The 114,003-nt window shown below is 66.8% G+C and carries 97 protein-coding genes and 1 tRNA gene (1 of these 98 running past the window's edge); 61 read left to right on the top strand and 37 right to left on the bottom strand.

Annotated features, from left to right (window positions below; all coding sequences use genetic code 11):
- Window positions 1-188 carry the start of a nucleoside deaminase gene (locus DESPIGER_RS09740; protein ID WP_072336154.1) on the bottom strand. 322 nt of this gene lie to the left of the window's left edge, so only the first 188 of its 510 coding nucleotides appear in the window; it begins with the start codon at window positions 186-188; its stop codon lies beyond the left edge, outside the window.
- A 362-nt stretch (window positions 189-550) separates the two neighbouring features.
- On the bottom strand, window positions 551-1,717 hold the full coding sequence (gene hemW / locus DESPIGER_RS09735) for a radical SAM family heme chaperone HemW (RefSeq protein ID WP_072336151.1): 1,167 nt from the start codon (window positions 1,715-1,717) through the stop codon (window positions 551-553).
- 191 nt (window positions 1,718-1,908) lie between these two features.
- Between hemW and DESPIGER_RS09730 the strand changes: the two genes are divergently transcribed.
- The 4 genes from DESPIGER_RS09730 to panB all read left to right on the top strand — a co-directional run bounded on the left by DESPIGER_RS09730 (window position 1,909) and on the right by panB (window position 6,550).
- On the top strand, window positions 1,909-3,408 hold the full coding sequence (locus DESPIGER_RS09730) for a leucyl aminopeptidase (protein WP_072336147.1): 1,500 nt from the start codon (window positions 1,909-1,911) through the stop codon (window positions 3,406-3,408).
- Window positions 3,409-4,926 carry a uroporphyrinogen-III C-methyltransferase gene (cobA, locus tag DESPIGER_RS09725; protein WP_072336144.1) on the top strand — a complete coding sequence of 506 codons (1,518 nt, stop codon included), beginning with the start codon at window positions 3,409-3,411 and terminating at the stop codon, window positions 4,924-4,926. It abuts the gene before it with no gap.
- Window positions 4,927-4,929: 3 nt separating this feature from the next.
- Window positions 4,930-5,604 carry a phosphoribosylglycinamide formyltransferase gene (gene purN, locus DESPIGER_RS09720; protein ID WP_072336141.1) on the top strand — a complete coding sequence of 225 codons (675 nt, stop codon included), beginning with the start codon at window positions 4,930-4,932 and terminating at the stop codon, window positions 5,602-5,604.
- A gap of 124 nt (window positions 5,605-5,728) precedes the next feature.
- On the top strand, window positions 5,729-6,550 hold the full coding sequence (panB, locus tag DESPIGER_RS09715) for a 3-methyl-2-oxobutanoate hydroxymethyltransferase (RefSeq protein WP_072336138.1): 822 nt from the start codon (window positions 5,729-5,731) through the stop codon (window positions 6,548-6,550).
- 434 nt (window positions 6,551-6,984) lie between these two features.
- Here the strand turns inward: panB and ggt are convergent, their stop codons facing one another.
- From ggt to DESPIGER_RS09670, 7 genes are all read right to left on the bottom strand, one after another.
- Window positions 6,985-8,748 carry a gamma-glutamyltransferase gene (gene ggt / locus DESPIGER_RS09705; RefSeq protein ID WP_231927562.1) on the bottom strand — a complete coding sequence of 588 codons (1,764 nt, stop codon included), beginning with the start codon at window positions 8,746-8,748 and terminating at the stop codon, window positions 6,985-6,987.
- Window positions 8,749-8,839: 91 nt separating this feature from the next.
- Window positions 8,840-9,091: a hypothetical protein gene (locus DESPIGER_RS13365; RefSeq protein WP_072336127.1), complete on the bottom strand. Its 252-nt coding sequence runs from the start codon at window positions 9,089-9,091 to the stop codon at window positions 8,840-8,842.
- Between the two features lie 267 nt (window positions 9,092-9,358).
- Window positions 9,359-10,654 (bottom strand): amidohydrolase, encoded by a 1,296-nt coding sequence (locus DESPIGER_RS09690; protein WP_072336124.1) that lies wholly within the window; start codon window positions 10,652-10,654, stop codon window positions 9,359-9,361.
- A gap of 1 nt (window position 10,655) precedes the next feature.
- On the bottom strand, window positions 10,656-14,078 hold the full coding sequence (locus tag DESPIGER_RS09685; protein ID WP_231927561.1) for a DEAD/DEAH box helicase: 3,423 nt from the start codon (window positions 14,076-14,078) through the stop codon (window positions 10,656-10,658).
- A gap of 363 nt (window positions 14,079-14,441) precedes the next feature.
- Window positions 14,442-15,350 (bottom strand): ATP-binding protein, encoded by a 909-nt coding sequence (locus DESPIGER_RS09680; protein ID WP_072336121.1) that lies wholly within the window; start codon window positions 15,348-15,350, stop codon window positions 14,442-14,444.
- 512 nt (window positions 15,351-15,862) lie between these two features.
- Window positions 15,863-16,822 (bottom strand): aminotransferase class IV, encoded by a 960-nt coding sequence (locus tag DESPIGER_RS09675; RefSeq protein ID WP_072336118.1) that lies wholly within the window; start codon window positions 16,820-16,822, stop codon window positions 15,863-15,865.
- A 254-nt stretch (window positions 16,823-17,076) separates the two neighbouring features.
- Entirely contained in the window at window positions 17,077-18,123 is a 1,047-nt protein-coding gene (locus DESPIGER_RS09670; RefSeq protein ID WP_072336115.1) for an aspartate-semialdehyde dehydrogenase, read from the bottom strand.
- Between the two features lie 545 nt (window positions 18,124-18,668).
- Here DESPIGER_RS09670 and DESPIGER_RS09665 point away from each other — a divergent pair.
- The 17 genes from DESPIGER_RS09665 to lepA all read left to right on the top strand — a co-directional run bounded on the left by DESPIGER_RS09665 (window position 18,669) and on the right by lepA (window position 36,754).
- Window positions 18,669-19,478: a dihydroorotate dehydrogenase gene (locus DESPIGER_RS09665; RefSeq protein WP_072336112.1), complete on the top strand. Its 810-nt coding sequence runs from the start codon at window positions 18,669-18,671 to the stop codon at window positions 19,476-19,478.
- Window positions 19,479-19,506: 28 nt separating this feature from the next.
- Window positions 19,507-20,433 carry a dihydroorotate dehydrogenase gene (locus DESPIGER_RS09660; protein ID WP_072336108.1) on the top strand — a complete coding sequence of 309 codons (927 nt, stop codon included), beginning with the start codon at window positions 19,507-19,509 and terminating at the stop codon, window positions 20,431-20,433.
- 165 nt (window positions 20,434-20,598) lie between these two features.
- Window positions 20,599-21,732, top strand: coding sequence for a hypothetical protein (locus DESPIGER_RS09655; RefSeq protein WP_231927560.1), 1,134 nt, complete (start codon window positions 20,599-20,601; stop codon window positions 21,730-21,732).
- Window positions 21,729-22,781, top strand: coding sequence for an NAD-dependent epimerase/dehydratase family protein (locus DESPIGER_RS09650; protein ID WP_072336105.1), 1,053 nt, complete (start codon window positions 21,729-21,731; stop codon window positions 22,779-22,781). Before DESPIGER_RS09655 ends, DESPIGER_RS09650 begins: the two co-directional genes overlap by 4 nt.
- Complete coding sequence (locus DESPIGER_RS09645) at window positions 22,778-24,784, top strand: ABC-F family ATP-binding cassette domain-containing protein (protein WP_072336102.1); 2,007 nt, start codon at window positions 22,778-22,780, stop codon at window positions 24,782-24,784. The genes DESPIGER_RS09650 and DESPIGER_RS09645 overlap by 4 nt, the downstream gene beginning before the upstream one ends.
- Window positions 24,781-25,182, top strand: a complete 402-nt coding sequence (locus DESPIGER_RS09640; RefSeq protein ID WP_072336099.1) for a (deoxy)nucleoside triphosphate pyrophosphohydrolase — start codon at window positions 24,781-24,783, stop codon at window positions 25,180-25,182. The genes DESPIGER_RS09645 and DESPIGER_RS09640 overlap by 4 nt, the downstream gene beginning before the upstream one ends.
- Before the next feature lie 556 nt (window positions 25,183-25,738).
- The gene (locus tag DESPIGER_RS09635) at window positions 25,739-26,818 is read left to right on the top strand and encodes a M24 family metallopeptidase (protein WP_072336096.1); all 1,080 of its coding nucleotides are present in this window, start codon (window positions 25,739-25,741) and stop codon (window positions 26,816-26,818) included.
- 9 nt (window positions 26,819-26,827) lie between these two features.
- The gene (gene aroL, locus DESPIGER_RS09630) at window positions 26,828-27,346 is read left to right on the top strand and encodes a shikimate kinase AroL (RefSeq protein WP_072336093.1); all 519 of its coding nucleotides are present in this window, start codon (window positions 26,828-26,830) and stop codon (window positions 27,344-27,346) included.
- A 68-nt stretch (window positions 27,347-27,414) separates the two neighbouring features.
- Window positions 27,415-28,476, top strand: coding sequence for a glycosyltransferase (locus DESPIGER_RS09625; RefSeq protein WP_072336090.1), 1,062 nt, complete (start codon window positions 27,415-27,417; stop codon window positions 28,474-28,476).
- Window positions 28,477-28,779: 303 nt separating this feature from the next.
- Complete coding sequence (locus DESPIGER_RS09620; RefSeq protein WP_072336087.1) at window positions 28,780-29,199, top strand: ATP synthase F0 subunit B; 420 nt, start codon at window positions 28,780-28,782, stop codon at window positions 29,197-29,199.
- A gap of 148 nt (window positions 29,200-29,347) precedes the next feature.
- Window positions 29,348-29,893: an ATP synthase F0 subunit B gene (locus tag DESPIGER_RS09615; RefSeq protein WP_072336084.1), complete on the top strand. Its 546-nt coding sequence runs from the start codon at window positions 29,348-29,350 to the stop codon at window positions 29,891-29,893.
- The gene (gene atpH / locus DESPIGER_RS09610) at window positions 29,890-30,441 is read left to right on the top strand and encodes an ATP synthase F1 subunit delta (protein WP_072336081.1); all 552 of its coding nucleotides are present in this window, start codon (window positions 29,890-29,892) and stop codon (window positions 30,439-30,441) included. Before DESPIGER_RS09615 ends, atpH begins: the two co-directional genes overlap by 4 nt.
- A gap of 3 nt (window positions 30,442-30,444) precedes the next feature.
- A complete protein-coding gene (gene atpA, locus DESPIGER_RS09605) occupies window positions 30,445-31,953 on the top strand; it encodes a F0F1 ATP synthase subunit alpha (RefSeq protein ID WP_072336079.1) in 1,509 nt (502 codons plus the stop codon).
- Between the two features lie 17 nt (window positions 31,954-31,970).
- Window positions 31,971-32,852 carry a F0F1 ATP synthase subunit gamma gene (locus DESPIGER_RS09600; RefSeq protein ID WP_072336076.1) on the top strand — a complete coding sequence of 294 codons (882 nt, stop codon included), beginning with the start codon at window positions 31,971-31,973 and terminating at the stop codon, window positions 32,850-32,852.
- Window positions 32,853-32,864: 12 nt separating this feature from the next.
- Entirely contained in the window at window positions 32,865-34,286 is a 1,422-nt protein-coding gene (atpD, locus tag DESPIGER_RS09595) for a F0F1 ATP synthase subunit beta (RefSeq protein WP_072336072.1), read from the top strand.
- A gap of 9 nt (window positions 34,287-34,295) precedes the next feature.
- Complete coding sequence (locus DESPIGER_RS09590; protein ID WP_006007261.1) at window positions 34,296-34,697, top strand: F0F1 ATP synthase subunit epsilon; 402 nt, start codon at window positions 34,296-34,298, stop codon at window positions 34,695-34,697.
- A gap of 251 nt (window positions 34,698-34,948) precedes the next feature.
- Window positions 34,949-36,754: a translation elongation factor 4 gene (gene lepA / locus DESPIGER_RS09585; protein ID WP_072336069.1), complete on the top strand. Its 1,806-nt coding sequence runs from the start codon at window positions 34,949-34,951 to the stop codon at window positions 36,752-36,754.
- 227 nt (window positions 36,755-36,981) lie between these two features.
- Here the strand turns inward: lepA and DESPIGER_RS09580 are convergent, their stop codons facing one another.
- On the bottom strand, window positions 36,982-38,085 hold the full coding sequence (locus DESPIGER_RS09580) for a hypothetical protein (RefSeq protein WP_072336067.1): 1,104 nt from the start codon (window positions 38,083-38,085) through the stop codon (window positions 36,982-36,984).
- Window positions 38,086-38,348: 263 nt separating this feature from the next.
- Between DESPIGER_RS09580 and DESPIGER_RS09575 the strand changes: the two genes are divergently transcribed.
- The 4 genes from DESPIGER_RS09575 to DESPIGER_RS09560 all read left to right on the top strand — a co-directional run bounded on the left by DESPIGER_RS09575 (window position 38,349) and on the right by DESPIGER_RS09560 (window position 45,032).
- Window positions 38,349-41,915, top strand: coding sequence for an FAD-binding and (Fe-S)-binding domain-containing protein (locus DESPIGER_RS09575; protein WP_072336064.1), 3,567 nt, complete (start codon window positions 38,349-38,351; stop codon window positions 41,913-41,915).
- Window positions 41,916-42,167: 252 nt separating this feature from the next.
- The gene (gene panD / locus DESPIGER_RS09570; RefSeq protein WP_083575369.1) at window positions 42,168-42,671 is read left to right on the top strand and encodes an aspartate 1-decarboxylase; all 504 of its coding nucleotides are present in this window, start codon (window positions 42,168-42,170) and stop codon (window positions 42,669-42,671) included.
- Between the two features lie 420 nt (window positions 42,672-43,091).
- A complete protein-coding gene (locus tag DESPIGER_RS09565; protein WP_072336061.1) occupies window positions 43,092-44,402 on the top strand; it encodes a malic enzyme-like NAD(P)-binding protein in 1,311 nt (436 codons plus the stop codon).
- Window positions 44,403-44,621: 219 nt separating this feature from the next.
- Window positions 44,622-45,032 carry an OsmC family protein gene (locus DESPIGER_RS09560; RefSeq protein ID WP_072336059.1) on the top strand — a complete coding sequence of 137 codons (411 nt, stop codon included), beginning with the start codon at window positions 44,622-44,624 and terminating at the stop codon, window positions 45,030-45,032.
- 370 nt (window positions 45,033-45,402) lie between these two features.
- On the opposite strand, the gene DESPIGER_RS09555 is transcribed toward DESPIGER_RS09560, so the two are convergent.
- The 10 genes from DESPIGER_RS09555 to DESPIGER_RS09510 form a co-directional block, all read right to left on the bottom strand.
- A complete protein-coding gene (locus DESPIGER_RS09555; protein WP_072336057.1) occupies window positions 45,403-46,431 on the bottom strand; it encodes an FAD:protein FMN transferase in 1,029 nt (342 codons plus the stop codon).
- A complete protein-coding gene (gene rnfB / locus DESPIGER_RS09550; protein ID WP_072336054.1) occupies window positions 46,424-47,356 on the bottom strand; it encodes an RnfABCDGE type electron transport complex subunit B in 933 nt (310 codons plus the stop codon). The genes DESPIGER_RS09555 and rnfB overlap by 8 nt, the downstream gene beginning before the upstream one ends.
- Before the next feature lie 49 nt (window positions 47,357-47,405).
- Window positions 47,406-47,981: an electron transport complex protein RnfA gene (locus DESPIGER_RS09545; RefSeq protein WP_006007240.1), complete on the bottom strand. Its 576-nt coding sequence runs from the start codon at window positions 47,979-47,981 to the stop codon at window positions 47,406-47,408.
- A 27-nt stretch (window positions 47,982-48,008) separates the two neighbouring features.
- Window positions 48,009-48,689: an electron transport complex subunit RsxE gene (rsxE, locus tag DESPIGER_RS09540; RefSeq protein ID WP_072336052.1), complete on the bottom strand. Its 681-nt coding sequence runs from the start codon at window positions 48,687-48,689 to the stop codon at window positions 48,009-48,011.
- Between the two features lie 10 nt (window positions 48,690-48,699).
- Window positions 48,700-49,278: an RnfABCDGE type electron transport complex subunit G gene (gene rnfG / locus DESPIGER_RS09535; RefSeq protein WP_072336049.1), complete on the bottom strand. Its 579-nt coding sequence runs from the start codon at window positions 49,276-49,278 to the stop codon at window positions 48,700-48,702.
- 2 nt (window positions 49,279-49,280) lie between these two features.
- Window positions 49,281-50,240, bottom strand: a complete 960-nt coding sequence (locus DESPIGER_RS09530; protein WP_072336047.1) for an RnfABCDGE type electron transport complex subunit D — start codon at window positions 50,238-50,240, stop codon at window positions 49,281-49,283.
- Window positions 50,240-51,511 carry an electron transporter RnfC gene (locus tag DESPIGER_RS09525; RefSeq protein ID WP_072336044.1) on the bottom strand — a complete coding sequence of 424 codons (1,272 nt, stop codon included), beginning with the start codon at window positions 51,509-51,511 and terminating at the stop codon, window positions 50,240-50,242. Before DESPIGER_RS09525 ends, DESPIGER_RS09530 begins: the two co-directional genes overlap by 1 nt.
- Before the next feature lie 10 nt (window positions 51,512-51,521).
- On the bottom strand, window positions 51,522-52,334 hold the full coding sequence (locus tag DESPIGER_RS09520) for a cytochrome c3 family protein (protein ID WP_072337703.1): 813 nt from the start codon (window positions 52,332-52,334) through the stop codon (window positions 51,522-51,524).
- 275 nt (window positions 52,335-52,609) lie between these two features.
- Window positions 52,610-53,965, bottom strand: coding sequence for an alanine/glycine:cation symporter family protein (locus tag DESPIGER_RS09515; RefSeq protein WP_072336041.1), 1,356 nt, complete (start codon window positions 53,963-53,965; stop codon window positions 52,610-52,612).
- A gap of 485 nt (window positions 53,966-54,450) precedes the next feature.
- A complete protein-coding gene (locus DESPIGER_RS09510; protein ID WP_072336038.1) occupies window positions 54,451-55,413 on the bottom strand; it encodes a glycosyltransferase family 2 protein in 963 nt (320 codons plus the stop codon).
- 90 nt (window positions 55,414-55,503) lie between these two features.
- On the opposite strand from DESPIGER_RS09510, the gene DESPIGER_RS09505 reads away from it, so the two are divergent.
- Entirely contained in the window at window positions 55,504-56,679 is a 1,176-nt protein-coding gene (locus tag DESPIGER_RS09505) for a hypothetical protein (protein ID WP_156831682.1), read from the top strand.
- Window positions 56,680-56,892: 213 nt separating this feature from the next.
- Here DESPIGER_RS09505 and pyrE read toward each other — a convergent pair whose 3' ends face one another.
- From pyrE to DESPIGER_RS09490, 3 genes are read right to left on the bottom strand one after another with little or no spacing between them, the layout of a single operon-like run.
- A complete protein-coding gene (pyrE, locus tag DESPIGER_RS09500) occupies window positions 56,893-57,453 on the bottom strand; it encodes an orotate phosphoribosyltransferase (protein WP_072337701.1) in 561 nt (186 codons plus the stop codon).
- A gap of 21 nt (window positions 57,454-57,474) precedes the next feature.
- Entirely contained in the window at window positions 57,475-58,770 is a 1,296-nt protein-coding gene (gene purB / locus DESPIGER_RS09495; RefSeq protein ID WP_072336032.1) for an adenylosuccinate lyase, read from the bottom strand.
- 7 nt (window positions 58,771-58,777) lie between these two features.
- Window positions 58,778-59,158, bottom strand: a complete 381-nt coding sequence (locus DESPIGER_RS09490; RefSeq protein ID WP_083575368.1) for an FmdB family zinc ribbon protein — start codon at window positions 59,156-59,158, stop codon at window positions 58,778-58,780.
- A gap of 369 nt (window positions 59,159-59,527) precedes the next feature.
- On the opposite strand from DESPIGER_RS09490, the gene rnhA reads away from it, so the two are divergent.
- The 9 genes from rnhA (at window position 59,528) to DESPIGER_RS09445 (ending at window position 65,628) form a co-directional block, all read left to right on the top strand.
- A complete protein-coding gene (rnhA, locus tag DESPIGER_RS09485; RefSeq protein WP_072336026.1) occupies window positions 59,528-60,007 on the top strand; it encodes a ribonuclease HI in 480 nt (159 codons plus the stop codon).
- Window positions 60,008-60,022: 15 nt separating this feature from the next.
- Window positions 60,023-61,009 (top strand): hypothetical protein, encoded by a 987-nt coding sequence (locus DESPIGER_RS09480; RefSeq protein ID WP_072336023.1) that lies wholly within the window; start codon window positions 60,023-60,025, stop codon window positions 61,007-61,009.
- A gap of 243 nt (window positions 61,010-61,252) precedes the next feature.
- Window positions 61,253-61,504, top strand: coding sequence for a hypothetical protein (locus DESPIGER_RS09475; protein WP_072336020.1), 252 nt, complete (start codon window positions 61,253-61,255; stop codon window positions 61,502-61,504).
- Window positions 61,505-61,521: 17 nt separating this feature from the next.
- Entirely contained in the window at window positions 61,522-61,884 is a 363-nt protein-coding gene (locus DESPIGER_RS09470) for an MmcQ/YjbR family DNA-binding protein (RefSeq protein ID WP_072336016.1), read from the top strand.
- 323 nt (window positions 61,885-62,207) lie between these two features.
- Window positions 62,208-62,870 (top strand): site-2 protease family protein, encoded by a 663-nt coding sequence (locus tag DESPIGER_RS09465; RefSeq protein ID WP_072336013.1) that lies wholly within the window; start codon window positions 62,208-62,210, stop codon window positions 62,868-62,870.
- 28 nt (window positions 62,871-62,898) lie between these two features.
- Window positions 62,899-63,891: a tryptophan--tRNA ligase gene (gene trpS / locus DESPIGER_RS09460; RefSeq protein WP_072336009.1), complete on the top strand. Its 993-nt coding sequence runs from the start codon at window positions 62,899-62,901 to the stop codon at window positions 63,889-63,891.
- Window positions 63,892-63,896: 5 nt separating this feature from the next.
- Window positions 63,897-64,334 (top strand): Holliday junction resolvase RuvX, encoded by a 438-nt coding sequence (gene ruvX, locus DESPIGER_RS09455; protein ID WP_072336006.1) that lies wholly within the window; start codon window positions 63,897-63,899, stop codon window positions 64,332-64,334.
- Window positions 64,331-65,377 carry an endolytic transglycosylase MltG gene (mltG, locus tag DESPIGER_RS09450; RefSeq protein WP_072336004.1) on the top strand — a complete coding sequence of 349 codons (1,047 nt, stop codon included), beginning with the start codon at window positions 64,331-64,333 and terminating at the stop codon, window positions 65,375-65,377. Before ruvX ends, mltG begins: the two co-directional genes overlap by 4 nt.
- Before the next feature lie 14 nt (window positions 65,378-65,391).
- Window positions 65,392-65,628 carry a hypothetical protein gene (locus DESPIGER_RS09445; RefSeq protein ID WP_006007176.1) on the top strand — a complete coding sequence of 79 codons (237 nt, stop codon included), beginning with the start codon at window positions 65,392-65,394 and terminating at the stop codon, window positions 65,626-65,628.
- Between the two features lie 421 nt (window positions 65,629-66,049).
- Here the strand turns inward: DESPIGER_RS09445 and DESPIGER_RS09440 are convergent, their stop codons facing one another.
- The 3 genes from DESPIGER_RS09440 to hisH are packed head-to-tail and all read right to left on the bottom strand — an operon-like array spanning window position 66,050 to window position 68,230.
- Window positions 66,050-66,826, bottom strand: coding sequence for a PP-loop family protein (locus DESPIGER_RS09440; RefSeq protein WP_072336001.1), 777 nt, complete (start codon window positions 66,824-66,826; stop codon window positions 66,050-66,052).
- On the bottom strand, window positions 66,820-67,599 hold the full coding sequence (hisF, locus tag DESPIGER_RS09435; protein ID WP_072335998.1) for an imidazole glycerol phosphate synthase subunit HisF: 780 nt from the start codon (window positions 67,597-67,599) through the stop codon (window positions 66,820-66,822). Before hisF ends, DESPIGER_RS09440 begins: the two co-directional genes overlap by 7 nt.
- On the bottom strand, window positions 67,592-68,230 hold the full coding sequence (hisH, locus tag DESPIGER_RS09430; protein WP_072335995.1) for an imidazole glycerol phosphate synthase subunit HisH: 639 nt from the start codon (window positions 68,228-68,230) through the stop codon (window positions 67,592-67,594). The genes hisF and hisH overlap by 8 nt, the downstream gene beginning before the upstream one ends.
- Window positions 68,231-68,544: 314 nt before the next feature.
- Between hisH and DESPIGER_RS09425 the strand changes: the two genes are divergently transcribed.
- The 5 genes from DESPIGER_RS09425 (at window position 68,545) to DESPIGER_RS09405 (ending at window position 72,154) form a co-directional block, all read left to right on the top strand.
- Window positions 68,545-69,423 (top strand): sulfite exporter TauE/SafE family protein, encoded by an 879-nt coding sequence (locus DESPIGER_RS09425; RefSeq protein ID WP_072335992.1) that lies wholly within the window; start codon window positions 68,545-68,547, stop codon window positions 69,421-69,423.
- Between the two features lie 350 nt (window positions 69,424-69,773).
- On the top strand, window positions 69,774-70,604 hold the full coding sequence (murI, locus tag DESPIGER_RS09420; RefSeq protein ID WP_072335989.1) for a glutamate racemase: 831 nt from the start codon (window positions 69,774-69,776) through the stop codon (window positions 70,602-70,604).
- A gap of 191 nt (window positions 70,605-70,795) precedes the next feature.
- Window positions 70,796-71,071 (top strand): HU family DNA-binding protein, encoded by a 276-nt coding sequence (locus DESPIGER_RS09415; protein WP_006007160.1) that lies wholly within the window; start codon window positions 70,796-70,798, stop codon window positions 71,069-71,071.
- A 238-nt stretch (window positions 71,072-71,309) separates the two neighbouring features.
- Window positions 71,310-71,399, top strand: a tRNA-Ser gene (locus DESPIGER_RS09410).
- Window positions 71,400-71,533: 134 nt separating this feature from the next.
- Complete coding sequence (locus tag DESPIGER_RS09405; RefSeq protein ID WP_072335986.1) at window positions 71,534-72,154, top strand: DUF4125 family protein; 621 nt, start codon at window positions 71,534-71,536, stop codon at window positions 72,152-72,154.
- Between the two features lie 314 nt (window positions 72,155-72,468).
- On the opposite strand, the gene DESPIGER_RS09400 is transcribed toward DESPIGER_RS09405, so the two are convergent.
- Window positions 72,469-72,840 carry a hypothetical protein gene (locus tag DESPIGER_RS09400; RefSeq protein ID WP_072335983.1) on the bottom strand — a complete coding sequence of 124 codons (372 nt, stop codon included), beginning with the start codon at window positions 72,838-72,840 and terminating at the stop codon, window positions 72,469-72,471.
- 129 nt (window positions 72,841-72,969) lie between these two features.
- The gene (locus DESPIGER_RS12965; protein ID WP_156831681.1) at window positions 72,970-74,034 is read right to left on the bottom strand and encodes a DUF721 domain-containing protein; all 1,065 of its coding nucleotides are present in this window, start codon (window positions 74,032-74,034) and stop codon (window positions 72,970-72,972) included.
- A gap of 784 nt (window positions 74,035-74,818) precedes the next feature.
- Here DESPIGER_RS12965 and DESPIGER_RS09390 point away from each other — a divergent pair.
- Both DESPIGER_RS09390 and ahcY read left to right on the top strand, forming a co-directional pair.
- Window positions 74,819-75,745, top strand: coding sequence for an ArsR/SmtB family transcription factor (locus tag DESPIGER_RS09390; RefSeq protein ID WP_072335980.1), 927 nt, complete (start codon window positions 74,819-74,821; stop codon window positions 75,743-75,745).
- Between the two features lie 252 nt (window positions 75,746-75,997).
- Complete coding sequence (gene ahcY / locus DESPIGER_RS09385; protein WP_072335978.1) at window positions 75,998-77,419, top strand: adenosylhomocysteinase; 1,422 nt, start codon at window positions 75,998-76,000, stop codon at window positions 77,417-77,419.
- A gap of 82 nt (window positions 77,420-77,501) precedes the next feature.
- Here ahcY and DESPIGER_RS09380 read toward each other — a convergent pair whose 3' ends face one another.
- The gene (locus DESPIGER_RS09380) at window positions 77,502-77,849 is read right to left on the bottom strand and encodes a hypothetical protein (RefSeq protein WP_231927559.1); all 348 of its coding nucleotides are present in this window, start codon (window positions 77,847-77,849) and stop codon (window positions 77,502-77,504) included.
- A gap of 128 nt (window positions 77,850-77,977) precedes the next feature.
- Here DESPIGER_RS09380 and DESPIGER_RS09375 point away from each other — a divergent pair, with 128 nt between their 5' ends.
- Window positions 77,978-78,367: a winged helix-turn-helix transcriptional regulator gene (locus tag DESPIGER_RS09375; RefSeq protein ID WP_072335975.1), complete on the top strand. Its 390-nt coding sequence runs from the start codon at window positions 77,978-77,980 to the stop codon at window positions 78,365-78,367.
- 164 nt (window positions 78,368-78,531) lie between these two features.
- Here DESPIGER_RS09375 and DESPIGER_RS09370 read toward each other — a convergent pair whose 3' ends face one another.
- Window positions 78,532-79,539, bottom strand: coding sequence for a hypothetical protein (locus DESPIGER_RS09370; RefSeq protein ID WP_156831680.1), 1,008 nt, complete (start codon window positions 79,537-79,539; stop codon window positions 78,532-78,534).
- 94 nt (window positions 79,540-79,633) lie between these two features.
- Between DESPIGER_RS09370 and DESPIGER_RS09365 the strand changes: the two genes are divergently transcribed.
- From DESPIGER_RS09365 to DESPIGER_RS09350, 4 genes are all read left to right on the top strand, one after another.
- Complete coding sequence (locus DESPIGER_RS09365; RefSeq protein WP_072335969.1) at window positions 79,634-80,641, top strand: NAD-dependent epimerase; 1,008 nt, start codon at window positions 79,634-79,636, stop codon at window positions 80,639-80,641.
- Window positions 80,638-82,809, top strand: coding sequence for a peptidase U32 family protein (locus DESPIGER_RS09360; RefSeq protein WP_072335966.1), 2,172 nt, complete (start codon window positions 80,638-80,640; stop codon window positions 82,807-82,809). The genes DESPIGER_RS09365 and DESPIGER_RS09360 overlap by 4 nt, the downstream gene beginning before the upstream one ends.
- A gap of 481 nt (window positions 82,810-83,290) precedes the next feature.
- Complete coding sequence (locus DESPIGER_RS12960; RefSeq protein WP_072335963.1) at window positions 83,291-84,271, top strand: hypothetical protein; 981 nt, start codon at window positions 83,291-83,293, stop codon at window positions 84,269-84,271.
- A 215-nt stretch (window positions 84,272-84,486) separates the two neighbouring features.
- On the top strand, window positions 84,487-88,080 hold the full coding sequence (locus DESPIGER_RS09350) for a UvrD-helicase domain-containing protein (RefSeq protein WP_231927558.1): 3,594 nt from the start codon (window positions 84,487-84,489) through the stop codon (window positions 88,078-88,080).
- A 418-nt stretch (window positions 88,081-88,498) separates the two neighbouring features.
- On the opposite strand, the gene DESPIGER_RS09345 is transcribed toward DESPIGER_RS09350, so the two are convergent.
- The 3 genes from DESPIGER_RS09345 to DESPIGER_RS09335 are packed head-to-tail and all read right to left on the bottom strand — an operon-like array spanning window position 88,499 to window position 90,335.
- Complete coding sequence (locus tag DESPIGER_RS09345) at window positions 88,499-89,236, bottom strand: septal ring lytic transglycosylase RlpA family protein (protein WP_072335961.1); 738 nt, start codon at window positions 89,234-89,236, stop codon at window positions 88,499-88,501.
- Window positions 89,236-90,069 carry a hypothetical protein gene (locus DESPIGER_RS09340; protein ID WP_072335958.1) on the bottom strand — a complete coding sequence of 278 codons (834 nt, stop codon included), beginning with the start codon at window positions 90,067-90,069 and terminating at the stop codon, window positions 89,236-89,238. Before DESPIGER_RS09340 ends, DESPIGER_RS09345 begins: the two co-directional genes overlap by 1 nt.
- The gene (locus DESPIGER_RS09335; RefSeq protein ID WP_072335955.1) at window positions 90,066-90,335 is read right to left on the bottom strand and encodes a hypothetical protein; all 270 of its coding nucleotides are present in this window, start codon (window positions 90,333-90,335) and stop codon (window positions 90,066-90,068) included. Before DESPIGER_RS09335 ends, DESPIGER_RS09340 begins: the two co-directional genes overlap by 4 nt.
- 575 nt (window positions 90,336-90,910) lie before the next feature.
- Here DESPIGER_RS09335 and dsrA (DESPIGER_RS09330) point away from each other — a divergent pair.
- The 8 genes from dsrA (DESPIGER_RS09330) to amrA all read left to right on the top strand — a co-directional run bounded on the left by dsrA (DESPIGER_RS09330) (window position 90,911) and on the right by amrA (window position 100,359).
- On the top strand, window positions 90,911-92,224 hold the full coding sequence (gene dsrA, locus DESPIGER_RS09330; RefSeq protein ID WP_072335953.1) for a dissimilatory-type sulfite reductase subunit alpha: 1,314 nt from the start codon (window positions 90,911-90,913) through the stop codon (window positions 92,222-92,224).
- An 18-nt stretch (window positions 92,225-92,242) separates the two neighbouring features.
- Window positions 92,243-93,388 (top strand): dissimilatory-type sulfite reductase subunit beta, encoded by a 1,146-nt coding sequence (dsrB, locus tag DESPIGER_RS09325; protein ID WP_072335950.1) that lies wholly within the window; start codon window positions 92,243-92,245, stop codon window positions 93,386-93,388.
- A gap of 60 nt (window positions 93,389-93,448) precedes the next feature.
- Window positions 93,449-93,685: a dissimilatory sulfite reductase D family protein gene (locus DESPIGER_RS13360; protein WP_072335947.1), complete on the top strand. Its 237-nt coding sequence runs from the start codon at window positions 93,449-93,451 to the stop codon at window positions 93,683-93,685.
- A 680-nt stretch (window positions 93,686-94,365) separates the two neighbouring features.
- Window positions 94,366-96,009 (top strand): sigma 54-interacting transcriptional regulator, encoded by a 1,644-nt coding sequence (locus DESPIGER_RS09315; RefSeq protein WP_162273861.1) that lies wholly within the window; start codon window positions 94,366-94,368, stop codon window positions 96,007-96,009.
- A 403-nt stretch (window positions 96,010-96,412) separates the two neighbouring features.
- On the top strand, window positions 96,413-97,726 hold the full coding sequence (gene dsrA / locus DESPIGER_RS09310; RefSeq protein ID WP_072335941.1) for a dissimilatory-type sulfite reductase subunit alpha: 1,314 nt from the start codon (window positions 96,413-96,415) through the stop codon (window positions 97,724-97,726).
- Between the two features lie 18 nt (window positions 97,727-97,744).
- The gene (gene dsrB, locus DESPIGER_RS09305; RefSeq protein ID WP_072335938.1) at window positions 97,745-98,890 is read left to right on the top strand and encodes a dissimilatory-type sulfite reductase subunit beta; all 1,146 of its coding nucleotides are present in this window, start codon (window positions 97,745-97,747) and stop codon (window positions 98,888-98,890) included.
- 60 nt (window positions 98,891-98,950) lie between these two features.
- Window positions 98,951-99,187 carry a dissimilatory sulfite reductase D family protein gene (locus DESPIGER_RS13355; protein WP_072335935.1) on the top strand — a complete coding sequence of 79 codons (237 nt, stop codon included), beginning with the start codon at window positions 98,951-98,953 and terminating at the stop codon, window positions 99,185-99,187.
- A 605-nt stretch (window positions 99,188-99,792) separates the two neighbouring features.
- On the top strand, window positions 99,793-100,359 hold the full coding sequence (gene amrA, locus DESPIGER_RS09295) for an AmmeMemoRadiSam system protein A (RefSeq protein ID WP_072335932.1): 567 nt from the start codon (window positions 99,793-99,795) through the stop codon (window positions 100,357-100,359).
- 499 nt (window positions 100,360-100,858) lie between these two features.
- Here the strand turns inward: amrA and DESPIGER_RS09290 are convergent, their stop codons facing one another.
- From DESPIGER_RS09290 to mtnA, 3 genes are all read right to left on the bottom strand, one after another.
- Window positions 100,859-101,434, bottom strand: coding sequence for a hypothetical protein (locus tag DESPIGER_RS09290; protein ID WP_072335929.1), 576 nt, complete (start codon window positions 101,432-101,434; stop codon window positions 100,859-100,861).
- Between the two features lie 353 nt (window positions 101,435-101,787).
- The gene (locus DESPIGER_RS09285) at window positions 101,788-103,695 is read right to left on the bottom strand and encodes a TIGR04326 family surface carbohydrate biosynthesis protein (protein ID WP_072335927.1); all 1,908 of its coding nucleotides are present in this window, start codon (window positions 103,693-103,695) and stop codon (window positions 101,788-101,790) included.
- A gap of 61 nt (window positions 103,696-103,756) precedes the next feature.
- Window positions 103,757-104,806, bottom strand: coding sequence for an S-methyl-5-thioribose-1-phosphate isomerase (gene mtnA, locus DESPIGER_RS09280; protein WP_072335924.1), 1,050 nt, complete (start codon window positions 104,804-104,806; stop codon window positions 103,757-103,759).
- A 168-nt stretch (window positions 104,807-104,974) separates the two neighbouring features.
- Here mtnA and DESPIGER_RS09275 point away from each other — a divergent pair, with 168 nt between their 5' ends.
- The 6 genes from DESPIGER_RS09275 (at window position 104,975) to nspC (ending at window position 112,283) form a co-directional block, all read left to right on the top strand.
- Window positions 104,975-106,156, top strand: coding sequence for an aminotransferase class I/II-fold pyridoxal phosphate-dependent enzyme (locus tag DESPIGER_RS09275; protein ID WP_072335921.1), 1,182 nt, complete (start codon window positions 104,975-104,977; stop codon window positions 106,154-106,156).
- Window positions 106,157-106,164: 8 nt separating this feature from the next.
- The gene (locus tag DESPIGER_RS09270) at window positions 106,165-107,484 is read left to right on the top strand and encodes a homoserine dehydrogenase (RefSeq protein WP_072335918.1); all 1,320 of its coding nucleotides are present in this window, start codon (window positions 106,165-106,167) and stop codon (window positions 107,482-107,484) included.
- Window positions 107,485-107,713: 229 nt separating this feature from the next.
- Window positions 107,714-108,904 (top strand): ATP-grasp domain-containing protein, encoded by a 1,191-nt coding sequence (locus DESPIGER_RS09265; protein ID WP_072335915.1) that lies wholly within the window; start codon window positions 107,714-107,716, stop codon window positions 108,902-108,904.
- Between the two features lie 19 nt (window positions 108,905-108,923).
- The gene (locus DESPIGER_RS09260) at window positions 108,924-109,256 is read left to right on the top strand and encodes a CGGC domain-containing protein (protein WP_072335912.1); all 333 of its coding nucleotides are present in this window, start codon (window positions 108,924-108,926) and stop codon (window positions 109,254-109,256) included.
- A 441-nt stretch (window positions 109,257-109,697) separates the two neighbouring features.
- Entirely contained in the window at window positions 109,698-110,900 is a 1,203-nt protein-coding gene (locus DESPIGER_RS09255) for a saccharopine dehydrogenase family protein (protein ID WP_072335909.1), read from the top strand.
- A 153-nt stretch (window positions 110,901-111,053) separates the two neighbouring features.
- Entirely contained in the window at window positions 111,054-112,283 is a 1,230-nt protein-coding gene (nspC, locus tag DESPIGER_RS09250; protein WP_072335907.1) for a carboxynorspermidine decarboxylase, read from the top strand.
- Window positions 112,284-112,518: 235 nt separating this feature from the next.
- Here nspC and DESPIGER_RS09245 read toward each other — a convergent pair whose 3' ends face one another.
- The gene (locus DESPIGER_RS09245) at window positions 112,519-113,850 is read right to left on the bottom strand and encodes a polysaccharide deacetylase family protein (RefSeq protein WP_083575364.1); all 1,332 of its coding nucleotides are present in this window, start codon (window positions 113,848-113,850) and stop codon (window positions 112,519-112,521) included.
- Window positions 113,851-114,003: the final 153 nt, after the last annotated feature.

Here is a 114,003-nt window from a genome sequence, read left to right as displayed (position 1 = left end):
ACTTCCGCATGCATGGTGCAGTCCCGGCTGGCCAGGACCTCGTTGCAGGCCACGGACACCACCCGGCCTGCCGGGTCGGCGATCAGGGCACCGAACGGCCCGCCCCTGCCGGACAGCATGCCCTCGCGGGCGGCTTCGATGGCGGCCAGCATGTGCCGGCGATGGCGTGCGTCAGCATCCTGTGACATATTGCATCCTCCTTGTCATGTTCCGCATCTTCTTGTCCTTTGCCCGCAGGCGGACAGGCCCCGACGATCTTTTTCTCCCGCGGATGTCCGGCGGCCGTGCGCCATCTCCATGCAGGGCCTGACCTTCCTCCGGGGTTCGGACAACATTCCGACCGCCTTTCCTGCGATGATGGAAAGATGCCCCTGCCTCCACCTGCCACAGACCTTCCGGGGGACCAATATCAGCGGCTGCCCGGGACGCTCCCGGCATTGTCCAGGGACCGGAACAAAGGTTTTGGGAAGGGAGAGGGGAGCACGAGGGGAGAGGGAGCACCCTCTTCCCAAAGGGGGTCCCTCTTCCCTCGCCCGCCCGACATATCTCTTTACAGCCCCAGCTCGTCCAGGCGTCCGAACAGGTCGGCCACCACGGCATTGGAGACCAGCAGCCCCCGCGGCGTGAGCGCCAGCCTGTCCCCGTCCAGGCGGGCCAGCCCGGCGGCGGCCAGCTCGCGGCACCAGCCGCCGTGGTCGGCCAGAAAATCCCGGCCGCTGAGGGACGCATACTCCGCCAGCCCGAAGCCCGCGCAGGTACGCAGGGAAAGCATGAGCCGCTCCTCCAGCCGGATGCGCGGCGTGATTGTCTCGGCCTCATGATCGGGACGTCCGGCGTCGATATCGGCCTGCCAGCGGGCCTGATCGGGCGTATCGGTCCAGCGGCGGCCCTCCAGGGTGGACGTGGCCGCCGGGCCCAGGCCCAGATAGTCGGCGCCCGTCCAGTAGCCCCTGTTGTGACGGCTGAAAAAACCGGGACGGGCGTAGTTGGAGATCTCGTACTGTTCCAGGCCGTGCGCGGCCAGCAGGCGGATGCCTTGCAGATACATGCGTTCCTGCTCGTCGTCTTGGGGCAGGGCAAGGCGCCCGGCGCTCCAGTCGCGTTCCAGCGGCGTGCCCTCTTCCAGCGTCAGGGCATAGGCCGAGACATGCTCCGGCTCCAGGGCAAGGGCGTCTTCCAGCGTGTCCAGCCAGTGGGCCGCATCCTGTCCCGGCAGGCCCCACATGAGATCCAGCCCCAGATTGCGGCAGCCCGCGGCCCGCAGATGCTCCACGGCCCGCAGCACGTCGGCGCGCCGGTGCGGCCGCCCCAGCAGGGAAAGGAAACGGTCGTCCATGCTCTGCACGCCCATGGAGATGCGGTTGATGCCCGCGGCCAGATAGCCCTCCACGGCCCGGCGGGCCAGCAGGGATTCGGGGTTGGCCTCCATGCTGATCTCGGCCCCGGCAGCCAGATGGAAATGCCGGTCGATGCGCTCCAGCACGGCGGCCTGGAAATCGGGCGGCAGCAGGCTGGGCGTACCGCCGCCGAAAAAGACGCTCTCCACCGGCCGCCTGCCCAGACGCGCGGCCCAAAGGTCCAGCTCGCGCAGCAGGTGATCCCGGTAGGCCGCCACCAGGGGCGAGGCATCGGGCGAGGCCGGGCCCAACGGCAGGGAGTGGAAGGCGCAGTAGCGGCAGCGGGAGCGGCAGAAGGGGACGTGGATGTAAACGAGCATGGCGGAAGGGGCGCGGATGCGGATGGATGGCGGTACGGGGCAAAGAGCCCGGGGCCCCGGGGCGGCAAAGCGCCTCACGGCTTGGCAAAAACGACGGCACAGCGTATATTCTGCTCCTTGCGATGGCAATCCCCGCCGTCGCCGTCCCGCTGCGCGGGACGCCCGTTCATCTCGATGCTTCGGAGAAAGCTATGGACATCCGTTTTCAATGCCTCGGCCCCGACCAGTGGAAGGCCGAGATTCTCATAGTGCCTGTCTGCCAGGGCGAGAACATGCTGGAATCCTGCCCCGCGCTGGACAATCTGGCTCCCTGGCTGGCCATCGCGCCCGCCATGCGCGACTTCCAGGGCAAGAAGGGCCAGCAGGCCCTGCTGCACGGCCATCCCGAACTGCGCGTGCCGCGCGTGCTGGCCATCGGCCTGGGCGCCCGTGAGGACCTGACCACGGACGACATCCGCACGGCCGTGGCCACCGGTGTGCAGCGCGCCCGCGAACTGGGCCTGGAATCCATCCTGCTGCTGGAACCCCAGCTGGCCACCCTGCCCGGCGGCCGTGAGCGCCTGGTGGAGGAAAGCGTCTACGCCGCCTGCCTGGCCCTGTACAAATACGATCTCAAAAAGCCCGCCAAGGACGCCCCCGCGGCGCCCCAGTGGCTGGCCGTGGCCTTTGAGGGCGACTTCGTGCCCGACGGCGGCCAGCAGGCCGCCCGCCGTGGCGAACGCGCGGCCGAGGCCGTGTGCCTGGCCCGCCGTCTGGACAACACGCCGTCCAACCTGCTCTCCCCCGCCCTTCTGGCCGAAGAAGCGCAGAAGCTGGCCGCCCGTGCCGGGCTCCAGTGCACCGTGCTGGACGAGAAGGATCTGGCCGAAGCCGGCATGAACTGCCTGCTGGCCGTGGGCCAGGGCTCCGCCCGTCCGCCGCGCCTCATCGTGCTGGAGCACGCTCCCGCGGGGCATGAGCAGGAAAAGCCCCTGGTGCTGGTGGGCAAGGGCATCACCTTCGATACCGGCGGCATCTGCCTCAAGCCCGCCGCCAACATGCACGCCATGAAGGGCGACATGAGCGGGGCCGCCGCCGTGCTGGCCACGCTGGTGGCCTGCGCCGGGGACGAGCTGCCCCGCCGCGTGGTGGGCATCATGGCCTGCGCCGAGAACATGCCCGGCGGCAACGCCATGCGCCCCGGTGACGTGGTGCGCGCCGCTTCCGGCGATACCGTGGAGATCCAGAACACCGACGCCGAAGGCCGCCTGGCCCTGTGCGACGCCCTGGACTATGCCCAGAAGCAGTGGACCCCCGCGGCCGTGGTGGACATCGCCACCCTGACCGGCGCCTGCGCCGTGGCCCTGGGCACGCAGGTGGCGGGCCTGTTCTGCGATGACGACGCCCTGGCCGAGCACATCCGTGCCGCCGGTGCCGTGGGCGGTGAGAATTACTGGCCCCTGCCCCTGTGGAAGGGCTACGAAGACAACCTCAAGAGCGAGGTGGCGGACATCTGCCACATGGGCCCGCGCGAAGGCGGGGCCATCCACGCGGCGCTCTTCCTCAAGCATTTCGTGCGTGAGGGCGTGCGCTGGGCGCATCTGGACATCGCCGGCGTGGACTGGGCAACCAAAAAGACGGCGCTCTGCCCCGTGGGGTCCACGGGCTTCGGCGCCCGCACCTTGCTGGAACTGGCGCGTGGAGGCGTTTAAATGAAGGTCTATCTTATCGGAGCCGGTCCCGGCGATGCCGGGCTGCTGACCCTGAAGGGCCGTGACGCGCTGGCCTGCGCGGACGTGGTGGTCTATGACGCACTGGCCAACGATTCGCTGCTGGGCCATGCCCGCCCCGATGCGGAACGCATCTACGTGGGCAAGGTGGCGGGCAACCACGCCCTGCCCCAGCACGAGATCAACGCCCTGCTGGTGCGCAAGGCCAAGGAAGGCAAGGTGGTGGCCCGCCTCAAGGGCGGCGACCCCTACATCTTCGGCCGCGGCGGCGAAGAAGCCGAAGAACTGCTGGCCGCCGGTGTGCCCTTTGAGGAAGTGCCCGGCATCAGCAGCACCATCGCGGCCCCGGCCTATGCGGGCATCCCGCTGACCCACCGCAACTTCGCCTCGTCGGTGACCATCATCACCGGCCACGAGAACCCGGACAAGCCCGGTTCCGTGCACAACTGGAAGGCCCTGGCCGCCAGCGCCTCCACCCTGGTCTTCGTCATGGGCATGAAGAACCTGCCCGACATCGCCCGGCACCTGCTGGACGCAGGCATGGATCCCGACACCCCGGCCGCCCTGGTCTACCGCGGCACCACGCCCCACCAGCGCAGCCTGGTGGCCACCATCGCCACCCTGCCCCAGGCCGCCGTGGACAACAAATTCAGCAACCCCTCGGTCATCGTGGTGGGCAAGGTCTGCTCCCTGCACGACCGGCTGGACTGGTTCGAGCAGCGTCCGCTGTTCGGCCGCAGCATCGTGGTCACCCGCGCCCGCGAGCAGGCCAGCGGCCTGGCCCGGAGCCTGACCGAACTGGGCGCCAACGTCATCCAGTGCCCCACCATCGAGATCAGCCCCCTGGCCGATTACAGCGAACTGGACGCCGCCGTGGCCCGTCTGGCCGACTACGGCTGGATCATCTTCACCTCGGTCAACGGCGTGCGCCACTTCTGGAAGCGCCTGGCCGCCTGCGGCCGTGACAGCCGCGCCATCGGCCGGTGCAAGGTGGCGGCCATCGGCCCCGCCACGGCCGACGCCCTGCGCGAACGCGGCATCGAGCCCGACTTCATCCCGGCCCGCTATGTGGCCGAGGGCGTGGTGGAAGGCCTGCTGGCCCTGGGCCCCGTGTCCGGCGTCAAGATGCTCCTGCCCCGCGCCGCCAGGGCCCGCGAGGTGCTGCCCGACGAGCTGCGCAAGGCCGGGGCTCAGGTGGACGTCATCGCCGCCTACGAGACCGTGCCCGCCGCCGCCCGCAAGGACGACGTGCTGGCCGCCATGCAGGACGGCACCCTGGACTGCGTGACCTTCGGCTCTTCCTCCACGGTGGAGAACTTCCTCTCCCTGATCCCGGCGGAGGAGCTGCGCGCCCATCCCGAAGTGAAGCTGGCCGCCATCGGCCCGGTCACGGCCAGGACCCTGGCCGACCACGGCCTGCCCTGCCACATCCAGCCCGGGGCCTACACCATCCCCGCGCTGGTGGAGGCCCTGAAAGCCCACTACAGCCCGCAGAGGTAAACCATGGCCCTGAAAATCGCCATCCTGGCTTCCGGCAGCGGCACCAACGCCCAGTCCATGATCGACAAGGCCGCCCAGGGCGTGCTGGACGTCGACATCCGCCTCATCGCGGGCAACCGTCCCGGCGCCAGGGTCTTCGAACGCGCCGCAAAGGCCGGCATCCCGCATGTGTGCATCGACCACAAGGCCTTTGCCGACCGCGAGAGCTTCGACCGCGAGATGGTGGCCGTCATCAGGGCGGCCGGCGCGGAATATGTGGTGCTGGCGGGCTACATGCGCCTGCTGACCGGCACCTTCCTCCAGGCCTTCCCCGGCCGGGTCATCAACATCCATCCCGCCATCCTGCCCAGCTTCCCGGGCGCCCACGGCGGCCCCGATGCCCAGGCCTACGGCGTGAAGATCACGGGCTGCACCGTGCACTTCGTGGAAGAGCTGGTGGACAGCGGCCCGGTCATCATCCAGGCCGCCGTGCCGGCCAATGCCGGTGAGGAACTGGACGAGCTCATGGACCGCATCCATCCGCTGGAACACCGCATCTACCCGCAGGCCCTGCAATGGCTGGCCGAAGGCCGCCTGCGCGTGGAGGGCCGCCAGGTCTTCCTGGCCCCGGCCGGGCGCAAGACCGTGACGCCCGACGGCCCCTGGCTCGTCTGGCCGCCGCTGGAAGAGGGCTTCTAGCCATCCCGTCCGTCAGGGCGGGGGAAGGACACGTCTCCTTCCCCCGCCTTTTCTTTGCCTACTCCGGGCCACGGGCCCGTTTTCCCGGGCAGGCACGACCCGCCCGCAGCAAGGGAGCAACGCCATGAAACAGACCGCCGTCACCTTCCGCCAGGCCAAGGGGCAACGCAAACTGGCCATGCTCACGGCCTATGACGCCACCATCGCCCGGCTCATGGACGACCATGTGGACGCCGTGCTGGTGGGGGATTCGCTGGGCATGGTCATGCTGGGCCGGCCCGATACCCTGAGCGTGACCATGGACCAGATGATCCATCACTGCGCCGCCGTGTCCCGGGGCCTGACCAGGCCCCTGCTGGTCTGCGACATGCCCTTCATGTCCTACCACCTGTCGCCGCAGCAGGCCTGCGCCAATGCCGGACGCCTGGTGCAGGAAGGCCGGGCCCAGGCCGTGAAGCTGGAAGGCGGACGCCATTTCTGCCCGCAGGTGGAAGCCATCGTGCAGGCCTCCATCCCTGTCATGGGGCATCTGGGGCTCACGCCGCAATCCCTGCACAGCATGGGCGGCTACAAGGTGCAGGGCCGGGGCCGGGAAGCCGCCCAGGCCCTGCTGGACGATGCCCGGGCCCTGGAACAGGCGGGGGTCTTCGCCATCGTGCTGGAATGCGTGCCCGCGCCGCTGGCCGCGCTGGTCAGCCGCAGCGTCGGCGTGCCCACCATCGGCATCGGCGCAGGCCCGGACTGCGACGGCCAGGTGCTGGTCTGGCAGGACATGCTGGGCATGGTGGACGGCCTTTCGCCAAAATTCGTCAAACATTACGCCGAACTGGGCACGGCCATGCGCCAGGCTTTCCAGACCTATGCCGACGAGGTGCGCGCGGGGACCTTCCCGGCGGCAGAACATACCTACGGCATGGACGAGAAGGACCTGGAAAAACTGTATTGAGCCGCCACCGTTGCGGGCTGCGGCTGGCCGCGCAGTGGCTGTTATCTGGAGGAGGGGGCCCCCCTTTGGCTGGCGCGCAAAGAGGGTTCCCCCTCCCCCAGGCCCCCACCCCTTCCTCAAACGCGCTTTGACGGGAGGATGGGAGGCCGCGGCAGGATGACGGCCTTCCTTGTGGCGAAGGTCTCCCGGAAAGGCGAAGAAAACGCGGCTAAGGTGACATGTCCCCGCATGCTCCTTGCCCATGAACACAGTGCCGAAACAACGAAAAAGCCCCGGCAATGCCGGGGCTTTTTTACGTTTGTGTGGTCGGGCCTTTCCACCGGACAACGCTCCCGCGTTGCCGTCGCGGCCCTGTCCGGGAGCCTGCTGCGGCCGGAAGCGGCCATCACAGGGCAGCTCGCCTCCCCACCGGGAACGGCGCTCCGCCGCCCGGTCTAATAGCCGCAGGCCAGGCCGTCGCCGCGCGGGTCCGTACCGCCCTGGAGCACGCCGGTCTGCGGGTCGATGCGGATGGCGCCCGCATGGCCCATGGTATCGGTATAGTCCTCCACCCGGCGCACGGGGTGCCCGCGCCGGGCCAGCTCGTCGGCCACGTCAGCGGGGATGCGGCCTTCCAGCTTGAGGTCGTTGCTGGCCTTGCCCCAGGTGCGGCCGTACAGCCAGCGGGGCGCGTCGATGGCTTCCTGCGGGGTCATGCCGTAATCCAGCACGCGGGTGGCGATGGCGGCCTGCGTCTGGGGCTGTCCCTCGCCGCCCATGGTGCCGTAGACCAGGAAGGGCTTGCCGTCCCTGAGCAGCATGGCCGGGTTCAGGGTGTGGAAGGTGCGCTTGCCGGGCTCGAGGCAATTGACGTGCGCGGGGTCGAGGGAGAAGAAGCTGCCCCGGTTCTGGAGCAGCACCCCCGTGCCCCGGGGCACGATGCCGGAACCGAAGTCATGGTAGATGCTCTGGATGAGGGAAACGGCATTGCCCTGACCGTCCACCACGCCCAGCCAGATGGTATCGCCCTTGGGGTCCAGGGGCGCAAGGTTGCTGGCGGCCCTGTCCATGCGGATGCGGGCGGCCTGCCGCTTGCCGTGCCCGGCCGAGAGCAGGCGCTCCAGCGGGATGTCCACGAAGGCCGGGTCGGAAAGGTAGGTATCGCGGTCGAGGAAGGCCTCCTTGGTGGCCTCGATGATGAGGTGGTAATAGTCCGCGCTGCCTTCCTGTATCCGCGACAGGTCGAAATTGTTGAGGATGTTCAGGATCTCCAGCGAGGCCATGCCCTGGGTGTTGGGCGGGAAGTTGTAGGCACGGCAATCACGATAGGGCACGGAGATGGGCTCCACCCAGTCGGCCGTATGCCGGGCGAAATCCCGCGCGGTGAGCAGGCCGCCGTTCTTTTCCAGGTCCGCTGCGATGGCCGCGGCGATGGACCCCTTGTAGAACTCGTCCGCGCCCTTGTCCGCCAGCAGGGCCAGCGTGGCCGCCAGCTCGGGCAGGCGCATGATCTCGCCCAGCCCGTACGGCTTACCATCCTTGAGATAGGTGGCCGCGAAGCCCGGATAGCGCTGGAGATTACGGAACTCCTGATCCGTGGGGTCCGTGTCCACCTTGCTCCACCAGGCCAGCGACGTGCTGACCGGGAAGCCCCGCTCCGCCAGTTCGCGCGCCGTGTCCAGCAGGGAGGCGAAGGAGAGCTGCGAGCCCAGGGCCGACCGGCTGTACTTCCAGGCCTCGTCCCAGCCCGAGACCACGCCCGGCACGGTATTGGCGGCCAGATAGCCGCGCGCCGGGATCTTTGTCAGCCCCCGGCCGCGATAAAAGTCGATGCTGGCCTTTTCCCCGGCGCGGCCGCTGGCATTGAGGGCCTTCATCCTGCCCGCGCGGGCGTCATAGATGAGCCAGAAATTGTCGCCGCCCAGCGTGCACATCTGCGGATAGACCACGGCCAGGGTGGCGGCCGTGGCCACCGCCGCGTCGATGGCCGTACCGCCGCGCCGCAGGATGTCCAGCCCGGCCTGGCTGGCCAGATAGTGCGGCGATGTGACCATGCCGTTGCAGCTCATGGGGTTCTGTCTCTGGGAAGGTGTCATGGGCGAGCTCCCTTCCCTGCGTGCTGTCGTGGTGGTGGCGGACGCGCTGCTCCGCGCGGCCGGGATGGCCGCCAGCGAGGCCGCGGCCAGTGCCGAATACAGGAACTTTCGTCTTTCCATCATGCATTCCTTCATCTGCCCGACGCCTTTGCCGGATGGCGGCGTCCGGGATGGCGGACAGGATGCAGGATGCATGCCGTGAATATTTTTCCTGTTATTCCCACATGTTACCAGAATGAACAGCAGCAGGGGCCTGTTGTTTTTCGACCAGAATGTGGAAAGTGGCGTTTTTCTCCACCCACCCCGCCGGTGACGGCAGGGGATCCCTGAAAAATTCTTCCTGCCCGGACAGGCAGTTAAAAAAAACTTCCCCGATGTGGAAAAAATCGGGGCCGATGCGTGCCGCCCCGCGGCGCAGCACGGTCCCGCAGGCCTGCGGGGCCCGCCCCGGGCGCCGCAGCGGCATCTGCCGAACGGTCGTTTTTCTCCCGGGGGCCGCCAGAGGCCGCCCACACACCGCCCCCAGACACCTGCGTCCCCGAAGCCTTCCCGCCTCCAGATAAAAGACGCCGGAGGAAGGAAGGGCCGGGAGGAAGGCCCCCTCCCTTGCGCGCGGCCCGCGACCAGGGACGGCCCGCAGGCCCGCGCCCGCCGCGACGCGGGAAGACGAGGGCGGCCGCAGCAGGAGCAAGGCGATCCCCTGCCCCGGAAAAACATCGCGCCCGGGCGCGTCCTAGCCGGCCAGCTCCCGGCAGACCTTTTCCAGCCAGCGCACGCCGGGCCAGAGCACGGCCTCGTCGAAATCAAAATCCGGCTGATGGTGCCCGGCCGCCAGATCGGCCCCCAGGAAGGCATAGGCCGCCAGCCCGCCCTGCGCCTGCACGGCCCGCATCAGGGTCGTGGCGTCATCGCTGGCGCCCATGTCGCCCCGCTCACGGATCCGGGACGGCGCAAAGCAGCCTCCGCCCCGGGCATCGGGCGGCAGGTCCCGGGCGCAGCGGGCCAGCAGGTCCGCGAAGGCCGCGTCGCTCGCCGCCGAAGGCGCGCCGCCCACCACGTCGAGCCGCCATTCCAGCCCGTGCATGGCGGCCGCGCCCGCGATGACGTCCCGGGCGCGCCGCAGCATGTCGTCATTGACCTCGCTGGTGTTGCCGCGCGTCTCGCAGGCCATGAAGGCCGAGGCGGGCACGGTGTTGCGGCTGCTGCCGCCTTCCAGGCGCCCCACGCAGATGCGGCTGGTGCCGTGACCGTGACGGGGCAGGGCATGCAGGCCCAGCAGGGCCGACGCCGCGCCCTTGAGGGCGTCCCGCCCCTGTTCGGGGGCCGCGCCCGCATGGGCCGCCCGGCCCGTGAAGCGGACATCGAATTTGCTGGTGGCCAGAAAGGCGCCCACACCGGTGACCAGATCGCCGCTGCGCGGGGCCCCCAGACCGATGTGCACGGCCAGGAAATGCCGCGCCCCCGCCACATGGGCGATCATGGACGCCGCGCCGCGCACGCCTTCCTCGGCAGGCTGGAACAGCAGGCGCACCCGCTGCCGCAGGGGGGCCGCGCCCGGCGCCGTCAGCAGGGCCGCCAGCCCCAGGCCCAGGGCCATATGGCCGTCATGGCCGCAGGCATGGCACAGGCCCTCATGCCGGGAGGCGAAGCCCTCGCGCACGGGCCGGTGGGAAGCCTCCTGCGCTTCCATCAGCGGCAGGGCGTCCATGTCGCAGCGCAGCACCAGCGCCAGGGGCGCGTCCGCCGGGCCCGCATCGGCCACCAGGCCCGTGGTCCGGCCCATGCGCTCCAGCCAGCACGGTTCCAGACCTTCCGCCAGCGCCCGCTGCCGTGCCCGGGCTTCGACCCCGGGCACGGGCAGGCCCATGCGCGCGGCAGGGTCGATGACCTCCTGCCCCACACGCGGGGCAAGGCCCATGTCCGCCAGCTGCCGGGCCACGAAACCCGTGGTCCAGAATTCCGTCCAGCCTTCTTCCGGGTGCCGGTGCAGCTCCCGCCGCCATTGGATGATCTTTTCCGCCGTCTCCATGTCACTGCCTGAAATCCACGGGCACGCGCACGCGCTGCCCGGCCTTGTTGGTGAAAAGCAACCAGCCGTGTTCCAGCCCGAACAGATAGAGCCGCCGCGTCAGGTCCACGTCCTTGCGGCAGTAGGCGGCGATGTCGTCCAGCCGCCCTTCCTGCCACCAGCGCAGGGCCTGCAGGCCGTCGGCGCTCTTGGGCTCGCCCAGGGTCGCCTGCCCCAGATTGTCCAGGGACACCCGGTACTTGAGACTGTCCTGCACCCGGCGCAAGAGGTCAAGGCCCGGCAGGGCCCGCAGATCGAAGGGCGCGAAGGCCGAAAGCACCGCGTAGTCGAAACGGAAGGAATTGAAGCCCACCACCAGCTGCGCGGCCCGCATGCGGGCAAAGAGCTCCGGCAGGGCCTCCTGCGTGTAGGTGAAGAAATCGTCGGCCCGGCTGTCATAGGCCACGGCGATGCTCACGCCCATGCGGTCGGCCCTGTTCCAGCCGCCCACCTCGGCGGCGCTGCGCCGGGTCTCCACGTCGAAGACCAGATACTGTTCCGGCGGCCTGCCCAGCGCGCCCACACCGGGCCCGGGGCGGACCCGGGTGCTGCCCGCGCCACCGGCAGACACGGCGGGAGCCGTGGGCTCCGGCCTTTGCGCCGCCGGACGGGCGGCCGCTGCCGTGGCCCCGCCGGTCTTCCGTCCTGCCGCCGGGGATACGGGACGCGGGGAAGCCCCCTGATCGTCCGGGTGTCCCGCGCCGCCCACAGCCCTGTATCCGGCCATTCCCGCAGCTGCGGCCGGGCAGGTGGCCCGTTTGCCCAAAAGCTTCCCGGCTGCGGCGGACGGCCCATCCTGCGGGCTGCCGCCATCCGCGCAAGCCTCTCCCCCGCCGCCCTCGATAGGCCCGTCCTGCGGAGGCATGTCTCCCGGGGGCGCGGCCTCCCCCTTCCCGGCGCCGGCGATGTCTGTCCGGGGCCCCTGCCCGGCCTGCCCCGCAGGTACCGCCGGGGCCGCAGCGGAGGACTGCCCGGCCCAGGCCGCCATGATGGCCGCCATGTCCGGCACGGGCGGCGGCACCGGGGCCGCGGGCTCGTCCACGGGCCGGGGCGGCAGCAGTTCCGGCGGCGGACTGATGCGCAGGTCGGCGCACAGGGCCTCGCCCTCGGCATCCGCTCCGGGCGCCAGCAGGTCGCGGATCAGGCGCAGGGCCCCGGCCTTGCTGATGGGCCGGTTGCCCGAACCGCACTTGGGCGAATGCACGCAGGAGGGGCAGCCGTCCTCGCAGGGGCAGGCCTCGATGACCGCCGCGCAGACCTCCAGCAGCTCGCGGGCATGGCCGAAGGCCTGGCGCGTCAGGCCCGCGCCGCCGGGCAGGCCGTCATAGATGAAGACGCAGGCCAGGCCGGTCTGGGGATGGAGCGGGATGGAGATGCCGCCGAAATCGTTGCGGTCGGCCATGACCAGCAGGGGCAGCATGCCGATGGCCGTATGCTCGCAGGCATGGATGGAGCCCATGAAATGCACGAAATCCTCTTCCAGACGCCGGCGGCAGCTCTCGGGGATGACGTACCACAGGCCCTCGGTCTCGAAGATCTGCGGCGGCGCTTCCAGCGGCACGATGGTCAGCAGGCGGTTGTCGCGCGTGCTGCGCTTCTCGTAGCCGGTGATGGTGTCGATGATGCGCAGCCGCCCCCGGCAGACCACGCCGCGCCCCAGGGGGCGGCGCTCCAGCTCCTCAAGGATGTCCGTGCTCTTGTGGCCGCGCACCCGCGTGAACCAGTCCACTTTGGCCTGACGGGCCCGCACCCGGCCCGCCGCCGGGTCCATCTCCTCGATGACATAGCTGCGGCCCCGGTGCAGGTAGACCGCGCCCGCATGGGTCTCGCGCCAGGCCCGGAAGCCGTCCACGGAACCGATGACCGTGCCCTCGCTGTCCTCGATGACGAAGCTCCGGCCCGTCCCGCGCAGGTCCACCAGCCGCTGCGGCCGCTTGCGGGCGGCCAGCCACTGGCTGCCGTCGGCGGAGAGCAGCAGGCGTCCCCGGGCCGCCAGATCACGCAGGGCCTCCTGCGCCGGGGCCGGGGCCAGCCAGGGATCGCGGGCGGACAGGGGCAGCTCGGCGGCCGCGCACTCCAGATGCCGGGCCAGGATGACCTCGTTCCAGGGATTGACCACGGCCTTTTCCGCCGGGCGGCTGAAAAAGTCTTCGGGATGGCTCATGAAATACTGGTCCAGCGCGTCCTCGCCCGCCACCAGCACCACGGCCGATTCCTGCTGTGCCCGGCCCACGCGCCCGCCCCGTTGCAGGGTGGACATGATGGTGCCCGGATAGCCCACCAGAATGCAGACATCCAGCCCGCCGATGTCGATGCCCAGCTCCAGGGCGCTGGTGCTGACCACGGCCAGCAGCTCGCCCGAGGCCATGCGGGCCTCGATCTGGCGGCGTTCCTCGGGCAAAAATCCCGCGCGATAGGCGGAGATGCGGCCCGCCCACGGCCCGGAAAGGCTCCCGGCCCACAGGCTGACCAGTTCGGTCATGCGGCGGGAACGGCAGTAGACGATGGTGCGCAGCTTGCGCGCCAGCGCGGCCCGCAGCAGGTCGATGGCCGCCGTGGCCGGGCTCTGGTCGGGATCGAGGAAGACGTAATGCCGTGCGCCCTGCGGCGCGCCGGACTGGTCCACCACCACGGGCGGCCGGCGGCCGGGCAGCAGGTCGAGGCCGGAGAGCGATGCGGCCAGCTCGCCGGGATTGCCCACCGTGGCCGTGCAGAACACATAGGACGGCGCGGCGCCGTAATGGGCGGCCAGCCGGTTGAGGCGGCGGAACACGCCCGCCATATGCGCGCCGAACACGCCGCGGTAGGTGTGGGCCTCGTCCACCACGATGTGGGAGAGCCCGGCCAGGAAGGGGGCCCACTGCTCATGGTGCGGCAGCAGGGCCAGGTGCAGCATCTCGGGATTGCTGATGAGCACCGTGGGCGGGTCGCGGCGGATCTTGCGCCGGAAATGGTCGCTGGTGTCGCCGTCGTAGAGGGCGGCCGTGGGCCGGGCCTCTTCGGGCCAGCCGGAGACCAGGCGTTGCAGCCCGGCCAGCTGGTCCTGGGCCAGGGCCTTGAGCGGGAAAAGATAGAGGGCGCGGGCCTCGCTGTCACGCAGATGGCGTTCCAGCACCGGCAGGTTGTAGATCAGGCTCTTGCCGCTGGCCGTGGGCGTGGCCACCACCACGGAATGCCCGGCGCGGATGTGGTCCGTGGCCAGGGCCTGGTGGCTGTAAAGGCCGCTCAGGCCGCGTTCCTCCAGCGTGCGCCGGATGGCCGCGGGCCAGGGCAGGCGGCTTTCCGCGTACACGGCCGCACGCGCGGACTCGCAGCGGTGGTGCCGCACCTGCGGCCCCAGCGTGTCCGAGGCCAGCAGGGCCCGGACATATTCAGCAACGCCCATGACGGGCCTCCCTTGCGATCACGGCCCCGTCCGCCATATCGCCTGCCGTCGGGAAGGGACGGGCACGGCGGGCCATTCCCCCGGAAGACACGAAGCCCCCCGCGGACACCCCGGACGCGTCTCCGGCAGGCCGTGCCCGGCACCATCGTCCGGCCGGGGGGAAAGGATGCTCCCGGCCAGCGCGCCGGGCCACCTCCTGTCCGCGCCCTGTTTGTGCGGCTCCGGGGCGGCAGGCATGGAGCCGCGCCTTCTGGGGCAGTCTTCCGGCCCAGCCCGGCCGCAGCGGCACCCGGCCGGGGAGAAAAGCGGGGACAGGGAGGGGCGCCGCCCCTCCCCGCCATGATCTGTCTTGGGCAACCAAGGCTACTTGCTGTCCTTGAGGGCTTCACGGATGCGGCACACGCCGCACATGTCGCCGGACGAGGTGGGATAGCCGCAGCTGGTGCAGGGCGCCAGTTCCACGCCCTCCTCGGCCTCGCGGCGGGCGAACACCGGCCGGGCGCGGGCCAGGAAGCCCTGGTAGAAGTCCAGCTTGCGGCCGGGCATGGCCGCTTCCAGACGCTGCAACAGGGCCTTGAGCGTGCTGAAGCTGGCGCCGGGGCTGTAGGGACAGGGGGCGTAGTGATGCTCGATGCCCATGAGGAAGGCATAGTTGGCGGTCTCGAACTCCGTCAGGCGCCACAGGGGCTTGACCTTGCGGGCAAAGCCGTCCTCGCCGTCCAGGCGCGGGCCCTGGTCCGAAAGATAGGCCGTGTCCCAGCGCAGGGTGTTGCTGAACAGGCGCGCCACCTCGTCGTCCAGGTTGTGGCCCGTGGCCAGGGCGTCGAAACCTTCGTCCAGGGCCACCTTGTTGAAGAAATGCCGCTTGATCTTGCCGCAGGCCGAGCAGACGGGACGGTTGAGGCGCTCCTTGACCAGCGGGATGGCCAGGCCCTCGGCGGCCAGTTCCCTGACCATGAGCTTCAGGCCGTGCCTGGCGCAGAAGCGCTCCACCACGCCGCGGGCCACGGGCGAGGATCCCGGGATGCCCAGGTCGATGTGCAGGCCGGTGACGTCATAGCCCTGCCGGGAAAGCTCCAGCATCAGGGCCAGCGAATCCTTGCCGCCCGACAGGGCCACCAGGATGCGTTCGTCACGGGTGAAGAGCTTCTGGCCTTCGATGCCCTTTTCCACCTGACGGGCAAAGAACTTGAGGTAACAGTCGGGGCAGAAGGCGGCGTTGTGGCTGCGCAGGGCCACCACGGCCGTCGCCTTGCAGATCTTGCATTTCAATGGCGTCTTCCTTGGAAAGAGTGGATGCCCCGGCGTGCTCCGGCGGCATGTCATGGCAAAAACAGGAAAAAAGCCCGCACGGGGCCTTTCCTGTATAAAAGACATCCCGCCCGCCGTCCAGACGACGGCGACGGAGCGGGTGGAGATGAGGGAACATCCGGGGGGAAGGCCCCTTTGCTCGCGCCCAAAGGGGGCCTTCCCCCCGGGCCCCCCATCCCCCAAACGCGCTTCAGCAGGAGACAGGAGCATGGTTCACGGACACGGCACAGGCATCAGGACATATGTCTGCGCGGGCCCGCTCCTGTCCCCGTACGGGCTGGGGAAAACTGAAAAGCCAATAGCGGAAGTTCTCCTGCCGTACTCCACCTGGCTGTCGCTGACCATGAGGGGACAGCCTCTCCCGGATAACATAGGCTGGGGAGAAGAATGGGAGTTGAGGGAAGGGCCCCTCGCGCACCAGCAGCGACCGGCGTCGAAGCAGCGCAAGGGGCCCCATTCCCTCCGCAGACGTCTTACGGGCGCTGGAACGGCGTGCCGGTGGCCAGCATGTGTTCCAGCAGGGCATCGCGCAGCCAGCGGGCCACGGGGCCGGGGCGGCCGGCGTCGGGTCCCTGGCCGATGGGGCGGCCCTCGAAGTGGCTGATGCCCACGCACAGGCTGGCGCTGGTGAAGAGCAGCATCTCGCGGGCGGTGAAGATCTCTTCGCGACGGATGGGACGTTCCACCACGGGCAGGCGCTGCGGCGCGATTTTGCGGGCGGCCAGCATGGAGGTGCCGGGCAGGATGCGGCGGCCCTCGGGACAGCACAGGCGGCCTTCGGCATCCACGATGCCCACATTGGCGATGGCGGCCTCGCCCAGATGGCCGTCCTCGTCAAAGGTCACGGCCACGTCCATGCCCCGCTGCCGGGCCTCGGCGGCCATGAAGACATTGGGCAGATAGTTGGTGCTCTTGATGCGGGCCAGATAGTCCTGCTTGGGCGGGATGGCGCTGGCAAAGGCCGTGAGGCCCTTTTCGTAAAAGGCTTCCGTGGGCAGTTCCTTGCGCAGGGCCACGATGTAGAGGCTGGACCGCGGGCATTCCTCGGGCGAGATGCCGAAACCGCCGGGCCCGCGGCCCACCAGCACGCGGATGTCGCCATGATCGCTGCCCGAGGCGCGGGCCACGTCCAGGATGCGGGCGCGCAGCCCGTCCCACGAACAGGGCGGCAGCAGGGAAAGGGCGCGGCTGCCGTCGCGCAGGCGGGCCAGGTGTTCCTCCAGGGCAAAGAGGCGTCCCTCGCGGTAGCACAGGCTCTCGAACAGGGCATCGCCCCGGTGGCACATGTGGTCGTCCAGGGGCAGGAGCAGACAGCGCGCGTCACGGCAGACGGCGTCCACACGCGCATCGTAAAAGGCCAGGATCTTATCGGCCCCGGGCCGGGGCGCGGCCATCAGGGCCGCCATCCAGGCATCGGCATCCAGAATCTTCATGGCATCCCCGCGAAAGGCCGTCCCGCGCGGGCGCGGCCTGTTGTGGTTGCTGATGGGGGCAGGGCCCCTGCCGGCGGCAGCCGCCGGTGAAACGTCCTTTTCTAGCACGAACGGCAGCGGCGGGGAATACCTTGCCCCGCTGCGGGAAAGCGCCCGTGCCCGCGCGACACGGCAAAAAACAGGGGGAAGGACCTGCCCCGCCACGGCGGGAACGGGCCCCTCCCCCTGCACTGTCCGTATCCCGTCGCGGCGGACTAGGACATGAAAACGTTCCTGTCGGGCACGCGCACCAGATCGCGCCTGAGCAGTTCCTCGGCGATCTGCACGGCATTGAGGGCCGCGCCCTTGCGCACGTTGTCGGCCACGATCCAGAGGTTCAGGCCGTTCTCGATGGTCTCGTCCTCGCGGATGCGGCCCACATAGGTCTCGTCGTCGCCCACGCAGTAGGCGGGCATGGGGTACATCTTCTCGCGGGGGTTGTCGAAGACGCGCACGCCGGGGGCCTGCGAGAGCAGGATGCGGCATTCCTTGGCGGTCATCTTCTTGTGCGTCTCGATGTTCACGGCTTCGGAATGGCAGTAGAACACGGGCACGCGCACGCAGGTGGCGGTCACCTTGACCGTGGGATCGTTGAAGATCTTCACGGTCTCGTTGACCATCTTCATCTCTTCCTTGGTGTAGTCGTTCTCCAGGAAGACGTCGATGTGCGGCAGCACGTTGAAGGCGATGCGGTACGGATAGACCTTGTTCTCGGGCTCGCGCATGTTGAACAGGTCGCGGGTCTGGCGTTCCAGTTCTTCCAGGCCCTTCTGGCCGGTACCGGACACGGCCTGATAGGTGGAGACCACGATGCGCTTGATGCCCACGGCGTCATGGATGGGCTTGAGGGCCACCAGCATCTGGATGGTGGAGCAGTTGGGGTTGGCGATGATGCCCTGATGGCCTTCCAGGTGTTCGGGGTTCACTTCGGGGACCACCAGGGGGCAGCGGTCGTCCATGCGCCACTGGGAGGAGTTGTCCACCACCACGCAGCCGGCATGGGCGGCATGGGGAGCGAATTTTTCGGAAGTGCTGCCGCCGGCGGAGAAGATGGCGATGTCGATACCTTCGAAGACATCTTCCTTCAGTTCCTGCACCACCAGCTCGTCATCGCCGAAAGGCACCTTGGTCCCGGCGGAACGGGCCGAGGCGAAGGCACGCACTTCCGTGGCCGGGAACTGGCGATCGTGCAGGGTTTTCAGCATTTCACGGCCCACGGCGCCCGTGGCGCCCACAACGGCAACAGTCAACTTCTTGCTCATGCTCTTTTCTCCATGCAGGGCAAATCAAAGGCTATACGGGGTCTGCAGCAGCATCATTCCGGCCCGGCCCCTAAAGGAACCTGACTATAGCGGGCATCATGGCAAAAGGGAAGATGTGACGGCATGTCCGTACTGACAATTTTCGTGTGAAAAATGACACAGTTATCCTGCAATGCTTTGGCCGTGCATCCCCCTGTCCGCCGCCCGTCGCGGCATGGGACGGCGCAACACGCTGAAATCGAAACGATTTTCCACATCGCTCCCGCACCGCCGGGACAGGCGCCGGGAGCCATCCCCCGGCCGGACGGCCGCGGGGCGCCGGCTGTCCGTCGCGGGCCAGACGGGACGGCTGTTGCCGGAGGGGGCCGGGACGTGCCGGCGCAACGGGACCATGCCGGTACCGGGGACGCCCGCCCGCAAGGGGACCGGTCCCTTCCTCCCCGGGTATTCCCCGGCCCGCGGCACGGGCAGAAAAAAACGCTCCCCGCCCCTTCCGGCAGGCCCGGAATGTTGACCGTTCAGGCACAAGCTCCTATACTTGCGCGATGACACAACCTAGCTCCTGCCTACTTACGGTGCTGGATCTGGTCCCCTTCGGCCAGACCGGCCAGGAAAGCCGCTTCTTCGCCCTGCGCCTCACCCGCCCCGACTGGCCGTCGTGGCGTCCCGGCCAGTTCGTCATGGTGCGGCCCACGTCGTTCGGTCTCGAGATGCCCTGGGCCCGGCCCTTCGGCATCTGCCACATGACCTCCCGCCACCTGATCTGCTTCTTCCAGGTCGTGGGGCGCGGCACCCGCCGCATGGCCGAACTCAAGGCCGGCGACACCGTGCGCGTCTGGGGGCCCCTGGGCAACGGCTTCGCCATGGAGCCCGACACCCCCACCCTGCTGCTGGCCGGCGGCATGGGCATCGTGCCCTTCGTGGGCTATGTGAGCGAACATCCCAAGCCGTGGAACGTGACCATGCTCTTTGGCCATCGCGAGCCGCTGAGCTGCTATCCCGTGGACAGCATCAACGAGCATGTGCCCCTGGACAGCCTGCGCGAGACCGTACCCGGCGACCTGGACAACTTCATCTTCACCATCCAGGAACGCATGCGCGAATACGCCGAGCAGAAGGGCCTGATCCTGGCCTGCGGTCCCCTGCCCTTCCTCAAGACCGTGCACGGCTTCGCCCGTGAGCTCAACGCCCGCGTGCAGCTTTCGCTGGAAAACCGCATGGCCTGCGGCGTGGGCGCCTGCCTGGGCTGCGTGACCCGCACCACCGGGGAATGGCCCGTGGCCGACAAGCGCCACGGCCTTGTCCAGACCTGCAACCACGGCCCCGTGTTCTGGGCCAACCAGATCGAGCTCTAGGCCGGGGGACAGCATGAACCAGCACTCTATGGACCTTTCCGTCACCCTCAAGGGGCCCACGCAGAGCCTGCACCTCAAAAACCCGGTGCTCACGGCTTCCGGCACCTTCGGCTACGGCATGGAATTCGCCCCCTACGGCGACCTGACCAGCCTGGGCGGCATCATCGTCAAGGGCCTTTCCCTGCTGCCCCGCGACGGCAACCCCTGCCCGCGCATCGTGGAGACCACGGCCGGCATGCTCAATGCCGTGGGCCTGCAGAACGACGGCGTGGAAGCCTTCTGCAAGGAAAAGCTCCCCCGCCTGCCCTGGCAGCATCTGCCCGTCATCGCCAACCTCTACGCCACCTCCCCCGCCGAATTCGGCGAGCTGGCCGCCCGCCTTGATGCGGAGGAAGGCGTGGCCGCGCTGGAAGTGAACGTCTCCTGCCCCAACGTCAAGAGCGGCGGCATCCTTTTCGGGCAGGACCCCGGGCTGGCCGCGGCCGTCACCCGCGCCGTCCGTGACGCGGCCCCCAACAAGCCGCTCATCATCAAGCTTTCGCCCAATGTCACGGACATCGCCCTCATGGCCCGCAGCGTGCAGGACGCCGGCGCGGACATGATCTCGTGCATCAACACCCTTTCGGGCATGGCCGTGGACGTGGCCCGGCGCGCGCCCCGGCTGGCCAATGTCATCGGCGGCCTGTCCGGCCCGGCCATCAAGCCCGTGGCCCTGCGCTGCGTGTGGCAGGTCTGCCAGGCCGTGGACATCCCCGTCATCGGCCTGGGCGGCATCTGCTCGGCCGAAGACGTGCTGGAATTCATCCTGGTGGGCGCCCACGCCGTCCAGATCGGCACGGCCAACTTCATCAGCCCCGACCGCGCCTTCGAGATCGTCAAGGAACTGCCCGCCGTCTGCCGCCAGCTGGGCGTGACCAGCCTGGACGAGCTGCGCGGCTCCCTGAAAACGGCCTAACGCACGTCCGCTCCTTTTCCCGTGCGGGAGGGTACCGTAAGGCGCTCTCCCGCGCGGTGTTTTTTGTCCGGGGCCCTGTGCCCCGCCCCTGCCGGGACGCCCGGCCCCACAGCCAACCGCAACAGGGAACGGCAGCCCCTGCAAGTCTGCTCCATGGAGGCCCGCGTGGCAGAACTGAGCATCATCCCCGTCAACACTGCGGAAGACCTGGACCGCTTCGTGGAACTGCCCTGGAGCATCTACACGCCGGATTCCCTCTGGGTGCCCAACCTGAAAAAGCAGGACCGCGAGCTGCTCTCGCCCGGCGAGCACCCCTTCTGGAAGACCGCCCGGCGCGAACTGTTCCTGGCCCTGCGCGACGGCCGTCCCGTGGGCCGCATCGCGGCCATCGTGGACGAGAAATACAACGATTATGCCGGCGAGCGCTGCGGGGCCTTCGGCTTTTTCGAATGCCGGGACGACCGCGAGGCCGCCCATGCCCTGCTGCAGGCCGCCCACGACTGGCTGCGCCGCCAGGGCATGGCCTTCATGCGCGGGCCCCTCAACCCTTCCACCAACTACACCTGCGCCATGCTGGTGGACGGCTTCGACGAGGCCCCGGCGCTCATGATGCCCTGGAACCCGCCCTACTACCCCGCCCTGCTGGAATCCTGGCACATGCGCAAGGAGCAGGACCTGTTCGCCTACCTCATCGAGCGCGACAAGCTGCATGTGGAGGACTGGCTCAGGGACGAGATCCGCCACCTCAAGGAACAAAAGCGCTTCACCTGCCGCGTCTCCTCCAAGGCCACCCTGGCCGAGGACATCCGCATCATGCTGGACCTCTACCGCATCTCGTGGGCCGGCAACTGGGGCTTCGCGCCCCTTTCCGACGGTGAGGCCGACGTGCTGGTGAAGGAGCTCAAGGGCCTGCTCAACCCCGATTTCTTCGTCCTCTTCTTCCACGACGGCGAGCCCGCCGCGGGCATGGTGGCCCTGCCGGACTTCAACCCCCTGCTCAAGCGCCTTGACGGCAAACTGGGCCTGAGCGCCCTGTGGCACTACTGGCAGGCGCGCGGCGAGATGCGCGGCAAATACCGCATGATGCTCTTCGGCATCCGCGAGGAGTTCCGCCTGCTGGGCCTGCCCCTGCTCCTGCTGGACTACATGCTGGAACAGGCCCGCCGCCATCCCGAGTTCTGTCAGGTGGAAGGCTCGTGGGTGCTGGAAGACAACATGGCCGTCAATGACCTCATCGAAGACTTTTCCGGGCGGATCACCAAACGTTACCGCCTGTACCGCAAGGAGATCGTGTCATGACCCCCAGCGCCCATACGCCCCCGGACGCGCCCGCGCCCTGGCTGGACGGCAAAAAGGTCGTCGTCACCGGCGGCACCGGCTTCGTGGGCCGTCACCTGCTGCCCCAGCTGCTGGCCGCCGGGGCCCGCGTCACCTGCATCACCCGCGCCACGTCCCGCCGCGACCATCTGCCCGCCGGGGTGGAGGTGGTCCGCGCCGACCTGCGCGGCGGCGCCGGACTGGAAGAGGCCCTGCGCGGCCAGGACATCTGCATCCACATGGCCGCCCTGCTCTTCGGCCTGGGCTGGCAGGACTATCTGCGCGCCAACAGCGAGGCCGCCCGCGCCCTGGCCACGGCCTGGCGGCGTCTCGACGCACAGGGCCAGGCCCCGCAGCGTCTGGTGCTGGTCTCCAGCCTGGCCGCCAGCGGCCCCTGCGACACTCCCGCCGGCAGGGGCGACGACGCGCCCGGCGCGCCCGTGTCCGCCTACGGCTGGTCCAAGCTCATGGTGGAACAGATCCTGGGCCGTGCCCTGGGCGACCGCATGGTCACCCTGCGGCCGCCCATCATCTACGGCTCCGGCGACCGCGGCCTGCTGCCCGTGTTCCAGGGCCTGCGCTACGGCGTGGCCGTCACGCCGGGCATGTTCCGCCGCTTCCCGGTCTCGGCCGTGCACGGCCGCGACGTGGGCCGCGCCATCGTCTGCTGCTGCCGTCCCGAAGCGCACGGCGTCTATCACGTCAATGACGGCGGCTGCTACGCCATGGCCGACTTTTACCGCGCCATGGCCCGGGCCATGGGCAAGAAGGCCTGCATCCTGCGCCTGCCCCTCTGCTTCCTGGGCCTGACCGCGCTGCTGTCCACCCTGGGCGGCAGTCTGCTGGCCGCGCTGGGACGCAAGGGCCGCGCCCCCAACTGGAATCTGGACAAATACCGCGAAGCCCGCCAGTCCGGCTGGACCTGCGACGCGTCGCGCCTGCGCGAGGAACTCGGCTATGCCCCCGCCCTCACGCTCGACCAGGGCATGCAAGAAGCCGTGGAAGGCTACAGGCGCGAGGGCCTGCTGTGAAAATAACCATCCAGGAACTGTCCAAGTCCTTCGGCGGACGGGACATCTTCAACAATTTCTCGCTGGAAGTGGATTCCGGCGTGCGGCTGTGCGTCTGCGGCCCCAACGGGACCGGCAAATCCACCCTCCTCCGCCTGCTGGCCGGCGTGGAGCCCGCCGACGGCGGCCGTGTCATCCTGCCCAAAGGCTGCCGCCTGGGCTTCGTGGAACAGGAACTTTCCGAAGAGGCCCTGGACACGCCCCTGCTGACCTATGTGCTGGACGTGCTCCACGACTGGAACGAATTCTGGGCCGAGTGGGAAGACGCCGCCCGGCAGAAGGACGAGGCGCGCCTGACCCAGCTCATGCACCGCCAGGCAGAGCTGGAAGCCACCCACGGCTACAATCCCGAACACCGCGCCAAGGCCGTGCTCTCCGGTCTGGGCTTTGCCGAAAGCAAGTGGCTGCGCACCCTGCGCGAGCTCTCCGGCGGCTGGCGCGAACGCGCCAAGCTGGCCCGCGTGCTCACCGCCGGGGCCGACGTGCTGCTGCTGGACGAACCCACCAACCATCTGGACATGGAAGCCGTGGAATGGCTGGAGTCCTTCCTCATGGACTTCAAGGGCGCCCTGGTCTTCGTGGCCCACGACCGCGTGTTCATGGACCGCGTGGGCACGCACGTGCTCTATCTGGGCCTGTCCCGCCCGGTCTTCCGCAAGGCCACCTACACCCAGTTCCTCTCCCTCCAGGAGGAATACAACGCCCAGCGCGAGCGCGAGGCCAAGGCCCTGCAGGACGAACTGGCCCGCAAGATGGCCTTCGTGGAACGCTTCCGCGCCAAGGCCACCAAGGCCCGCCAGGCCGGTTCGCGCCAGAAGATGGCCAAAAAGCTGGAGAAGGAGCTGGAGGATTACCGGCCCGAGCCCAAGCGCAAGGAACTGAACTTCACCTGGCCCGAGGCCCCGCACATGGAAAAGGTGGCCCTGGCCGCCGCCGATCTGGCCTTCCACTTCCCGGACGGCAAGCAGATGTGGCCGCCGCTGACCTTCACCCTCTACAACGGCCAGCGCGTGGCCCTGGTGGGCCACAACGGCTGCGGCAAGTCCACCCTGCTCAAGCTGCTGGCCGGGACCCTGGAACGCTGCGGCGGCAACGTGGTCACCGCGCCCCAGATGCGCCTGGGCTACTACACCCAGCACCAGATGGACACCCTGCGCCCGGACACCACCGTGCTGGGCGAGATCCGGCGCCTGTCCGATCCCCGCACCACCGAAGAGGAACTCATGAGCGTGCTGGGCCTCTTCCTGCTGGGGCAGGAATACTTCGACCGGCAGGTGAGCAAGCTCTCCGGCGGCGAAAAGAGCCGCCTGGTGCTGGCCAGCCTGTTCCTCAAACGCTGCAACTTCCTGCTGCTGGACGAACCTACCAACCATCTGGACCTCGAAAGCCGCGAGGCCCTGGGCACGGCCCTGCAAAAGTTCGACGGCACCCTGCTCATGGTGGCCCACGACCGCTGGCTGCTCTCGCAGGTGGGCGCCGAGGCCTGGGCCCTGGACGAGAAGGGCATCACCGTCTACCCCGACTTCGCCAGCTACGACACGGCCCGCCGTGCCGCTCTGGAAAACGGCAGCGCCAGCCCCGGGCTCAACGCCTCCGGCAAGGTCGGGAAGCCCGACAACGCGCCCCGCGCCAACCTCTCCCGCGAGGAGCAGAAGCGCCTCAAGCGCGAGCAGGCCGAACGCCGCAACGCCCTGCACAAGGAGCTCAAGCCCCTGCAGCAGAAATACGCCGCGCTGGAAGACGAGCTGGAAAAGGCCATGAACGAACAGTCCGACGTGGAGGCCCAGCTGGCCGACCCGGCCGTCTACGCCGACGGCGCCCGCTCCACCGGGCTGCTCAAGCGCTTCAACGAGCTGCGCGACCTGACCGAGCGCCTCATGGAAGACATGGCCGCCCTGGAAGAACAGATCGCCGCCATCGAAGCCAGGCGCGCCGCTATCGACAGCATGGGGGATCCGGCATGACCTCCATCGTCGTGGCCGGCGGCATCATCTGGCAGGACGACCACCTGCTGGCCGCCCTGCGCCCGCACGGCAAGCCCCTGGCCGGTTACTGGGAGTTCCCCGGCGGCAAGCTCGAACCCGGCGAGACCGCCGAGCAGGCCCTTTGCCGCGAGCTGCGCGAGGAGCTGGGCATCAGCGTGCGCGCCTGCCGGCTCTGGCAGATCGTGGAGCACGACTACGCCGAGCGCGACCTGCACGTGCAGCTGCACTTCTTCCACGTCACCGCCTTCGACGGCACGCCCTGCGCCCGGGAACGCCAGGAACTGCGCTGGGTCACGCCCGCCCAGGCCCGTGACCTGCCCTTCCTGCCCGCCGACGCCGACCTGGTGGCCGGCCTGCCCGCCCGCGCGCCGCGTTAGGCAGGATGATCGCGCAGGGATGTTTTTTGTCGAGGGGGGAAGGGAACCCCTTTGGCTAGCGCGCAAAGGCGGTTCCCTTCCCCCCTCGAGCTCCCCCCTTTCTTCCCCAAACGCGCTTTGGCGGCCTGTGTCCCTGCGGGGACACAGGCTTTTTTGTTTTTTGAGGGGCCGTTTTCCCCGATGCTCTGAAAAACATATGAGTTACCATAGTCGGGAAAGCTCATGGCGCGCGAACAAAAGGACATCCGCCTCCATCGGGCAGCCTTGGAGAACTCCCGCCGCCGCGCACGCCAGCCTGCCCCGCGAGTGCCCGTCTTCTTCCGGGCCATTGCGTCCGGGCCGGACGGCGGCTAAGATGCCACCCTGTCCCCAAGAGCCCCGCCCGGCGGCAGCGCACGATGCCGTGCCCTGTGTCCGCCAGACGGGGACCTGCCATACCGGCCTGAATAAAAAGTTTTTGGAAGGGTTGGGGGGTCCGGGGGGAAGGGGGACCTTTTTCCAAAAAGGTCCCCCTTCCCCCCGGTCATGCCCCGCCTTCCCTGCAAAGGAACCCCGCATGAACACGCCCTATGCTGCCCGACGCGACCGCCTGCGCCAACTGATGCGCGCCCGTGGTCTGGATGCCCTGCTGGTGAGCCACGCTGCCAACCGTTTTTACCTTTCCGGCTTCGAGCTGCATGACGTGCAACTCAACGAGAGCGCGGGACGCCTGGTCATCTGCGCGGACGGGGGGGACTGGCTCTGCACGGACGCCCGCTACAAGGATGCGGCGGCCCGGCTCTGGGACCAGGACCACATCCTCATCTACGGCCCGGACGCGGCCACGGAGATCGGCCGGCTCATGCGGCGTTGCGGCAGCCGCCTGGGCCTGGAGGCGGAGATCGTGAGCCTCAATTTCGCCCGCTCGCTGGGCCGTGCCGTGGGACGCGGCGCGCATCTGCAGGCGGCCGACGGCCTGGTGGAAGAGCTGCGCGTCATCAAGGACGCGGACGAGATCAAAGCCCTGGAGCGTTCCTTCGCCCTCAACCACGCCATGCTGCGCTGGCTGGAGGAAAGCCAGCTGCAACCGGGCCGCAGCGAAGCCGGGCTGGCCTGGGCCATCGAGAGATATTTCCGCGACAACGGCGCCTCGGAACTGGCCTTCCCGTCCATCGTGGCCGTGGACCAGAACGCGGCCCTGCCCCACGCCATCCCCGGCGAGAAGAAACTGCCGGACAACGGCCTGGTGCTGGTGGACGTGGGCTGCCGCGTGGACCATTACTGCTCCGACCAGACGCGCACCTTCTGGGTGGGCGACGCGCCGCACAAGGAGTTCCGCGAGACCATGAAGCTGGTGCGCGACGCCCAGCAGGCCGCCCTGGACAAGATGCGCCCGGGCCTGCCCCTGCACGAGGCCTACGCGCTGGCGCGGGGCGTGTTCGAAAAGGCGGGCGTGGAAGCCTGGTTCACCCACGGCCTGGGCCACGGCGTGGGACTGGAGACGCACGAGGCCCCCAGCCTGGGCCGTCGCGGCGACAAGGTCCTGCGGGAAGGCATGGTGGTCACGGTGGAGCCCGGCCTCTACTACCCGCAATGGGGCGGCATCCGCTGGGAATACACGGTGCTCATCACGGCCGACGGCAACCGCATCCTGTAGGGAGGCCCCATGTCCCTGATCTATCTTGTGGGCCCGCGGGCCTGCGGCAAGACCACGCTGGGCAAGGCCCTGTCCGAAGTGCTGGACGTGCCCTACTGCGATACGGACCACCATCTCTGCCAGCGTCTGGGCATGGACGTGGCCACCATGGTGGAGCGCTGGGGCTGGGAGGGCTTCCGCAGCCGCGAGAGCGAATCCCTGCGCCTGGCCAGCGAGGAGCTGGCGGGCCGCGGCGTGGTGGCCACCGGCGGCGGCATGGTGCTGGCCGAGGCCAACCGGCGCTACATGCGCGAGCATGGCCGGGTCTTCTTTTTGTCCGCCCCGGCGGAGGTGCTGGCCGCCCGCCTGCGGCGCAACCCGCTGGAGGCCCAGCGCCCCAGCCTCACCGGCAAGAGCCTGGACGCCGAGGTGCGCGAGGTGCTGGAAGCCCGCCTGCCCCTGTACCGGGACGCCGCCCATCACGAACTGGACGCCCGCCGGAGCATCACGGAACTGTGCCTGGCGGTGCGGACCCTGCTGCGTCAGTAAACATCACGGGGAACGCGTCATGCCCGCAGCGGCCTGATGCGCTCCCCGTGCGTTCTTCTGGAGGAGACATGCCCGCCTGCCCGCTGGTGACCGTCCTGCTGCCGGTCTGGAACGGCGCTTCCCTGCCCCTGCCGGCCGGGGGGGAAGAGCCCCTGCGCGTGGCCATCCGTTCCCTGGCCCGGCAGGAGCCCGCGCCGGATGCCCCTGTGCCGTCCTTTGAAGTGCTGGCCGTCGATGACGGCTCCACGGACGGCACGGCGGCCCTGCTGGATGTCCTGGCGGCGGAACATCCCTGCCTGCGCGTCCTGCACCGGCCCCACGAGGGCCTGCCCGGCGCGCTCAATGCCGGTCTTGCGGCCGCCCGGGGCGCGCTCGTCGCCCGCATGGACGCCGACGATGTCTGCCATCCGCAACGTCTGGCCCTGCAGGCCGCCTGGATGGCGGCGCATCCCGGAACGGGCCTGCTGGCCACACGGGTACATTTTGGCGGCGACCGGGAGACGGCGCGCGGCTTTGCCCATTTCGTGGACTGGCAGAACGGCCTGCTGGACCATGAGGCCATCAGCCGCAACCGTTTCCGCGATACGCCCGTCAGTCATCCCTCGGTCATGTTCCGGCGCGAGCTGCCCCGGCTGCACGGCGGCTATGCCGACGGCTTTTTCGCCGAGGACTGGGAACTGTGGCTGCGCTGGCTGCACGCCGGTGTGCGCATGGCCAAGCTGCCGCAGGAACTGCTGGTCTGGAACGATCCGCCGCGCCGGGCCACCCGCAGCGACAGCCGCTATTGCGAGGCCGCCAACAACCGGCTGCGCGCCCTCTGGCTGGCCCGCTGGCTGGAGCGCCACAACCCCTGGCATCCGCGGGTCTATCTGCTGGGCGCGGGCAGGGTGGCACGCCGCCGTCTGGCACCCCTGTGGGAAAAAGGCGTGCAGGTGGCCGCCTTCGTGGACATCGATCCCAAAAAGATCGGGCAGCGGGTGCGCGGCGTGCCGGTCATCGGCCGGGACGGCCTGCCCGGGCCGGGCCGCTGTTTCCTGCTCAACGCCCTCACCGCCCACGGCGCCGACGAGGATGCCGCCCGCTGGCTGGCCGCCGCCGGGTACGGCCCGGAGCAGTGGCTGCTGGTCTGAGACATCCCGGCAGCGCTCCCGGGCGTGCGCCCCTGTCCAAAAATTGACGGCTCCAGCCCCGTCCTGCCCGGCCCCGTCCTGAAGTCCGCGCATTTTCCTCCAGGGGCCGGGTATTTTTATTTTTTACATAACTATTTTAAATAATTAAATTTTTATAAAAATATATAAAAAATATCATAAAATTGTTTGTGCAGATGCGAAGACTTTGCGAATTTTGTCACCAATACCCTTTGACATAACCCCTTGTTGAGGGTATTTTATAAAAGCTTTGAACATCACACCGTCCAGAGGGAGGATACGGTAATGTTGGACCTTAATATCACCTTGGTTTTCCAGTTGGTGAACTTCTTCATTGCACTGTACGTGCTGAACCTCCTTCTGATTCGCCCCATCCGCGAAATCATCCGCAAGCGCAAAGCCGTCATGGACGACATGTCCGGTGAATCCGAATCCTACGAATACCAGGCCGAACAGCGCCTTTCCGACTATGACAGCCAGCTGACCCGCGCCCGCCAGGATGCGGGCCAGAACCGCGAAAAGGCCCGCGAAGCCGGCGCCGCCGAACAGGCCAGCCTGGTGGCTGAAGCCCAGAAGCGCGCCCAGGAGATCATTGCCGAGACCCGTCGCAACCTGCAGGCCGAAGCCGACGCTTCCCTGAAGGAACTGCGCGGTCAGGTCGCCACGCTCTCCGGCCAGCTGGCCGAGCGCGTGCTGCGTGGCTAGTACGCCGTTTCTGCCACTGTGCCACGCGCGAGCTCGGTGGTTTTTCGGGCGGTCTTCGGACCGCGAGGGTAAAGAATCAAGAGAAACCCAATCAAGGGGGTGGGCTTTGAGCAAATGGAAACACGCTGGGCTGGGCTTGACGCGAGTTATGGTGCCTGTCCTTGCGCTTACGCTGCTTTTCGCCGTGGGGGCGCAGGCCTCTGAAGGGCATGACGCGCCGCGCTGGGGCGACTTTGGCTGGCGTGTGCTCAACTTCATCATCTTCGCCGGCATCCTGTGGTACTTCGTGGGCGGTCTGGCCCGCAAGTTCTTCTCCGGCCGCCGCGCCCGCATCAGCCAGGAGCTCCAGGATCTGGAAACCCGCCGCGCCGATGCCCAGAAGCGCCTGGATGAAGTGGAAAAGCGCATCAGCAACCTTGAGTCCGAACGCAAGGCCATCCTCGACGAGAGCCTTACCCAGGCCGAAAGCGTGAAGCAGGCCATCGTCGAAGAAGCCAAGCGCCAGGCCGAACAGATTGTGCAACAGGCTCGCCGCACTGCCGAGAACGAAGGCCGTACCATGCTGGCCGAAGTGCGCGCCGCCATTGCCGATGAGATTGTGGACGCAGCGGAAAAGGTCCTGGCTGAAAAGCTGACCCCCGCCGAGCATGAAAAGCTCATTACCAACTCCCTCAACAAGGTGGTGCTCCATTGACGGACGCGATAGTTGCTCGCAGATATGCCGGCGCCATATTTGCGCTGGGCAAAGAACAAGGGGATGAGGCCCTCTCGCGTTACGGGAGCGACCTCGCCGCGCTGGGAGACATGCTTGCCGTCTCGCCGAAGCTGGACGCCGCGCTGAGAAGCCCGGTCATCAGCATCGATGAAAAAAAGGCTGTGATGGGCAAGCTGCTCAAGAAAATCAAGGCGGACAAAACCGTCAGCAACTTCTGCCTGCTGCTGGCCGACAAGGAACGTCTGGCTTATCTCGGCGAGATTGTCGACTGGTACGGCAAGTTGCTTGACGACGCCAAAGGAATTATCCGTGGTACGCTCACTACCGCCGTGGAGCTTACGGATAACAAGCGGGCCGAACTCAAGGCCGAGCTTGAAAAGAAGGCGGGGGCAAGCATCGAGCTTGCCTTTGATGTGGATGCTTCCATCCTTGGGGGCGTGGTGCTCAAGGTTGGTGATCGAGTGCTGGACGCAAGTCTGCGCGCGCAGTTGGCGATCCTTCGGGAGACATTCAAGAGGGGTGAATAGCACATGCAGATCAAAGCTGAAGAGATAAGCAAGATCATTGAAGATCAAATCAAAAACTACGAGCAGCGCGTAGAAATGAGCGAAACCGGCACCGTGTTGTATGTCGGTGACGGTATCGCCCGCGTCTACGGGGTTCAGAATGCCATGGCCATGGAACTGCTGGAATTCCCCGGCGGCGTCATGGGCATGGTGCTCAACCTCGAAGAAGACAACGTGGGTGTCGCGCTGCTCGGCTCCGATGTGGGCATCAAGGAGGGCGATCCTGTCAAGCGTACCGGCAAGATCTTCTCCGTGCCCGTGGGCGACAAGGTTATGGGCCGCGTGCTCAACCCCCTTGGCCAGCCCATCGACGGCCTCGGCCCGGTCGAAGCCGAAGAAGTCCGCCCGGTGGAAATCAAGGCCCCCGGCATCATCGCGCGCAAGAGCGTGCATGAGCCCATGCCCACGGGTCTGAAGGCCATCGACGCCATGACTCCTATCGGCCGCGGCCAGCGTGAACTGATCATCGGCGACCGTCAGACCGGCAAGACCGCCGTCTGCATCGACGCCATCCTGGCCCAGAAAGAAACCGACATCCACTGCTTCTATGTGGCCATCGGCCAGAAGAAAGCGTCTGTCGCCCTGGTGGCCGACACCCTGCGCAAGCACGGTGCCATGGAATACACCACCATCATCTCGGCCACCGCTTCCGACCCGGCTCCCTTGCAGTACATCGCGGCCTACACCGGTTGCACCATGGCCGAGTACTACCGCGACAACGGCAAGCACGCCCTGATCATCTACGATGACCTCTCCAAACAGGCTGTGGGTTATCGCCAGATGTCCCTGCTGCTCCGTCGTCCTCCCGGACGTGAAGCTTTCCCCGGCGACGTGTTCTACCTGCACTCCCGCCTGCTGGAACGCGCTGCCAAGGTGAGCGACAAGCTCGGTGCCGGTTCCCTGACCGCCCTGCCCATCATCGAAACGCAGGCCGGCGACGTGTCCGCCTACATCCCGACCAACGTGATCTCCATCACCGACGGTCAGGTGTACCTGGAACCCAACCTGTTCAACGCCGGTGTGCGTCCGGCCATCAACGTGGGCCTGTCCGTGTCCCGCGTGGGTGGCGCCGCCCAGATCAAGGCCATGAAACAGGTCGCCGGTACCATGCGTCTGGACCTGGCCCAGTACCGCGAACTGGCCGCTTTCGCCCAGTTCGGTTCCGACCTGGACAAGGCCACCAAGGCCAAACTGGAACGCGGCGCCCGTCTGGTGGAACTGCTGAAGCAGCCCCAGTACCAGCCCATGCCCGCCCAGGAACAGGTGGCTTCCATCTACGCCGCCACCCGCGGCTTCATGGACGATGTGCCGGTGGATCAGATCCGTCGCTTTGAAAGTGAAATGCTGGCCTTCATGCGCGATACCCGCAAGGACGTGCTGGACGCCATCAAGGATAAGAAAGTCATTGATGAAGCTGTGGAAAAGGCGCTGAACGAGGCGATTGACGCCTTCAAGCAGGGCTACCAGGCTTAACGCCGGGGGATACCCATATGCCTTCACTCAAAGACGTAAAAATGAAAATCGTGGGGGTCGGCAAGACCAAGCAGATCACCAAGGCCATGAACATGGTGGCCTCGGCGAAACTGCGCGGCGCGCAGGCCCGCATCGAACGCTTCCGGCCGTATGCCGGCAAGTACCGCCAGGTCCTGGCCGAGCTTGCCCGCAAGGTGGAGGGCACTGCCCATCCGCTGCTGGCCGAGCATGAGGAAAAGAAAAACTGCGCCATCGTGCTGGTCACGTCCGACCGCGGCCTGTGCGGCAGCTTCAACGGCAACATCATCACCACGGCCCTGAAGCTCGCTGCTGAAAAAACCACTGCCGGCATGAAGGTCTCCTTCGCCTGCATGGGCCGCAAGGGACGCGACGCTGTGCGCAAGGCCGGCTACGACATCATGGTCGCCTATGGCGACCGTATGGGCAGCCTGGACTTTTCGCTGGCCAGCTCCATCGCGCAGGAAGTCATTCACGGCTACGAAACCTTTGCTTTTGATGAAGTCTGGATGGTGTACGGCGAGTTTGTGTCCATGGGGCATCAGCCCCCGCGCACACTGAGCCTGCTGCCCCTGGCTGCCCCTGAGGCGGAGGCGGAAGAGGGCCAGGAAGAAGCCCACTGCGAGTACGTTTACGAACCGCAGGAAGAAGCCCTTCTGGCCGAGCTGCTCCCCCGCTACGTCAAGGTTCAGGTCTACCGGGGAATGCTGGATACGTCTGCCAGTGAACACGCTGCGCGTATGGCCGCCATGGACAACGCGACGCGTAACTGTAACGAGATGATCAATACGTTGACCCTGCTCTACAACAAGACGCGGCAGGCTTCCATCACCAGCGAACTCATCGACATCGTCGGCGGCGCAGAAGCGCTGAACGGGTAACAGGAGCCAAGCATGAGCAAAAACATTGGTAAAATCGTCCAGGTTATCGGCGCCGTCGTGGACGTTGAGTTCAGCGACGGACACCTGCCTGATATCCTGACCGCCCTGGAAATCAAAAACCCCAACAACAGCGACGCGCCTGACCTCGTCTGTGAAGTGGCCCAGCACCTCGGTGACAACGTGGTGCGCACCATCGCCATGGACGCCACCGAAGGTCTGGTGCGCGGCATGGAAGTTGTGGATACGGGCAACCCCATCATGGTGCCCGTGGGCAAGGCGGCTGTGGGACGTATCCTCAACGTTATCGGCCGTCCCGTGGACGAAATGGGCCCGGTCAACGCTGAAAAGTACTACCCCATCCACCGTCCCGCCCCCGAGTTCACCGAGCAGAACACCAAGGTGGAACTGCTTGAAACCGGCATCAAGGTCGTGGACCTGCTCGTGCCCTTCCCCAAGGGCGGCAAGATGGGTCTGTTCGGCGGCGCCGGCGTGGGCAAGACCGTTATCCTGATGGAAATGATCAACAACATTGCCAAGCAGCACGGCGGCTCTTCGGTGTTCGCCGGCGTGGGTGAACGCACCCGTGAAGGCAATGACCTGTATAACGAACTGAAAGAAGCCGGTGTTCTGGAGCGCGCCACGCTGGTCTACGGCCAGATGAACGAGCCTCCGGGAGCCCGTGCCCGCGTGGCCCTGACCGCCCTTGCCTGCGCCGAATACTTCCGCGACGAAGAAAACCAGGACGTGTTGCTCTTCATCGACAACATCTTCCGCTTCACGCAGGCCGGTTCGGAAGTGTCCGCCCTGCTGGGCCGCATGCCTTCGGCCGTGGGTTACCAGCCCACCCTGGGCACCGACCTGGGCGCCCTGCAGGAACGCATCACCTCCACCAACAAGGGTTCGATCACCTCCGTGCAGGCCGTTTACGTGCCCGCTGACGACCTGACCGACCCCGCCCCGGCCACCACGTTCTCGCATCTGGACGGTACGCTCGTGCTTTCCCGCCAGATCGCCGAACTGGGCATCTACCCCGCCGTGGACCCGCTGGACTCCACCTCCCGCATCCTCGACCCCAACGTCGTGGGCGAAGAGCACTACAGCGTGGCCCGTCAGGTGCAGATGGTGCTGCAGAAGTACAAGGAACTGCAGGATATCATCGCCATCCTGGGTATGGACGAACTGTCTGACGAAGACAAGCTCACCGTTGCCCGTGCGCGTCGTATCCAGCGCTTCCTGTCCCAGCCCTTCCACGTGGCCGAAACCTTCACCGGTACCCCCGGCCAGTATGTGAAGCTGGAAGACACCATCAAGGGCTTCAAGGGCATCCTGGAAGGCAAGTACGACCATCTCGCCGAATCCGACTTCTACATGCTGGGCAGCATCGACCAGGCCGTGGCCAAGTACGAAGCCCGCATCCAGCAGGAAGCTAAGTAAGGAGCGCCCATGAGCATGCTGCAACTGGAAGTGGTGACACCTGACAAGACCGTTGTCAGCGCTCAGGTGGAAATGGCCGTGTGCCCCGGCGTCATGGGTGAGTTTGGCGTGCTGCCGCATCACGTCTCCCTGCTCTCTGCCCTCAAGATCGGCAACCTTCGCTATACTGAAGGCGGCAAGCAGCACAACGTGTTCATCTCCGGCGGCTTTGCCGATGTGAACAACAAGGTCCTGACCGTGCTGGCGGAATCGGCCGAACTGGCCGAAGATATCGATACCGCCCGCGCCCAGGCCGCCAAGGAGCGCGCCGAAAAGCGCCTGGCCAGCCAGGCCGATGATGTGGACCATGCCAGAGCGGAAGCCGCTCTGCAGCGCGCCGTCGAGCGCCTGCATGTGGCCCAGTTGCGCTAGCGCCTCCCTGATCCGATAAAACAAAGGGGCCGGAAGGAAACTTCCGGCCCCTTTTCGCGTCTTGTGGAAAAGGGCCGCTCCTCCCCCTGCCGCCCCCCATCCTTCTGCTTCCCCTCCCTCCCCCTGCGCCTGCTGCCGGGGCATGGACTTTGCAGCCGGTTGCCGGTATGATGTTGCACTTTTCCGGCAGGGCCACGGCCCTGTCTGCACCTCTTCCCGCGGCTTCCGGCGCGGTCACAGTCACGAGTCCCATGCCCAGTCTGGATCATATTCGCAATTTCTGCATCATCGCCCACATCGACCACGGCAAGTCCACCCTTGCCGACCGCATCCTTGAGCTGACCAAGGTGGTCAGCCAGCGCGAGGCCCGCCAGCAGTACCTGGACAAGATGGACCTGGAACGCGAGCGCGGCATCACCATCAAGGCGCAGACCGTGCGCATCCCCTATGTGGCTGCCGACGGAGAGGAATATGAGCTGAACCTCATCGACACGCCCGGACACGTGGACTTCAACTACGAAGTGTCGCGCTCCCTGGCCGCCTGCGAAGGCGCGCTGCTGGTGGTGGACGCCACCCAGGGCGTGGAGGCCCAGACCCTGGCCAACGTCTATCTGGCCCTGGACCACGACCACGAGATCGTGCCCGTGCTGAACAAGATCGACCTGCCCAGCGCCGAGGTGGACCGCGTCAAGGAAGAGATCGAAGAAGCCATCGGCCTGGACTGCACCGATGCCCTGCCCGTGTCGGCCAAGACCGGCCAGGGCGTGGACGCCGTGCTGGAAGCCATCGTCCACCGCCTGCCTGCGCCTGGCGGCGACCCGGACGGTCCCCTCAAGGCCCTGATCTTCGACTCCTGGTACGACAGCTACCAGGGGGTGGTGGTGCTCTTCCGCGTGGTGGACGGCCGGGTGAAACTGGGCGACATGGTGCGCCTCATGAGCACCGGCAAGGAATATGAAGTGCTGCGCCTGGGCGTGTTCTCGCCCGAGGCCACGGACGTGAAGGAGCTGCACGCCGGCGAGGTGGGCTTCCTCTGCGGCAGCATCAAGTCCCTGGGCGATGCCCGCGTGGGCGATACCATCACCCTGGCGGCCAATCCGGCCACCGAGCCCGTGCCCGGCTTCAAGGAAGTGCAGCCCATGGTCTTCTGCGGCCTCTACCCCTCGGAATCCGATGATTACGAGAACCTCAAGGCCGCGCTGGAAAAGCTCCAGCTCAACGACGCCGCCTTCAGCTTCGAGCCCGAGACCTCCCAGGCCCTGGGCTTCGGCTTCCGCTGCGGCTTCCTGGGCCTCTTGCACATGGAGATCATCCAGGAGCGCCTGGAACGCGAATTCGAGGTGGACCTCATCGCCACGGCGCCCTCGGTCATCTACCGGGTGGATACCACCGACGGCAAGACCCTGGAGATCGACAACCCGGCCCATCTGCCCGACTCCACCAAGATCAGGGCCCTCTACGAGCCCTATGTGAGCATGGACATCCATGTGCCCAACGAATATGTGGGCAACGTCATGAAGCTCTGCGAGGACAAGCGCGGCACCCAGAAGAACCTGCACTACCTGGCCGCCAACCGCGTGGTGGTGACCTACGAGCTGCCCTTCGCCGAGATCGTCTATGATTTCTTCGACCGGCTCAAGTCCTGCACGCGCGGCTACGCCAGCATGGACTACCAGCCCATCGACTACCGCGAGTCCGACCTGGTGCGTCTGGACATCCTGCTCAACGGCGAGCCCGTGGACGCCCTGGCCGTCATCGTGCACCGCGACCGCGCCTATACCTACGGCCGTTCGCTGGCCCTCAAGCTCAAGCGCACCATCCCGCGCCAGCTCTTCCAGGTGGCCATCCAGGCGGCCATCGGCCAGAAGATCATCGCCCGCGAGACCGTGTCCGCCTTCCGCAAGGACGTGACCGCCAAGTGCTACGGCGGTGACATCACCCGCAAGCGCAAACTACTGGAAAAACAGAAGGAAGGCAAAAAACGCATGAAGCGCATGGGCAACGTGGAGCTGCCGCAGGAAGCCTTCCTGGCCGCCCTCAAGGTGGGCGACGACTAGGCGCCGCGTACCGGGCAGGGAAGGGAAAAAGCCCCCGCCGGCGGGCGACCCGGGGGATGCCTGCCCCGGTCCCCTTTCCGGGGCGCGTTATGGACACATCATCACCGGCCGCAGGCCGCGCACGGAACAAGGCCACCCCGAGGGGTGGCCTTGTTCCGTATCGTGACCGAAGGGGACCGGGAAGGCGGGAAAGACGGCCCGAGGGCCTGTCGCATCCCGGCCGGAGGTCAACGGACGGTCTTTTTCTTCCCGGCCGGAGGACGGGGCATCGTGCGCCGGGCCCGGCCTTCCGCGGCGCCGAACACGCAGGCTTCCCGCGCCACGGGCAGGGCGGCCTCGCGGATCTTGCGGCGCTGCCGCCAGGCATCCAGATGCGGCTTGCCGTAAAGCACGCCCTCCCGGGGCTCGGCAGCTTCCGGCACCTTGCCGTAGGACGGGGGCAGATGCTCCGTCTCGCGGGAAGAGGCGGGCAGCTGGGGGCCCCACAGGGCCGCGGGCCGGAAATACCGGGTGGCCCAGGTCAGGGCCAGCACATAGGCGGCCGCGAACAGGCTGGCGGCCGTGTCCCACGGCGGGGTGGCCGAAAGGGCCAGGCGCATCATCAGCGTGCCGATGACGAAGCCGGAATTGCGGAACACGGCATGGAAGGACGGCATGTAGCGCTGCGAGATGAGGACCAGGGCGATGTCCGCAAAGATCAGCACCGTGTAGATGGTCTCGAAAAAGCGCATGTCCTCGCCGGTGTGGATGTGGATCCAGGCATCCCGGATGCCGATGCCCAGAAAGATGACGAACAGCGTCAGCGAGAGCAGCTTCTTGCTGATGACGAAACGCATGCGCATCTCCGGGCTCTGGATGTAGGCGTAGCTGGAGGCCAGCTTCCCGTAGATGCCCAGGGCCACGAAGATGCCCAGGGCCCCCAGCGCCGTGACCGCGATGTGGATGACGGGATCGAGGTTGCCGGCGATGCTCACCGGCTCGGGCAGATGCGCCAGCTCCTTGAAGGCGTTGCGCAGCAGGATCAGGGCCAGGATCTCGAACTGCTTGCCCACGGAGCGCGAAAAGGATGTGGAGATGATGAAGATCAGGCTCATGACCTCCAGCCCCAGGATCAGGGTGAAGGCCAGCTGGATGGCGCTGAAATGGCTGTGGGGCGTCAGCTGGGCCAGGGCGGGCGGCAGCATGCCCTGCCGTTTGAGCTCCACGCAGCACAGGGCCGCCACATAGACCCAGAAAATGACCAGCGCCACCTTGCGCTGGACGTGGGCACGCTCCCAATTGTGGTGCAGCCAGTCAAAAATATCTGTGAGCCATTGCAGCTTGAGCAGCATGTGGAATCTCCTTTCCAGGGATCAGATGTGACGCACAGCATCTTTCAACTTTGGGGAAATGTAAAGAGCACAAGGGATGACAGGCATGACAGGAATCATTCCTGAAATCTGCTCCCTGTCTGGTGAAGACAGCGGCCCCGTCATGGGCGCGTGCTTGCCTTGCGCGGCCAATAGCAGTAAAAAACAAGGTTTCTCCACTTGTGCATCCGGCCCGCCGGGCCCGTGCGCAAGGAAAATGCAGAAGACAACGAGGTACCTACGCCATGGCTCACAAGGGTCCGCACATATCCATCTCACCTGACTATGTGGTCAACCGCATCCTGCGTATCAATATCGACGACTTCGCGGAGTGGCCCGAGTCTGTGCGGCATCTGGCCATTGCCATTGCCGAAGAACTGTTCCTGGTGGCCTACAATCCCTTCATCAACGTGGAGACCGTGCGCAACAGCGTGCACGCCCGCTTCGAACGGGAATCCATGGCCCTGGCCCATTATTTCGCCAACGCCATCGGCGAGGGCATCACCATGTTCTGGTCCGCCTACGAGGCCGAACGCAGCTTCCGCGAAGAGCTGATCTCCACCCTGCGCAACATCCTGCCCGGCGAGTGCATCCTTTCCTCGCCCTCCGCCCTGGTGGCCTCGGCCACGGACGCCACGGACCTGCGCATGGAACTGCCCCTGCTGGTGGTGGAGCCCGACAGCGCCGAACAGGTGGCCGCCCTGGTGAAGCTGGCCAATGACATGAAGTTCGCCCTCATCCCGCGCGGCGGCGGCTCCGGCATGACCGGCGGCGCCGTGCCGGCCCGCAAGCGCACGGTCATCGTCAGCCTCACCCGCCTGACCAAGATCGGCCCCATCGACCTTGAGAACATGACCGTCACCGTGGAAGCCGGCGCCATCACCCAGAACGTCATCAAGGCCGTGGACGCGGCCGGGGCGCTCTTCTCCGTGGACCCGGCCTCCAAGCAGGCCTCGTCCATCGGCGGCAACGTCTCCGAGAACGCCGGCGGCCCCAGCGCCTTCGAATACGGCACAACCCTGGACAACCTGCTCTGGTGGCGCATGGTCACGCCCACGGGCGAGATCATCAGTGTGGAGCGCGAGAACCATCCCCGCCACAAGATCCTGCCCGAAGAAACGGCCGTGTTCGTGGTCAAGGACATCAGCGGCGGCGTGCGCAACGTCATCCACCTGCGCGGCGACGAGATCCGCCTGCCCGGCCTGGGCAAGGACGTGACCAACAAGGCCCTGGGCGGCCTGCCCGGCATGCAGAAGGAAGGCGTGGACGGCATCATCACCGAGGCCTGCTTCATCATCCATCCCAAGCCCAGGTTCAAGCGCGTCATGGTGCTGGAATTCTTCGGCCGCTCCATGCACCCCGCCGCCGTGGTGGTGCGCGAGCTGGTGGGCCTGCGTAACCGCATCCGCCAGGAAGGCGACTATGCCCACCTGTCCGCCCTGGAAGAGTTCAACGCCAAGTACGTGCAGGCCATCGAGTACAAGCGCAAGTCCCAGAAGTACGAGGGCCTGCCCATCTCGGTCATCATCCTCCAGGTGGACGGCGACGACCCCTACCTGCTGGACAAGTGCGTCAACGACATCGTCTGCGTGGTGGAAGAACAGGACAACGTGGACATCATCGTGGCCCAGGACGACAAGGAAGGCGAGCGATTCTGGGAAGACCGGCACCGCCTGTCGGCCATCGCCAAGCGCACCTCCGGCTTCAAGCTCAACGAGGACGTGGTCATCCCCATGGACCGCATCCCGGACTTCGCCCTTTTCCTGGAGCAGCTCAACCTGGAATGCACGGCCCAGGCCTACCGCTACGCCCTGCAGGAAGTGGGCCGCCTGCCCGGCTTCCCCATGGAGGACAAGGAGTTCAACCGTGAATTCTCCTTTGCCTCCAAGGTGGCGTCCGGCGACAACCCGCAGGCCGAGCTTTCCGATACCGAACTCTGGAAGCGGGCCGAGGCCTTTCTGGCCGGCATGGGCCGGAAGTACGCCCATCTGGACAAGAAGATCGGCAAGATCCGTGATTACATGGAAGCCAGCCGCATCGTGGTGGCCAGCCACATGCATGCCGGTGACGGCAACTGCCATGTGAACATCCCGGTCAACTCCAACGACGCCCACATGCTGGAAGAGGCCGAAGAGACCGCGGCCCGCGTCATGGCCGAGTGCCAGGAGATGGGCGGCGAGGTCTCCGGGGAACACGGCATCGGCATCACCAAGATCTCCTTCCTCGGCAAGAGCAAGATGGACGCCCTGCGCGCCTTCAAGGAACGCGTGGACCCCCGCGACGTCATGAACCCGGCCAAGCTGGTGCATCGCGAGCTGCCCGTGCGCCCCTTCACCTTCTCCTTCAACCGGCTCATCAACGACATCCACGCCAGCGGCCTGCCGGACAAGGAAAAGCTCATCAGCCTGCTGTCCACGGTGCAGGTCTGCACCCGCTGCGGCAAGTGCAAGCAGGTCTGTTCCATGTGCTATCCCGAGCGCTCCATGCAGTACCATCCCCGCAACAAGAACATGGTGCTGGGCATGCTGCTGGAGGCCGTCTACTACTCGCAGGTCAACAAGGGCGCCATCGACGACAACCTGCTGCGCTGGCTGCGCGACCTGGTGGAACACTGCACGGCCTGCGGCCGCTGCCTGGCCAACTGCCCGGTCAAGATCCCGTCCGGCGAGGTGGCCCTGACCCTGCGCTCCCTGCTGGAGCACGAGAACGCCGGCGGCCATCCCATCAAGAAGCGCGCCCTGGAATGGCTGGTGCATGACGTGTCGTCCCGCGTGCCCAAGGCGGCCAAGATGGCCTCGCTGGGCCAGAAGGTGCAGAACAAGCTGCTGGGCGTGGTGCCTGCGGTGTGGAAAAAGCGCATGCAGAGCCCCCTCTTCGCGGGCAGCGGCCCCAAGATGGGCTATACCAACCTCTATGAATCCCTGCGCCTGCACCGCGGCTCCGTGTTCGCGCCCAGGGAAGTGACGCCGGGCATGCCCTGCGTGCTCTACTTCCCCGGCTGCGGCGGTTCGCTCTTCTATGACCGCATCGGCCTGGCCGCCATCATGCTGCTGCTGCACACCGGCCACGCCGTGGCCGTGCCGCCGCGCCACCTGTGCTGCGGCTATCCCCTGCTGGCCGCGGGCATGGATACCGAATACGAAGACAACATGGCCCAGAACCGCCAGTATCTGGCCTCCATGCTGCGCAACCTCGCCAAGCAGGGCTTCGACGTGCGCTACCTGGCCACGGCCTGCGGCTCCTGCCGCGACAGCCTGGCCCGCATGAAGCTCAATGAGCAGTTCCCGCAGCTGGAACAGAAGGACGTGAGCCAGATCGTCCTGCCCCTGCTCCAGCACGAGAGCATGGAAGCCCCGGTGGCCCCCGGCACCAGCGTGCTCTACCACGCGGCCTGCCACTGCGAATGGGCGGGCGTGCCCACCCTCAAGGGGCAGTCCCAGCTTACCGGCGCCCTGGAACAGCTCTGCAAGGTCAAGGTCACCACCATCCCCGGCTGCTGCGGCGAGTCCGGCATGGGCGCCGTGACCTCCCCCACCATCTACAACCTGCTGCGCGCCCGCAAAAAGGAACGCCTGGCCAGGGCCTTCGAGCCCCAGCCCCAGACAGGCGCCTGCTACGCCGGGCCCATCCTGGTGGGCTGCCCGTCCTGCAAGATCGGCATCGCCCGCTGCCTCATCCAGCTCAAGGAAAAGCACCCCGTGCTGCATGTGCTGGAATGGCTGGCCAACCAGGTGGACGGTGAGGACCGCCGCCAGCGCTTCCGCCGCCGCGCCAACGAGACCCGCGGCGACGTGCGCATCGTCCAGTGCTAGGCGGGAATGACGACGATGAAATGATATGAGGGGGGAAGGGGACGTTATCTCTGCTGTCGATGCCCGTAGCTTTCTCCGTCGCAACGGGCACGGCCCTGCGGGCCGCCTTCGGCCGCTTCCAGCGGAAAACGTCCCCTTCCCCCTTCATGCTCCCCATCCTGCAAAACCGCCCACAGGGAGCCCGACGGCTCCTCCAGACCCTGCCCGCCGGTACGCGCTGCCGCATGGCGGGCAGGCCCCAAGGGGAACGACATGGAAAGAAAGGAAGTCACCCGCATGCTGGTGGGTGTCCAGCCCCAGGGGCAGGGCACCATCCGCGTCGTAGGCGCCAAGCTGCACGGCATCGTGGTCACGGAATCCAAGCTCAACTACCACGGCTCCATCACCATCGATACCGACATCCTCGAGGCGGCCCGGCTGCTGCCGCTGGAATACGTCTATATCTGGAACAAGCACAGCGGTTCCCGCATCGAGACCTATGTGCTGCCCGGCCCGCGCGGCAGCGGCGTGGTCTGCCTCAACGGCGCCGCGGCCCGTACCTGCCAGGTGGGCGACGAGATCATCGTGGCCTCTTCCCGCGAGATCCCCGTCAGCGACTATCACGACGGCTTTTCCTGCCGCGTGCTGACCTTCGACCAGAGCGGCGAACTGCCCAACCGCGTGGCCGAAAAGCTGGAATACCGCGTGGCCGCCAGGGACGACGGCACGGAATTCGTCATCATGGACATGGCCACCGGCCGGGAATGGATCGGCTAGACATGCCGCCGCGCCGCCTGCCCGGCCCCCTGACGAAAGCGCATTGGGGGAGGATGGGGGCACGGTGAGGGACAAGAGGCCCTTGGCGCCGGCGGGGGACCGCGGAAAGCACCTGCCCTCAGGGCGGCCATGACGGCAGGAAAACCGGCCTGCTTCCCCTGCCCGAAAATCTCCCCCTGCCCCTTGCCCGCACTTGCGAAAGAAGCAACGGATTTTTATACTCATGCGCCGGCCGGGCGGCCGCATGGCAGACAGCCATGCCCCGCGGCCCGGGGCCGAAAACGCCCGTCATGGCGCGGGAGCGCGCGTTTCTCCCTGTCCCGCAATCGGGGCCGTGCGAACGGAAAAACGCTGTCCACGCGGCTGTCAGGGCCCGTTTTTCACAATCTCACCGCTCCAGCCGAGCAGCAGAGGATATTTATGAGCTATACCAAGGAAGATGTCTGGAAATATCATGCGGAGCCCCGCCCCGGTAAGGTGGAAGTGCTGCCCTCCAAGCGGGGCGAGACCCAGGACGACCTGACCCTGGCCTATTCGCCCGGCGTGGCCGACGCCTGCCGCGCCATCGAGGCCGACCCCGCCGCCGCGGCCCGCCTTACCGCCCGCAGCAACCTGGTGGCCGTGGTCAGCAACGGCACCGCCGTGCTGGGCCTGGGCAACATCGGCCCCCTGGCGGGCAAGCCCGTCATGGAAGGCAAGGGCATGCTCTTCAAGATGTTCGCCGATGTGGACGTCTTCGATCTGGAGCTGGCCACCACCGACCCCGATGAGCTCATCAACGTGGTCAAGACCCTGGAGCCCACCTTCGGCGGCATCAACCTGGAAGACATCAAGGCCCCCGAGTGCTTCTACATCGAACAGAAGCTCAAGGAGATCATGAACATCCCCGTCTTCCATGACGACCAGCACGGCACCGCCGTCATCTCCGGCGCGGGCCTCATCAACGCGGCCCACATCGCCGGCCGCACGATGGAGGACATGAAGGTCGTGGTGGTGGGCGCCGGAGCCGCCGGCATCGCCTGCGCCAATTTCTATGTCAGCCTGGGCGTCAAGCGCGGGAACATCTGGATGTTCGACAGCAAGGGCCTGATCCACAAGGGCCGCCAGGACAGGCTGCACCCCACCAAGGTCGCCTTCGCGCAGGAAAAGGACGCCACCCTGGCCGAAGCCATGCAGGGCGCCCATGTGTTCCTGGGCCTGTCCAAGCCCGGACTGGTCACGCAGGACATGGTGCGCAGCATGGCCCCGCATCCGGTGATCTTTGCCTGTGCCAACCCCGTGCCCGAGATCACCTACGCCGAGGCCAAGGCCGTCCGTGACGACCTGCTCATGGGCACCGGCCGCTCCGACTGCCCCAACCAGATCAACAACGTCTCCGGCTTCCCCTTCATCTTCCGCGGCGCCCTGGACGTGCAGGCCACGGAGATCAACGAAGCCATGAAGCTGGCCGCTGCCGAGGCCCTGGCCATGCTGGCCCGCGAAGACGTGCCCGAAGAAGTGAGCCGGGCCTATGGCGGCAAGAAATTCAGCTTCGGCCCCGACTACATCATCCCCAGCCCGCTGGATCCGCGCATCATCGAATGGGTGACGCCCGCCGTGGCCCGCGCCGCCATGGAAAGCGGCGTGGCCCGCGCCCGCATCGAGGATCTGGACGCCTACCGCGCCGGTCTGCGTGAGCGCGTGGCCCGCATGCACCGCCGCGCCGACGCCGCGCGCCTGGCCAACGGCTAGGACTGACAGGACTGACGGCCCCGCTCTTCCGGGGCCCGCACGGGGAGGCAGCCCGGCTGCCTCCCCTTTTTTTGCGTCCCGCTGCCGTCCTGCGGCCTCCCCGGCCCGCATGCGGGCCCGCGGCGCCCCCGGAAGGAACGCGCATCCCCCGGGACCGTCATCCCCCTTGCGTCCGGGAGGCGGACAGGGCATGCTGGGGCAAACAAAAGGAGTTCCCTCATGGCAGACATCACCGCCAGATATCTCGGCGACCTGCGCGTGGAATGCGTGCACCAGCAGAGCGGTACCGTGCTCGTCACCGACGCCCCCAAGGACAACAACGGCAAGGGCGAGGCCTTCTGCCCCACCGACCTCTGCGCCACGGCCCTGGCCGCCTGCGCCATGACCATCATCGGCATCTACGGCCGGAACCACGGCGTGGACGTGACCGGCACCACCATCGAGATCAGCAAGACCATGAGCGCCAACCCGCGCCGCATCGGCAGGATCGAGGTCATCTTCAACATGCCCGACCGTGATTTCTCCGAAAAGGAGAAGGCCATGATCGAACGGGCCGCCCACACCTGCCCCGTGCATCTGAGCCTGCACCCCGATACCGAGCAGGTCTTCACCTTCAAGTGGAGCCGCTAGGGGACACGGCTCACGACATGACAACAAAGGGAGGACGACGTCCTCCCTTTGTTCGTGCCGTGCGAAGCCCCCGGAGGTGGCGGATCAGGCCGCCCTCCCCCCGGATGGCCCGGCGGCCGCCAGATGTCGCCGGCCTTGCCGTGTCCTCGTGCCTCCCTTTGCCTCCCCTCCGTGGCCGTGCGGCTGGAGGCCGCGACAGCTCCGCCGGGAGGCCGCGGCCCGGATACCGGGAGCGGACGGGGACGCACAGGCGCCGGCGGCGTTTCCGTAACGCCACCGGCGTGACGGCCCGCTGCCCCATCCCCCATTCCATGCGAAAGCCCGTCCCCCTTGCGGAGGACGGGCTTTCGGCATCCATGAACGATCATGCTCAGGCTTCCGCAGGCCAGCGGCGCGAGACCTGCAAACGGCCGTCCCGGCGCAAGAGGCCGCAGGCGCAGCCCGAAAGGCTGTCGGCCAGGGCCAGGGCTTCCCCGGCGGGCAGGACGGACAGGCCCGTGGCCAGCGCATCGGCCTGCATGCAGGTGGCGGCCAGCACGCTCATGCTGCCCAGCACGGGGCTGCGCCCGGTGGACGGATCCAGCAGGTGGTGATGGCGTCCCCCGGCGTCATAGGTCACCTCGTAGCCGCCGGAGGTGGCGATGGCCTGGTTGTACAGCTCCAGCACCTGCGGATAGTGGCCGCGCTTTTCCGGGTCTTCCACGGCCACGCGCCAGGACACGCCCTGGGACTTGTGGCCGCGCGCCAGGATGTCGCCACCGGCATTGATGAGATGGTTCTCGCAACCGGCGCGCAGCAGCACGGCGGACATGGCATCCACGATATGCCCCTTGGCGATGCCGTCCAGGGTCAGGCCCATGCCCTGCCGCCCCAGGCGCATCCCGTCGCGGCCGGCATAGACGGCATCGGTATCCACCAGGGCCAGGGCCTCGCGCAGGTCGCTCTCGGCCAGCTCCAGCTCGCCTTCGGGATTGCTGCGGCTCTCCAGCAGGCGCACCAGGGGCAGGACCGTGGCATCGAAGGCGCCCCCGGTCAGGTGGCAGATGCCGTGGGCCCGCTGCCAGACGTTGAGCAGCTCGGGCGGCACGTCCCGCAGGCTGCCCTGGCTGTTGAGCACGCCCAGGGGGGCCGCCGCGTCATGCCGGGTGAGCAGGGCCTCCAGACGGCGCCCCTCGGCAAAGGCCAGGTCCATGGCATCATGGGCCTGGGTGGACGAGGAGCAGGCCACGGTGATGCTCACCATGGTGCCCATGAACAGGGCCGTCTGCTGCACGGGCGCGGCAAAGCGCGCCACGGCCCGGGCGGGGACGGGCTCCAGGACGGAGGCCGCTCCGGCCAGCAGCAGGCCGCTGCCGGCCAGCGTCCAGCGCAAAAAATCTCGGCGAGAGGTCTTAGGCATTGCAGTTCTCCTGTGCGGGGCGGTCGTTCTTTCCGGTCACAGGCACGGTGCCGCCCCCAGCGGCGCCGTCGCCATCGCTGTCATCCTTCATCCTGGCCACGTTGGCGGCCTCGATGCCCGTGGGGCAGGTACGGCGCAGGATGTGGCGGGCACAGGCCTCCACGCAGGCCTCACCGCAATCGGGCCCGTAAGAGACACACTTGATCTGGTCCACCACCATGCGGCCGTCCACGTTGCTCACGGCCTTGGCCGGGCAGGCCTTGGCGCAGCGGCCGCAATTGATGCAGCCCGCGTCACAGACTTCGGTCACGGCACGCAGCTTGTCGCGCGTGTTGCAGAACACGGCCACGCGGTGACGGCGCGGCACCAGCTCCAGCACCCCGCGCGGGCAGGCCGACACGCACATGCCGCAGCCCGTGCAGCGGGAAACGTCCACGCGCACCACACTGTCCTTGACCTGCATGGCGCCGAAGGGACAGACCTGCACGCAGTCACCAAAGCCCATGCAGGACCAGTGGCAGGTATCGGTGCCGCCGCGCAGCATGGCCGCCGCCGCGCAGGAGGGCATCCCCTGGTACTGGTAGCGCAGGGCCACGTTGCCGGCCAGCTTGTCACAGCGCCGCAGCGAGAACAGGGGCTCCGCCTCGGCCACGGTCTTGCCGGTCAGCTCGCCCACGGCGATGGCCGTGTCGGCACCGCCCGCGCAGCATTTGTTGGCCGGGATGTCGGGATCGGAGACCACGGCCGCGGCGTAGCCCTCGCAGCCGGCAAAGCCGCAACCACCGCAGTTGGCGCCGGGCAGGACCTCCAGCACGGCCTCCACCCGCGGGTCTTCCTTGACGTAGAAGACGCGCGAGGCGATGGACAGCAGGATGGCGGCCACGAGCCCCAATCCGAACAGGGTGATGATGGAAACGAAAACCATATATGCCTCTCCTTGCCGCCCAGCGGCAGTCAAAAGCCCGTAGTCCGCGTTATTGCGCCATGCCCTTGAAGCCCATGAAAGCCAGCGACATCAGGCCGGCCATGATGAGGGCGATGGGCGTCCCGGCCATGGCCTTGGGCAGGCGGCAGGTGTCCAGCCGCTCGCGGATGCCCGCCATGAGCAGGAGGGCCAGGGTGAAGCCCACGGCCGAGGCCGCGCCGTACAGTACGGAGGTGAGCAGGTCGTATTCCTCGCGCTGCACCAGGATGGCCACGCCCATGACGGCGCAGTTGGTGGTGATCAGCGGCAGGAAGATGCCCAGGGCCGCATACAGGGGCGGCACCATCTTCTTGAGGAACATCTCCACGAACTGCACCAGCGAGGCGATGACCACGATGAAGACGATGGTCTGCAGATAGCCCAGGCCGAAGGGCTCCAGCACGTACCGCTGCATGAGCCAGGTGCAGGCCGTGGCCACGATGATGACGAAGATCACCGCGCCGCCCATGCCCAGGGCCACGCCCTTTTCCTTGGAGCAGCCAAGGTAGGGGCAGTTGCCCAGGTACTGGGCCAGCACGATGTTGTTGACGAAGATGGCCGAGATGAAAAGCTGGAAGATATCCATACGCGCATCCTTGCGAAAGCCCGCGGGCTACTGTTCCTGACGCTGCTGGATCATGCTGCACGCCTTGCAGCCGCCGCAGCTGGAGGTTTCCACCATCTGGCCGCCCTTGCGACGGGACTGCCAGACATTGATGACGTTCATGCCCGCCAGGATGAGGCCCAGGCAGATGAACGCGCCGGGGGCCTGGACCATGATGGTGAACGGCTGGAAGCCGTCCCACATGACCGGGTTCCCGAACCAGGTGCCGTTGCCCAGGATCTCGCGCAGGGAGCCCAGGAAGGTCAGCGAGATGGTGTAGCCCAGGCCGATGCCCAGGCCGTCGGCCACCGAGGCGGCCACGCCGTTCTTGGCGGCGAAGGCCTCGGCGCGGGCCAGGATGATGCAGTTGACCACGATGAGCGGCACGAAGATGCCCAGCTGCTGGTAGAGCGGGTAGGCATAGGCCTGCATGAGCAGTTCCACCGCCACCACCAGCGAGGCCGCGATGACGATGAAGCAGGCGATGCGCACCTTCTTGGGGATGATGCCGCGCACCATGGAGATGATCATGTTGGAGAGCACGAGCACGAAGATGACCGCCGCACCCATGCCCAGGCCGTTGTTGGCGGAGTTGGTGACCGCCAGCGTGGGACACAGACCAAGCACCAGCCGGAAGGGCGGCAGGTCCTTCCACAGCCCCTTGGTGAATTCTTGCATGACGCTGCTCATGGCTGGCTCCTTATTTGTTGCCCCAGGTCTTGAGGATTTCAGGCTTGAGGGCCTTGTAGGCCTCGGCGGCCAGGTTCACGGCCGTCACCGCTCCCGAAGAGGAGATGGTGGCGCCGGAGACGCCGTCGATGCTGCCCCCCTGGCTCTTGAGGCCCACCGGCGCGGCGATGCCCCTGAACTGCCCGGTGAAGCCGGGCTCCGCGATGCGCATGCCCAGGCCGGGCGTCTCCTTGAGGGTGGTGGTGCCGATGCCCGCCAGCGTGTCGTTGGCCACATTGAAGCCCACCATCACGCCCACGTCACCGCCGTAGCCCTTGCCCTTGGCTTCCAGGGCCACGCCCACCAGCTTCCCGTCACGCATGGCGGGGAAGACCAGCACCCGGCCCTTCCCGGTCTCGAAGGCCTTGCGGTCGGCGATGGGCTGGTTGTCGATATTGGTGAACACCCCGGCAATGGCCGGTCCCTGCACATAGGTCAGCACCTGTTCCTCGATGACGGGCGCAGTAACCATCTTGAGGTAGGACAGGGCAAAGCCCGAAAGGCCGCACAGGGCTGACAGGACGACGATCATTCGCAGGATATCGGCCATGGCTAGCGCACTCCAAAAGGTTTGGGCCGGATGGAATCCAGCAGCGGGGCCACCAGATTGGCCAGCAGGATGGCAAAGGGCACACCGTCAAGGTAGATGCCGTACTTGCGGATGGTCATCACCAGCGCGCCGCCCAGCAGGCCGTAGAGGAACATGGACAGGGGACGCGACGGCGCGTTGGCCGGATCGGTGATGAGGAAAAAGCCGCCCAGCATGACCGAGCCCGTGCACAGGTGGAACAGGGGCGAGGCATCGGTGGCGGGACTATTCATGCAGAAGAGCGCGGCCAGACCGGCCACCCCGGCAAAGAAGCCCAGGGCGATCTGCCAGCGGATGATGCCGCGGGCCGCCAGCAGGGAGCCGCCCAGGAAGAGCGCCCCCACCTGCCCGGCGCCCAGGCCGCTGATCTGCTGGCCCAGCAGCAGGTCCTGCAGGGGGATGCGGCCGGCATCGGCCCAGCCGAAGAACTTGAGCCGCACCAGCGGGTCCACCATGGACGCGGCATTGAGCTGCACGGCATTGGGCTCCATGAACAGGGGGAAGGAGACGAAGAGCACGGCCCAGCCCACCACGGAGGTGTTGACCGGGTTGGCGCCCAGGCCGCCGAAGGCCATCTTGCCCAGGCTGATGGCGATGAGCGGCGCCATGACCGCGATCCACCAGGGGGCGTCGGCCGGCAGCATGAAGGCCAGCAGCAGGCCGGAACAGACGGCCGTGTAATCGTCGATGGCCAGCTCGCGGCCCATGAGTTTCTGACAGGCGGCCTCGGTGAGCACGGCCACGGCCACGCACAGGGACATGACGCGCACGGCGGGCAGCCCCCAGGTCCAGACGGCCCCGATGACGGCAGGCAGCAGGGCCGCAAGGGTCATCAGGCTCTGGCGGCGCACGGTGCGCCCGCAATGCCAGTACGGCGGGGCGCTCATGGCCAGCAAAACGGAAGATTGAGCGGCAGCGGGCATCAGTTTTCTCCTTCCTTGACTTCGGCGGCAGGCTGCGCCGCGGGACGCAGCTCCCGTTCTTTCAGACGGCGGGCCTCATCGGCCTGGGCCAGCTTGTGCTTGGCCAGGCGGATATATTGCAGCACCGGACGGCGGGCGATGCAGACATAGCCGCACAGGCCGCATTCCAGACAGCAGTCCACATGTTCCTCGCGGCAGCGCTCGTGCAGGGCGAATTCCGCGTTGCGGCTCAGCATGCTGGGGCTCAGGCGCGCGGGACAGATCAGCACGCAGGCGCCGCAGTTGATGCAGGGGCTGTGGCCTTCCATGGGCGGCACGGTGCCGGCCTCCACCACGAAGACGCCCGTGGACCCCTTGGTGATGCTGCGGTCCAGGCGGTCGATGCTCTCGCCGCGCAGCGGGCCGCCGCGCACCAGGGTATCGCCGCTGTTGAGCGTGATGTGGGCGAATTCCAGCAGCTCGCCCAGCATGCTGCCTTCCTTGACGATATAGTTGCCGGAGTGGGTATAGCTGCCCAGGGTGATGACCGACTCGATGAGCGGCAGGCCCGTGCGGGCCACGCGCCCCAGGCTCCAGACATTGTGGAGCCCCACCACGCCCACGCCCTCGGGATGCTCCTTGCCGGTGATGCTCTTGACCAGCAGGGCATTGACGCTGGCGGGATAGCGCGCCGTCACGCGCACCACCTCCACATCGTCGAAATGCAGGTGCAGCTCGCTGGGCACGGCCAGCAGGATGCGTCTGGCCGGGGACAGGCGGCGCAGCACGGCCAGACCGGCCCGCAGCGTGCTCTGATGGGTCAGCAGCATGGGCTCGGCCCAGGTGACGCCGGGATCGGGGTTGAGGCCGTTGATGATCAGGGTCTCGCACTGCTGCCCCAGGCTCTTGGTGTTCAGGCCCAGGCTCTTGAGCAGCACGGCCAGGTCCTGGCCCGTCCGTTCGTCGTTGAGCAGGTCCACCTTCTCCACGCCGGCGGCCAGGGCGCGCAGGTCCTCGTCAGGCTCGATGGCCTCCACGAAGAGGCTGCGTTCGGTCACGTCGGTGATGCGTCCGAAGATGGGCGAGAACGCGTCCCCCTTGAGCGGTGAAGGGTGCACCGCCAGGCGCATGCGCGGATACACGAGCGCCTTCTTGGTCACGCCCTCCACGAGCTTGTAGCCCTCGCGGTTGAGGCGCACACGGCGCGGTTCCGGGCCGTCGCTGTAGCGTTGCGTCACCCCGTACACCAGGTGGAAACGCGGGTCCTTCAACATCTGGAATACTTCTTTCATACCCGCCTCGCTACTTGGTATGGCACTGGGCACACTTGTCCTTGCCGAAGGGGCCCTTGCCGAGCTTTTCATGACAGCCCATGCACTGGCCGTGGAAGGCATCCATGCGGCCGGGGATCAGCTTGTCCGGCGTTTTCTTCGTATGGCAGACCGTACAGTCGGCATACAGGGAGCTCACCTTGCCCTTCACGGCCGCCGCATCCTTGCGCGTGGGCTTCAGCGCATGGCAGGAGGCGCAGTCCCTGGCCTTGCCGAACAGGTCCTGATGGCAGGTCACGCAGCGCGCGTGCACGGCATCGGCCAGCACGGGCGGCGTGCCGGGCTCGGCGGCCTTGCCCGTCGGCCGGGCCCCGGCGTCATGGCAGTTGGCGCAGTTCTGCGGTTCGGGCTCGATGTCCGTATCGGCATGGTGGCACGAGGTGCAGTCCACGCCGAAGTCCTCGCTGTGCTGCCGGTGCCCCCAGTCCCTGGCCGCCAGCTCGTAATGGTGGCAGGTCACGCAGCTTTCCGCCGGATAGCTCTTGGCATGTCCCGCCTTGAAGGCATCGTCCAGGGCCACGCCGTGGCAGCTGGCACAGGCCATGGCCTTTTCGGGCGTCTTCTCCAGGCTCTCGTGATGGCAGGTGGCGCAATCTTCCTTGAGCAGACGGCTGTGCTTCTGGTGGTCGAAGACCACGGGCCCGCCTGCGTTGTCGAACAGGATGCGACGCGTGGCAGGTTCCTTGTCCCCCGCGACCGGGCCTGCCGGCAGCAGATAGCCGGCGATCCCCGTCACAGCCAGGACGGCCGTCAGGATGGCGATGGAAAGGTAACGTTTTTGCAATGCCTTGCCCCTCTTCCAAAAGGTGAACGGGATGGGAGCCTCCGGCACCGGGCGGCAGTCCGTCATGCCAGTACTGCCGCGGAAGCGCCGCTGCGCCCTTGCCAGCTCCGCAGCCTTCTTTCCGGCGGCCCTTCCGGCGGAAAGGCCGTTTCCAGGGTGAGCGCCAAGACCAGCTCCCTGCTGGCAGGGAGCCCCGGCCCGAACGAAGGCTGCCTTCCTCAGGCGATGTCATGGAATATGTGCAAAGGGCGGGCCCGGGGGCCCGCCCCCCATGCCTATACGACGAAACGTCTGTCCCGGGCCACTTCATCCCGCACGATCTTGAACAGCACGGGACTCAGCAGCAGGACGCCGGTCAGGTTGGGCAGCGCCATCAGGGCGTTGCAGGTATCGGCCAGGAGCCACACGGCATCCAGGGCCAGGACGGAACCCACGCCCACCGCCAGGCAGTAGAACAGGCGGAAGACCATCTGGGCCCGGTCGCCGAACAGATAGATGGCGCAGCGTTCGCCGTACACGCACCAGCCGAGGATGGTGGTGAAGGCGAAGAAGGTCAGGCAGATGGTGACCGCGAACTGGCCCACACCGGGCAGGGCCTGTTCAAAGGCCATGGAGGTCATCATGCTGGCCGCGGAGGAGCCGGCGGTCCAGGTGCCCGTCACCAGGATGACGAAGCCCGTCATGCTGCAGACGATGATGGTGTCGATGAAGACGTCGAGCATGCCGATGGAGGCCTGCACCAGCGGGGTCTCGGCCGTGGAAGCCGCATGGGCCATGGGCGCGGTGCCCAAGCCGGCTTCGTTGGAGAAGATGCCGCGGGCCATGCCCTGGCGGATGGCCATCATCACCGTGGCGCCCACAAAGCCGCCGGTGGCCGCCGTGGGCTGGAAAGCATCGGAGATCACCCACCAGAACACGGAGGGGACCTTTTCGATGTTCATGCCGATGATGAGCAGGCACATGAAGACATACATGATGGCCATGAAGGGCACGATCTTGCCCGCCACGGCGCCGATGCGGCGCACGCCGCCCAGCAGCACGGCCACGCACAGGGCCACCAGGACCAGGCCGCACAGCCACGCGGGCAGGCCGAAGGTGCCGGAGATGTTGTCAGTGATGGCCTTGGCCTGCACCATGCCGCCCGTGCCGATACAGGCGCAGATGCCGAACACGGCAAAGCAGGTGCCCAGCCAGACCCACTTGGGGCCCAGGCCGTTCTTGATGAAATACATGGCGCCGCCCACCCAGTTGCCGGCGGGGGTCTTTTCACGGAAATGCACGGAAAGCAGGACTTCGCTGAATTTGGTCATCATGCCCACCAGGGCCGTGACCCACATCCAGAACAGGGCGCCGGGGCCGCCCACGGCGATGGCCAGGGCCACGCCCACCACGTTACCGGTACCGATATCGGCGGCCAGAGCAGTCATGAGGGCATTCCACGGCGAGATCTCGCCGTGTTCGGACTGATGGGACCGCCCCTGCCACAGGCACTTGTAAGCTCGTACCCAATTGCGAAAGGAGAAAAAGCGCAGCGCTATGTTCAGATAGATGCCCGTGCCTACCAGCAGCACCAGCATGACCGGGCACCACAAAAAGCCGTTAAAGGTTTCCAAAAGCTTGTACAGCTCCACTTTTCCATCCTCCCGGGGCTCGCCCCTGTCCTCTCGTTGATATCTTCCGCCCGGACAGCCCTCTGCATCCTGACGGAATGTCCGTGCCACAGCGGATGGCACAAAGACACGCTAGCACGCTTTCAGCATCGCTGCAAAGGGCCGCTCTCTGCTTCATGCCGATTTTGCAGGAAAAAACGCGTACCTTGTTACGCAATGCACATGCTCACGCCATGACTGTTTACACAAACAGTCAAAACTCTTTCCGCATATTTTAAGAAATAACGAACAAGCCAAACAAATAAACATCATCAAACTGTATATAACACAAAATATACTTTAATTTTTTTTGTTACTGCGTCAAAAGTACATCGAAAATTGAAACAGACATGCGTCCAGCCATCTTCTCCATCAATGTGACAAACTTTTTCAGTCTGCACATTTCCGGCAGCTTGGCGCCATCACATTTCCCGGGACTCCCGGGAAAAATTTTCCGTAAAAAATTTTTAAAAATTTTTTCCCTGCTGCCTTTTCCCCCTGTCATCCATGCCGATACGGCGCCGGACCACATACTGGGGCCGCCCCTTGACCTCCTGGAACACCCGCCCGAGGTATTCGCCCACGATGCCCAGAGAGCACAATATCAGGCCGCCAAGGCACAGCGTCACCACCATCAGCGAGGCATAGCCCGGGACCTCCACGCCCCGGACCAGCGTCCTGAAGACCAGGAATCCCGCATAGGCAAAGCCCGCCAGGGCCACCACGATCCCCAGATAGCTCCACAGGCGCAGGGGCAGCGTGCTGAAGGAAGTGATGCCGTCCAGGGCGAAGTTCCACAGCTTCCAGCCCGGCCATTTGCTGCTGCCGGCCACACGGGCCGGACGCTCATACGCCACGATGGCGCTGCGGAAGCCGACCCAGCCGTACAGGCCCTTGGTGAAACGCACACGTTCCGGCAAGGCGTTCAGGGCATCCACCACCACGCGGTCCATAAGGCGGTAATCCCCGGCATTGGCCACGACCCGTCCCCGGGTCAGGCGGCTGAACAGGCGGTAGAACAGCCCGGCGCTCACGCGCTTTGCCCAGCTGTCCGCATCCCGGCGGGAACGCACGCCGATGACCATCTCATACCCTTGTTCCCACCGGCGCAAGAATTGTTTGAGCAGGGCCGGCGGGTCCTGCAGGTCCACGTCCATGGGCACGACGGCATCCCCCCGAGCGGCCTGCAGACCGGCCGCCAGGGCCAGTTCCTTGCCGAAATTCCGGGAAAAGGAGATGCCCCTGACCCGGGGGTCCCTGGCATGGAGGCCCTCGATGATCTCCAGCGTCCTGTCCGTACTGCCGTCATCAATGAACAGGATCTCCACATCATACGGCTCATCATGCAAGACGTCCTGCACGGCATCGTAGAACAGCGGGATGGCCTCTTCCTCATTGAGGACCGGGACGATCAGGGAAATCAGTTTCATCTTGTCTCCTCATATGTCTCTGCGTATAGTCATGGGTTATACGGACAGAGGGATACACGATACCAAGCCTGGATGGGGGACCTGCCTGCCATGCGTCAGTCCGCCGACAATGTTCTTGCCCTGAGCCTGTTTTTTCTCTTTTTTGCAGACTTTGTCCATTCAGCGATCTGCTTTTACAACGCGTTCCCCAACGGCTACGTCTGGGGAGAGCTTTTCATCAAGTACACTGACGGCCCCGTGCGCCGGGGACTGACCGGGTATCTGCTGTACAAGAGCGCAGCTTTTTTGAACATCCATGTTTTCTGGACGCTTTTTGTCTCAACGGTCTACATGCTCTTCTTCATAAGAGCATATACGTTCATCCGCTCATCCGTAAGCTATTTCTTCACCATCATCCTGTTCTTTTCCCCGGCCCTGCTGGCCTTCCTGGTCAAGGATCCCGATCTTTACGGCCGCAAGGACATCCTGTTCCTGGGCCTGCTGACCATCATCATGGCAAAGGCCGGCGCCATCATCATCGCACCGGAAAAACAGGGAAAGGCCTGGCTGACCATCGCGCTGTGCTATCTTGTGGCGTTCCTCGTCCACGAGATCACACTGTTCTTTTCCCTGCTGCCGGCCCTGCTCGTCCTGCGGGCCGGCGGGCGCCACAGGCTGCCCGTGCTTGCCGCCATCGGCAGCGTTTTTCTGCTGAGCGTCCTTTTTGCCGTCCATTTCCAGGGGACGGAAACCATGCGTGAGGCCATGTTCCGCGACTGGCAGGCCCTCATCCCGGATTTCACCACACAGGGGGGCATGCGCTTCATCGGCAAGGACCTTTCTTCCCATGCCACGCCCTTCCCCTGGCTCCGGAACTACAGCCTGCGCCTTTCCTACATCGCCGCCTGGCTGCTGGCCCTGCTCCCCCTGGGGCTGCTCCTGTATGTTTACCGCTTCCACAGGGTCTGCTCGGCCGTCCTGGGCCGCAGCATGACCTGGCTGGCCTACGGATGCGCGCTTTTCCCCGCCGTGGCCCTGACCTTCACGATCAACGATTTCGGCCGGATGATCTCCTACAGCTGTCTGATGTTCCTCTTCTTTGTCCTGCACATCCTGCGCATCTACCGCGATGCCAACGGCGACCTGCCTGTCCGCCCCTGCTTCACGAAGCTGCATTTCGCCAATACGCCTGTCCTCATCGGCAGCCTGTATTACCTGCTCTGCTGGAAGCTCTACCATTATGTCCCGCTGAGCATGGAGCCCCGCATCATCTCCCTGTCGTTCTGATCCCGTGCCGTCAGGGTATGATGGGCGCGGCCCTTCACGGACGGCCCCCCTGCCGCAGCCCGCGGCGGGGCCGCCCTGGAGAGCGGCCCGACGCCGGGGGCCGTGCTTCCCGCCGGGAAGCACGGCAAGCAAAAAGGGCAGCCCGAAGGCTGCCCTTTACCGATCAGTGTATGCCTGTCCGGGACAGGCCCCGGCGCGGGAGCGGTGACGGCCCTAGGCGCGGGCCATCTCCACCAGTTCCTTGCGGGTGAAGAGGGAGTGCAGTTCGTAGCCGGCTTCCTTCAGCTTTTCGCGGCCGCCTTCCTCGCGGTCCAGGATGCAGCACACGGCCACGATGTCCAGACCGGCGGCGCGCACGCGGTCGCAGGCCTTGAGCAGGGAGCCGCCGGTGGTCACCACGTCTTCCAGCATGGCCACCTTGTCGCCGGGCTTGAAGTTGCCCAGGCCTTCCACGAACTGGCCGGTGCCGTGATCCTTGGCTTCCTTGCGCACCAGCAGGCCGTTGAGGGGGCGACCCAGCTCGTGCGAGATGGCGGTGGTGGCGGAGACCAGCGGGTCGGCGCCCATGGTCATGCCGCCCACGCCCACCACGGGCACGTCCTTGAGCAGGTCGTTGAACAGCGTACCGATGAGCCAGGAGCCTTCGGCATGCAGGGCGGTCACGCGGCAATCGAAGTAATAGTCGCTGCGGCGGCCGGAAGCCAGGACGAAGTCGCCTTCGCGGTAGGACTTTTCCACCAGCAGACGGGCCAGACGACGCTTGATCTCCAGGATGGACTGCTGCACGGGGGCCTCCTAGTTGCCGAAGACGCGCTTGTAGATGACGTCTTCGTATTTAAGGTAGTAGGTGGGGTCGAAAAGTTCGGCCAGCCGGGCATCGCCCAGGCGTTCATGCATGTCGGGATCGGCTTTCACCAGTTCGGGGAAGGACTTGCGGGTCTCCCAGCTCTGCATGGCCAGGCGCTGCACGGCCTCATAGGCTTTCTGGCGCGGCAGGCCGGTGGCGATGAGGGCGGTGAGCACGCGCTGGGAGAAGTACAGGCCGTAGGAACGTTCCATGTTCTCCTTCATGCGCTCGGGCTTGACCACCAGGCCGTCCAGCAGACGGCACAGGCGGTTGAGCACATAGTCGGCCAGGATGGTGGAATCGGGCATGATGACGCGTTCCACGGAGGAATGGCTGATGTCGCGCTCGTGCCACAGGGCCTGGTTCTCCATGGCGGCCAGGGCATTGCTGCGGATCAGGCGGGAAAGGCCGGCCATGTTCTCGGCGGAGATGGGGTTCTTCTTGTGGGGCATGGCCGAGGAGCCCTTCTGGCCCTTGGCGAAGCCTTCTTCCACTTCCAGCACCTCGGTGCGCTGCAGATGGCGCAGCTCCACGCACAGGCGTTCGATGCCGCCGGCCATGATGGCCAGGGAGGTGAAGAAATGGGCGTAGCGGTCGCGCTGCACGATCTGGGTGGAGTGCGGATCCACGGCCAGGCCCAGACGGGTCAGGGCCTTTTCTTCCAGTTCGGGGGAAAGGAAGGCGTAGGTGCCCACGGCGCCGGAGATCTTGCCCACGCGCACGCTCTCGATACCGGCCTTGACGCGCTCCAGATGGCGCTGGAACTCGGCATGGAAGCCGGTCATCTTGAGGCCGAAACTGGTGGGTTCGGCGTGGATGCCGTGGGTGCGGCCCATGCAGAGCACGCCCTTGTGCTTGCGGGCCAGGGCTTCGAGGGAAGCCAGCACCTTTTCGATGTCTTCCACGATGAGCTTGCCGGCCTGCATGAGCAGATAGCCGTTGGCGGTGTCCACGATGTCGGAAGACGTGCAGCCCAGATGGATGTAACGGGCGTCGGGGCCCACCTTCTCTTCCAGCGAGGTGAGGAAGGCGATGACGTCATGCCGGGTGGTCTGCTCGATCTCGAGGATGCGGTCCACATCGATATCGGCCTTTTCCCGGATGGTCTTCACGGCCTCGGCGGGCACGCGCCCCAGTTCGGCCCAGGCTTCGCATACGGCCACTTCCACGGCCAGCCAGGCGCGGTAACGGTTCTCCAGGGTCCAGATGCGGCCCATGTCGGGCCGGGTGTAGCGCTCAATCATAGATACCTCACGCGGAAGGGGTCGACGAAGAGGAGGCGGAAGGAGCCGTGCCTCCCGAAGTGCTGCTGGCAGTGCTGGCGGAAGAAGCGGGACTCGTCGACGGGGAAGCGGCAGAAGAAGGGGCGGACGTGCTGTTCTCGTCCTTGATGCCCTTGCGGTAGCCGTAATCACTGACATACCAGCCGCCGCCCTTGAGCACGAAAGAGGTGTGCGACATGACCCGCGGCGAGGGGGTGCCGCAATCAGGACAGGGCTCCTGGGCCTGCATGTCGGTCACATGGGTCCATTCTTCAAAGACTTTCTGACAGTTGGGACACTGATATTCGTAGATGGGCATAGCTGTAACGCCAAGAACGGCCACGACAGCCCCTTCGGTATCCGGGGCCATCGGCCGTTGTGCTGAAATTCGCGGCTCCCCGCAGGGAACCGGCAATGAACTGTCCGCGGAAACTAGGCCTTGGCGGCCTTGGCTTCACGCACGCGCTGCTTCAGACGTTCAGCGCGACGATGACGACGGCGATCCAGTTCCTTTTTGCGCTCAATTTTCTTGTGAGCCATGATGTCCTCCACGGGGGGATGACCCCCATTAATTTTTGGTAGGAAAGCATATCCCAAAGGTTTTGCAAAGTCCAGCGTGCTTAACGCGGACCACGGCCCTGCCCGCACATCCCCCGCCGTGCGGCCCCGGACGTGCGCGCGGGCACACCGGCGAAAGGCCCGTTGCCAGCATCCCGCTTCTTGCCTACACTGCGCGGTCATGAAGAAAGTCATCATCTATACGGACGGTTCCTGCCTGGGCAATCCCGGCCGGGGCGGCTGGGCCGCCATCCTCTGCCTGGTGGGCAGCACGGCCCGCCGCGAGCTGGTGGGCGGCGCCCGCCTGACCACCAACAACCGCATGGAGCTGGGCGGCGTCATCGCGGCCCTTTCCGCCCTGCGCGAGGCCTGCGAGGTGGACCTCTACACCGATTCCAGATACGTCTGCGACGCTGTGGAAAAAGGCTGGCTGGCCGGCTGGCAGAAGCGCCACTGGGTCAAGAGCGACAAGAAGCCCGTGCTCAACGTGGACCTCTGGAAACAGCTCCTGCCCCTGCTGCGCACCCATAACGTGACCTTCCACTGGCTGCGCGGCCATGCCGGGCACCGCGAGAACGAACGCTGCGACGAACTGGCCCGCGCCTTCGCCGCCGGTCCCGACCTGCCCGAGGACACGGGCTTCACGGCCGCCCAGGCCTGATCCCGCGCCCTGCCCATGAACGACATCCTCTCCCCTGAAAGCCTGCACTCCCTGGCCCTGCTCTGGCAAGGCCTGCTCTGGCCCCTGCTGCGCCTGCTGCTGGGCCTGTGCGCGGGCCTGCTGCTGGCCAACCTGCTGGAGGCCCTGCGCTGGACGCGCCATCTGTCCCGCCTGGCCACCCCGCTGGCCCGGGCCGCCCATCTGCGCGATGTGGCGGGCGCTGCCTTCTCCCTGGCCTTCGTCTCCCCGGCCGCGGCCAACGGCCTGCTGTCCGGGAGCCACCGGAAAGGCGAGATCGGCGGACGGGAACTCATGCTGGCCAACCTGTTCAACAGCTTCCCGGCCTACCTGGTCCACACGCCCACCATCTTCCTGCTCACCTGGCCCGTGCTGGGCTGGCCCGCCGTGGTCTATGTGGGCCTGACCCTGCTGGCCGCCGTGGGCCGCACCGGCCTGACCATCGTCCTTTCCCGCCGCCTGCTGCCCGTACCGCCGCAGGAGCGCACGGCCCGCACGGCCGCCGCGGACGGCGAGACAGGCTGGCGCGCCGCGATCCGCAAGGCCTGGAAGCGCTTCCGCCGCCGCGTGCCCAAGCTGGTCTGCTTCACGGTGCCCGTCTACATCATCATGTATCTGCTGCAGCGCTACGGCCTGTTCACCGCCGCCGAGGACTGGCTGGCCACCCACATGGACTGGCTGGCCTTCCTCAAGCCGCAGGCCGTGGGCATCATCGTGCTGCACCTGGCCGCCGAGCTGGGCGCGGCCCTGGGTGCCGCGGGCAGCGTGCTGCAGACCGGCGGCCTTGAGGCCCGCGACGTGGTGCTGGCCCTGATGGTGGGCAACATCCTGTCCACGCCCATGCGGGCCATCCGCCACCAGCTGCCCGCCTATGCGGGCTTCTACCGTCCGGCCCTGGCCCTGCGCCTGATCCTGGCCAACCAGGGCCTGCGCGCCGCCAGCATGGCCGTGGTCACCCTGCTGTACTGGTGGATCGTGTTTTAGTAAGGAACAGGCGAGGGGGAGAAGGAAACCGTTTTGAAAAACGGTTCTCCCTCTCCCCCTCGCGCTCCCCCGTTCCCTTCCCAAAACTTTCAGCAGGGGGACAGCGCAGGGATGGGGCTCGTGTAGCCAGTCCCCTTCTGTTGCCCTACTTTTCCAAAGGACAGGCCCGGTAAAAACTCCCCGGCGTCCCTTCCCGGAATCCCCGGCAGCCGCGCTGCCTGACTCCAACCACAAGGAAACGATATGAGCGAGACCCCCCGCCACCTCCATTGCGTCAAGCCCGAACACACCGGCGCGCGCGTCACCGTGCGTCTCCAGCCCGAGGACCTCTGGCTCTCCATCCCCCGCCCCAAGACCTCCCGCCAGCTGCTGACGGCCCTGGGCCTGGCCGAGGAATGCGCCCTGGTGGCCCGCAACGGCGAACTGCTCACCCCAGACCGCCAGATCTGGCCCAACGACGAGCTGCTGGTCCGCAAAGTGGCCAGCGTGGGCTAGGCCGCCGGAGAACGGCCATGTCCTCGCGTGAAAGCGTCTTCGCCTACGTCAGGAAGAAATTCGGTACGGAACCGGAATACCCCTGGGCCCGGTATCCCCGGTATGCGGTCCTGCGGCACCGGCAGGGACGGAAGTGGTACGGCCTGATCATGGACGTGCCCGCGAACAGGCTGGGACTGTGCGGGGACGGGCAGGTGGAGATCATCAACCTGAAATCCGGCTGCGCGCTGGACCTGCTCATCGGCGGGACACCGGGCATCCTGCCCGCCTACCATATGGACAAAAGGAACTGGGTCTCCGTTCTCCTGGACGGGGGCATCACGTCCCGGGAACTGTTCGCGCTCATCGACGAGAGCCACGCCCTGACCGGCGGCAGGTAAGGGGCCCCTGCCGAGGCGGGACGGTCTTCACGGCATGGAAGCCCCCCGAAACGCCGGGGACGTGCAGCCGCACGGGCAGGCGGGGCCGGTCCCGTTCCCCGCGTCTTCCTGGGTGCCCCGCGGGCATGGCGGCACGGAGCATCCGGGGACGGAAAAGGCCCTTCGCGCGCAGCCCGCGGACGGGAACCGCAGGGGCCGTGCCCGCCGGCCGCCGGCATGAAGGGCACCGGCAGCAGGGCCGGGACAGCCTTTCCCGGAGCCTCCGCGCACCCCGCCCCGCCCCTCATATCGACATTTGACCCGTTGCATGGTACTTGCGGCAGATGTTCGATTTTGCATTCAACGCGCAGCGTTTCGCTGTCTACCTGATCCCCACCCTGCTCGGCATCATCATGCATGAAGTGGCCCACGGCTGGATGGCCTCCCGCAAGGGCGACCAGACCGCCCGCTTCATGGGCCGCCTGACCCTCAATCCCGTCTCGCATTTCGATGCCCTGGGCGCGGCCGTGTTCCTGCTCACCAGCCTGGGCACGGGCTTCATCTTCGGCTGGGCCAAACCGGTGCCGGTCAATGTGCGCAACCTGCGCGACCCCGCCCGCGACATGATGTGGGTGGCCCTGGCCGGGCCCGTGACCAACTTCCTGCTGGCCATCGGCTTTGCCCTGGTCCTGGGCGCCGTGGTGGCCATGCTGCCCAGCCCCGACATCTCGGACACCACGCGCTACTTCCTGCTCATGCTGGTGGCCGGGGTGAACATCAACCTCTGCCTCGCCTGGATCAACCTGCTGCCCATCCCGCCGCTGGACGGCAGCAAGATCGTGGCCTATTTCCTGCCGCCGCGCGCCGCCTGGGCCTATATGAGCGCCGGGCGCTACGGCTTCATCATCCTGGTGCTCCTGCTGGCCACGGGCCTGCTGGGGCGCATCCTCGGGCCCCTCATCGGCGGAGGCAGCGATTTGCTGCTTTCGCTTGTCGGTATCAAGTAAGTAACGGAACTTCCAAAGGAATCTTGAAATGAGTACTGTTCGTCCGCGTACGGTTTCGGGCATGCGGCCCACCGGGCCGCTCCATCTGGGTCACTATTTCGGCGTCCTCAAGAACTGGGTGGAACTCCAGCACACCGAGGAAGCCTATTTCTTCGTGGCCGACTGGCACGCCCTGACCAGCGATTATGCCGACCCCTCCAACATCGCCACCAACGTGGAAGAGATGGTCAAGGACTGGGTGGCCGCCGGGCTGGATCCCGAAAAGTGCGTCATCTTCCGCCAGAGCGCGGTCAAGGAACACGCCGAGCTGAGCCTGCTGCTCTCCATGATCACCCCCGTCTCCTGGCTGGAACGCAACCCCACCTACAAGGAACAGCAGCAGCAGATCACCAACAAGGACCTGGGCAACGCGGGCTTCCTCTGCTACCCCGTGCTCATGGCCGCGGACATCCTCATGTACCGTCCCCACGGCGTGCCCGTGGGCGAGGACCAGCTGCCCCACATGGAGCTGACCCGCGAGATCGCCCGCCGCTTCAACTACCTCTACGGCGGCAGCTTCTTCCCCGAGCCGCAGGCCATGCTCACCCCCGCGGCCAAGTGCCCCGGCCTGGACGGCCGCAAGATGTCCAAGAGCTACAACAACGGCATCTTCCTGCGTGACACCATGGCCGACATCGAGCCCAAGGTGCGCGGCATGTTCACCGACCCGGCCCGCCTGCGCAAGAGCGATCCCGGCAACCCGGACGCCTGCAACCTCTTCCCCTACCATGTGCTGCTGGCCAGCCCCGAAGAACAGGCCGAGATCCGCACCGGCTGTACCGCCGCCAGCTTCGGCTGTGTGGAGTGCAAGAAGCGCTTCCTGAAGAACCTGGAAGCCTTCCTGGCGCCCCTGCAGGAACGCCGCGCCGCCCTGGCCGCCCGTCCCGGCGCCGTGGCCGAGATCCTGGACGCCGGCAACGAACGCGCCCGCGCCTTCGCCTCCGCCACGCTGGCCGAAGTACGCGCCAAGATGGGGCTGTAAGCGCCTTGAAATGGGTAGGTATTGATTACGGCCTGGCCCGCACGGGCCTGGCCGCCACCGACCCGGAAGGCATCATGGCCTATCCGCTGACCACCATCCGCCTGGCCGACTACGCCAACCGCAAGGAATTCCTGGCGGCGCTGGCCGGGCGGATCCTCGGGGAGCGCCCCGACGCCGTGGTCATGGGCCTGCCCCTGCTCACCGACGGCACCGAGAGCATGACCACCCGGCAGGTACGCAACGTCACCGAGCGCCTCAAGCGCCGCGTGCCCCTGCCCTTCTATTTCATGTCCGAGCTGCTCAGCTCCGAGGCCGCCGAGCGCGAACTGCGCGAGGCGGGCCGCACGGGCCGCCGCTGCAAGGCCGTGCTGGACCAGCAGGCCGCCGTGCGCATCCTGGAGTCCTTCCTTTCCCTCAGCCCTGACCAGCGGAGACCGGCATGAAGACCGTACTGCGCATCGTGGCTGTCCTTGTCCTGCTGGCGGCAGCCGCTGCCGGCTGGGCGGGATACGAGGCCTGGACCTTCCTCAAGACGCCCCCGGCCACACCGGGGCAGGAGGCCTTCTTCGACGTGGAGCCCGGCGCCAGCGTGCGCCGTGTGGCCGACAGGCTGGAAGAACGCGGGCTCATCACCGATGCGCGCAAGTTCCTGCTGCTGGCCCGCTACAAAAAGTGGGACAGCCGCCTGCAGGCCGGGCGCTTCGCCCTCAACACGGGCTGGCTGCCGGAACAGGTGCTGGATACCCTGGTCAACGGCCGGCCGGTGCTGTTCCGCGTCACCGTGCCCGAGGGCCTGACCTGGTGGCAGACCGCCAGGGTGCTGGAGGACGCCGGGCTGGTGCGCTTCGAGGATTTCCGCGCCGTCATCACGGACCCGGCCTTTTTGCGCCACTACGGCATCCCCTTCGATTCGGCCGAGGGCTTCCTCATGCCGGACACCTATCTGCTCAAGAAGGCCGACGTGCCCGACAGGGCCCAGGCCCGCGCCGTGGCCGGGCGCATGGTGGACAACTTCTGGCGCAAGGGCGATGCCCTCTGGCCCGGCGGCAAACGCCCCTCCCGCGACGAGCTGCGCCGCCTGGTAATCCTGGCCTCCGTGGTGGAGAAGGAGACCGCCTTTGCCGACGAGCGGCCGCGCGTGGCCGGCGTCTATGCCAACCGTTTGCGCATCAACATGGCGCTCCAGGCCGACCCCACGGTCATCTACGGGCTGGGGCCCAACTTTGACGGCAACCTGCGCCGCCGCCACCTGGACGACGCCAACAACATCTACAACACCTACCAGCGTCCCGGCCTGCCGCCCGGCCCCATCTGCTCGTTCGGCGCCAGCGCCCTGGCCGCGGCCATCACGCCAGAGGAGCACAAGTACCTCTATTTCGTGGCCATCACCGATGGCGGCCGCCACGCTTTTTCCACCAACCTCGACGATCATAACCGCGCCGTGCGCCAGTACCTCAGGAACCGTCGCGCCCAGCGCCAGCAATAACAGGAAGGCAGGTCATGAAGTATTTGATCATGGAAGATTTTTCCGGCCAGCCCGTGCCCTTCATCTTTCCCCGCCGCGTGGACCACGCCGACATGCGCGACCAGCTCCCCTACGGGCAGGTCATCTCCGCCGGTGTGGTGGAACACGGCCCCGAGGGCTTCGTCTGCCACGGCGGCAACGCCGAACTCAATGTCAAGGCCCGGCCGGAGGAAGACGCGGCCATCATCACCGAGGCCCTGCGCGTCCGGTAAGGCCCTGTCTGCGAAGGACGGGGAGGAATCTTTGAGGGGGGATCCCCTCATCTCTGCTGCCGATGCCCGCAGCTGCCTGCGTCGCAACGGGCACGGCCCTGCGGGCCGCCATCCGGTCGCTGCTGGCGCGAGAGGGGTTTCCCCCTCAAACTCCCCCTTCCCCAGCACGCTTTCATAACAGGACATCCCTCCAGCTCATGGGAGGGCATATCCCTGTCAAAAACAAATGCGCCCGCGAGAACTCTGTCTCGCAGGCGCGTTTTATCTTTTCCGAAGGAAATATCCTCCCCCCTTTATCAGGGCGCCGGGGAAGGCCTTCGTGTACCGGCAGCGACCGGGGGCCCAAAGGCCGAGCTCGTTACATGACCAAAAGCTGCGGGCATCGGCAGGAGGGACGAGGGGTTCCTCAAAAAACATCACCTCAGCGGTCAAAAAAGCCGCTGACCGTCCCTTCCACGATTTCGGCGCCACCGAAGCCGTGGGTGTCCAGCACCCGCATCACCCGCGGCCGCAGGCCGTCAGGCAGGGCAGCCACCTGCAGGACGGGCTCCGGCGTCAGGCGCAGGCGAAAATCCCCCAGACCGGGCAATGCGGCCAGATCCGCCTCGGCAGCGGCCAGACGGGACAGCAGGGCCGGTCCGGGATGCATGCCGTAGGCCAGCCGGGTCAGCAGACAGGGCCGGGCGGCCTGCTGCGGATCGTCCAGGCCCCAGGCCGCGCCCAGATCGCGCAATTCCTGTTTGCGGAGCCCGGCCAGGGCCAGGGGCGAGAGCACGCCCGCCTCGCGCACGGCCCGCTGTCCGGGCCGGAAGGTGGTCAGGTCGTCGGCATTGCTGCCGTCACAGAGGATGCGGCAGCCGCCCGCGGCGGCCAGGGCCTCACGCAGACGGCGCATGAGGGCCCGCTTGCAGGCATAGCAGCGCTCCCGGCTGTTCACCGCCACGTCGGGAAGGGAAAGGGGATCGTGCCGCACTTCCCGCAGGGGCAGCCCCTGCGCCCGGGCCCAGCGCCGCGCCGCCGCGCTCTCGGCCTGCGGCACATGCGGCCCCGTAGCGTGCAGGGCCAGCACGTCGCAGCCCGCACGCCGCAGGGCGAAACAGAGGAAACGGCTGTCCAGCCCGCCGGAAAAGGCCACGGCCAGCGGCCAGGGCCGCAGCACGGGCAGCAGGGCCTGCCAGCGGGCTTCGGGAGCTACCACGTCAGGCGGACCTTGGCACCCTTTCCGGCCATGACTTCCTTGCACTGGCGGATGGTGTACTGCCCGTAGTGCACGATGGAAGCGATGAGCGCCGCCGAGGCACCGCCCTTGCTCACGGCATCATACATATGCTCGGGCGCGCCCGCGCCGCCGGAAGCGATGACCGGGATGGACACGGCGTCCACGATGGCCCGGGTCAGGGTCAGCTCGTAGCCGTCACGGGTGCCGTCGGCGTCGATGGAGTTGACGCAGAGCTCGCCCGCGCCCAGCTCCTGGCATTGGCGCGCCCATTCGATGGCGTCGATGCCCATGCGACGGCGGCCGCCCTGGATGACGATCTCGTAACCGGAGGGGATGCTCTCGCTCACGGGCACGCGCAGCACGTCCATGCCCACCACGATGGCCTGCGAGCCGAAGGCCGCCGCGCCGTCGGCCACCAGACCGGGATCACGCACGGCCGCGGAATTGATGGAGACCTTTTCGGCCCCGGCATTGAGCACGGCGCGCATGTCGGCCACGGACGAGATGCCGCCGCCCACGCTGAAGGGGATGAAGATCTGCGAGGCCACGCGCTCCACCACGTCCAGGAAGATGCCGCGTTCCTCGGCCGAGGCCGTGATGTCGTAAAAGACGATCTCGTCCGCGCCTTCCTCATAATAGCGGCGGGCGCTCTCCACGGGGTCGCCGATGTCCACGTTGCCCTGGAACTTGATGCCCTTGGTCAGGCGGCCGGCGCGCACGTCCAGGCAGGGGATGACTCGTTTGCTAAGCATGGCGCACCTCGTCACAGTAGTCATAGAAATTGCGCAGCACGGCCAGGCCGGGGCGGCCGCTCTTTTCCAGATGGCACTGCACGGCCCAGAGGCCGTCGCGGCCGTAGACCGAGCAGAACTCCTTCCCGTAGACCGTGGTGGCCATGACCAGCTCGGGCGCGGGCTCCACATAGTAGCTGTGGACGAAATAGAATTCCGCACCGGGTTCGATGCCCCGCAGCAGACGGCCCGGGCGCACCACCTCAAGGCTGTTCCAGCCCATGTGCGGCACAGGGGCGGGGCTGCCGTCCTCTTCCTTCATATGGTCGGGAAAACGCACGCAGCGGCCGGGCACGATGCCCAGGGTGCGCATATCGTTCTCCTCGCTGTGTTCCAGCAGGATCTGGCAGCCCAGGCAGATGCCCAGCAGAGGCTGGCCTTCGGCCACGGCACGGCGCAGTACGCTGTCCAGGCCGGCGGAGGTCAGGGCCTCCATGGCCTGCCCGGCGGCGCCCACACCGGGAAAGATGATGCCCTGGGCCTGCTCCAGTTCCGCGGGGTCGGCGGTGATGCGGCAGGGGATGCCCAGATGCTCCAGCGCACGGCGCACGCTGGTCTGGTTGCCTGCCTTGTATTCGAGAATGGCGAGCATGAAGAAATCCTTTGCTGCACGGTGATGGGAAAGCCTGAAATATACGCGTTTCGCCCGGCACAGGCAACGTGCCCCGGGGGGCCGCGCTGCGTGACCGGGCCGCAGGCCCGGCCCGCCAAGGACAGCGGGCCTCCGCAGATCCCATTTAATCACTATTTTTTAAAAAAACGTGATTGAAATACCTTGAAAAATCACGCTTGTTTTATTTTTATTCCTTTATTTTCCATAGGTTAGTAAAAAAATAAAACGTGACAAAAATATCCATATCAGTTTACTCTGACTTTATCCCGTCGCATAACCTGTGGAGGTGGTCCATGTACTTTCCCGTTTCCGGTATCGACTGTCACCCCCTGGTGCCCGTCCTGGCGGCCATGGGCATCTCGTTCGTCACGTCCATGGGCGGCCTGTCGGGAGCCTTCCTGCTCCTGCCTTTCCAGATGAGCTTCCTGGGCTACACCAGCCCCGGCGTCAGCGCCACCAACCATCTTTTCAACGTGCTGGCCTGTCCCGGCGGCATCGTGCGCTACGCCCGCGAAGGCCGCCTGCTCTGGCCCCTGGCCCTGACCGTGGCCGTGGGCACCCTGCCCGGCATCGTGCTGGGCTCGCTCATACGCGTCTACTGGCTGCCGGACGAGAGCCGCTTCAAGGTCTTTGCCGGCCTGCTGCTGCTCTGGATCTTCTGGCGCATGTTCCGCGACCTGCGCAGGCCCGCCGCGCCCGCCCGCAAGGGGGGCGGCATGGCCCGGATCCACGTGGAACGCTGGGACCGTTCCCGTCTGGTCTTCACGTTCGGCGAGACGCGCCATTCCGTCAGCTGCCCGCGCCTGGCCGCCCTCAGTCTGGGCATCGGCCTGGCGGGCGGCATCTACGGCATCGGCGGCGGCGCCATCCTTTCCCCCTTCCTGGTCAGCATCTTCGGCCTGCCCGTCCATGCCATCGCCGGGGCCCTGCTGCTGGGCACCTTCCTGGCCTCCCTGGCCGGGGTGCTGGGCTATGGCTTCCTGGGCCTGTTCTCCTCGCTGGACGGCATCGGCGCCGACCCCCTGCTGGGCCTGCTGCTGGGCCTGGGCGGGCTCATGGGCAGCTATCTGGGGGCCCGCTGCCAGCGCTTCGTGCCCGCGCGCCGCATCAAGTGGGGGCTGGCCCTGATCCTGCTCTTCACGTCCCTGCGCTATCTCTGGCAGGGCCTCTAGGGCGCGGCGTTCCCGCACCGTCCGTGCCGCCCTGACGGCGCGCCGCGGGGAAAGACGCGGGCCTCGGTCCTCCGGGGCCCGTTTTCCCTTGCCCTGCCGCGCGAAAAAAGCCATCCTTCCGCAGTCGGGACTCCGATGCCCCTGCCCTGGACGCCCCCTGCGGGGACGGCGCGCCCGGGGGAGCGACTGGCCGCCGCGCCCCTCTTGGCCGTACTCTACGGCGGGGACGGCACGTCCAGAGGCAACGGCGCCCGTCCTTCCGGCAGGCAGGGGCGCCCCGCGCCCTTCTGTCCCAACAACGCGCCGGCCCGGGGAGGCCCGCCGGCGCCCGTCCCCATCGAAGGAACGTCATGAATCCCCCAGCTTCCCTGCCCATCGGCATCTTTGATTCCGGCATGGGCGGCCTGACCGTGCTCAAAGCCATTTCCAGCCGCCTGCCCGGCGAGAACCTGCTCTATCTTGGAGATACGGCCCGCCTGCCCTACGGCACCAAAAGCCGTGACACCATCATCCGCTACACCCTCAAGGCCGCGGGCCGTCTGGTGGACGAGGGCGTCAAGATGCTGGTGGTGGCCTGCAACACTGCCACTTCCGCCGCCCTGCCGGAACTGCGCGAACACTTCGCGCCCCTGCCCGTCCTCGGTGTCGTGCGCCCCGGTGCCGAGGCGGCCGTGGCCGCCAGCCGCAACAAGCGCATCGTGGTCATCGCCACCGAGGCCACCATCGCCGGCGGCGCCTATCAGCAGGCCATCGCCTCCCTGTGCCCCGAGGCCCGCGTCCAGGGCCGGGCCTGCACCCTCTTCGTGCCCCTGGCCGAGGAAGGCTGGATGGACGGCCCCATCGTCGAAGGCATCGCCAGCCGCTATCTGGGCGACCTGTTCGCCCCGGGCAAGCCCGACAGGCCCGATACCCTGGTGCTGGGCTGCACGCATTTCCCCCTGTTCCGGGGGGCCCTGCGCCATGTGGTGGGCGATGACGTGCGCATCGTGGATTCGGCCGAGACGGCCGCCGCGGCCGTGGAAAACCGCCTGCGCGAGCTGGGCCTGCTGCGCCGGGAAGACGGCCCCGGTTCCCGCCGCTTCCTGACCACGGACAACGTGCTGCGCTTCATCCGCACCGGCAGCATCTTCCTGGGGCACCCGCTCAAGAGCGCCGAGGTCAGCCTGGTGGATCTTTCCTGAGCGGGCACGGCACGCGACATGGCCGCCGCCCCGCCCGGCAGGGAACGGGACACGGTGCCGGGAAATGGTCCGATGCCCGGAAAACTTTGATATCTGGGCATTTTCCATTGACACGGGCCAAGCCCATAACGTATGGATGCCCTGTCTGGCCTGCATATTGAAACCCGAAACTCTTTTTTTGGAGTATAACTATGACCAAAGCTGAGCTTGTTGAAAAGATCCATGCCAAGGCCGGCCTGCCCACCAAGGCCAAGGCCGAAGAAGCCCTCGACGCTGTCGTGGCCGCCCTGCGCGAAGCCCTCGCCTCCGGCGAATCCGTGACCTTCACCGGGTTCGGCAGCTTCAAGGTGGTGGAACGCGCCGCCCGCAAGGGTCGCAATCCCCGCACCGGCAAGGAGATCACCATCCCCGCCAGCAAGGTTGCCAAGTTCACCCCCGGCAAGGGCCTGAAGGACGCCATCAAGTAATATTTCGCTCAGCGGATCCGGCGGCGTCCTCTTCCGGGGGACGCCGTTTTTTTTATGTCCCGGCGGGCCCTTCGGCCGTTTGGCCTTTGCGCTCCGGGACCAAAAGTGCTATATGTTCCCGGCTGTCGGGCCGGCGGGCCCTGTGCCCCCTGGCCCGGCAGCCCGCAGACGGAGCACCGTCCCGGGCCAAAGGCCCGCACGCGCACGCACGCGACAGGCGGCGCGGTCTGCTCCGCACGGAGGGGTGGCAGAGCGGTTGATTGCGGCGGTCTTGAAAACCGCTGAAGGTTCACGCCTTCCGGGGGTTCAAATCCCTCCCCCTCCGCCATGCATTGCCACAAGGACGTCCTGCTTCCGGCAGGACGTCTTTTTTTCATGCCGCCCGGCACCGCCGGGAAAGATTTTTGCCGGATATGGCCGGGACGCCGCAGGCCCCGCGGCCTTCCCGGCCAGGGAGACGCTATGGAGCACACAACCCTCGTGGACGCCGTGGTCACAGCGGAATGGGAGATGTTCAGCAACGTGCGGAACGTGGGCGGCAAGGCCTCCTGCCAGATGGATCCCGGGACTTTCCGCATCATGCGTTCCAGCCAGATGGACAACTGGGACGACGAACTGCTGGGCAGCTATCTGGAAGACCTGCTGAACGCCCGCCTAGAAGGGCGCAACCTGGTGACGGAAAAATACGCCCGCATGATGGAATCCACCTTCCCCGAAGAATATGCCCGGCTGGCCGGCAGCCTGCCGCCGCTGGACCCTGAAGCCGCGGCCCGGGTGGACGACATCGTGGCCGCCCATGTGGCCTGGAAGGAAGACCTCGACAGCCGCTTCCCCTCGCTGGCCGACAGGGGCCGCCCCCTGCGCAGCCGTGACGACCGCCCGGGCCGGGTCTCCATGGAGAGCTATCTGCGCGCGGAGCTGCGCACCTATTCGCCCAGGACCATCGCCCTTTACCACCGGGCCACCATGGAACGTCTGCGCAAGGGCGAGAGCGAAGCCGAACAGAACCTGCTCCATCAGGTACGGCAGTACGGTTTCGGGGACATTGAGAGCGCGGAAAAACATTTCAGCGCCCGCCGCTGAGGCCGGGAACAGCGCCTGACGCCGCTCCACCGGGACGTCCCGCACCATACGCTTCCGGCAGGGCGTCCCCGCGCCTGGGAACGCCCTGCCGTCGGGGGCCCCGGGAAGGACAGACGTCCTGCCCCCTGTGGCCGGGACATTCGCCCGGCGGTCCTGTGGGCCCTGCCGGGATTCGCGACGAGAGACAAAAGCCCCCGTACGGGCGGCTTTGGGGGCTGCCTGGCCGGTACACGAACGGATGCCGCAAAAACGAAAAGGGATGCTTCCGAAGAAGCATCCCTTTCCTCTCTTTTCGGGGAAAAAACGGACGGCGGCTAGGCGTTGGCAGCCTTGAGCATTTCTTCCACCATGGCAAGGCTGGTCGCGCTCCGGGCATCCATGCCGCACAGACCGCGCACAGCCAGCATCAACAGGGCAATGGGCATGCGCACTTCAGCTTTGCCGTTATGGATGATGCAGGTCTCGTCCTGCACCTTCAGGCGATAAGCCCGGCGGCTGTGTTCTTCCGGCCCGGTGCGCATGATGTAGTAGATCTGGTCCTTGTTCTCCGTCGCATACAGCTTCTGGCGGCACAGCAGGCCGTGTTCCTCGTCGTACCAGGAACACTCGGAGGAAAGGCTCCCGCGAAAGTGCATGTCCTCGCCATTATCGTGTGTGAGGCTGATATCTTCCAGCGTATCCTGCATGGCATCCTCCCCTTGAGCTGCAGCGTGACGGCAGCCACAGCACAGGGCGGCAAGGCCAGCACGACACCCGCTGACCCTAGCATCGGGAGAAAAGCTTTGTCAATCCCGCCTTTCGGCGGCCGCGACGTCTCACTTGCGGGGGTCGGGCAGCTCCATGCCCAGGAAGCGGGCATAGCAGCGGGCCACGGCCGATTCGGGATCCATGAGCCCCAGGCTGGCCCCGGAAGGCGCGGGGATCTCCTCCTGCGGGCGCCCGGCGGAGCGCTCCAGCACCGGACTGGGCGCATCCAGATCCTGATGGTCCAGCATCAGGGAGACTTTCACCGCCGTGAAGAAGTCCTCCTGCAAAAAGTCATTGGCCCGGCGCACTATCTCCGGCCCCATGTAATAGAGTTCCTGCAGCAGCACGGCATCTTCGGCGCCGATGAGCAATTTGTCGTCATGATGGCCCAGCGGGCGGGCCAGTGGCGCCAGATCCGGCCCCAGCACGGCATCCCAGCTGCGCCACAAACGGCTCAGTTTCGCCTGCTCTGGGGACGCGCCCAGCGAGATGAAGACCTTCTCCAGCACGCTCCCTGTCCGGGCCGGGCCGGGCCACTCCCCGAAGCGGGCCTCATGCCCGGGCTCGGTACTGCGCCGCCGCGTGACCCAGGCCCGCGGGCGCGGGGCCTCCGCCGTGGCTGCCTGCGGCTTTTTTGCGGTCCGGCGCTCCCGCCCGCCCGCGCCTGACGGCGGCGGCAGCACGACCAGCGCCTCTTGCCGCCGCGCCGCGCAGTCTTCCTCCGCTTCCAGCCCGGCATCGAAACGGGCCTGCATGGCCGCGGCCCACTGCCGGAAGGCGGCCTCGCGCCGCCCCATGCCTGCCCCGGCGGGCGGCGTCGCCTTCCCCGCTCCATCGTGTCCATCAGGCAAGGGGCAAACGGGCCCGGAGCCGGGAGCGGCGGGAGCCGTCATGACGGAGCGGGCCGCGGCCCGGGCGTCAGGCGCCCCGTCATCCCTTGGGGCGGGAAAATCGTCCCCGTCCTCATCCCCGGGCAGCACCACCAGCCCGCCGCCCGATGACGACAGACCGTATTCCGCCGCCAGACGGTCCGCCTCGGCAGCCCGTGCCGCCGCATCCGGGGGACGCCCGGGGGCCTGCTCCTCCGCCGGCGCCACTGCCGACGCTGTTTCCCCGGCAGATGCGGGGGGCATCCCGGCAGCCTTCTTGCGGCCGCGTCCGCCGGATGCGGATGAACGGCGCGCACGGCAGGCAGCCCCCGTCTGTTCCACACCCGGAACGGGAGCCGCCGCATCCACGGAAGGCTGGCCATCCGCAGGGCCCGCTCCCGGTGTGGCGGCCTGCCCTCCGGCTTCGGGCGGGGGAACTGTCGGGGCGCCGGTCACAGGCGCAGCCGCCGGGCTGCCCGCACGGCGACGACGGGCAGCGTTTTTTTTCGGGAAGGCGGCAGGTTCGGGCGGCGTGGCCGGTTCGGACGGGATCACCGGAAGGTCCTCCGGGACCGCGACGCTGCCGGCGGCAACGGTCAGCGGCGCCTCTTCCTCCGGCGGCCTGCCCGCCACTGTCCGGGGGGCCCTGTCCGGCGCGGACGCCGTTTTCCGCCCGCCGCTCCGCCTCCGGGAAGATGCCGGCTCTTCCGCCTGCCGTGCCTGGGGATGGTCCGCCGGGACCTTCCCGGCAGGGGCATCGCCCTGCGGCGCGCGGCCCTCCTTCCCGGCCATCTTGTCCGGTCGCGACGGAGACGGCCCAAGACCGCAGGCCTCCAGCAGCGAAAGGGCCGTGGCCGTGATGACGGTCACCCGCTTGCGCGGCGACCGTCCTGCGGTCTCCTCCCCGGCGGCGGGGGACCGGTCAGGAGCAGCGTGGGAAGGCGAGGTCATGGAACTCCTTGACTATATCCAGATAGGCTGATATTTGCATCAAGCAAAATTGATACACAGATCGCAGGCGCGCCCGGCGCGCCGTACAGGGGCACGCATGGCACTGGTATATTTCAAGGCACTTTCAGACGAGACCCGTCTGCGACTGGTGCATATCTTGCTGCATTACGAACTCTCGGTCAACGAGCTGGTGCGCATCCTCGGCATGGGGCAGTCCCGCGTCTCGCGCCACCTCAAGATCCTGACCGAAGCGGGCCTGCTGACCTCGCGCCGGGACGGCCTGTGGGTCTTTTATGCCGCCACGCGCTGCGGCGAGGCCAGCGACTTTTTGCAGGCCATGGGGCCTTTTTTGCATACGGACACGGCCATGCGCGAGGATCTGGCCATGGCGGCCCAGATCCTGGAGGAACGCGCCCTCAAGACGCGCCAGTTCTTCAACGCCATCGCCGAGGACTGGGACGAGCTCAACCGCGAAGTGCTGGAAGATTTCGACCTGCCCGCCGCCGTGCTGGCCGCCGTGCCCGCGGGCTGCCGCGTGGCCGTGGACCTGGGCTGCGGCACCGGCGCGGTGCTGGAACGCCTGCTGCCCGCCAGCCAAAGCCTCATCGGCGTGGACGGCTCGGCCCGCATGCTGGAGATGTGCCGCCGCCGTTTCAGCCCTGTGGACCTGGCCAACGAGAACCGCATCTCCCTGCGCATCGGCGAGCTGGACCACCTGCCCCTGCGCGACCAGGAAGCGGACTTCGCCTGCATCAACCTCGTCCTGCACCATCTGTCCGATCCCGGCGAAGGCCTGCGCGAGATACGCCGCAGCCTGACCACGGGCGGGCACCTGTTCGTGGCCGATTTCCTCCAGCATCATGACGAGACCATGCGCAGCCGCTACGGCGACCGCTGGCTGGGCTTCGACGAGGAACGCCTGCAGGAACGCCTGCGCCAGGCCGGTTTCGAGGTCCTGTCCTGTACGCGGCAGGCCGTGGGCCGCGGCCTGTTCCTGCTGCTGGTGCGGGCACGCGCCTGTTAGGGATATTTTTCCGGGGGAGCCCCGCCCCCTCCTCCCCAAAAGCCGCCCTGTCCGGGAAAGGCTGGCCCGCCGGTGCGGTGCGCCTGTGCCGGGGGAGCATGGCGGGGAGCACGCCCCGGCAAAGGCACACAAGATTTCCCGCGCGGCCCCACTGAAGGCCGCGCCCCTCCCCGCACAGGGGACGGACGACCATGCCGCAGACCGCCCTTTTTTGTGGAGCGGCCCAACATACTTTTTAAGGAGAATGGAACGATGACCAAAGCCCTGGACCTTTCCCTGGCCTATAAAGTGGCCGACATGGCCCTGGCCGATTTCGGCAAGAAGGAAATGCAGCTCTCCGAGCGCGAGATGCCCGGCCTCATGGAGTGCATCCGCAAGTACGGCGACCGGAAGCCCCTCAAGGGCCTGCGCGTGACCGGCTCCCTGCACATGACCATCCAGACCGCCATGCTCATCAAGACCCTGCACGCCCTGGGCGCGGACATCCGCTGGGCCTCGTGCAACATCTTCTCCACCCAGGACCACGCCGCTGCCGCCATCGCCGAGCAGGGCATGGCCAAGGTCTTCGCCTGGAAGGGCGAGAGCCTGGAAGACTACTGGTGGTGCACCGAGATGGCCCTGACCTGGCCTGACGGCAAGGGCCCCGACCTCATCGTGGACGACGGCGGCGACGCCACCCTGATGATCCACAAGGGCGTGGAAGTGGAAAACGATCCTTCCCTGCTGGAAAAGACCTACGACAACAAGGAATTCCAGATCATCATGGATCGCCTGGCCCTGCGCCACAAGGAAGATCCCAACCACTGGCATGAAGTGGCCGCCAGGGTGAAGGGTGTTTCCGAAGAGACCACCACCGGCGTGCACCGCCTCTACCAGCTGGAAGCCGAAGGCAAGCTGCTCTTCCCGGCCATCAACGTCAACGACTCCGTGACCAAGTCCAAGTTCGACAACCTCTACGGCTGCCGCGAATCCCTGGCCGACGGCATCAAGCGCGCCACCGACGTCATGGTGGCCGGCAAGGTCGTGGTGGTGGTGGGCTACGGCGACGTGGGCAAGGGCTGCGCCCAGTCCATGCGCGGCTTCGGCGCCCGCGTGCTGGTGACCGAGATCGACCCCATCTGCGCCCTGCAGGCCGCCATGGAAGGCTTTGAAGTCACCACCATGGAAGACGCCCTGGCCGAAGGCGACATCTACGTCACCTGCACCGGCAACCTGCGCGTCATCACCGGCGAACACATGGAAGGCATGAAGGACGAGGCCATCGTCTGCAACATCGGTCACTTCGACAACGAGATCGACATGCACTACCTGGAGTCCACCCCCGGCATCACCAAGCTGAACATCAAGCCCCAGGTGGACAAGTGGACCCTCAAGTCCGGCCGCAGCATCATCGTGCTGGCCGAAGGCCGCCTGGTGAACCTGGGCTGCGCCACCGGCCACGCCAGCTTCGTCATGTCCAACAGCTTCACCAACCAGACCCTGGCCCAGATCAAGCTGGCCAAGGGCGACCTGGAAAAGAAGGTCTACACCCTGCCCAAGGAACTGGACGAAGAAGTGGCCCGCCTGCACCTGGCCCGTCTGGGCGTCAAGCTGACCACCCTGACCCAGGAACAGGCCGACTATATCGGCGTGAAGATCGAAGGCCCCTACAAGCCCGACCACTACCGCTACTAGGCCGCACATCCCTGCAGACATGAAGAGGGCCTCCCCTGGGGGAGGCCCTCTTTTTTCCCGCCGATCCTGACGTGGCCGCGGATCAGGCCACGGTGTAGATCCGCACGTCCGGGGCCGCGCTCCACAGAGGCTGGAGGCCCTTGAACACGTCCTCCTTGAACAGCGCGCTTTCCAGATAGGCCGCAGCATGGGCCGCGGAGTCGAAACCGTGCAGGACCTGCACGTCGTCATCCCGGACGAGCAGCTCCTTGGTCAGGGCCCCCGCGATGGTCTTCAGGAAAGGCTCACGATACGCGGCATAGACACCGGCAGCAGCGGGACGGTCAGCGGCAGCGATCTGCATGGTGATCTCAAGATAGGCTTTGACTTCCATGATGATACTCCTGTGATATGTGGCATTGTCGGCATCCTGCACCGACAGATGGAGCATACCTCGCTGATGATGGAAAAAAAGACGTCTGCCAATTTATGAGTCACTCATAAATTCCATAGCAACTTGCCGCAGCCTTCCCCCCTGCATAGGATGGCCGTATCCGCATGCGCGGACAAAGGAGCGACATGTACCAAGCAAAACTGGAAAAAGACATCCGCTGCCCGCTGGAATACGGGCTGGATGTCTTTGGCGGAAGGTGGAAATCCCGCATCATCTGTGTGCTGGCCCACAGGACCCCTCTGCGCTACAGCCAGCTGCGCGGGGAAATGGTGAACATCACCGATGCTGTCCTGGCCCAGAACCTGAAAGAACTGATGCAGGACGGTCTGGTGTCCCGCACACAGTTCGACGAGATACCGCCGCGCGTCGAGTACAGGCTGACGGACAAAGGACTGTCCGTGGTCCCCATCCTGCAGACCATCTGCCGCTGGGCCGGAGCCTATCACAAAAACGTCAGCGCCTTCAGCAGCGCCCGGTGCAAGGCCTGCGACTACACCGCAGGCGCGGCGGACTAAGGCGCGGCCATCCGGTCCACGAAAGAAAGACGCTGCCCACCGCCCGAGTGGCCTGTACCCGGCGGGAGAGCGGCTCCGGGAAGGCATTCCCGGGCATCAAAAAGGCCCCCCGGATCTCCGGGAGGCCTCGATCAAGACTCGGGTCGAACCGGCAGCAGGCGGTGTCACGCCCTGGGCTTGCCATCCTCCACGACCACATCGGCGCCGGTCACGTCGTCCTTGCGGGGCGCGGCCGTGCCCCCGGGGGTCTCGCCCAGGTCTTCGGGGTCCACGTCCACGATGTCCTCGGCGGGCGCGTCGCCCTTCTTTTCTCCGGCCTCCAGGGCCGCGGCATCGGCGGCGGCTTCCTCAGGCGTGTAGGCAGGGCCGGGCGGCAGGGCATAACCGCCGCCTTCCACGGCCTGCAGGGGCTCGATGCCCCGGTTGAGGGGGATGCTGCCCTTGCTCACCAGCACGATGCCGGTCTTTTCCAGCACCTCGCGCCGGTAGGCGTATTCCTGCTCCATGCGGCGGTGGCGGTAGATGAGCAGCAGGCGCCCCAGATAGCAGGCCGCCAGCAGGGCCGCGATGCTGCCCGCGATCCACGGGATGTAGGGCCTGAGCGCGGCACCGAAGGCCACCACGGCCGAGAACATGCCGTCCACGAAGACCAGGGCCGCGGCCAGCAGCAGGATGCCCAGCAGGATGACCACCGTGGGCGCGTGCTGCACACAGGCATAGAAATAGCGCAGCCGCTTGGGCACCATGTGTTCCGAGCCGGGCTTGCCGGGCTGGCGCTCCCGCTCCAGGGTGTTGGAGACCCAGAGGCCGGAAAGATGCACGATGAGCAGCAATGCCACCGGAGCGGCCACGGCGCCGATGGCCCAGGCCAGGATGGGGAACTGTGCTTCGGGCGGGCCCCCCGCCAGCGACGGCCTGGCGTGCATGATGCCGTAAAAGAAGGCGATGCCGCCGATGATCAGCTCAAGGAAGAAGATCGCGATGAGCAGATAGATGATGGTGTCGCGGTTCTCGCCCTTGTACCAGTGACGGATGGCCTCGTCCCTGCCGGCGTCGGCAGCGGCTCCGGTCTTGCCAGCGGAGGCACCGGCGGCTTTCTTGCCGGTCCCGGCGGCGCTGTTGCGCATTTCGGAAGCGTTGCTGGACGCGAAGGTGGATTCGTTATTTTTCATGTTCCCGAACATAGCCGGGCGGGGCAGCGGAGGCAAGAGCAAACCCTTGCCCCGGGAACGCTTCTGGCTTAGTCTGCGCCAACAGGAGGACAGCATGCATATTCTCGTTACCGGAGCCGCGGGCTTCATCGGCTATCATCTCTGTGACCGTCTGCTGGCCCAGGGCCACACCGTGGTGGGCCTGGACAACCTCAACGACTATTACGACGTCCAGCTCAAGAAAGACCGTCTGGCCCGGCTGGAAGGCCGCCCCGGTTTCCGTTTCGTGCTGCAGGACATGGCTGAACGCGAGGCCATGAGCGCCCTGTTCGCGGCCGAAAAGTTCACCCACGTCATCAACATGGCGGCCCAGGCCGGCGTGCGCTACAGCCTCATCAATCCCATGGCCTATGTGGATTCCAACCTGGTGGGCTTCGCCAACCTGCTGGAAGGCTGCCGCCACAACGGCGTGCAGCACTTCGTCTTCGCGTCCTCCTCGTCGGTCTACGGGCTCAACACCAGCCAGCCCTTCTCGGAGCACAACAACGTGGACCACCCCGTGAGCCTGTACGCGGCCACCAAGAAGAGCAACGAGCTCATGGCCCATTCCTACAGCCATCTGTACGGCCTGCCCTGCACGGGCCTGCGCTTCTTCACGGTCTACGGCCCCTGGGGCCGCCCGGACATGGCCCTGCAGCTCTTCGCCCACGCCATCATGAAGGACGAGCCCATCAAGGTGTTCAACGGCGGCCGCATGCGCCGCGACTTCACCTATATCGACGACATCGTGGAAGGCGTGGTGCGCCTGCTGCCCCTGGCGCCCAGGCCCGACCCGCAGTGGGATGCCGCCGATCCCGACCCGGCCACCAGTTCCGCGCCGTGGCGCATCTACAATATCGGCAACAACCAGACCGTGGAACTCAACGATTTCATCGCCGCCCTCGAAGACGCGCTGGGCAAGAAGGCCATCCGTGACCTGCTGCCCATGCAGCCCGGCGATGTGGAAGCCACCTGGGCCAGCATCGACGCCCTGTCGCAGGCCACGGGCTTCGCGCCCGTGACGCCCCTCAAGACCGGCATCGAGCGCTTTGTGGCCTGGTTCAAGGAATATTACTACGCATGAGTGACATCATCCTGCCCGCCCCTACCCCGGAACGCCCGGAGATCCTGGCCCCGGCCGGTGACGCCCAGTGCTTCACCGCGGCCCTGGCCGCCGGCGCCGACGCCGTGTACCTGGGCCTGAAGCACTTTTCGGCCCGCATGCAGGCCGAGAACTTCGGCCTTACCGACCTTTCGCGCCTCACCGACCTGGCCCACGAGGAACAGGCCCGCGTCTATGTGGCCATGAACGTGCTGGTCAAGCCGCAGGAGACCGCGGCGGCCTACCGTCTCCTCCATCGCCTGGCCCGTCAGGTGCGCCCCGACGGCATCATCGTGCAGGATCTGGCCATGCTGGATCTGGCGCGGCAGGCCGGTTTCGAGGGCGAGATCAACCTCTCCACCCTGGCCAACATCACGCATCCGCAGGGCCTGCAGACCGCCAGGGACCTGGGCGCCAGCCGCGTCATCTTGCCGCGCGAGCTCTCCATCGACGAGATCCGCGCCATGGGCGAGGCCTGCCCCGAAGGGCTGGATCTGGAATGCTTCGTCCACGGCGCGCTGTGCTACTGCGTGTCGGGCCGCTGCTACTGGTCCAGTTACATGGGCGGCAAGAGCGGCCTGCGCGGCCGCTGCGTGCAGCCCTGCCGCCGCGTCTACCGCCAGGGCGGCGCCGCTGCCGCGGCCCTGGCCAAACAGGCCGGACAGCAGGCCCGCGAACAGGGCCGCAACGGTCATGACGGCGGCCGCGACACGCGCCGTCCCCGTCCCCAGCGCGGCAATCCCGGCAAGGGGCGCGACGGCCGCTTCTTCTCCTGTCTGGACCTCTCGCTGGACGTGCTGGCCAAGACCCTGCTGCACATCCCGCATCTGGTCTCGTGGAAGATCGAAGGCCGCAAAAAGGGCCCGCACTACGTCTATCACGTGGTCACGGCCTACCGCATGCTGCGCGACAACCCCGGCGACCCGCAGGCCCGCAAGGACGCCGAGGCCATCCTCGGGATGGCCCTGGGCCGTCCCGGCAGCCGGGCCCGCTTCCTGCCGCACAAGGACAACCTCGTCCCCACCGATCCTTCGGGGCAGACCAGCTCCGGCCTGCTGGCGGGCAAGATCAATGTGACGCCCGAGGGCCAGGTGCTGCTCAAGCCCCATTTCGAGCTGCTGCCGCAGGACTATCTGCGCGTGGGCGTGGAAGACGAACGCTGGCACGCCACCCTGCCCGTGACGCGCCGCACGCCCAAGGCGGGCACCCTGATGCTGCGCCTGCCCAAGCACAAGACGCCCAGGGCAGGCACGCCGGTCTTCCTCATCGACCGCCGCGAGCCCGAGCTGATGCAGATCCTCAGGGAGTGGCAGGCCCGGCTCGACCGCATGCCCACCCGCCCCAGCAAGGCCGTGGAGAGCGAGCCCCGCCTGCCCCGGCCCGCCCGGCCCGCGCCCCGGCCCGACATGGTGGTGCGCGCCAGCATGCCGCAGGGCCGCGAGACCCGCGGCTGCCGCAGCCAGAACACCGGCCTGTGGCTCTCGCCGCGCACGGCCGAGATCTCGCGCACCATCGCCCCGCGTATCTGCTGGTGGCTGCCGCCCGTCATCTGGCCCGAAGAGGAAGAGGCTATCCGCCGCCGTCTGGCCCACCTGACCCGCGAGGGCGCGCGCCATTTTGTCTGCAACGCTCCCTGGCAGCGCGACCTGTTCCCGGCCGAGCTGCTGGCCCGCATGGCTGACGAACCCGCCGATCCCAAGCACGGCGATGCCCTGGACCTGCTGGCCGGGCCCTTCTGCAACGTGGCCAATGCCGCCGCGCTGGGCGTGCTGGCCGGCATGGGCTTCAAGGGCGCGTTCATCAGCCCCGAGCTGCCCGCCGACGAGATCCTGGCCCTGCCCCGCCAGAGCCCGCTGCCGCTGGGCATGGTGCTGGGCGGCTTCTGGCCCGTGGGCATCAGCCGCTTCGGCCTGCTGGGCATCAAGCCCAACGAGCCGTTCATGAGCCCCAAGGGCGAAGTCTTCTGGGCCCGCCAGTACGGCGGCAATGTCTGGCTCTATCCCGGCTGGCCCCTGGACATCACCGCCAAGCGGCAGGAGCTCCAGCAGGCAGGCTACAGCTTCTTCGCCCGCCTGGAAGAGAACCCGCCCTCCAGCCTGCCCGAGATGCGGCGCCAGGGCCTGTTCAACTGGGACGGCGCCCTGCTGTAACATGGCAAAATAAACGGAGAACGGGGGAGGGAACCCCTTTATCCTTGCTATCGATGCCCGTAAGGCGCCTATGCGCCAACGGGCACGGCCTGCGGCCGCCTTCGGTCGCTGCCAGCGGCAAAAAGAGGTCCCCTCCCCCGTACCCCCTTCTTCCCCAAAACCCGCACATAGGAAAGACAGACGGCACTGTCCACGGGGATGCCGCCTGTGCCCAAAGATATTCGACAATGCCCAAAGGAAATGGCTCCGGCATGTTTTCCGGTACTGTCTCCCGCGCAACCGTAAAGCATCACAGGGCCATGCCGCAGGCATGGCCCTGTTTTTTTCATATGGCCCCCTCAGGTGGGGATGCTTTTTCATTATTCACGGGAAGTCATCAAAAGACGGCCCGCAAGCGCCGCATCCCTTACGGAGAGGAGCCTGCGGGCATCACAGCGCTCTCCGCTCCCCACACATAACCCGCTTTTTCCTGCCGCACGCCATGAACGATACCGCCGTCACCACCGCCCGCGCCCGCTTTCCCCGGGGCCTGCACCAGCCGCAGGACAGCTACCGTTTCGGCGCGGACGCCCTGCTGCTGGCGGCCTTCGCGGCGGAAAGCCTCGCCTCCCTGCCGGGAACGGCGCCCCGGCAGGTGGCGGAACTGGGCAGCGGCTGCGGAGCGGCCCTGCTGGGCCTGTGCCTGCGTCTGCCGTCCGGCACGACGAAGATGGCAGGGCACAGCCATCAGGAGGCACGGCTCCCCCGTCCGTGCCCCGGTGTGCGGCTTGCAGAGCCGCAGTCCGCGACTGTTTGCAGGCAGCCGACGGAGGAATCCCCTCAGGGAAAAAACGTACCGCTCCTGCACGCCCTGGGCCTGGAGCAGGACGCGGCCCTGTGCGCTGCGGCCACAGCAAACGTCCGCCTTCTGGGGCTGGGAGATGTATGCCGTTTCCGGCAGGGCGACCTTGCCGACACGCATTTTTTGCGGGACTGCGGCGAAAATGCCTTCCATCTCGTCCTGGCCAACCCGCCCTATGCCCTGGCGGACAGCGGCCGCCCCTCGGCCAGTGCCCGGCGTGATGCCGCCCTGCGCGGCCCCGGGCCCCTGCCCGACGGTACGCCCCTTGCCCGGCAACGCTCCGGGAAACAGGCAGGAAGGCCTGATCCGCTGGCCGTGTTCTGCCATGCGGCCCGGCGCCTGCTGCGCCATCACGGCCTGTTCTGCTGCATCTTCCCGGCGGATGACCTGCCCCGCCTGCTCGCCACGCTGGAGCGGGAGCGCCTGGGCTGCCGCCGCATCCTGCCCCTCTGCCCCCGCGCCGGGGAGCCCGCCAAACGGGTTCTGGTGCTGGCGCGCAAGGACGCCGCCGCCCAATGCCGGCTGGAGGCTCCCCTGCCCCTGCACCACGGACAGGGCTGGAGCCGCGAGGCCCTGACCTTCTGCCCCTGGCTGGGCGCGGGCCATGAGGAAAAAAGCTGACGCCCGGCATATCTCCGAAAGCAGAGCGTCACGACGGACAGCGGCCCGTGTGGCGGCTGGCAGCCGCCCCGAAGTGTCCTTATCCCCTGAAGGCAGCCCGCAGGCAGCCCCCCTGCGGGACACAGGCCCGGCCGCAGGAGCGCGCCGCCCTTGCCTTGCGATCGGCTTTCCATAACAATATCGGTTTCCTCATCCTGACATCGCGGAGCCTGTCCATGACTTTCATCGCCGACCTGCACATCCATTCCCGCTTTTCCCGTGCCACCAGCAAACAGCTCTCGCCCCGGCATCTGGCGGCCTGGGCCCGCTGCAAGGGCATCAACGTGCTGGGCACCGGCGACTTCACCCACCCGCAATGGCGGGACGAGCTGCGCCAGCAGCTGGTGCGCGACGAGGCCAGCGGCCTGTACCGCCTGTCCGGCCCGGCCGAGGATCTGGACTTCTTGCAGGGGAAGACACCGCCGGACGCCGACGGGCCGCTCTTCCTGCTCCAGACCGAGATCAGCTCCATCTACAAGCGTCAGGGCAAGGTGCGCAAAGTCCACAACCTGATCTTCGTGCCCACGCTGGACGATGCCGACCGCCTCTCGCAGCGGCTGGAGCTGGTGGGCAACCTGCATTCCGACGGCCGTCCCATCCTGGGCCTGGACTCCCGCGACCTGCTGGAGATGACGCTGGATGTCTGCCCCGGGGCCGTGCTCGTCCCGGCCCATGTCTGGACGCCGTGGTTCGCCCTGTTCGGCTCCAAGTCCGGCTTCGACCGGCTGGAGGACTGCTTCGACGATCTTTCCTCCCACATCTTCGCGCTGGAGACGGGCCTTTCCTCGGACCCGGGCATGAACCGCATGGTCAGCCGGCTGGACGGTTACGCGCTCATCTCCAATTCCGACGCCCACTCCGGGGCCAACCTGGGCCGCGAGGCCAACTTCTTCGCGGGCGCGCCCTCCTATGACGGCATCTTCGCCGCCCTGCGGGCCGCGGCCCGCCGCCTGCCGCCCGAGCAGCAGCCCGGGGACTGCCGCTTCCTGGGCACCATGGAATTCTATCCCGAAGAGGGCAAATACCACCTGGACGGCCACCGGGCCTGCGGCGTGGTGCTGGAACCGCGCGAGGCCCTGGCCCTGGACAACATCTGCCCGGTCTGCGGCAAGCCCCTGACCATCGGCGTGCTGCACCGCGTCTGCGAGCTGGCCGACCGAGAAGCCCCCGCCAGCCTGCCCCATGAGCCGGAGGCCCGGCCCCTGATCCCCCTGCCCGAACTGGTGGGCGAGATCCTGGGCGTGGGCAGCGGCTCGCGCAAGGTGCAGGACAGGTACGCGGCCCTGCTGCGCGAGCTGGGGCCCGATCTGGACATCCTCTGCCGCATGGACGAGGAGCAGGTGCGCCGCCACTGGGAGCCGCTGGGCGAGGCCGTGGCCCGCATGCGCCGGGGCCAGGTCATCCGCAAGGGCGGCTATGACGGCGAATACGGCGTGGTGCGCGTCTTCAGCCCCGAGGAAGCCGCGGAATGGCAGGGCCCGGCCCGCAGCCGCAGCCTGCTGGACGGTGCCGCGCCCCGCAAGCGCGGACGGCCCAGAAAGGTGGCGGAACCCGCCCCGCAGGCCCCGGAGCAGGAGACCGCCGCCACCGTGGCGGCCATCCGGGTACGCCGCAAAAAGGACAGCGCCGCGCCTGCCGAAAGCGAGCCCGAGCCCGCCACGCCCGACGGGCGCACGCTGGGCGGCTTTTCCCCGGCGCAGGCCGAGGCCCTGACCGCCGGGCTGGAGACGGGCACGCCCGTGCTGGTGCTGGCCGGGCCCGGCGCGGGCAAGACGCGCGTGCTGGTGGGCCGCCTGCAATATCTGCTGGCCCATGACGTGCCGGCCTCGCAGCTGCTGGCCGTGACCTTCACCCGGCGCGCCGCGCAGGAGATGCGGCAGCGTTTGCAGGCCCCGGCCGGGGATGGAGCGGCCCCCGCGGCCCTGCCCCGCTGCGACACCCTGCATGCCCTGGCCTGGAGCGTGGTGCAGCGCGAGCTGCCCTCGGCCCTGCTCCTGCCCGAAGACGCGGCCAGGGCCCTGTTCGTGGATGCCGGACACCCGGAGAACCGCGAGGAACGCAAGGCCCTGCGCCGCCTTTGGGAGCGCCTGCAGTGGGCCCGTGAACAGGGACTGCCCGCCGGCGGGCTCCCCGGCGACCTGCGCGCCGCCGTGGCCGACTGGCAGGCCGCCCGTACCGTGCGCAGCCAGAGCCCGCTGCTGGACTATGCCGACCTGCTGGAATTCTTCCTTTTCCATCTGCGCGCCCGCCAGGGCGAGGACATCCGGCCCGATCTGGAGCACAGCCTGCTGCCGCCCGCCTGCCGGGCCCTGCTGGCCGCCGCTGTGACGGAACGGCGCCGTCCGGCCCGGACGGGCCCTTCCCCTGCCGCGACTTCCGGCGGGCCGGTCACGACGCCCGACCACCACGAGGCCCCGCACACGGGCCGCGCCGTACCGCGCCAGATGTCCCTGCTGGGCATGGTGGCCGCCACGGCAGCCCCCGCCCCCCTGCCGACGCCTTGCCGTCGAACTTCGGCCCTGCCCTGGCGGCATGTGCTGGTGGACGAGGTGCAGGACCTTTCCCCGGTGCAGCTGCGTCTGATCCGCGCCCTGCTGCCCGAGGACGGCAGCGGCTTTTTCGGCATCGGCGACCCTGACCAGGCCATCTACGGCTTCCGTGGCGCCAGCGGCCAGAGCGAAGACAGCCTGCGCGCCATCTGGCCCTCCCTGCGCGTCTGCCGTCTGGGCCAGAGCTACCGCGCCAGCCAGGGCGTGCTGGACATGGCCCAGAGCCTGCTGCAGGGCCGCGGGCATTGCGGCGCCCTGCAGGCCATGCGCGGGGAGCAGGCCCGCCTGCATCTTTTCTCCGCCCCTGACCAGCAGGCCGAGGCCCGCTGGATCGCGGGCCGCATCCGCCGGCTGCTGGGGGCCACGGCGCACACGCTCATGGACCAGATCGCCCAGGAAGACGAGCTGGCCGGGACCCTTTCCCCGGGCGACGTGGCCGTGCTGGTGCGCCTCAAGGCCCAGATACCGGTCATCCGCCGCGCGCTGGAGCAGGAGGGCATCCCCTGCGCCGCGCCCGCGCAGGAAGACTGCTGGCAGGACCCGCTCTGCGCCGCCGTGCTGCGTCTGGCCATCGCCCGCGGCCAGGGCGAGGCACCTGCCCCTGCCGGTGACGGGGCCGAGGACGACGATCTGCTGCCCATTCTGGAACAGGCGCTGGATCTGGCCCCGGACGCGCCCCTGCCCGATCCCCGGGCCCTGCAGGCCCGCCTTTCCGGGCACAGCCGCCTGCCCGCCCCGCTCTGGCAGGGCACGGCCTGGAAACAGCTCTGCCGTGCGTGGCAGGACTGCGGCCGGTGGGAGGCCCTTGTGCAGCAGCTGGGCCTGCAACATGAGGCGGAACTCATCCGCGCCCGCTCGGAACAGGTGCAGATCCTGACCCTGCACGCCTCCAAGGGCCTCGAATTCCAGGCCGTGTTCCTGCCCGGGCTGGAAGAGGGCCTGCTGCCCATGCGCCGGGAACTGCTGCTGGAGAACCCGGACGACGACATGTCCCCCGCCGCGCAGGCCGCCCGTCTGGAAGAAGAACGCCGTCTGTTCTACGTGGGCCTGACCCGCGCTGCCCGCGCCCTGTATGTGAGCCACAGCGCCGGGCGCCGCCTCTTCGGCCGGGAACTGGCCCTGGAGCCCTCCAGCTTCCTGCCGCTGGTGCGTGGCTTCTGCCGCCGGAGCACCCTGGCCCGCCACACCAGGGCCGTGCGGGAGCACCTGTCGCTGTTTTAGATCCAAAGGATGTGTTGAGGGAGGGGGGAACCCCTCCCTCAAACTCCCTCCTCCTTCCCCAGCGCGCTTCGTGCGACCAGTCATTCCCGCGAAACAGTCCAGCATCCTGTTCCCGTATGACCAGTACCCGTCCTGTCCTCACCGGACAGGAAACAGCCGCCATGTCGCCCAACGGCAAAATCTTATGGAGCGAATCACCGGACCTTGCGCGGTGCTGTCCCTGCCGGACAGCGATGGAGACCGGCCATGCTCCCAAAAGAAAAGTTTCAAGGAGGATGGGGGGAGTTTGAGGGAGGAAGGGAGACCCCTTTTCCAAAAGGAGGCCCTTTCCCCCTCACAAGCCATCCCCATGCCCATAAAAAACGGGCCGTTCCCCGCAGGGAACGGCCCGTTCGACATGTTGCAAGCTGGCAGCCGTCTAGCTCGCGCCGCCGTCGCCCACCACGAAGGCGTGGGGGTACAGGGCACGCAGCACGCGCATCATCTCGTCGGCCTTGCGGGAATCTTCCCACGGGCCCACCTGCACGTTCCAGAGGTTGTTGCTGCCATAGATCATGCGGCCCTTGTGGCCGCTGCCGGTAAGCCGCTCGATGAGGCCCCGGGCGTTCTCCTTCTTGGAGAAGGCACCGATCTGGACGAAGAAGGTGCCGCGCACCACATCGCCGTCCTCCACCTGGGGCACGTCGCCCAGGCTCTGGATGCGCACCCGCGCCGTGCCCTTGCCGATGACGCCCAGCCGCTGGGCGGCCCCGCGCGAAAGGTCGATGACACGGTCGTCCACGAAGGGCCCGCGGTCATTGATGCGCAGGATGAGGGAACGGTGGTTCTCCAGGTTGGTCACGCGCACTTCCGTGCCCAGGGGCAGGATCTTGTGCGCGGCGCTGATATTGTACTGGTTGAAGCGCTCGCCGCTGGCCGTCCTCTTGCCGTGGAAGCCGGGACCGTACCAGGAGGCCACGCCCTCTTCCACGAAGCCGTGGGCCGACTTGAGCGGATAATAGGTCTTGCCGCGCACGGTATAGGGCCTGGAGCCCGGCACGCCGCCCTTGCGCCAGGACGTGTCCTTGCCGCCGCAGCCGGCCAGCAGCGCGGCCGCCAGCACAAGGCAGGACAGGTTCAGCAGCAGACGGGGAAAGGAGAGCTTGCCGTCCGCCATCACCGTCCCTCTTCCTGCAGCTGTTCCAGCTGCCGCAGCAGGGTCAGGCTCTCGGCATCCAGGCGTCCCAGCCGGGCGGCGCATTCCAGCATGCAGCGGGCCTCCTCGCTGCGGCCGGCCTCCAGCAGGTCCCAGGCCGCCAGCATGTACAGACGCTGGGGGCGGCTCCCGTACAGGGCGGAGAGCAGATCGTCATACAGATCGGCGAAGACCGCCCGGGCCCGCGCCTCTTCCATGACCAGCCAGCGGGCCAGATGGGTGTTGTCCTCCTGCCCTTCCAGATAGCGCAGCAGCAGGAACAGGCCGTGGCGCAGCACATGCAGGATGCGCTGCAGCTCGCGCGAGGAGCTCTCGGCGGTCTGCTCGCCCAGCCGGCGCAACGGATCGTAAAGCTCGGCCGTCACGCCCTGGTGGCGTCCCAGCTGGGCCAGACGGTTGGCATAGTGCTGGCGCTGGAAGGCGTCCTCGCGCAGCTTGGCGCATTCGTGGAAGGCGTAGCCCACGCACCAGTCGATGAGCGCCTCCACCGGCTGCTGGCTGACCAGGCCGTCAGGATGGCGGCTGCCGGAATACTGCCAGAGCAGGATGGCGTCCTTGTCCGGCGTCTGGGACTGGCTGTTGCGGAACAGATGGTGCGCCGTGTCCTTGAGGCGCCAGAACACGCCCTTGCGCATGGCCTCGCCCAGAAGGTCACGGATGGACGAATACGAGACGGCGCCCTCGTGGTCGAAGCGGCGGCGCTGCTCTTCCAGCCCCTCATAGACCTGGCAGTAGTCGCGCACCAGGTCGCGCACTAAAAAGGCCTTGCGTTCCGGCGACCAGCGCCCGTTCACAGGCCGGCCTCCTCCAGCAGGGCACGGGCCACGGCCGCGTCATAGAGCTTGAGGGGATCGGCATCGGCGTTGCGCTCCTCACGGTACAGACGCGCCGCATCCTCGATGACCCGCAGGTCCAGCCACTGGTGGCGGTCCCAGACATCGGGGTGATCGGCCTGCCAGAGGCGGAACTGCACGCCGCCGTCCTCGCCGCGCCGCACATACATGCGGGCCCTGTGGTCCGCGGCATTGGGGAAATAGTACAAACCACGCTCGTCTTTCATGCTTTTTTCCTTGGTGGGCCGCTCCCGGGCGGCCGGTGATCGCTGCCCGCACCATAGCCGCTAATGCCTTTTTTGCCAAGGCGGGCACGTCCCGCGCTCCCGGGCGGGGCGGCGGCGCCCTGCCGGGGACGGTCCCCGCATGCGGCGTGACCGCGGGGCCCGCATGACGCGCGTTTTCCGGCCCCTGATATGATATTTTTTTCACATAATTGGCCGGAACATACGGACACCACGCCTGCGAAGCCCGTATTGTGACTGTGCTGTGAAAAAGCGGTCAATCACAAGAAACAGCGGTTGTCATCGCCAAAGAAATACGCTAAAAGAAGCAGAACTGCATTGCAGCCCGCAGTGCCGGACGTCCAACAGCGTCTGCTGCTGCGCCTGCGATCCCCCGTCTGACTACGCCGGACAGGGAACAGCACCTGGGGCGGCACACCACTCGCGTGTGCAGGCCGCAAGACGAGGCCGCCCCGGCGGCGTTTTGTCGTGTGCGGTTCCGGGCTACTCCGGCCCCAAGCGTCATGACGAAGGCACATCACGCGATGTGATACAACAAACCATGTGGAGGTATGGCAATGGCGAAACATGCAACCCCCCTGTTGGACCAGCTTGAAACCGGCCCCTGGCCGAGCTTCGTGTCCGACATCAAACAGGAAGCGGCTCACCGCGCGGCCAATCCGGACGGGCTGGACTATCAGATCCCCGCTGACGCCCCCGAAGACCTGCTCGGTGTGCTGGAACTTTCCTACGAAGAAAAGGAAACCCACTGGAAGCACGGCGGCATCGTGGGCGTGTTCGGTTACGGCGGCGGCGTCATCGGCCGTTACTGCGACCAGCCCGAAAAGTTCCCCGGCGTGGCCCACTTCCACACCATGCGTGTGGCCCAGCCCGCTGCCAAATACTACCACACCAAATTCCTGCGTGACCTGTGCGACATCTGGGACCTGCGCGGTTCCGGCATGACCAACATGCACGGCTCCACCGGTGACATCGTGCTCCTGGGCACCCAGACCCCGCAGCTGGAAGAAGTCTTCCACGACCTGACCCACAAGCTGCATGTCGACCTCGGTGGTTCCGGCTCCAACCTGCGTACCCCCGAAGCCTGCCTCGGCCAGTCCCGCTGCGAATATGCCTGCTACAACACCCAGGACATGTGCTACCAGCTGACCCAGGACTACCAGGACGAACTGCACCGTCCCGCCTTCCCCTACAAGTTCAAGTTCAAGTTCGACGGCTGCCCCAACGGTTGCGTGTGCGCCATGGCCCGTTCCGACTTCGCTGTGGTGGGTACCTGGAAGGACGACATCAAGATCGACCAGGACGCCGTGAAAGCCTACGTGGGCGGCGAATTCAAACCCAACGCCGGTGCCCATGCCGGTCGTGACTGGGGCAAGTTCGACATCCAGGCCGAAGTGGTGGACCGCTGCCCCTCCAAGTGCATGAGCTGGGACGGCAGCAAGCTGTCCATCAAGACCGCCGACTGCGTGCGCTGCATGCACTGCATCAACACCATGCCCCGCGCCCTGCACATCGGTGACGAACGCGGCGCCAGCATCCTGGTGGGCGCCAAGGCCCCCGTGGTGGACGGCGCCCAGATGGGTTCGCTGCTGGTGCCCTTCATCTCCTGTGAAGCTCCCTACGATGAAATCAAGGAAGTCATCGAAAAGATTTGGGACTGGTGGATGGAAGAAGGCAAGAACCGCGAACGCGTGGGCGAGACCATGAAGCGTCTTTCCTTCCAGAAGCTGCTCGAAGTCACCGACACCGAAGCCGCTCCGTACCACGTCACGGCTCCCCGCTCCAACCCGTACATCTTCTTCAAGGAAGAAGAAGTGCCCGGCGGCTGGACCCGCGACCTGGCTGAATTCCGCAAACGCCATCAACGCTAGTTTAAGGGGGAGAAGAACATGGCTTTTATTTCTTCCGGGTACAATCCCGCCAAACCGATGGAAGGCCGCATTACCGACATCGGCCCCCACAAGTACGACGAATACTTCCCGCCGGTCATCAAAAAGAATTTCGGCAAGTGGCTGTACCACGAAATTCTTGAGCCCGGCGTGCTGATGCACGTGGCCGAAGGCGGCGACAAGGTGTACACCGTCCGCGTGGGCGGCACCCGCACCATGTCCATCACCCACATCCGCGAGATCTGCGACATCGCCGACAAGTACTGCGGCGGCTACCTGCGCTGGACCACCCGTAACAACATCGAGTTCATGGTGGAAGACGAAGCCACCATGAAGGCCCTGCGCGACGACCTGAACAGCCGCAAGTTCGACGGCGGTTCCTTCAAGTTCCCCGTGGGCGGCACCGGCGCCGGCATCAGCAACATGGTGCACACCCAGGGCTGGGTGCACTGCCACACCCCCGCCACCGACGCCTCCGGCCCGGTGAAATGCGTGATGGACGCCATCTTTGACGACTTCAAGGACATGCGTCTGCCCGCTCCCGTGCGCATCGCCCTGGCCTGCTGCATCAACATGTGCGGCGCCGTGCACTGCTCCGACATCGGCCTGGTGGGCATCCACCGCAAACCGCCCATGATCGACCACGAATGGGCCGACCAGCTGTGCGAAATCCCGCTGGCCGTGGCCGCCTGCCCCACCGCTGCCGTCCGTCCCACCAAGGTGGAACACAACGGCCAGAAGGTGAACTCCATCGCCATCAAGGAAGACCGCTGCATGTACTGCGGCAACTGCTACACCATGTGCCCCGCCCTGCCCATCGCCGACCACGAAGGCGACGGCATCGCCATCATGGTGGGCGGCAAGGTGTCCAACCGCATCAGCATGCCCAAGTTCTCCAAGGTGGTCGTGGGCTACATCCCCAACGAACCTCCCCGCTGGCCCAGCCTGACCAAGACGGTGAAGCACATCGTCGAAGTCTACGCCGCCAACGCCAACAAGTACGAACGTCTGGGCGACTGGGCCGAACGCATCGGCTGGGAAAGCTTCTTCAAGCTGACCGGTCTGCAGTTCACCCATCACCTGATCGACGACTTCCGCGATCCGGCTTACTACACCTGGCGTCAGAGCACCCAGTTCAAGTTCTAAGCCGAGCTTGAAAATACCCCGGCGGCGCTTTGCGGCGCCGCCGGGTTCAGGAGAAAAACCATGGCTGACGAAAAAGACGTTGTTGTCGACTTCCTGAAGAGCAAGTCCGCTTCCAAGTCCAAGTTCTACTTCAAGGACTTCACGGACCTGTTCCCCGACAAGGGCCCCCGCGAAGTGAAGAAGATCCTCACCAAGCTGGTGAACGAAGAAGTCCTGGAATTCTGGTCTTCCGGCTCCACCACCATGTACGGCCTCAAGGGCGCTGGCAAGCAGGCCCACACCGAAGGCGAAGACTAGTCTTCCCGTCTTCGGCTTTTGAACGCCCCGACCGCGACGTCTGTGCGTTTGCAAAGGCCATTGGAGCTTCGACTCCTTTCTCAAGAAATGCCGCAACTCCTGTTGTGGCATTTCTTGTTTTTTCGCCCGCCCGCAGATCCTTTTCCTAGATCCTCTCCCTGAGACCCTGTGGCCTTCCGCGCATCCAGGACCGTCGGCCCGGCATCCCTCCCGTCCTCCGCCGTACCGGCCTCGGCGGCCCCCCGGCGGTGGTGGAAGCCTTGCCACTCCCGCACCGCGCCGTGCCGTCTCCGGCCTTTTTCCCGGTCTTTCCGGCAAGGGCACACAGCCACAGCTCATCCTTCCTCGCTCATGGCACCGGCACCAGCCGCGCCCTTCCCCACGCTCATGGCACTTCACGGCACGCCCCATGACAGACAGCCCGCTCCGTCCCGCATATGGCGGAACGACCGGCACGTCTGCCCATGAAAAAGGATGTCCCGTGCCAATGCGTGAGCCACCTGGCCACCACTTCAACTATTTTTCGTTGAAAAAGCCTTCCGTCATCAGTAGTCTGTGGCTGCGACATGCCGAAAAACAGCCAGCCCTTGCCCGCCCGGACACGGGCGCGGGCCGCCGCAGGGAGCGGCCTCCCCGCGGCCCATGAGTTCCGGGCACGGCAGCCACCAGACGGAGAGACCATGCACGATCATCCAGCTTTCCCCCGCACCAGCGCCATACCGGACCTTCCTGCCGGGCCCCCGGTCCCTGAACAGGATATGGTCCAGACCCGGGCCCTGCTGCTGGAGATGGCCCGCTGCCAGTCGCTGGACCAGATCTTCCGCCTGGTGGCGGCGACCTTCGCCGCCCGGCAGGACGTGGCTCTGTGCCGCATCTGGCTGCTGGAACCGACCGAGCCGAGCCTCTGCGCCAGCTGCCGCCATTTCTACGACTGCCGCGACCATCGCCAGTGCCTGCGGCTGGCGGCCAGTACCGGGCGCTCCCGCGTGGACGGACATGTCTGGACCGGACTGGACGGCGACCACAGCCGTTTTTCCCTGGGTCTGGGCAAGGTGGGGCTCATCGCCCAGTCAGGCACCGCCTATCATGTGGACGATGTCCGCCCGGACATGGACTGGGTGACCTCGCCCGGCTGGATCCGGCAGGAAGGCATCCGCACCTTCCTGGGCCAGCCGCTGCTGCACCGGCGCCGCGTGCTGGGGGTCTTCGCGGTCTTCAGCCGCGAGGTGCAGGACGCGCAGGCCATGGACCGCCTGCGCATGATCGCGGACTATCTGGCGGTCTCCATCGCCAATGCCCAGGCCTTTGAGGAACTGAACCGCCTGAAGCGGCAGCTGGAGATCGAGAACGCCTACCTGAAGAACGACACCCTGCCCCCGGCGGCCCTGGCCCTGACTGGGGACAGCCCCGGCATGCGCGCGCTGAAGGAAAAGATCCGGCAGGTGGCCTGCACGGACGTGCCCGTCCTCATCACCGGCGAAGCCGGCAGCGGCAAGGAAGCCGTGGCCGCCGAGCTGCACCGGCAAAGTTTCGTGGCCGGAGGGCCGCTGGTGCGGGTCAACTGCGCCGCCATCGCGCGTGACAGGCTCGAGGAGGAGTTCTTCGGCCACGCGGGCGCCCGCATGGGCTTTCTGGAGGCCGCCTCGGGCGGGACGCTCTTCCTGGACGCCGTGGAGGAGCTCCCCCCGTCCCTGCAGGCCAGGCTCCTGCACGTCCTGCAGGACAGGGAGTTCCGGCGCGACGGCAAGGACAGCGGGCACCGGATCAGCGTACGCCTCGTGGCCGCCACCAGCCGTGACCTCCACGACGCGGTCCGTGCGGGCCGGTTCCGCGAAGACCTCTATTACCGCCTCAATGCCTTCCCCATCAGCATCCCCCCCCTGCGTGAGCGCCCGGAGGACATCCTGCCCCTGGCCCGGGCCTTTCTGGAGCATGGCCGCACGCATCTGCAACGGCCGGAACTGGCCTTTGCCGACGATGCCCCGGGGCGCCTGCAGGCCTACACCTGGCCCGGCAATGTCCGGGAACTGCAGGAATGCGTCCTGCACGCGGCCGCGGCCAGCACGGACGGGCTCCTGCACTGCGAGGCCCTGCCGCCGGCCCCCTCCTCCGCGTCCCGGCCCGCCCTGCCCGGTGCGGACAACGGCATCGTCTTCACCGAGGCGGAGATGCAGGCCCTGGAACGGACCAATATCACCAATGCCCTGCAGCGCTGCCGCGGCAAGATCTACGGCGGGGACGGGGCCGCGGCCCTGCTGGGCATCAGCCCCACCACGCTCTGCTCCCGCATCAAAAAGTTCGGCCTGCGCAAACAGGACGCCTGATCCGGGACGCCGGGCGGCTGCACCGGGGGCGCCCCTGGCGCCCATGAGGCGCCACACGGCCTGTCACGCCCGTGCCCGCAGGCGGTCCGCCCGTCCGGCCCTGCCCGGAGATGCGGGGACGCCTGATCCCTGCCGCCGTGCCTGCTGCCTGCGCGGGCCTCCCGTCCCGGTGCATGGCCATTATGCAACGAATTATCGTTGAACAAGCCTGAAAAATATTTTTTTGGCCCTGAAAGGCCCTTTTGCTTCTTTTCCTATTGCCAAATACAACGATTTTTTGTTACCAAGAAGCCATGCCGTGGCTGAAAAGGCCATCTTTACCCCCGAGGATGCGTCGTTTTTCAGCATTTGGTAAAATATTCAACGATTATTCGTTGAAATATGCACTCATGGAGGTATGGCAATGCCGAAACATGCGACTCCCCTGCTGGACCAGCTCGAAAGCGGCCCCTGGCCGAGCTTTGTGTCCGACATCAAACAGGAAGCCGCCGCCCGTGCGGCCAATCCCAAAGGACTCGACTATCAGATCCCCGCTGACGCCCCCGACGACCTGCTGGGCGTCCTGGAACTCTCCTACGAAGAAAAGGAGACCCACTGGAAGCACGGCGGCATCGTGGGCGTGTTCGGTTACGGCGGCGGCGTCATCGGCCGTTACTGCGACCAGCCCGAAAAGTTCCCCGGCGTGGCCCACTTCCACACCATGCGTGTGGCCCAGCCCGCTGCCAAATACTACCACACCAAATTCCTGCGTGACCTGTGCGACATCTGGGACCTGCGCGGTTCCGGCATGACCAACATGCACGGCTCCACCGGTGACATCGTGCTCCTGGGCACCCAGACCCCGCAGCTGGAAGAAGTCTTCCACGACCTGACCCACAAGCTGCATGTCGACCTCGGTGGTTCCGGCTCCAACCTGCGTACCCCCGAAGCCTGCCTCGGCCAGTCCCGCTGCGAATATGCCTGCTACAACACCCAGGACATGTGCTACCAGCTGACCCAGGACTACCAGGACGAACTGCACCGTCCCGCCTTCCCCTACAAGTTCAAGTTCAAGTTCGACGGCTGCCCCAACGGTTGCGTGTGCGCCATGGCCCGTTCCGACTTCGCTGTGGTGGGTACCTGGAAGGACGACATCAAGATCGACCAGGACGCCGTGAAAGCCTACGTGGGCGGCGAATTCAAACCCAACGCCGGTGCCCATGCCGGTCGTGACTGGGGCAAGTTCGACATCCAGGCCGAAGTGGTGGACCGCTGCCCCTCCAAGTGCATGAGCTGGGACGGCAGCAAGCTGTCCATCAAGACCGCCGACTGCGTGCGCTGCATGCACTGCATCAACACCATGCCCCGCGCCCTGCACATCGGTGACGAACGCGGCGCCAGCATCCTGGTGGGCGCCAAGGCCCCCGTGGTGGACGGCGCCCAGATGGGTTCGCTGCTGGTGCCCTTCATCTCCTGTGAAGCTCCCTACGATGAAATCAAGGAAGTCATCGAAAAGATTTGGGACTGGTGGATGGAAGAAGGCAAGAACCGCGAACGCGTGGGCGAGACCATGAAGCGTCTTTCCTTCCAGAAGCTGCTCGAAGTCACCGACACCGAAGCCGCTCCGTACCACGTCACGGCTCCCCGCTCCAACCCGTACATCTTCTTCAAGGAAGAAGAAGTGCCCGGCGGCTGGACCCGCGACCTGGCTGAATTCCGCAAACGCCATCAACGCTAGTTTAAGGGGGAGAAGAACATGGCTTTTATTTCTTCCGGGTACAATCCCGCCAAACCGATGGAAGGCCGCATTACCGACATCGGCCCCCACAAGTACGACGAATACTTCCCGCCGGTCATCAAAAAGAATTTCGGCAAGTGGCTGTACCACGAAATTCTTGAGCCCGGCGTGCTGATGCACGTGGCCGAAGGCGGCGACAAGGTGTACACCGTCCGCGTGGGCGGCACCCGCACCATGTCCATCACCCACATCCGCGAGATCTGCGACATCGCCGACAAGTACTGCGGCGGCTACCTGCGCTGGACCACCCGTAACAACATCGAGTTCATGGTGGAAGACGAAGCCACCATGAAGGCCCTGCGCGACGACCTGAACAGCCGCAAGTTCGACGGCGGTTCCTTCAAGTTCCCCGTGGGCGGCACCGGCGCCGGCATCAGCAACATGGTGCACACCCAGGGCTGGGTGCACTGCCACACCCCCGCCACCGACGCCTCCGGCCCGGTGAAATGCGTGATGGACGCCATCTTTGACGACTTCAAGGACATGCGTCTGCCCGCTCCCGTGCGCATCGCCCTGGCCTGCTGCATCAACATGTGCGGCGCCGTGCACTGCTCCGACATCGGCCTGGTGGGCATCCACCGCAAACCGCCCATGATCGACCACGAATGGGCCGACCAGCTGTGCGAAATCCCGCTGGCCGTGGCCGCCTGCCCCACCGCTGCCGTCCGTCCCACCAAGGTGGAACACAACGGCCAGAAGGTGAACTCCATCGCCATCAAGGAAGACCGCTGCATGTACTGCGGCAACTGCTACACCATGTGCCCCGCCCTGCCCATCGCCGACCACGAAGGCGACGGCATCGCCATCATGGTGGGCGGCAAGGTGTCCAACCGCATCAGCATGCCCAAGTTCTCCAAGGTGGTCGTGGGCTACATCCCCAACGAACCTCCCCGCTGGCCCAGCCTGACCAAGACGGTGAAGCACATCGTCGAAGTCTACGCCGCCAACGCCAACAAGTACGAACGTCTGGGCGACTGGGCCGAACGCATCGGCTGGGAAAGCTTCTTCAAGCTGACCGGCCTGAAGTTCACCCACCACCTCATCGACGACTTCCGCGACCCGGCGTACTACACCTGGCGCCAGAGCACCCAGTTCAAGTTCTAGGCCGGTCTTGAAAACGCCCCGGCGGCCCTTTGCGGCGCCGCCGGGGCCAGGAGAAAAACCATGGCTGACGAAAAAGACATCATCGTCGAATTCCTGAAGAGCAAGTCCGCTTCCAAGTCCAAGTTCTATTTCAAGGACTTCACGGAACTGTTCCCCGACAAGGGCCCCCGTGAAGTGAAGAAGATCCTCACCAGGCTGGTGAACGAGGAAGTGCTGGAATTCTGGTCTTCCGGCTCCACCACCATGTACGGTCTCAAGGGCGCCGGCAAGCAGGCCCATACCGAGGGCGAGGACTAGCCGCCGGGCGGTCATGCCTCCCGCACCGGCAGGCCGTCCGCAGCCCATTGCGGTCGGGACAGCCACGGACGAGACGTCAATCACGGTATACCGCCAAATACCGTGTCAGGAGCATGTGCCCTGCCTTACCCCACAGAAATGCCGCGAGCCATCGCGGCATTTCCGTTTTCCGCAACGGATGGGAGCCCGTCCGGCCGAGGCTAAAGGAACGTGTGCCCCCCATCGCTCCCGGCAGGGAGCGGCCGCGCTTTTCCCCTCCCGGTTCCCAGCGCGGCAGGGAGGTGCCTGCGCCGGTCCCTTGCCCCGGTACGCGCCCAGACAACGCACGTTTACCAGCCGGTTACTGCCGTGCTGAACGGCGCCCGTACGCGCGTGGGGAGAAGGCAAACAGGTTTTTGACAAGCTGGACAAGGGGACCGGCCCCGTACCGGGCTGAACGGCTCCCCGTGCCCGCCTCACATCCCGCCGGCTTGAATCCTGCGCCCGCCCCGCCTACACTGCGGGGAACACCGCCGCGACCTGCCCCCACCATCCCCCGCGTGACCATCAGGCGGCCGCGAGCCCACCGGGACGCACATCCTGCGTGCCCGCCACGGAGGTCTGTCATGGGCGTCACCTTTTCCCTCAATGACGAAGAACGGCACTGGCTCTCCCGCCTGGCCCGGCAAAGCATCACAACGGCCCTTGAGGGCCGGGAGGACGGCCCGCCGCCCCTGCCGCCCGCGCTGGCCGGCGGGACACTGGCCCAGTCGCTGGGCTCCTTCGTGACCCTGAACAAGGATGGCGACCTGCGGGGCTGCATCGGCAACATGGTGGGCCGGGAACCGCTCTGGCGGAACGTCTGGCGCATGGCCCGCGCCGCCGCCTTCGAGGATCCCCGCTTCCCTGCCCTGGACGCGGCGGAGTGGCCGCGGTGCAGCCTGCACATCTCCGTGCTGGGCCCCCTGAGCCCCTGCCCCGACCCGGCACGGATCGTCATCGGCCGCCACGGCCTGCTGCTGCGCCTGGGCATGCGCCAGGGCGTCTTCCTGCCGCAGGTGCCCGTGGAACAGGGCTGGGACCTGCCGCAGTACCTGGAACACCTCTGCCGCAAGGCCGGGCTGCCCGCAGGCAGCTGGCGCGATCCCCAGGCCCTGCTCTTCTGGTTCGAAAGCCTGGTCTTCGAGGCCTGAGGCACGGCTCCCCGAGGGGAGAGGGATTCCTCCTTTCTGCCGTCGATTCCCGTTCTTCCCCTTTGGCGTCAGCGCGCTTTCTTCCGGGGAAGCCCCTCCCCCATGCCACCGCAGGACTTCCCCTTTCGCCGTCTTCACGCCGGGGACGGTATCCTGCCGCTGAGGCTGACAGCCCGATGGGGCACGGAGGCGGTCCCCCTGAAATGCCGCGAGCATACATCCTTTTCCCTGGGCCGACGTTCCCCACGGATAGAAAGCCGCCTTCTGCGATAGCCCAGCCGCCATGCGGGAAGGCTTGCAGTCCGCCGTCCGGGGGCTCCCCAGACGAAAGCCCAAAACACAGGGGACGCTCCCTATGCGGGAGCGTCCCCTGTTCCTTTCCCGGCTGGTGCCTGTCCCCCTTTCCCGCCTGATGGAACGCACTGGGGAAAGGACGGGAACCGGAAGAAAGGCCCTCTTTCTGCGTCAGGCAAAGGGGCCGCCCCGGAAGATATCCCTCCTACGACGTGGGCGGCACGATGGGGTCGCCGTACAGCTTCCAGGTCAGCGGGCGGTAGATGGAGATCAGGGCCATGGCGAAGATGATGGCCACCTGGACCAGGCTGGCCCAGAGCTCTTCCGGCAGGATGCAGGAGCGTATGAAGCGCAGGGGCCAGTCCAGGCCCAGGGGCGTGAGCCATGCGATGCAGCGGTCCCCCACGGGCAGCCAGAAGAACGTGCCCCAGAAGCCGGCACATGCGCTGATGATCCACTTGAACGTGACCCAGGCGAATTTGAAAAAGCCCAGGGACGTGAAGATGGAATAGAACAGGCCCGTGAGCACACAGCCGACGAGCCCGGGCATGACCACCCAGGAATCCACGATATAGCGGCAGTACTCCACCAGCTTCACGGCCGCCGGATCGTCCATGCCCAGCTTGAGGAAACCGAGGGCCTGCATGGAAAAGGCGCCGCCCGCCCAGGCCAGGGCCGCCAGAAGGTGCAGGGCCTTCATGCCCTTGATGATGTGGTTGTCGCGCGCGCTCACGCCCTTGCCGCGCGAGCCGTAATTCCTGACCCGTTCGTTGAAAAACATGCCATCCTCCCGCCTGCCCCCTGCGGGGCCTGCTCGCGGGCGCCCTTCCCGGGGCCGGCCGCTCTTTTGACGCTACCCAGCGGCGACTGTTTTTTCAAGCCCTTGTGCGGCGCGGCCGTGCGCAGGGCTCAGGTCCCCGGGCACGCTTTCGGGACACGCCGCACGCCTGCCATGCGTCCCGGCGGCAGGGACAGCGCAGCCCCCGCCATGTCTCCGGGCAGCGCGTCTGCCGGGCCGTACGGCAGGCATCCCCGGCGGCAGGAGCCGCCCTGCCTCTCCCCTCACGGCACCAGGCGGCCCCGCGGCGCGCCCTGCGCACGGAAGGGCCGGGAACGGAGCCGGGCGCCCGTCCGCTACAGCTCCAGCAGGGCCCGCCAGCGGGGCAGGCCGGGCTGCAATTCCAGATAGTCGTCCGGCAGGGCGGGCGGCGCGGCGCAGGCCAGTGCCCGCCGCACATCGTCCAGGCTGCCGGTACGCAGCAGGCCGGGAACGTCCTGCAGGGGACAGAGGTCGAAGCCGTCCGACGGCAGCATGACCATGACGGGCAGCTTTTTGAGGGCCGCTTCCAGGACCACGGTGGTGGAAGCGGACGACCAGACCACGGTGCCGGGCACCAGAAGGGTGGCGACGGGACCTTCAGCAAAGCGCAGGCATCCGGCCCGGGCCCCCAGCTCGTGGCGCAGATCGGCCTCCACGGCAAGATAGGGGTGCGGCTTGACCACGATCTCCCAGCCGTCCAGCAGGCCCGCGTGCACGGCCCGGGCCAGCAGGCGCACATGGTCGGCGGTCTCGTCGGCAAAAAAGCCGGTCACCACCAGCAGGCGGCGGGGCGGCTGCCCTTCCTGCGCCGGCACGGCGGCATTGCGGGCATCGGCAAGATACATGTAGCGCAAGGCCTCCACCAGCTCCAGGCGCTCTTGCGGCACACCGGCGGCCTGCCACTGCCGCAGGGCCCCCTGCCCGTTAGCGCAGATGCGGTCGGGCTGGAAGGCCGCGCAGGCGCTGTCCGTGAAGGTGGCCGGATCATCGAAATAGCGGAAGTCCGTGGGCCGGATGGTGGAATGCTGCGCCCCGTACACGGGCCCGCCCGCGCCGGGCGTGGTGTGGGCGGCATGGGTCAGCATGCGTTCCCAGGGGCAGTTCTCCAGCGGGAAGGTGAACCAGCGCTGGGGCCCGGCGGCCTTCACATAATTGTCGATGCCGCGCTGCTGCAGGCAGCGCTCCAGACAGCGCCAGCCCCGGAAGGTCTCGGCCCAGTCATCGGCCATATAGGGCCAGAAGTCCAGGCGGGAGCCCTCGAAGCGGCAGAGCCCGCGCATGGCGGCCTCAAGGCGGCGGCTGGTCCAGGCCAGGCGCAGATAGCGCTTCCAGGCGGCCCGCAGGTCGGCGGCCGTGAGGAATTCCTCCAGATAGTGGAAGCTCACGCCGTCCTGATGCGCGGCACGAAAGCGGTCCCGCATCCTGATGCAGCCGGCCAGGTCCATCTGGGGCGAAGGAAAGCGGATGAACAGCCAGCGCACGGGCGTCCTGGCCGCCGCCGCGCACAGGGCGTCGTGCAGGCCCTCCCAGTAACGGGAGCGGAAGCGGCCCGCCGCAGCGGCCTCCATATCCACATTGGGAAAGTAGGTGACGATGGTGCCCGTGGTCACATGCGCGGGCGGCAGGGCGGGCAGGGCCCCGCCCCGGGGCCTGAGGGGCAGGCGCACCCGGAACCACCAGTGGACATAGCGCCCGGCCGCGCGCAGCAGGGAGGGACAGGCCTCGTAGAGGCGGCGCAGCCAGGTGCGGCGGCGGCCGTCGCGGCACTGGGGATCGTGGTAGTCCGCGAACTGCCGCCCCGTGGCCTGGCAAAGCGCCAGCAGGGTCCCGCACAGCCGGTCGTCGCCGCCCACCAGACGCAGGGCCGTGAAGCCGCCCTCGTCCAGCAGGTGCTCCAGGGTGCGCAGCTTGTAGACCTCGTAAAGCAGGGGCGTCATCTTGGGATGGCGCTCGTAGAGCAGCGAACACCACCACATGGACAGCTTTTCCCCGGCCTGGAAATGCTCGTGCAGCAGCGCCCCTTCCACGGGCCTGAGGCCCGTCCGGCAGGCCCAGGCGGCGTGCTCGCGCCGGATCTCCGTCAGGCGGGCATCGCACAGGGCCGGCACCGAGATGTGCTCGCCGGGCACGTCCCGCAGGTTCCAGTGGGCCACGGCGGCGGACGTCTCCAGATGGAAGGCCAGCGGCGCTCTGCTGTCGGCCAGCAAGGTCAGTTCTTTCATGGGCGCTCCTTTCCGGGCAGCGGAAGCAAAAACGGACGGCATGGCGCCGTCCGTGCGGACATCAGGCCCCGAGGGCCGCGGCGATGGCCGGGCCGTACGGGGCGCGCAGGACGCCCTTTTCCGTGATGATGCCCGTGATGCAGTCCGCGGGCGTCACGTCGAAGGCGAAATTGAAGACCGGCACCCCTTCGGGGACGATGCGGGTCCCGCCCACATGGGTCACTTCCCGGTCGGGGCGCTCCTCGATGGGGATGTGCGCGCCGTCGGGCGTGCGCGGGTCGATGGTGGACAGGGGCGCCGCCACATAGAAGGGGATGCCGAAATGCCTGGCCAGCAGGGCCACGCCGAAGGTGCCGATCTTGTTGGCGGCGTCGCCGTTGGCCGCGATGCGGTCGGCCCCCACCACCACGCACTGCACCAGGCCCTTCTGCATCAGCAGGGCGCAGGCATTGTCGCAGGCCACGCGCACGTCGATGCCGTCCTGCCGCAGTTCCCAGGCGGTCAGGCGCGCCCCCTGCAGGAAGGGCCGCGTCTCGTCGGCGATGACCCGCACCTTCTTGCCCGCTTCCAGGGCGCCGCGGATGACGCCCAGGGCCGTGCCGTACCCGGCCGTGGCCAGGGCCCCGGCATTGCAGTGGGTGAGGACGGTGTCGCCGTCGTTGATGCAGGACGCCCCGTGGCGGCCGATCTCGCGGCAGATCTCCACGTCCTCGCGGCGCATGGTCTCGGCCTCGGCCAGCAGGACGGGGAGGAGGGCCTCCATCTCCAGACCGGCATGGGCCCGCCACAGGGCCCGCATGCGCTCCACGCCCCAGCGCAGGTTCACGGCCGTGGGCCGGGCCGCCTCCAGGCGCTCCAGGGCCCGGTCATAGGCCGTGCGCCAGTCGGCCCCGGCGGGCAGGCCGCGGCGCAGTTCCTCCAGGGCCAGCACGCAGCCGAAACCGGCCGTGACGCCGATGGCCGGGGCGCCGCGCACCACCATCACCTGCAGGGCCCGGATGGTCTCGTCCAGGGTGCGGATGGGCAGGTAGTCCTCGCGCCCGGGCAGGGCACGCTGGTCCAGCAGATACAGGGTCATGGCGTCAGCGTCGAAACGGATATGATGTTCCATGCGGTCCTCGATGGTTGAAGGGCGATAACGGGTCCGTGGGATGGCGTGGCCTGTCCAGTACCGACAACGGTAGCGCAAAGCCTTTATCTTGGCAAAGTGCTTTACAAATGCCGAACGCACTGGCTAATCTGGCTGAAGATTTTGAACTTCAGCAGGAGAAGCGTCCCCATGGAAGAGTTCTCGCGCATCCAGCGCCTGCCCCCCTACGTCTTCGCGGTGGTAGGCGACCTCAAAATGAAGCTGCGTCGCCAGAATATCGATATCGTTGACTTCAGCATGGGAAACCCCGACATTCCCACCCCGCCGTACATCGTGGACAAGCTGGTGGAAGCCGTACAGAAGCCGGTGAACCACCGCTATTCGCTCTCCCGCGGCATCCCCCATCTGCGCGATGCCGTGTGCGAACGCTACAAGCGCCTGTACGACGTGGATCTCGATCCCAACACCGAAGCCATCGTGACCATGGGCTCCAAGGAAGGGCTCGCCCACCTTTCGCTGGCCATGCTCTCCCCCGGTGACGTGGTGCTGGCGCCCGACCCCACCTACCCCATCCACAAATACGCGCCCATCATCGCCGGCGCCGACGTGCGCAGCGTGCCCATCGGGCCCGGCCGTGACTTCTTCGAGGACCTGACCGCCGCCACCCAGCAGGCCTGGCCCCGTCCCAAGCTGCTCTTCCTGTGCTATCCCCACAACCCCACCACGGAAGTGACCGACCTGGCCTTCTTTGAAAAGGTCGTGGAATTCGCCAAGGAGAACAACATCTGGGTCATCCATGACCTGGCCTATGCCGACCTGGTCTTCGACGGCTACAAGGCCCCCAGCTTCCTGCAGGCCAAGGGCGCCAAGGACGTGGGCGTGGAATTCTACACCATGTCCAAGAGCTATTCCATGCCCGGCTGGCGCGTGGGCTTCTGCCTGGGCAACCCCAAGCTCATCCACGCCCTGAGCCGCATCAAGAGCTATCTGGACTACGGCATCTTCCAGCCCATCCAGATCGCGGCCACCGTGGGCCTGCGCGGCGGCGACGAGGAAGTCACCAGGATCTGCGACATCTACCGCCAGCGCCGTGACTGGCTCATCGACGGCCTCAACCGCATCGGCTGGGAAGTGCCCGCGCCCAAGGCGACCATGTTCGTCTGGGCCCGCATCCCCGAAGAGTTCCGCAAGATGGGTTCCGTGGAATTCTCCAAGCTGCTGCTCACCGAAGCGCAGGTGGCCGTCTCGCCGGGCCTGGGCTTTGGCGCCTACGGTGACGAGTACGTGCGCTTCGCCCTCATCGAGAACGATCACCGCACCCGTCAGGCCGTGCGCAACATCCGCCGCCTGCTCAGCGGCTCCAGCGATTAGGGGACACTATGGCCGAAAGCAACAAGCCTCTGGTAGTGGGTCTGGCCGGGTTCGGCACCGTGGGCGGCGGTCTTGCCCGCCTGCTGGAAGAGAACGCCGACATCATCCGCCAGCGTACGGGCCGGGACATCCGGGTCAAGAAGGTGCTGGTGCGCAATGCCCAGAAGGCGCGCACCGTGCCCCTGCCCCCCGGGGCCGACCTGACCACGAATCCTGACGAGCTGGTCAACGATCCCGAGATCGACGTGCTGGTGGAACTCATGGGCGGCATCGACGCCCCGCGCGCCATCATCGACCGCGCCCTGGACGCCGGCAAGCACATCGTCACCGCCAACAAGGCCCTGCTGGCCGAGGAGGGACTCGCCCTGTTCCAGAAGGCCGCCGGCAAGGGCCGCATCCTGCGCTACGAGGCCAGTGTCGCCGGCGCCGTGCCCGTGGTGGAGGCCCTGCGCACCAGCCTGGCCGGCAACCGCATCTCGTCCCTCATGGGCATCCTCAACGGCACCAGCAACTACATCCTGTCCGAGATGACCTCCAACGGTCTGGACTTCGATGTGGCCCTCAAGCAGGCCCAGCAGCTGGGCTATGCCGAAGCCGATCCCACCCTGGACATCGACGGCCACGACGCGGCCCACAAGCTGACCCTGCTCATCCGCCTGGCCTACGGGGTCAACTACCCCTACACGGCCATGCCCGTGCGCGGCATCCGCGGCATGTCCAGCATGGATATCGCCCTGGCCCGCGAGTTCGGCTACCGCATCAAGCTCATCGCCCAGGTGCGCGAACGCCGCGACCCCGGCCAGGCCGACGGCAAGGTGCGCCTGGAGGCGGGCGTGTTCCCGGCCCTGGTGCCCTATACGGTGCTGCTGGCCCGTGTGGGCGGCGTGTACAACGCCGTGCGCGTCAGCGGCAATGCCTGCGGTTCGCTCTTCTTCCACGGCCGGGGCGCGGGCGACCTGCCCACCGCCGGGGCCGTGCTGGCCGACCTCATGGCCGTGGCCCGTGACGAGAACCCGCACAACACCGGCTACGCCTGTGACGACCTGCCCCGCGCCAGCATCGTGCCGCCGGCGGAATGGCGCTCGCGCTACTATGTGCGCGTCATGGTGGAGGACGAGCCCGGCGTGCTGCGCGATCTGGCCGGCTGCATGGCCGACCAGGGCGTGAGCATGGCCCAGGTCATCCAGCGCACCGACGAGGGCAAGGGCGTGCCCCTGGTCTTCATGACCCATGAGACCACCGAGGAAGCCATGAGCACCGCCCTGCAGCGCACCCTGGATACCGGCATGCTGCGCCAGCCCGCCGTGTACTTCCGTGTGCTTGATTAACAAAACGAAAGCAGGGGGGAGGCTCTCCTCCCCCCTGCATGCTTGATCCCAATGGTGGCACCCGGCTCCGCGGGAAAGGCCGTGCCGCCATGAGACATTTCCCGCCGCCACCGGAGCCGTTCCTTAACAAGGACGGGCTCCGGCCGCTTCTCCAGCAACCACACCGCGCAGGGTCAGGAACCATCCCGGCCCTGCGCTTTTTACGCAGCCATGCTGCACGAGGGGCCCCATGATCATTCTGGAAGATCCGTATGTCTCGCCGGAGCTGGCCGCCTTTGCCGCCGACCGGCAGGAACCTGTCCTGGATACGCCCGCTGCCCGGCAGGCCGGGCTGGATTACGGGCTGCACCTCAACCTTGTCTCCAGCCGCGACTTCGGCCATCTGTGCTGCCGGGGGCAGCGCCTGTACAGCAATTCGGAAAACGCCCTGGACTGGCTCTACAGCCGTTCGGGCAATGCCGGGCTGGTACGCGCCACCGAACTGCTCAAGAACAAGCTGCTGTTCCGCCGGCGCCTGGCCCCGCTCTTCCCCGATTTCCATTTCCGCGAGCTGACCCTGCGGGAGGTCATGGAGACCCATTTCGACAGCCTGCCCGGCCCCTGCGTGCTCAAGCCCGCCGTGGGCTTCTTCAGCCTGGGCGTCTACAGCATCGAGAACGCCCGGCAGTGGCGCGCCGCCCGTGACGACATCGCTGCCGGCGCCGTACGCTGGCGCAGGGAATATCCCGCCGCCGTGCTGGACAACCAGGTCTGGCTGCTGGAATCCCTCATCCAGGGCACGGAATATGCCGTGGACGTCTATTTCAACAGCCGCGGCGAGGCCGTCATCTGCAACATCCTCCAGCACGACTTCGCCTCTTCCGAAGACGTGAGCGACCGCCTGTACTACACCAGCGCGGACATCATCCGCCGCATGGCCGGGCCGCTGGAAGCCTGGTTCGACCGGCTCAACGAGCGTCTGGGCCTGCGCGACTACCCCGTCCATGTGGAACTGCGCCGCGACGCCGACGGCCATATGGTGCCCATCGAGTTCAACCCGCTGCGCTTCGCGGGCTGGTGCTGCACGGACATCAGCCTCTTCGCCTGGGGCTTCCCCACCTACGGCTGCTATCTGGACGACCGGCGCCCGGACTGGGACAGTATCCTGCCCGGCCACGAGGACAGGCTCTACACCCTCATCGTGCTCAACAAGCCCGCCGCCTGCCCGCCGGTACGGCGCTTCGACTACGACGCCCTCTGCGCCCGCTTCCACAAGGTCCTGCGCCTGCGCCGCGGCTTTTATGACCGCTATTCCCACTTCGGCTTCCTGTTCACCGAGACCCCGGCCCATGACCGGGCGGAACTGGACGCCATCGTGCGTGACGACCTGCTGGGCTTCGTCATCCCCGAAGACCACGGGGAGACGCCCCGGGCCCGATAAGCAAACCAAGGAGGCTCCCATGAAAAAGATCGGCATCATCCGCTGCATGCAGACCGAGGACATCTGCCCCGGCACCACGGACTTTTCCTTTGCCGCCCAGGGTAAGGGCGCGTTCGAGGAACTGGGCCCCTGCGAGGTCATCGGCTTCGTCTCCTGCGGCGGCTGTCCCGGCAAGCGGGCCGTGGCCCGCGCCAGGATGCTGGTGGATCGCGGCGCCGAAGCCGTGGCCCTGGCCTCCTGCATCCGCAAGGGCAACCCCATCGGCTTCCCCTGCCCGCACCACGAGACCATGATCGCCGCCATCCGCGCAAAACTGGGCGACAGCGTGCCCGTTCTGGACCATACCCACTAGGGACGCGGACGGGGCTGCCTGTCCGGGGAGGAGGCCCCCCGGCGCGTGCCGTCCCGGACCATGCGGGACGGTCGCCCGCAACGCCGGGGCCTGGCGGCGACGGCCTTCAGCCACTGCCGCCGCTACGGCACGACTCCGGCCGCCACCGGCGCGGACGGCGCCCGTCTGTCGTCACCGGCCCGTCACCGACAGGACGGCCAACGGTCACAACAGGCAGGCATGCTGGGCATGGCATGTCCCCGGCTCCCGGGCCCGGCACCAGGGACGCGCCCTGCCCGGGCAGCCCCGGAAAGCCCGGGGAAGGCAAAGGCCGCGCGACCGGCCGGTGCCCTCCCCCTGCCCTTTACCTTCCTGCCGCTGTGGGCTATGGAGGGGATGACCGCCTGTTCCGGCGGGCCGCATTTCATCAATCACGGACAAACGGATTCAAAAGGAGAAATCATGGCGGATATTCTGATCATCGGCGCCGGTGGCGTGGGAAGCGTGGTGGCGCACAAGTGCGCCCAGGTGGCCAAAGAAGGGGCCTTCGGCAAGATCACCCTTGCCAGCCGTACGCTTTCCCGGTGTGACGAGATCGCCCGCTCGGTCAAGGCCCGTCTGGGCGTCGACATCGCCACCGCCCAGGTGGATGCCGACAACGTGCCCGAGCTCTGCGCCCTCATCCGTCAGGTGAAGCCCCACACCGTGCTGAACATCGCCCTGCCCTATCAGGATCTGCACATCATGGACGCCTGCCTGGAATGCGGCGTGCATTATCTGGATACGGCCAACTACGAGCCCCTGGATACCGCCAAGTTCGAATACAAATGGCAGTGGGCCTACCAGGAGCGCTTCAGGCAGGCCGGCCTCACCGCCCTGCTGGGCTCCGGTTTCGACCCCGGCGTCACCAACGTCTTCTCGGCCTGGGTCATGAAGCACGAGCTGGACGAAGTGCATGTGCTGGACATCATCGACTGCAACGCCGGTGACCACGGCCAGCCCTTCGCCACCAACTTCAACCCCGAGATCAACATCCGCGAAGTGACCGCCCGCGGCCGTTACTGGGAACGCGGCGAATGGGTGGAGACCGATCCCCTGTCCTGGTCCATGACCTACGACTTCCCCGACGGCATCGGCCCCAAGAAGTGCTTCCTCATGTACCACGAGGAACTGGAATCCCTGGTGCAGAACCTCAAGGGCCTCAAGCGCGCCCGCTTCTGGATGACCTTCTCGGAGAATTACCTGAACCACCTCAAGGTGCTGGGCAATGTGGGCATGACCCGCATCGATCCCGTGCGCTTCCAGGGCCAGGACATCGTGCCCATCCAGTTCCTGCGCGCCCTGCTGCCCGACCCCGCCTCCCTGGGCCCGCTGACCAGGGGCAAGACCTGCATCGGCAACGTCATGCGCGGCATCAAGGACGGCAAGGAAAAGGCCGTCTACATCTACAACATCTGCGACCATGAGGCCTGCTACGCCGAAGTGGGTTCCCAGGCCATCTCCTACACCACCGGCGTGCCCGCCATGATCGGTGCCAAGATGATGGTCTCCGGCCAGTGGCTCAAGCCCGGTGTGTGGAACATGGAACAGTTCGACCCCGACCCCTTCATGGCCGACCTCAACGCCTACGGTCTGCCGTGGCAGTGCGTGGAAGTGAAGGACTAGTCCCTTTCGCGCCAGCAACGCCGTTTCAGGGGGAAGGGGCCCGCGGGCCCCTTCCCCCGTTGCGCTCCGGCCCGGAAAAAACGCCCGCCGCCCTGCGGCCAGGCCCCGGGCGGCAGCCCTTTCTTCACCCCAACCCCTGCAAAAGACTGAAACATGAAGCATCTCCTGCCTCTGCTGGATCCCCGTACCGTCCCCTCGCCCTGCTTCGTGCTGGACGAAGCCCGTCTGGCGGCCAATGCGGCCATCCTGGACAGCGTACAGCAGCGCACCGGCGCCAGGATCCTGCTGGCCCTCAAGGGCTTTGCCGCCTGGGACAGCTTCCCCCTGCTCTCCCGCGCCAAAGGCCACGGCCCCCTGTGGGGCACCTGCGCCAGCTCCGTGGATGAAGCCCGCCTGGGCCGCGAGGAATTCGGCGGCGAAGTGCACGCCTTTGCCGCGGGCTGGACGGAAGAGGAACTGGACGAACTGCTGCCGCTGGTGGATCACCTGGTCTTCAACTCCCTGGCCCAGTGGGAACGCTTCGGCCCCAGGGTGCGGGCCTGGTGCCGCGATAGCGGCCGCGAGATCAGCTGCGGCCTGCGCATCAATCCCGAGCATTCCGAAGGCGCCGTGGCCATCTACAATCCCTGCTCCCCGGGCTCCCGTCTGGGCATCCGCCCGCACCAGCTGCCCGAAAAACTGCCGGAAGGCATCTCCGGCCTGCATTTCCACACCCTGTGCGAACAGGGCGCCGACGCGCTGGAACGCACCCTGGACGCCGTGGAGGCCCGTTTCGGCAAGCAGCTGGCCCAGTGCCGGTGGATCAATTTCGGCGGCGGCCACCACATCACCCGCGAAGGCTATGACCTGGACCGCCTCTGCCGCTGCATCACGCGCATGCAGCGGAACTACGGCGCGCAGATCTATCTGGAGCCCGGCGAGGCCGTGGCCCTCAACGCGGGCTGGCTGGTGGCCACGGTGCTGGACGTGGTGCAGGCCGACATGCCCGTCGCCATCCTGGACACCTCGGCCTCCTGCCACATGCCCGACGTGCTGGAGATGCCCTACCGCCCCGGCCTGCTGGCCCCGGAAGACGGTGAACTGCGCCTGGCGGGCGAGAACGGCAAAAAGGCCTGGACCTGCCGCCTGGCGGGCAAGTCCTGCCTGGCCGGGGACGTCATCGGCGAATACAGCTTCGCCGCGCCCCTCAGGGCCGGTGACCGCCTGATCTTCACCGACATGGCCATCTACAGCATGGTCAAGACCACCACCTTCAACGGCCTGCGCCTGCCGTCCATCGGCAGCCTGGCCGCCGATCCCCACGCGGCCGACCCGGCCGCCACGGCCCGCTTCCGTCTGGTGCGCCGTTTCGGCTACGAAGACTTCAAGACCCGCCTGTCCTAGGGCATCGAAGTCCCGGCATGTTCCCCGAACGCAGCAGCCCCCGCATGACATCATGCGGGGGCTGTTCGCCTGCTTGAATGAAACGCGCCGGGCAAGGGGCGGGAAGCATGGGGGGAAGGGGAAGCCCTCTCGCGCTGGCAGCGGCCCAAGACGGCCCAGAGCGTGCCCGTCAGCGACAAGGGAGCGTTACGGGCAGCGCCGCAGCGATGGGGGATTTTCCTCCCCCGTTTTTTGCTTACTGCTGCACGGAGGTGGCCGGAGCCAGCTCCTCGACGGAACTCACGGGGCGGCTGCCGGGGTAGACCTCGCCGGCACTGGTGCCGAAGTCGCGCTGGGGCGTCACGGTGCCGCGCACGGCATGGACGGGCCCTGCCGGCTGCGGCTGCCCCCTGGCCGCTGCGGCCTGCCGTTCCTGTTCCAGACGCTCCTGGCGCCGGGCCTGCTGCTCGCGGGCCTGTTCCGCGGCCTTGCCCCAGCGGGGGCTGCTGCTGCGGGCCATGGGCACCGGCGTGCTGCCCGCGGCCCAGGTGAGGCTGGTGTCCCGCGTGGAGGAGGCACGCTGGGCGGCATCGAAGCCGCTGCGCCCCCGCCCCTGTCCGGCCCACTGCACATCGGGAAAGCTTTCCGGCGGCATGAGCTCGCGGCCGTCAGGCAAAGGATGCCGGTTGTGGCGGGCCATGAGCAACGGCGGCTCGGGATCCAGACTGCCGTCCAGGAAATCGCTGACCGTCACGAAACGCTGGCAGCCCCCGGCCTGCAACTGCGCGATGATGCGCGGCAGGTTCTCCAGCGTGCCGTGCACCGTATCATGGAAAAGGAAGATGCCGCGCAAATCGTTGTTGACGTAGCGCTGGCCCCGCGTGTTGACCAGGGCGGCATAATCCTCGCGCACGCCCCGCCAGTCCTCGCTGTCCAGCGACCAGAGCACCACCTTGAGGTCCATCTGTTCGGCGGCCTTCAGGGTGATGTCGTTGAACGAGCCGTAGGGCGGGCGCAGGAAGCGGGCCTCGATGCCCAGGGTACGCAAAAAGCGCTGCACCCTGCCGATCTGCTCGCTCTGGGCCGCCTGGTTGAGATGGCGCAGATTGGGATGGGAATAGGTATGGATGCCGATCTCGTGGCCCTCGTCATGGATGCGCTGCACAAGGTCGGGCCGGTGCTCGGCGTTCCGCCCCAGCACGAAGAAGGTGGCCGGGATGTTGTGCGCGGCCAGGATGTCGAGGATCTGCGGCGTATTGGCCGAAGGACCGTCATCGAAGCTCAGGGCGCAGAGGTTCTCCTGCATGGGCTGCGCGATGATGCGCACACCATCGTAGACCCGGCACTGGCGCGCCCCGGCATCATGCAATACCAGCGCCGACAGGGGCGCAGGCTCCAGGGGGCCGGGGAGCGTCCGCGCGGCAGGGACATGCAGCGGCACACCGGCATCCGGGACAGCCTGGGCACAGCCCGGCAACAGCAGCAGGGCCGCCAGCAGCAGGCCCATCCCCATGCGCGACGGGAAGCGCGTATCACGATCTTTGCCGGCCACGGGGCCGCGGCCCTGCCGGAAACGGGAAAGCATCATCTTTTCCACCCTGAACTGAAGTGTTTTTCTACCTAACACCGGCCCCCCGGGACTGCAAGACCATTTATCAGGAACAAATATCAAATTTTTATCCTTTTATTTCAAATGATTATTTGCAAGATGAAACTTTCTTTGCTTTTTTTGATTTTTTTC

Source organism: Desulfovibrio piger (genome assembly GCF_900116045.1).
In the GTDB taxonomy this organism is placed as follows: domain Bacteria; phylum Desulfobacterota; class Desulfovibrionia; order Desulfovibrionales; family Desulfovibrionaceae; genus Desulfovibrio; species Desulfovibrio piger_A.
This window is presented reverse-complemented; position numbering and strand designations above follow the sequence as displayed.

Bases quoted from the DNA above. Each gene is read 5' to 3' on its own strand.
- ggt (WP_231927562.1), bottom strand. From the start codon at position 8,748: ATGATGGAAAGACGAAAGTTCCTGTATTCGGCACTGGCCGCGGCCTCG.
- purN (WP_072336141.1), top strand. From the start codon at position 4,930: ATGGCCCTGAAAATCGCCATCCTGGCTTCCGGCAGCGGCACCAACGCC.
- nspC (WP_072335907.1), top strand. From the start codon at position 111,054: ATGAAGCATCTCCTGCCTCTGCTGGATCCCCGTACCGTCCCCTCGCCC.
- panB (WP_072336138.1), top strand. From the start codon at position 5,729: ATGAAACAGACCGCCGTCACCTTCCGCCAGGCCAAGGGGCAACGCAAA.
- DESPIGER_RS09335 (WP_072335955.1), bottom strand. From the start codon at position 90,335: ATGAAAGACGAGCGTGGTTTGTACTATTTCCCCAATGCCGCGGACCAC.
- DESPIGER_RS09490 (WP_083575368.1), bottom strand. From the start codon at position 59,158: ATGGCCCCGGATACCGAAGGGGCTGTCGTGGCCGTTCTTGGCGTTACA.
- mtnA (WP_072335924.1), bottom strand. From the start codon at position 104,806: ATGGAACATCATATCCGTTTCGACGCTGACGCCATGACCCTGTATCTG.
- dsrA (WP_072335941.1), top strand. From the start codon at position 96,413: ATGCCGAAACATGCGACTCCCCTGCTGGACCAGCTCGAAAGCGGCCCC.
- rsxE (WP_072336052.1), bottom strand. From the start codon at position 48,689: ATGAGCAGCGTCATGCAAGAATTCACCAAGGGGCTGTGGAAGGACCTG.
- DESPIGER_RS12960 (WP_072335963.1), top strand. From the start codon at position 83,291: ATGAACGATACCGCCGTCACCACCGCCCGCGCCCGCTTTCCCCGGGGC.
- DESPIGER_RS09290 (WP_072335929.1), bottom strand. From the start codon at position 101,434: ATGTTTTTCAACGAACGGGTCAGGAATTACGGCTCGCGCGGCAAGGGC.
- DESPIGER_RS09480 (WP_072336023.1), top strand. From the start codon at position 60,023: ATGAACGACATCCTCTCCCCTGAAAGCCTGCACTCCCTGGCCCTGCTC.
- DESPIGER_RS09555 (WP_072336057.1), bottom strand. From the start codon at position 46,431: ATGCCTAAGACCTCTCGCCGAGATTTTTTGCGCTGGACGCTGGCCGGC.
- ahcY (WP_072335978.1), top strand. From the start codon at position 75,998: ATGACCAAAGCCCTGGACCTTTCCCTGGCCTATAAAGTGGCCGACATG.
- DESPIGER_RS09525 (WP_072336044.1), bottom strand. From the start codon at position 51,511: ATGAAAGAAGTATTCCAGATGTTGAAGGACCCGCGTTTCCACCTGGTG.
- DESPIGER_RS09635 (WP_072336096.1), top strand. From the start codon at position 25,739: ATGAACACGCCCTATGCTGCCCGACGCGACCGCCTGCGCCAACTGATG.
- DESPIGER_RS09650 (WP_072336105.1), top strand. From the start codon at position 21,729: ATGACCCCCAGCGCCCATACGCCCCCGGACGCGCCCGCGCCCTGGCTG.
- mltG (WP_072336004.1), top strand. From the start codon at position 64,331: ATGAAGACCGTACTGCGCATCGTGGCTGTCCTTGTCCTGCTGGCGGCA.
- dsrB (WP_072335938.1), top strand. From the start codon at position 97,745: ATGGCTTTTATTTCTTCCGGGTACAATCCCGCCAAACCGATGGAAGGC.
- DESPIGER_RS09580 (WP_072336067.1), bottom strand. From the start codon at position 38,085: ATGCTGCTCAAGCTGCAATGGCTCACAGATATTTTTGACTGGCTGCAC.
- DESPIGER_RS09575 (WP_072336064.1), top strand. From the start codon at position 38,349: ATGGCTCACAAGGGTCCGCACATATCCATCTCACCTGACTATGTGGTC.
- DESPIGER_RS09415 (WP_006007160.1), top strand. From the start codon at position 70,796: ATGACCAAAGCTGAGCTTGTTGAAAAGATCCATGCCAAGGCCGGCCTG.
- murI (WP_072335989.1), top strand. From the start codon at position 69,774: ATGAATCCCCCAGCTTCCCTGCCCATCGGCATCTTTGATTCCGGCATG.
- DESPIGER_RS09350 (WP_231927558.1), top strand. From the start codon at position 84,487: ATGACTTTCATCGCCGACCTGCACATCCATTCCCGCTTTTCCCGTGCC.
- DESPIGER_RS09380 (WP_231927559.1), bottom strand. From the start codon at position 77,849: ATGCTCCATCTGTCGGTGCAGGATGCCGACAATGCCACATATCACAGG.
- DESPIGER_RS09360 (WP_072335966.1), top strand. From the start codon at position 80,638: ATGAGTGACATCATCCTGCCCGCCCCTACCCCGGAACGCCCGGAGATC.
- DESPIGER_RS09660 (WP_072336108.1), top strand. From the start codon at position 19,507: ATGGACCTTTCCGTCACCCTCAAGGGGCCCACGCAGAGCCTGCACCTC.
- atpA (WP_072336079.1), top strand. From the start codon at position 30,445: ATGCAGATCAAAGCTGAAGAGATAAGCAAGATCATTGAAGATCAAATC.
- dsrB (WP_072335950.1), top strand. From the start codon at position 92,243: ATGGCTTTTATTTCTTCCGGGTACAATCCCGCCAAACCGATGGAAGGC.
- hisH (WP_072335995.1), bottom strand. From the start codon at position 68,230: ATGCTCGCCATTCTCGAATACAAGGCAGGCAACCAGACCAGCGTGCGC.
- DESPIGER_RS09400 (WP_072335983.1), bottom strand. From the start codon at position 72,840: ATGCAGGATACGCTGGAAGATATCAGCCTCACACACGATAATGGCGAG.
- lepA (WP_072336069.1), top strand. From the start codon at position 34,949: ATGCCCAGTCTGGATCATATTCGCAATTTCTGCATCATCGCCCACATC.
- DESPIGER_RS09505 (WP_156831682.1), top strand. From the start codon at position 55,504: ATGCGTCAGTCCGCCGACAATGTTCTTGCCCTGAGCCTGTTTTTTCTC.
- DESPIGER_RS09465 (WP_072336013.1), top strand. From the start codon at position 62,208: ATGTTCGATTTTGCATTCAACGCGCAGCGTTTCGCTGTCTACCTGATC.
- DESPIGER_RS13360 (WP_072335947.1), top strand. From the start codon at position 93,449: ATGGCTGACGAAAAAGACGTTGTTGTCGACTTCCTGAAGAGCAAGTCC.
- DESPIGER_RS09590 (WP_006007261.1), top strand. From the start codon at position 34,296: ATGAGCATGCTGCAACTGGAAGTGGTGACACCTGACAAGACCGTTGTC.
- DESPIGER_RS09600 (WP_072336076.1), top strand. From the start codon at position 31,971: ATGCCTTCACTCAAAGACGTAAAAATGAAAATCGTGGGGGTCGGCAAG.
- DESPIGER_RS09560 (WP_072336059.1), top strand. From the start codon at position 44,622: ATGGCAGACATCACCGCCAGATATCTCGGCGACCTGCGCGTGGAATGC.
- DESPIGER_RS09270 (WP_072335918.1), top strand. From the start codon at position 106,165: ATGGCCGAAAGCAACAAGCCTCTGGTAGTGGGTCTGGCCGGGTTCGGC.
- DESPIGER_RS09390 (WP_072335980.1), top strand. From the start codon at position 74,819: ATGGCACTGGTATATTTCAAGGCACTTTCAGACGAGACCCGTCTGCGA.
- DESPIGER_RS09640 (WP_072336099.1), top strand. From the start codon at position 24,781: ATGACCTCCATCGTCGTGGCCGGCGGCATCATCTGGCAGGACGACCAC.
- DESPIGER_RS09375 (WP_072335975.1), top strand. From the start codon at position 77,978: ATGTACCAAGCAAAACTGGAAAAAGACATCCGCTGCCCGCTGGAATAC.
- DESPIGER_RS09665 (WP_072336112.1), top strand. From the start codon at position 18,669: ATGACACAACCTAGCTCCTGCCTACTTACGGTGCTGGATCTGGTCCCC.
- hisF (WP_072335998.1), bottom strand. From the start codon at position 67,599: ATGCTTAGCAAACGAGTCATCCCCTGCCTGGACGTGCGCGCCGGCCGC.
- DESPIGER_RS09345 (WP_072335961.1), bottom strand. From the start codon at position 89,236: ATGGCGGACGGCAAGCTCTCCTTTCCCCGTCTGCTGCTGAACCTGTCC.
- DESPIGER_RS09245 (WP_083575364.1), bottom strand. From the start codon at position 113,850: ATGATGCTTTCCCGTTTCCGGCAGGGCCGCGGCCCCGTGGCCGGCAAA.
- DESPIGER_RS09675 (WP_072336118.1), bottom strand. From the start codon at position 16,822: ATGAAGATTCTGGATGCCGATGCCTGGATGGCGGCCCTGATGGCCGCG.
- DESPIGER_RS12965 (WP_156831681.1), bottom strand. From the start codon at position 74,034: ATGCCCCCCGCATCTGCCGGGGAAACAGCGTCGGCAGTGGCGCCGGCG.
- rnfB (WP_072336054.1), bottom strand. From the start codon at position 47,356: ATGGTTTTCGTTTCCATCATCACCCTGTTCGGATTGGGGCTCGTGGCC.
- DESPIGER_RS09260 (WP_072335912.1), top strand. From the start codon at position 108,924: ATGAAAAAGATCGGCATCATCCGCTGCATGCAGACCGAGGACATCTGC.
- DESPIGER_RS13365 (WP_072336127.1), bottom strand. From the start codon at position 9,091: ATGCCGCTGCGGCGCCCGGGGCGGGCCCCGCAGGCCTGCGGGACCGTG.
- DESPIGER_RS09685 (WP_231927561.1), bottom strand. From the start codon at position 14,078: ATGGGCGTTGCTGAATATGTCCGGGCCCTGCTGGCCTCGGACACGCTG.
- DESPIGER_RS13355 (WP_072335935.1), top strand. From the start codon at position 98,951: ATGGCTGACGAAAAAGACATCATCGTCGAATTCCTGAAGAGCAAGTCC.
- DESPIGER_RS09425 (WP_072335992.1), top strand. From the start codon at position 68,545: ATGTACTTTCCCGTTTCCGGTATCGACTGTCACCCCCTGGTGCCCGTC.
- DESPIGER_RS09615 (WP_072336084.1), top strand. From the start codon at position 29,348: ATGGTGCCTGTCCTTGCGCTTACGCTGCTTTTCGCCGTGGGGGCGCAG.
- DESPIGER_RS09365 (WP_072335969.1), top strand. From the start codon at position 79,634: ATGCATATTCTCGTTACCGGAGCCGCGGGCTTCATCGGCTATCATCTC.
- DESPIGER_RS09470 (WP_072336016.1), top strand. From the start codon at position 61,522: ATGTCCTCGCGTGAAAGCGTCTTCGCCTACGTCAGGAAGAAATTCGGT.
- DESPIGER_RS09475 (WP_072336020.1), top strand. From the start codon at position 61,253: ATGAGCGAGACCCCCCGCCACCTCCATTGCGTCAAGCCCGAACACACC.
- cobA (WP_072336144.1), top strand. From the start codon at position 3,409: ATGAAGGTCTATCTTATCGGAGCCGGTCCCGGCGATGCCGGGCTGCTG.
- aroL (WP_072336093.1), top strand. From the start codon at position 26,828: ATGTCCCTGATCTATCTTGTGGGCCCGCGGGCCTGCGGCAAGACCACG.
- DESPIGER_RS09625 (WP_072336090.1), top strand. From the start codon at position 27,415: ATGCCCGCCTGCCCGCTGGTGACCGTCCTGCTGCCGGTCTGGAACGGC.
- atpD (WP_072336072.1), top strand. From the start codon at position 32,865: ATGAGCAAAAACATTGGTAAAATCGTCCAGGTTATCGGCGCCGTCGTG.
- DESPIGER_RS09690 (WP_072336124.1), bottom strand. From the start codon at position 10,654: ATGGAGACGGCGGAAAAGATCATCCAATGGCGGCGGGAGCTGCACCGG.
- DESPIGER_RS09445 (WP_006007176.1), top strand. From the start codon at position 65,392: ATGAAGTATTTGATCATGGAAGATTTTTCCGGCCAGCCCGTGCCCTTC.
- panD (WP_083575369.1), top strand. From the start codon at position 42,168: ATGGAAAGAAAGGAAGTCACCCGCATGCTGGTGGGTGTCCAGCCCCAG.
- DESPIGER_RS09285 (WP_072335927.1), bottom strand. From the start codon at position 103,695: ATGAAAGAACTGACCTTGCTGGCCGACAGCAGAGCGCCGCTGGCCTTC.
- DESPIGER_RS09670 (WP_072336115.1), bottom strand. From the start codon at position 18,123: ATGAGCAAGAAGTTGACTGTTGCCGTTGTGGGCGCCACGGGCGCCGTG.
- DESPIGER_RS09545 (WP_006007240.1), bottom strand. From the start codon at position 47,981: ATGGATATCTTCCAGCTTTTCATCTCGGCCATCTTCGTCAACAACATC.
- trpS (WP_072336009.1), top strand. From the start codon at position 62,899: ATGAGTACTGTTCGTCCGCGTACGGTTTCGGGCATGCGGCCCACCGGG.
- DESPIGER_RS09620 (WP_072336087.1), top strand. From the start codon at position 28,780: ATGTTGGACCTTAATATCACCTTGGTTTTCCAGTTGGTGAACTTCTTC.
- rnfG (WP_072336049.1), bottom strand. From the start codon at position 49,278: ATGGCCGATATCCTGCGAATGATCGTCGTCCTGTCAGCCCTGTGCGGC.
- DESPIGER_RS09370 (WP_156831680.1), bottom strand. From the start codon at position 79,539: ATGAAAAATAACGAATCCACCTTCGCGTCCAGCAACGCTTCCGAAATG.
- purB (WP_072336032.1), bottom strand. From the start codon at position 58,770: ATGATTGAGCGCTACACCCGGCCCGACATGGGCCGCATCTGGACCCTG.
- DESPIGER_RS09255 (WP_072335909.1), top strand. From the start codon at position 109,698: ATGGCGGATATTCTGATCATCGGCGCCGGTGGCGTGGGAAGCGTGGTG.
- hemW (WP_072336151.1), bottom strand. From the start codon at position 1,717: ATGCTCGTTTACATCCACGTCCCCTTCTGCCGCTCCCGCTGCCGCTAC.
- dsrA (WP_072335953.1), top strand. From the start codon at position 90,911: ATGGCGAAACATGCAACCCCCCTGTTGGACCAGCTTGAAACCGGCCCC.
- DESPIGER_RS09275 (WP_072335921.1), top strand. From the start codon at position 104,975: ATGGAAGAGTTCTCGCGCATCCAGCGCCTGCCCCCCTACGTCTTCGCG.
- DESPIGER_RS09510 (WP_072336038.1), bottom strand. From the start codon at position 55,413: ATGAAACTGATTTCCCTGATCGTCCCGGTCCTCAATGAGGAAGAGGCC.
- DESPIGER_RS09405 (WP_072335986.1), top strand. From the start codon at position 71,534: ATGGAGCACACAACCCTCGTGGACGCCGTGGTCACAGCGGAATGGGAG.
- DESPIGER_RS09565 (WP_072336061.1), top strand. From the start codon at position 43,092: ATGAGCTATACCAAGGAAGATGTCTGGAAATATCATGCGGAGCCCCGC.
- DESPIGER_RS09265 (WP_072335915.1), top strand. From the start codon at position 107,714: ATGATCATTCTGGAAGATCCGTATGTCTCGCCGGAGCTGGCCGCCTTT.
- DESPIGER_RS09315 (WP_162273861.1), top strand. From the start codon at position 94,366: ATGCACGATCATCCAGCTTTCCCCCGCACCAGCGCCATACCGGACCTT.
- DESPIGER_RS09530 (WP_072336047.1), bottom strand. From the start codon at position 50,240: ATGCCCGCTGCCGCTCAATCTTCCGTTTTGCTGGCCATGAGCGCCCCG.
- rnhA (WP_072336026.1), top strand. From the start codon at position 59,528: ATGAAGAAAGTCATCATCTATACGGACGGTTCCTGCCTGGGCAATCCC.
- DESPIGER_RS09730 (WP_072336147.1), top strand. From the start codon at position 1,909: ATGGACATCCGTTTTCAATGCCTCGGCCCCGACCAGTGGAAGGCCGAG.
- amrA (WP_072335932.1), top strand. From the start codon at position 99,793: ATGGGCGTCACCTTTTCCCTCAATGACGAAGAACGGCACTGGCTCTCC.